General features: G+C 61.0%; 118 protein-coding genes, 1 pseudogene and 1 riboswitch (2 of these 120 running past the window's edge). Of the genes and pseudogenes, 27 read left to right on the top strand and 92 right to left on the bottom strand.

All coding sequences use genetic code 11. The features are described from left to right. The 6 genes from E8L22_RS06800 to yihA form a co-directional block, all read right to left on the bottom strand. Window positions 1-375, bottom strand: the 5' end (the start) of a protein-coding gene (locus E8L22_RS06800) for a cobyrinate a,c-diamide synthase (protein ID WP_136524438.1). The gene continues 1,005 nt to the left of window position 1, outside the view; the window shows 375 of its 1,380 coding nt (coding positions 1-375); its start codon is at window positions 373-375; its stop codon lies off the left edge, out of view. A 13-nt stretch (window positions 376-388) separates the two neighbouring features. Beyond that, window positions 389-982, bottom strand: coding sequence for a histidine phosphatase family protein (locus E8L22_RS06795; RefSeq protein WP_136524437.1), 594 nt, complete (start codon window positions 980-982; stop codon window positions 389-391). A 22-nt stretch (window positions 983-1,004) separates the two neighbouring features. Next, entirely contained in the window at window positions 1,005-1,751 is a 747-nt protein-coding gene (gene cobS, locus E8L22_RS06790) for an adenosylcobinamide-GDP ribazoletransferase (protein ID WP_136524436.1), read from the bottom strand. Between the two features lie 15 nt (window positions 1,752-1,766). Next, on the bottom strand, window positions 1,767-2,819 hold the full coding sequence (gene cobT / locus E8L22_RS06785; RefSeq protein ID WP_136524435.1) for a nicotinate-nucleotide--dimethylbenzimidazole phosphoribosyltransferase: 1,053 nt from the start codon (window positions 2,817-2,819) through the stop codon (window positions 1,767-1,769). A 29-nt stretch (window positions 2,820-2,848) separates the two neighbouring features. After that, the gene (cobU, locus tag E8L22_RS06780) at window positions 2,849-3,370 is read right to left on the bottom strand and encodes a bifunctional adenosylcobinamide kinase/adenosylcobinamide-phosphate guanylyltransferase (RefSeq protein WP_136524434.1); all 522 of its coding nucleotides are present in this window, start codon (window positions 3,368-3,370) and stop codon (window positions 2,849-2,851) included. A gap of 89 nt (window positions 3,371-3,459) precedes the next feature. Next, window positions 3,460-3,640, bottom strand: a riboswitch (cobalamin riboswitch). A 42-nt stretch (window positions 3,641-3,682) separates the two neighbouring features. Then, window positions 3,683-4,318: a ribosome biogenesis GTP-binding protein YihA/YsxC gene (yihA, locus tag E8L22_RS06775; RefSeq protein WP_136524433.1), complete on the bottom strand. Its 636-nt coding sequence runs from the start codon at window positions 4,316-4,318 to the stop codon at window positions 3,683-3,685. Window positions 4,319-4,470: 152 nt separating this feature from the next. Between yihA and E8L22_RS06770 the strand changes: the two genes are divergently transcribed. Further along, a complete protein-coding gene (locus E8L22_RS06770; RefSeq protein ID WP_136524432.1) occupies window positions 4,471-5,322 on the top strand; it encodes an HDOD domain-containing protein in 852 nt (283 codons plus the stop codon). Here the strand turns inward: E8L22_RS06770 and E8L22_RS06765 are convergent. After that, window positions 5,319-5,504, bottom strand: coding sequence for a hypothetical protein (locus E8L22_RS06765; RefSeq protein WP_136515044.1), 186 nt, complete (start codon window positions 5,502-5,504; stop codon window positions 5,319-5,321). The two genes, E8L22_RS06770 and E8L22_RS06765, sit on opposite strands and share 4 nt — an antisense overlap. Window positions 5,505-5,691: 187 nt before the next feature. On the opposite strand from E8L22_RS06765, the gene E8L22_RS06760 reads away from it, so the two are divergent. The 3 genes from E8L22_RS06760 to glgP are packed head-to-tail and all read left to right on the top strand — an operon-like array spanning window position 5,692 to window position 11,119. Further along, window positions 5,692-7,140 carry a sensor histidine kinase gene (locus tag E8L22_RS06760; RefSeq protein ID WP_136524431.1) on the top strand — a complete coding sequence of 483 codons (1,449 nt, stop codon included), beginning with the start codon at window positions 5,692-5,694 and terminating at the stop codon, window positions 7,138-7,140. Window positions 7,141-7,182: 42 nt separating this feature from the next. After that, window positions 7,183-8,550, top strand: coding sequence for a sigma-54-dependent transcriptional regulator (locus E8L22_RS06755; protein ID WP_136524430.1), 1,368 nt, complete (start codon window positions 7,183-7,185; stop codon window positions 8,548-8,550). A gap of 16 nt (window positions 8,551-8,566) precedes the next feature. Next, on the top strand, window positions 8,567-11,119 hold the full coding sequence (glgP, locus tag E8L22_RS06750; RefSeq protein ID WP_136524429.1) for an alpha-glucan family phosphorylase: 2,553 nt from the start codon (window positions 8,567-8,569) through the stop codon (window positions 11,117-11,119). Window positions 11,120-11,129: 10 nt separating this feature from the next. Here glgP and flhB read toward each other — a convergent pair whose 3' ends face one another. The 44 genes from flhB to E8L22_RS06530 all read right to left on the bottom strand — a co-directional run bounded on the left by flhB (window position 11,130) and on the right by E8L22_RS06530 (window position 50,036). Further along, window positions 11,130-12,188, bottom strand: a complete 1,059-nt coding sequence (flhB, locus tag E8L22_RS06745; RefSeq protein WP_136524428.1) for a flagellar biosynthesis protein FlhB — start codon at window positions 12,186-12,188, stop codon at window positions 11,130-11,132. Between the two features lie 9 nt (window positions 12,189-12,197). Then, window positions 12,198-12,983: a flagellar biosynthetic protein FliR gene (fliR, locus tag E8L22_RS06740; RefSeq protein ID WP_136524427.1), complete on the bottom strand. Its 786-nt coding sequence runs from the start codon at window positions 12,981-12,983 to the stop codon at window positions 12,198-12,200. Further along, the gene (fliQ, locus tag E8L22_RS06735; RefSeq protein WP_129124837.1) at window positions 12,984-13,253 is read right to left on the bottom strand and encodes a flagellar biosynthesis protein FliQ; all 270 of its coding nucleotides are present in this window, start codon (window positions 13,251-13,253) and stop codon (window positions 12,984-12,986) included. It lies immediately after the preceding gene. Window positions 13,254-13,263: 10 nt separating this feature from the next. Further along, window positions 13,264-14,022: a flagellar type III secretion system pore protein FliP gene (gene fliP, locus E8L22_RS06730; protein ID WP_281276074.1), complete on the bottom strand. Its 759-nt coding sequence runs from the start codon at window positions 14,020-14,022 to the stop codon at window positions 13,264-13,266. Continuing rightward, the gene (gene fliO, locus E8L22_RS06725; RefSeq protein ID WP_136524426.1) at window positions 14,019-14,486 is read right to left on the bottom strand and encodes a flagellar biosynthetic protein FliO; all 468 of its coding nucleotides are present in this window, start codon (window positions 14,484-14,486) and stop codon (window positions 14,019-14,021) included. Before fliO ends, fliP begins: the two co-directional genes overlap by 4 nt. Further along, window positions 14,483-14,788, bottom strand: a complete 306-nt coding sequence (gene fliN / locus E8L22_RS06720; protein WP_136524425.1) for a flagellar motor switch protein FliN — start codon at window positions 14,786-14,788, stop codon at window positions 14,483-14,485. The genes fliO and fliN overlap by 4 nt, the downstream gene beginning before the upstream one ends. Further along, a complete protein-coding gene (fliM, locus tag E8L22_RS06715) occupies window positions 14,785-15,762 on the bottom strand; it encodes a flagellar motor switch protein FliM (RefSeq protein WP_136524424.1) in 978 nt (325 codons plus the stop codon). Before fliM ends, fliN begins: the two co-directional genes overlap by 4 nt. A 12-nt stretch (window positions 15,763-15,774) precedes the next feature. Then, a complete protein-coding gene (locus tag E8L22_RS21875; RefSeq protein ID WP_281275004.1) occupies window positions 15,775-15,909 on the bottom strand; it encodes a hypothetical protein in 135 nt (44 codons plus the stop codon). Window positions 15,910-15,920: 11 nt separating this feature from the next. Beyond that, entirely contained in the window at window positions 15,921-16,451 is a 531-nt protein-coding gene (locus tag E8L22_RS06710) for a flagellar basal body-associated FliL family protein (protein ID WP_136524423.1), read from the bottom strand. Window positions 16,452-16,905: 454 nt separating this feature from the next. After that, the gene (locus E8L22_RS06705; RefSeq protein ID WP_136524422.1) at window positions 16,906-17,790 is read right to left on the bottom strand and encodes a flagellar hook-basal body protein; all 885 of its coding nucleotides are present in this window, start codon (window positions 17,788-17,790) and stop codon (window positions 16,906-16,908) included. Window positions 17,791-17,887: 97 nt separating this feature from the next. Next, a complete protein-coding gene (locus tag E8L22_RS06700) occupies window positions 17,888-18,280 on the bottom strand; it encodes a TIGR02530 family flagellar biosynthesis protein (protein ID WP_135869206.1) in 393 nt (130 codons plus the stop codon). A 1-nt stretch (window position 18,281) separates the two neighbouring features. Continuing rightward, complete coding sequence (locus E8L22_RS06695) at window positions 18,282-18,947, bottom strand: flagellar hook assembly protein FlgD (RefSeq protein ID WP_136524421.1); 666 nt, start codon at window positions 18,945-18,947, stop codon at window positions 18,282-18,284. A gap of 13 nt (window positions 18,948-18,960) precedes the next feature. Beyond that, on the bottom strand, window positions 18,961-20,970 hold the full coding sequence (locus tag E8L22_RS06690) for a flagellar hook-length control protein FliK (protein WP_136524420.1): 2,010 nt from the start codon (window positions 20,968-20,970) through the stop codon (window positions 18,961-18,963). A gap of 89 nt (window positions 20,971-21,059) precedes the next feature. Further along, a complete protein-coding gene (locus E8L22_RS06685) occupies window positions 21,060-21,560 on the bottom strand; it encodes a MotE family protein (RefSeq protein WP_136524419.1) in 501 nt (166 codons plus the stop codon). Further along, window positions 21,557-21,997, bottom strand: a complete 441-nt coding sequence (gene fliJ / locus E8L22_RS06680) for a flagellar export protein FliJ (protein ID WP_136524418.1) — start codon at window positions 21,995-21,997, stop codon at window positions 21,557-21,559. Before fliJ ends, E8L22_RS06685 begins: the two co-directional genes overlap by 4 nt. A 147-nt stretch (window positions 21,998-22,144) precedes the next feature. Continuing rightward, window positions 22,145-23,452: a flagellar protein export ATPase FliI gene (fliI, locus tag E8L22_RS06675; RefSeq protein ID WP_246037916.1), complete on the bottom strand. Its 1,308-nt coding sequence runs from the start codon at window positions 23,450-23,452 to the stop codon at window positions 22,145-22,147. Further along, window positions 23,442-24,152, bottom strand: coding sequence for a FliH/SctL family protein (locus tag E8L22_RS06670; RefSeq protein WP_136524417.1), 711 nt, complete (start codon window positions 24,150-24,152; stop codon window positions 23,442-23,444). The genes fliI and E8L22_RS06670 overlap by 11 nt, the downstream gene beginning before the upstream one ends. Next, window positions 24,139-25,131: a flagellar motor switch protein FliG gene (gene fliG, locus E8L22_RS06665; protein WP_135869199.1), complete on the bottom strand. Its 993-nt coding sequence runs from the start codon at window positions 25,129-25,131 to the stop codon at window positions 24,139-24,141. Before fliG ends, E8L22_RS06670 begins: the two co-directional genes overlap by 14 nt. Before the next feature lie 29 nt (window positions 25,132-25,160). Then, window positions 25,161-26,732, bottom strand: a complete 1,572-nt coding sequence (gene fliF, locus E8L22_RS06660; RefSeq protein WP_136524416.1) for a flagellar basal-body MS-ring/collar protein FliF — start codon at window positions 26,730-26,732, stop codon at window positions 25,161-25,163. A gap of 21 nt (window positions 26,733-26,753) precedes the next feature. Next, complete coding sequence (gene fliE, locus E8L22_RS06655) at window positions 26,754-27,059, bottom strand: flagellar hook-basal body complex protein FliE (RefSeq protein WP_136524837.1); 306 nt, start codon at window positions 27,057-27,059, stop codon at window positions 26,754-26,756. A 20-nt stretch (window positions 27,060-27,079) separates the two neighbouring features. Then, window positions 27,080-27,517: a flagellar basal body rod protein FlgC gene (gene flgC / locus E8L22_RS06650; protein ID WP_136524415.1), complete on the bottom strand. Its 438-nt coding sequence runs from the start codon at window positions 27,515-27,517 to the stop codon at window positions 27,080-27,082. Continuing rightward, window positions 27,517-27,936: a flagellar basal body rod protein FlgB gene (gene flgB / locus E8L22_RS06645; RefSeq protein ID WP_136524414.1), complete on the bottom strand. Its 420-nt coding sequence runs from the start codon at window positions 27,934-27,936 to the stop codon at window positions 27,517-27,519. The genes flgC and flgB overlap by 1 nt, the downstream gene beginning before the upstream one ends. Before the next feature lie 113 nt (window positions 27,937-28,049). After that, window positions 28,050-30,161: a tetratricopeptide repeat protein gene (locus E8L22_RS06640; protein WP_136524413.1), complete on the bottom strand. Its 2,112-nt coding sequence runs from the start codon at window positions 30,159-30,161 to the stop codon at window positions 28,050-28,052. Window positions 30,162-30,311: 150 nt separating this feature from the next. Further along, window positions 30,312-31,313 carry a response regulator gene (locus E8L22_RS06635; RefSeq protein WP_136524412.1) on the bottom strand — a complete coding sequence of 334 codons (1,002 nt, stop codon included), beginning with the start codon at window positions 31,311-31,313 and terminating at the stop codon, window positions 30,312-30,314. A 12-nt stretch (window positions 31,314-31,325) separates the two neighbouring features. Then, a complete protein-coding gene (locus E8L22_RS06630) occupies window positions 31,326-31,835 on the bottom strand; it encodes a chemotaxis protein CheX (RefSeq protein WP_407925344.1) in 510 nt (169 codons plus the stop codon). Beyond that, window positions 31,832-32,194, bottom strand: coding sequence for a response regulator (locus E8L22_RS06625; protein WP_129124856.1), 363 nt, complete (start codon window positions 32,192-32,194; stop codon window positions 31,832-31,834). Before E8L22_RS06625 ends, E8L22_RS06630 begins: the two co-directional genes overlap by 4 nt. Window positions 32,195-32,321: 127 nt before the next feature. Further along, window positions 32,322-33,368, bottom strand: coding sequence for a sensor histidine kinase (locus E8L22_RS06620; protein ID WP_136524410.1), 1,047 nt, complete (start codon window positions 33,366-33,368; stop codon window positions 32,322-32,324). 376 nt (window positions 33,369-33,744) lie between these two features. Next, the gene (locus tag E8L22_RS06610; protein WP_136524406.1) at window positions 33,745-34,131 is read right to left on the bottom strand and encodes a rhodanese-like domain-containing protein; all 387 of its coding nucleotides are present in this window, start codon (window positions 34,129-34,131) and stop codon (window positions 33,745-33,747) included. A 25-nt stretch (window positions 34,132-34,156) separates the two neighbouring features. Further along, window positions 34,157-34,987 carry an MBL fold metallo-hydrolase gene (locus E8L22_RS06605; protein WP_136524404.1) on the bottom strand — a complete coding sequence of 277 codons (831 nt, stop codon included), beginning with the start codon at window positions 34,985-34,987 and terminating at the stop codon, window positions 34,157-34,159. Next, entirely contained in the window at window positions 34,984-35,196 is a 213-nt protein-coding gene (locus E8L22_RS06600) for a YgaP family membrane protein (protein WP_129124860.1), read from the bottom strand. The genes E8L22_RS06605 and E8L22_RS06600 overlap by 4 nt, the downstream gene beginning before the upstream one ends. Window positions 35,197-35,213: 17 nt before the next feature. Continuing rightward, entirely contained in the window at window positions 35,214-35,642 is a 429-nt protein-coding gene (locus E8L22_RS06595; protein WP_198420123.1) for a C-GCAxxG-C-C family protein, read from the bottom strand. A 9-nt stretch (window positions 35,643-35,651) separates the two neighbouring features. Next, window positions 35,652-38,861, bottom strand: coding sequence for an efflux RND transporter permease subunit (locus E8L22_RS06590; protein WP_136524403.1), 3,210 nt, complete (start codon window positions 38,859-38,861; stop codon window positions 35,652-35,654). 35 nt (window positions 38,862-38,896) lie between these two features. Next, the gene (locus E8L22_RS06585) at window positions 38,897-39,994 is read right to left on the bottom strand and encodes an efflux RND transporter periplasmic adaptor subunit (protein WP_136524401.1); all 1,098 of its coding nucleotides are present in this window, start codon (window positions 39,992-39,994) and stop codon (window positions 38,897-38,899) included. Then, on the bottom strand, window positions 39,991-41,334 hold the full coding sequence (locus E8L22_RS06580; RefSeq protein WP_136524400.1) for a TolC family protein: 1,344 nt from the start codon (window positions 41,332-41,334) through the stop codon (window positions 39,991-39,993). The genes E8L22_RS06585 and E8L22_RS06580 overlap by 4 nt, the downstream gene beginning before the upstream one ends. Window positions 41,335-41,645: 311 nt before the next feature. Further along, window positions 41,646-42,539, bottom strand: coding sequence for an ATP-binding protein (locus tag E8L22_RS06575; protein WP_136524398.1), 894 nt, complete (start codon window positions 42,537-42,539; stop codon window positions 41,646-41,648). A 139-nt stretch (window positions 42,540-42,678) separates the two neighbouring features. Beyond that, the gene (locus tag E8L22_RS06570) at window positions 42,679-43,419 is read right to left on the bottom strand and encodes a class I SAM-dependent methyltransferase (protein ID WP_246044566.1); all 741 of its coding nucleotides are present in this window, start codon (window positions 43,417-43,419) and stop codon (window positions 42,679-42,681) included. Window positions 43,420-43,421: 2 nt separating this feature from the next. Further along, window positions 43,422-44,534, bottom strand: coding sequence for a phosphatase PAP2 family protein (locus tag E8L22_RS06565; RefSeq protein WP_136524397.1), 1,113 nt, complete (start codon window positions 44,532-44,534; stop codon window positions 43,422-43,424). 32 nt (window positions 44,535-44,566) lie between these two features. Beyond that, on the bottom strand, window positions 44,567-45,394 hold the full coding sequence (locus tag E8L22_RS06560) for a triphosphoribosyl-dephospho-CoA synthase (RefSeq protein WP_136524395.1): 828 nt from the start codon (window positions 45,392-45,394) through the stop codon (window positions 44,567-44,569). Beyond that, entirely contained in the window at window positions 45,384-45,878 is a 495-nt protein-coding gene (locus E8L22_RS06555) for a citrate lyase holo-[acyl-carrier protein] synthase (protein ID WP_136524393.1), read from the bottom strand. Before E8L22_RS06555 ends, E8L22_RS06560 begins: the two co-directional genes overlap by 11 nt. Then, entirely contained in the window at window positions 45,853-47,391 is a 1,539-nt protein-coding gene (gene citF, locus E8L22_RS06550) for a citrate lyase subunit alpha (RefSeq protein ID WP_136524391.1), read from the bottom strand. The genes E8L22_RS06555 and citF overlap by 26 nt, the downstream gene beginning before the upstream one ends. Further along, window positions 47,378-48,298, bottom strand: a complete 921-nt coding sequence (locus tag E8L22_RS06545; RefSeq protein ID WP_136524390.1) for an HpcH/HpaI aldolase/citrate lyase family protein — start codon at window positions 48,296-48,298, stop codon at window positions 47,378-47,380. The genes citF and E8L22_RS06545 overlap by 14 nt, the downstream gene beginning before the upstream one ends. Then, the gene (locus E8L22_RS06540; RefSeq protein WP_135869180.1) at window positions 48,298-48,774 is read right to left on the bottom strand and encodes a PPC domain-containing DNA-binding protein; all 477 of its coding nucleotides are present in this window, start codon (window positions 48,772-48,774) and stop codon (window positions 48,298-48,300) included. The genes E8L22_RS06545 and E8L22_RS06540 overlap by 1 nt, the downstream gene beginning before the upstream one ends. Then, window positions 48,775-49,038, bottom strand: coding sequence for a citrate lyase acyl carrier protein (gene citD / locus E8L22_RS06535; protein ID WP_136524389.1), 264 nt, complete (start codon window positions 49,036-49,038; stop codon window positions 48,775-48,777). It abuts the gene before it with no gap. Next, window positions 49,035-50,036, bottom strand: a complete 1,002-nt coding sequence (locus E8L22_RS06530; protein ID WP_136524387.1) for a [citrate (pro-3S)-lyase] ligase — start codon at window positions 50,034-50,036, stop codon at window positions 49,035-49,037. The genes citD and E8L22_RS06530 overlap by 4 nt, the downstream gene beginning before the upstream one ends. A gap of 204 nt (window positions 50,037-50,240) precedes the next feature. On the opposite strand from E8L22_RS06530, the gene E8L22_RS06525 reads away from it, so the two are divergent. From E8L22_RS06525 to E8L22_RS06515, 3 genes are read left to right on the top strand one after another with little or no spacing between them, the layout of a single operon-like run. Next, window positions 50,241-50,951: a glycosyltransferase family 2 protein gene (locus E8L22_RS06525; RefSeq protein ID WP_246044565.1), complete on the top strand. Its 711-nt coding sequence runs from the start codon at window positions 50,241-50,243 to the stop codon at window positions 50,949-50,951. Then, entirely contained in the window at window positions 50,951-51,241 is a 291-nt protein-coding gene (locus tag E8L22_RS06520; RefSeq protein ID WP_136524385.1) for a lipid-A-disaccharide synthase N-terminal domain-containing protein, read from the top strand. The genes E8L22_RS06525 and E8L22_RS06520 overlap by 1 nt, the downstream gene beginning before the upstream one ends. Next, window positions 51,216-52,841 carry an ArnT family glycosyltransferase gene (locus E8L22_RS06515; protein WP_136524383.1) on the top strand — a complete coding sequence of 542 codons (1,626 nt, stop codon included), beginning with the start codon at window positions 51,216-51,218 and terminating at the stop codon, window positions 52,839-52,841. Before E8L22_RS06520 ends, E8L22_RS06515 begins: the two co-directional genes overlap by 26 nt. Window positions 52,842-52,890: 49 nt before the next feature. On the opposite strand, the pseudogene E8L22_RS21870 reads toward E8L22_RS06515, so the two are convergent. The 3 genes and pseudogenes from E8L22_RS21870 to E8L22_RS06500 form a co-directional block, all read right to left on the bottom strand. After that, window positions 52,891-52,977 (bottom strand): annotated as a pseudogene (locus E8L22_RS21870) (rhodanese-related (seleno)protein); the annotation flags it as partial. A gap of 27 nt (window positions 52,978-53,004) precedes the next feature. Continuing rightward, window positions 53,005-53,202, bottom strand: a complete 198-nt coding sequence (locus E8L22_RS06505) for a rhodanese-like domain-containing protein (RefSeq protein WP_136524381.1) — start codon at window positions 53,200-53,202, stop codon at window positions 53,005-53,007. A 139-nt stretch (window positions 53,203-53,341) separates the two neighbouring features. Then, the gene (locus E8L22_RS06500) at window positions 53,342-54,448 is read right to left on the bottom strand and encodes a lipid II:glycine glycyltransferase FemX (protein ID WP_136524380.1); all 1,107 of its coding nucleotides are present in this window, start codon (window positions 54,446-54,448) and stop codon (window positions 53,342-53,344) included. Window positions 54,449-54,612: 164 nt separating this feature from the next. Here E8L22_RS06500 and E8L22_RS06495 point away from each other — a divergent pair, with 164 nt between their 5' ends. Then, a complete protein-coding gene (locus E8L22_RS06495) occupies window positions 54,613-54,984 on the top strand; it encodes a hypothetical protein (protein ID WP_136524378.1) in 372 nt (123 codons plus the stop codon). 73 nt (window positions 54,985-55,057) lie between these two features. Next, window positions 55,058-55,465, top strand: a complete 408-nt coding sequence (locus E8L22_RS06490) for a bacteriohemerythrin (RefSeq protein WP_136524377.1) — start codon at window positions 55,058-55,060, stop codon at window positions 55,463-55,465. Window positions 55,466-55,516: 51 nt separating this feature from the next. Here the strand turns inward: E8L22_RS06490 and E8L22_RS06485 are convergent, their stop codons facing one another. The 6 genes from E8L22_RS06485 to E8L22_RS06460 all read right to left on the bottom strand — a co-directional run bounded on the left by E8L22_RS06485 (window position 55,517) and on the right by E8L22_RS06460 (window position 60,805). Beyond that, complete coding sequence (locus E8L22_RS06485) at window positions 55,517-55,966, bottom strand: YbhB/YbcL family Raf kinase inhibitor-like protein (protein WP_136524375.1); 450 nt, start codon at window positions 55,964-55,966, stop codon at window positions 55,517-55,519. A gap of 38 nt (window positions 55,967-56,004) precedes the next feature. Then, on the bottom strand, window positions 56,005-57,186 hold the full coding sequence (locus E8L22_RS06480; protein WP_136524374.1) for a hypothetical protein: 1,182 nt from the start codon (window positions 57,184-57,186) through the stop codon (window positions 56,005-56,007). 60 nt (window positions 57,187-57,246) lie between these two features. Next, the gene (locus E8L22_RS06475; RefSeq protein ID WP_136524373.1) at window positions 57,247-57,672 is read right to left on the bottom strand and encodes a four-helix bundle copper-binding protein; all 426 of its coding nucleotides are present in this window, start codon (window positions 57,670-57,672) and stop codon (window positions 57,247-57,249) included. A gap of 102 nt (window positions 57,673-57,774) precedes the next feature. Beyond that, window positions 57,775-58,323 (bottom strand): MerR family transcriptional regulator, encoded by a 549-nt coding sequence (locus E8L22_RS06470; RefSeq protein ID WP_136524371.1) that lies wholly within the window; start codon window positions 58,321-58,323, stop codon window positions 57,775-57,777. Between the two features lie 47 nt (window positions 58,324-58,370). Next, window positions 58,371-58,553 (bottom strand): MerR family transcriptional regulator, encoded by a 183-nt coding sequence (locus E8L22_RS06465; RefSeq protein ID WP_136524370.1) that lies wholly within the window; start codon window positions 58,551-58,553, stop codon window positions 58,371-58,373. Window positions 58,554-58,723: 170 nt separating this feature from the next. Next, window positions 58,724-60,805 (bottom strand): methyl-accepting chemotaxis protein, encoded by a 2,082-nt coding sequence (locus E8L22_RS06460; protein ID WP_136524368.1) that lies wholly within the window; start codon window positions 60,803-60,805, stop codon window positions 58,724-58,726. A gap of 575 nt (window positions 60,806-61,380) precedes the next feature. Here E8L22_RS06460 and ercA point away from each other — a divergent pair. Continuing rightward, complete coding sequence (gene ercA, locus E8L22_RS06455) at window positions 61,381-62,541, top strand: alcohol dehydrogenase-like regulatory protein ErcA (protein WP_136524366.1); 1,161 nt, start codon at window positions 61,381-61,383, stop codon at window positions 62,539-62,541. Beyond that, on the top strand, window positions 62,525-64,549 hold the full coding sequence (locus tag E8L22_RS06450) for a hybrid sensor histidine kinase/response regulator (RefSeq protein WP_136524365.1): 2,025 nt from the start codon (window positions 62,525-62,527) through the stop codon (window positions 64,547-64,549). The genes ercA and E8L22_RS06450 overlap by 17 nt, the downstream gene beginning before the upstream one ends. On the opposite strand, the gene E8L22_RS06445 is transcribed toward E8L22_RS06450, so the two are convergent. The 4 genes from E8L22_RS06445 to E8L22_RS06430 form a co-directional block, all read right to left on the bottom strand. After that, window positions 64,546-65,637, bottom strand: coding sequence for a class I SAM-dependent methyltransferase (locus E8L22_RS06445; protein ID WP_136524364.1), 1,092 nt, complete (start codon window positions 65,635-65,637; stop codon window positions 64,546-64,548). The genes E8L22_RS06450 and E8L22_RS06445 overlap by 4 nt on opposite strands. 119 nt (window positions 65,638-65,756) lie before the next feature. Next, a complete protein-coding gene (locus E8L22_RS06440) occupies window positions 65,757-66,524 on the bottom strand; it encodes a DUF5020 family protein (RefSeq protein WP_136524363.1) in 768 nt (255 codons plus the stop codon). Between the two features lie 179 nt (window positions 66,525-66,703). Continuing rightward, the gene (locus E8L22_RS06435; RefSeq protein ID WP_136524362.1) at window positions 66,704-69,856 is read right to left on the bottom strand and encodes a GAF domain-containing protein; all 3,153 of its coding nucleotides are present in this window, start codon (window positions 69,854-69,856) and stop codon (window positions 66,704-66,706) included. Window positions 69,857-70,006: 150 nt separating this feature from the next. Next, entirely contained in the window at window positions 70,007-70,324 is a 318-nt protein-coding gene (locus tag E8L22_RS06430; protein WP_162604788.1) for a CZB domain-containing protein, read from the bottom strand. A 634-nt stretch (window positions 70,325-70,958) separates the two neighbouring features. Between E8L22_RS06430 and E8L22_RS06425 the strand changes: the two genes are divergently transcribed. After that, window positions 70,959-71,858 carry a protoglobin domain-containing protein gene (locus E8L22_RS06425; RefSeq protein ID WP_136524360.1) on the top strand — a complete coding sequence of 300 codons (900 nt, stop codon included), beginning with the start codon at window positions 70,959-70,961 and terminating at the stop codon, window positions 71,856-71,858. 78 nt (window positions 71,859-71,936) lie between these two features. Here the strand turns inward: E8L22_RS06425 and E8L22_RS06420 are convergent, their stop codons facing one another. The 5 genes from E8L22_RS06420 to E8L22_RS06400 all read right to left on the bottom strand — a co-directional run bounded on the left by E8L22_RS06420 (window position 71,937) and on the right by E8L22_RS06400 (window position 81,341). Next, the gene (locus E8L22_RS06420; protein ID WP_136524359.1) at window positions 71,937-73,115 is read right to left on the bottom strand and encodes a hypothetical protein; all 1,179 of its coding nucleotides are present in this window, start codon (window positions 73,113-73,115) and stop codon (window positions 71,937-71,939) included. A gap of 33 nt (window positions 73,116-73,148) precedes the next feature. Beyond that, window positions 73,149-75,221 (bottom strand): hypothetical protein, encoded by a 2,073-nt coding sequence (locus tag E8L22_RS06415; protein ID WP_136524358.1) that lies wholly within the window; start codon window positions 75,219-75,221, stop codon window positions 73,149-73,151. A gap of 216 nt (window positions 75,222-75,437) precedes the next feature. Beyond that, window positions 75,438-76,676, bottom strand: a complete 1,239-nt coding sequence (locus E8L22_RS06410; RefSeq protein WP_136524357.1) for a multidrug effflux MFS transporter — start codon at window positions 76,674-76,676, stop codon at window positions 75,438-75,440. Between the two features lie 52 nt (window positions 76,677-76,728). Beyond that, window positions 76,729-77,175: a MarR family winged helix-turn-helix transcriptional regulator gene (locus tag E8L22_RS06405; protein ID WP_162604787.1), complete on the bottom strand. Its 447-nt coding sequence runs from the start codon at window positions 77,173-77,175 to the stop codon at window positions 76,729-76,731. A 200-nt stretch (window positions 77,176-77,375) separates the two neighbouring features. Then, window positions 77,376-81,341, bottom strand: a complete 3,966-nt coding sequence (locus E8L22_RS06400; protein ID WP_162604786.1) for a PAS domain S-box protein — start codon at window positions 81,339-81,341, stop codon at window positions 77,376-77,378. A 267-nt stretch (window positions 81,342-81,608) separates the two neighbouring features. Here E8L22_RS06400 and E8L22_RS06395 point away from each other — a divergent pair, with 267 nt between their 5' ends. Beyond that, window positions 81,609-83,249, top strand: a complete 1,641-nt coding sequence (locus E8L22_RS06395) for a methyl-accepting chemotaxis protein (protein ID WP_136524354.1) — start codon at window positions 81,609-81,611, stop codon at window positions 83,247-83,249. A gap of 79 nt (window positions 83,250-83,328) precedes the next feature. On the opposite strand, the gene E8L22_RS06390 is transcribed toward E8L22_RS06395, so the two are convergent. Beyond that, entirely contained in the window at window positions 83,329-84,096 is a 768-nt protein-coding gene (locus E8L22_RS06390) for a substrate-binding domain-containing protein (RefSeq protein WP_246044564.1), read from the bottom strand. 390 nt (window positions 84,097-84,486) lie between these two features. Between E8L22_RS06390 and E8L22_RS06385 the strand changes: the two genes are divergently transcribed. Beyond that, a complete protein-coding gene (locus E8L22_RS06385) occupies window positions 84,487-84,705 on the top strand; it encodes a hypothetical protein (RefSeq protein WP_136524352.1) in 219 nt (72 codons plus the stop codon). 92 nt (window positions 84,706-84,797) lie between these two features. On the opposite strand, the gene E8L22_RS06380 is transcribed toward E8L22_RS06385, so the two are convergent. Next, window positions 84,798-85,388: a TetR/AcrR family transcriptional regulator gene (locus E8L22_RS06380; protein ID WP_136524351.1), complete on the bottom strand. Its 591-nt coding sequence runs from the start codon at window positions 85,386-85,388 to the stop codon at window positions 84,798-84,800. A 203-nt stretch (window positions 85,389-85,591) separates the two neighbouring features. Here E8L22_RS06380 and E8L22_RS06375 point away from each other — a divergent pair, with 203 nt between their 5' ends. From E8L22_RS06375 to E8L22_RS06340, 8 genes are all read left to right on the top strand, one after another. After that, complete coding sequence (locus E8L22_RS06375) at window positions 85,592-87,154, top strand: acetyl-CoA hydrolase/transferase C-terminal domain-containing protein (RefSeq protein WP_136524350.1); 1,563 nt, start codon at window positions 85,592-85,594, stop codon at window positions 87,152-87,154. A 203-nt stretch (window positions 87,155-87,357) separates the two neighbouring features. Then, a complete protein-coding gene (locus E8L22_RS06370; RefSeq protein ID WP_136524349.1) occupies window positions 87,358-87,960 on the top strand; it encodes a nitroreductase family protein in 603 nt (200 codons plus the stop codon). 22 nt (window positions 87,961-87,982) lie between these two features. Beyond that, window positions 87,983-88,759, top strand: a complete 777-nt coding sequence (locus E8L22_RS06365) for a DODA-type extradiol aromatic ring-opening family dioxygenase (RefSeq protein ID WP_136524348.1) — start codon at window positions 87,983-87,985, stop codon at window positions 88,757-88,759. 105 nt (window positions 88,760-88,864) lie between these two features. Next, a complete protein-coding gene (locus tag E8L22_RS06360; RefSeq protein ID WP_136515109.1) occupies window positions 88,865-89,050 on the top strand; it encodes a hypothetical protein in 186 nt (61 codons plus the stop codon). A 23-nt stretch (window positions 89,051-89,073) separates the two neighbouring features. Beyond that, a complete protein-coding gene (locus E8L22_RS06355) occupies window positions 89,074-89,382 on the top strand; it encodes a YkgJ family cysteine cluster protein (protein ID WP_136524347.1) in 309 nt (102 codons plus the stop codon). 191 nt (window positions 89,383-89,573) lie between these two features. Beyond that, window positions 89,574-90,167, top strand: coding sequence for a hypothetical protein (locus E8L22_RS06350; RefSeq protein ID WP_246044563.1), 594 nt, complete (start codon window positions 89,574-89,576; stop codon window positions 90,165-90,167). Between the two features lie 95 nt (window positions 90,168-90,262). Further along, window positions 90,263-90,961 (top strand): DUF3108 domain-containing protein, encoded by a 699-nt coding sequence (locus tag E8L22_RS06345; protein ID WP_136524346.1) that lies wholly within the window; start codon window positions 90,263-90,265, stop codon window positions 90,959-90,961. A 189-nt stretch (window positions 90,962-91,150) separates the two neighbouring features. Continuing rightward, window positions 91,151-92,056, top strand: a complete 906-nt coding sequence (locus E8L22_RS06340) for a hypothetical protein (RefSeq protein WP_136524345.1) — start codon at window positions 91,151-91,153, stop codon at window positions 92,054-92,056. Between the two features lie 75 nt (window positions 92,057-92,131). On the opposite strand, the gene E8L22_RS06335 is transcribed toward E8L22_RS06340, so the two are convergent. From E8L22_RS06335 to E8L22_RS06315, 5 genes are all read right to left on the bottom strand, one after another. Then, window positions 92,132-93,154: a rhodanese-like domain-containing protein gene (locus E8L22_RS06335; protein WP_162604785.1), complete on the bottom strand. Its 1,023-nt coding sequence runs from the start codon at window positions 93,152-93,154 to the stop codon at window positions 92,132-92,134. A gap of 104 nt (window positions 93,155-93,258) precedes the next feature. Next, a complete protein-coding gene (locus tag E8L22_RS06330; protein ID WP_136524343.1) occupies window positions 93,259-93,996 on the bottom strand; it encodes a LytR/AlgR family response regulator transcription factor in 738 nt (245 codons plus the stop codon). Window positions 93,997-94,439: 443 nt separating this feature from the next. Next, window positions 94,440-95,705 carry a hypothetical protein gene (locus E8L22_RS06325; protein WP_136524342.1) on the bottom strand — a complete coding sequence of 422 codons (1,266 nt, stop codon included), beginning with the start codon at window positions 95,703-95,705 and terminating at the stop codon, window positions 94,440-94,442. 520 nt (window positions 95,706-96,225) lie between these two features. Then, window positions 96,226-96,540 (bottom strand): HigA family addiction module antitoxin, encoded by a 315-nt coding sequence (locus E8L22_RS06320; RefSeq protein WP_136524341.1) that lies wholly within the window; start codon window positions 96,538-96,540, stop codon window positions 96,226-96,228. A gap of 8 nt (window positions 96,541-96,548) precedes the next feature. Beyond that, on the bottom strand, window positions 96,549-96,830 hold the full coding sequence (locus tag E8L22_RS06315; RefSeq protein WP_136524340.1) for a type II toxin-antitoxin system RelE/ParE family toxin: 282 nt from the start codon (window positions 96,828-96,830) through the stop codon (window positions 96,549-96,551). Between the two features lie 162 nt (window positions 96,831-96,992). On the opposite strand from E8L22_RS06315, the gene E8L22_RS06310 reads away from it, so the two are divergent. Together E8L22_RS06310 and E8L22_RS06305 are read left to right on the top strand one after the other, a co-directional pair. After that, a complete protein-coding gene (locus E8L22_RS06310) occupies window positions 96,993-97,520 on the top strand; it encodes a hypothetical protein (RefSeq protein ID WP_136524339.1) in 528 nt (175 codons plus the stop codon). Between the two features lie 12 nt (window positions 97,521-97,532). Beyond that, window positions 97,533-98,081, top strand: coding sequence for a hypothetical protein (locus tag E8L22_RS06305; protein ID WP_136524338.1), 549 nt, complete (start codon window positions 97,533-97,535; stop codon window positions 98,079-98,081). Window positions 98,082-98,098: 17 nt separating this feature from the next. On the opposite strand, the gene E8L22_RS06300 is transcribed toward E8L22_RS06305, so the two are convergent. After that, window positions 98,099-98,650, bottom strand: coding sequence for a chalcone isomerase family protein (locus tag E8L22_RS06300; RefSeq protein ID WP_136524337.1), 552 nt, complete (start codon window positions 98,648-98,650; stop codon window positions 98,099-98,101). Between the two features lie 41 nt (window positions 98,651-98,691). After that, complete coding sequence (locus E8L22_RS06295; protein WP_136524336.1) at window positions 98,692-99,177, bottom strand: VOC family protein; 486 nt, start codon at window positions 99,175-99,177, stop codon at window positions 98,692-98,694. Between the two features lie 290 nt (window positions 99,178-99,467). Here E8L22_RS06295 and E8L22_RS06290 point away from each other — a divergent pair, with 290 nt between their 5' ends. Both E8L22_RS06290 and E8L22_RS06285 read left to right on the top strand, forming a co-directional pair. After that, entirely contained in the window at window positions 99,468-99,761 is a 294-nt protein-coding gene (locus E8L22_RS06290) for a hypothetical protein (protein ID WP_136524335.1), read from the top strand. A 9-nt stretch (window positions 99,762-99,770) separates the two neighbouring features. Beyond that, window positions 99,771-100,073: a hypothetical protein gene (locus E8L22_RS06285; RefSeq protein WP_136524334.1), complete on the top strand. Its 303-nt coding sequence runs from the start codon at window positions 99,771-99,773 to the stop codon at window positions 100,071-100,073. A 194-nt stretch (window positions 100,074-100,267) separates the two neighbouring features. On the opposite strand, the gene E8L22_RS21865 is transcribed toward E8L22_RS06285, so the two are convergent. The 7 genes from E8L22_RS21865 to E8L22_RS21955 form a co-directional block, all read right to left on the bottom strand. Continuing rightward, complete coding sequence (locus E8L22_RS21865) at window positions 100,268-100,393, bottom strand: hypothetical protein (RefSeq protein WP_281276080.1); 126 nt, start codon at window positions 100,391-100,393, stop codon at window positions 100,268-100,270. A gap of 67 nt (window positions 100,394-100,460) precedes the next feature. Then, window positions 100,461-100,586, bottom strand: coding sequence for a hypothetical protein (locus E8L22_RS21860; protein ID WP_281276081.1), 126 nt, complete (start codon window positions 100,584-100,586; stop codon window positions 100,461-100,463). Between the two features lie 100 nt (window positions 100,587-100,686). Next, window positions 100,687-101,652: a transposase gene (locus tag E8L22_RS06280; RefSeq protein WP_246044562.1), complete on the bottom strand. Its 966-nt coding sequence runs from the start codon at window positions 101,650-101,652 to the stop codon at window positions 100,687-100,689. Window positions 101,653-101,746: 94 nt separating this feature from the next. Then, window positions 101,747-102,484 (bottom strand): hypothetical protein, encoded by a 738-nt coding sequence (locus tag E8L22_RS06275; RefSeq protein WP_136524332.1) that lies wholly within the window; start codon window positions 102,482-102,484, stop codon window positions 101,747-101,749. Beyond that, a complete protein-coding gene (locus E8L22_RS21370; protein WP_162604784.1) occupies window positions 102,408-102,947 on the bottom strand; it encodes an N-acetylmuramidase family protein in 540 nt (179 codons plus the stop codon). Before E8L22_RS21370 ends, E8L22_RS06275 begins: the two co-directional genes overlap by 77 nt. Window positions 102,948-103,298: 351 nt before the next feature. Then, window positions 103,299-104,258, bottom strand: a complete 960-nt coding sequence (locus E8L22_RS06265; protein ID WP_136524330.1) for a transposase — start codon at window positions 104,256-104,258, stop codon at window positions 103,299-103,301. Next, entirely contained in the window at window positions 104,197-104,418 is a 222-nt protein-coding gene (locus E8L22_RS21955) for a hypothetical protein (protein ID WP_342792613.1), read from the bottom strand. Before E8L22_RS21955 ends, E8L22_RS06265 begins: the two co-directional genes overlap by 62 nt. Here E8L22_RS21955 and E8L22_RS21950 point away from each other — a divergent pair. Next, window positions 104,362-104,511 carry a hypothetical protein gene (locus E8L22_RS21950; protein ID WP_342792618.1) on the top strand — a complete coding sequence of 50 codons (150 nt, stop codon included), beginning with the start codon at window positions 104,362-104,364 and terminating at the stop codon, window positions 104,509-104,511. The two genes, E8L22_RS21955 and E8L22_RS21950, sit on opposite strands and share 57 nt — an antisense overlap. A gap of 62 nt (window positions 104,512-104,573) precedes the next feature. Here E8L22_RS21950 and thyX read toward each other — a convergent pair whose 3' ends face one another. The 7 genes from thyX to E8L22_RS06225 all read right to left on the bottom strand — a co-directional run. Then, complete coding sequence (gene thyX / locus E8L22_RS06255; RefSeq protein WP_136524329.1) at window positions 104,574-105,197, bottom strand: FAD-dependent thymidylate synthase; 624 nt, start codon at window positions 105,195-105,197, stop codon at window positions 104,574-104,576. 9 nt (window positions 105,198-105,206) lie between these two features. Continuing rightward, entirely contained in the window at window positions 105,207-106,835 is a 1,629-nt protein-coding gene (locus tag E8L22_RS06250) for an HD domain-containing protein (RefSeq protein WP_136524328.1), read from the bottom strand. Continuing rightward, a complete protein-coding gene (locus E8L22_RS06245; RefSeq protein ID WP_136524327.1) occupies window positions 106,832-107,797 on the bottom strand; it encodes a hypothetical protein in 966 nt (321 codons plus the stop codon). Before E8L22_RS06245 ends, E8L22_RS06250 begins: the two co-directional genes overlap by 4 nt. After that, on the bottom strand, window positions 107,797-108,888 hold the full coding sequence (locus E8L22_RS06240; RefSeq protein WP_136524326.1) for a hypothetical protein: 1,092 nt from the start codon (window positions 108,886-108,888) through the stop codon (window positions 107,797-107,799). The genes E8L22_RS06245 and E8L22_RS06240 overlap by 1 nt, the downstream gene beginning before the upstream one ends. Before the next feature lie 438 nt (window positions 108,889-109,326). Next, window positions 109,327-109,593, bottom strand: a complete 267-nt coding sequence (locus E8L22_RS06235) for a hypothetical protein (protein WP_136524325.1) — start codon at window positions 109,591-109,593, stop codon at window positions 109,327-109,329. A 354-nt stretch (window positions 109,594-109,947) separates the two neighbouring features. After that, the gene (locus E8L22_RS06230) at window positions 109,948-110,925 is read right to left on the bottom strand and encodes a restriction endonuclease (RefSeq protein WP_136524324.1); all 978 of its coding nucleotides are present in this window, start codon (window positions 110,923-110,925) and stop codon (window positions 109,948-109,950) included. 862 nt (window positions 110,926-111,787) lie between these two features. Beyond that, window positions 111,788-112,161, bottom strand: the 3' portion of a protein-coding gene (locus E8L22_RS06225) for a hypothetical protein (protein ID WP_136524323.1). The gene runs 277 nt beyond the window's last position; only the last 374 of its 651 coding nucleotides appear in the window; the start codon falls outside the window, past its right edge; its stop codon occupies window positions 111,788-111,790.

The following is a 112,161-nucleotide window of genomic DNA, read 5'->3' as shown; positions in this document are numbered from 1 at the left end:
GGCCTGGCTCCGGGCGTCCACGACCAGCACGACCGGCGCCGCAAGGAGCTTCGCCACCTGCGCCGTGCTCCCGGACTCAGACACGCCGTCGATGCCGTCGAAGAGCCCCATCACCCCCTCGATCACGGCGACGTCGACACCGGCCGCATGGCGGGCGAAGGTATCGCGGACAAAGCCCGGGGGGCACATCCAGCCGTCCAGGTTAACGGAAGGCGCGCCGGTCACCAGCCGGTGGTAGCCGGGATCGATGAAGTCAGGTCCGACCTTGAAGGGGGCGACGCTAAGCCCGCGCCGTCTCAAAAGGGCCATGATGCCGAGGGTGACCGTGGTCTTCCCCGAGCCGCTGTGCGGCGCTGCGATGACGAATCGTTTCATGGGAGCCGCCCCGTCACCCGTTGACCAACTGCACCACGGTGTTGCCGTCGGCCCAGTAGTCGATGATGTTCATGGCGCAGTACTGCTGGTCGATACTGAAGAAGGAGCCGAGCGGCGCTTTTATCGCGTCCAGGAGAACGATGCGGTTCACGCCGCCGTGCGCCACGACGAGCACGTCCTCGCCGCGGTGCTGCTCCACGATCTCGTTCAGGGCCGGCAGCACGCGGGCGGCAAGCTCACCGAGGCTCTCGCCTCCAGGGGCGCAAAAGTGCTCGAGGTCCGCCATCCTTGCCGCCCACTCGTCCGGGCGCTGCTCCTGGATCTGGGCCACCGAGAGCCCCTCCCAAGCGCCGCAGTTCAGCTCGCGGAGGGCGGGGACCTTCACCGGGGCCACGCCGAGGTACGGCCCGAGGATCTCGCCGCCGCGCACGGTGCGGTAGAGGTCGCTCGTGTAGAGGGCGGTGATCCGGTCCGGGTCGAGGCGCGGCTTCATCTGGTGGTACATCTCCTCGCCGCGCGGGGTGAGGCGGACGTCGAAGTGCCCGTTGTAGCAGTGGGAGCGCTCGACCTCGCCGTGACGGATCAGGTGTATGCGTGTTCTTTCCATGGTCACGTCCTTTATCCCGGAGCTACCCGAGCCGCCCGAGGAGGGCCAGCAGGAAGAGCAGGGAGAAGATCTCGTTCAGCTCGCTCGCGCAGCCAATCACGTCTCCGGTGACGCCGCCCAGCCTTTGGTGCGCCCACCCCTTGACGCCTAAGGTGAGCACGAACAAAAGGAGCAGGGTGACGAGGCCCGAAAGCCCGAGGAGGAGAGCTGCTATCGCTACGGTGCAGGCACCGGCCAAGACGAGCTGCAGCGCCCCGGCACCTCCAACGAAGGCATGCCCGAGGCCGTCCTTGCGGGCCCGCTTCGAGCCGACCGTCATCTGTACCTGGGCGAAGCGCGCCGCCATTGGGAAGAAGAGGAGCGCCGCGCGCTTGTGCTCCGGGGGGAGCGCCAAGAGCGCCTGGTACTTGAGCATGAGCCCAAGGACGAGGCCGACCGCACCCACCGCCCCGACGCGGGAATCCTTCATGATCTCGAGGAAGCGCTCCCTCGGGCCGCGCGCCGCCAGCCCGTCGCAGACGTCGGATAGTCCGTCCAGGTGGAGCGCCCCGGTCACGATGCTCAAAAGGGCGACGAGCACGAGGTCGCCCACCGGGCACGGCAGCAGCGGCGCGAGCAGGAAGTCCACCCCCGCCATGAGGGCGCCTACCGCGAGCCCCACCAGCGGGAAAAAGGCCATGGAGCGCCCGAGGTCCTCCTCCTCGCAGCGCACCGTTACCGGCAGCGGCACGATGGTGAGGAACTGGAAGGCGATGATGAAGAGACGCATCGGTCCTCCCGCCTCCTAAGAGGAGGCCACCCCGGCTTCCTCGAAGGTCGCCATTTCCTTGAGCACCTTGACACCCGCCTCGATGAGCCCCATGGCGAGCGCCGCGCCGGTTCCTTCGCCGAGACGGAACTGCAGGTCGAGAAGCGGCTTGACCCCGATCCGCTCCATCATCATCTGGTGGCCGATTTCCACGGAGGTGTGCGCGGTGAAGATGTAGTCGCGCACCGAGGGGTGCATTTCGGAGGCGATGAGCGCGCCGGCGGTGGAGATGAAGCCGTCCACAACGACCGGCAGGCGGTTCGCGGCGGCGCCGAGCACGAGCCCGGCGATCCCGGCGATCTCCAGCCCCCCAACCTTGGTGAGGACTTCGAGCGGGTTCTGCGGGTCGGGACGGTTCAGGTCGAGGCCGGCCTGGATCGCCCGGATTTTCTTCTCGAGCGCCTCGTCGCCGATGCCGGTGCCGCGATGCGTCACCTCGCGGACCGTGCATCCGGCGATGGCGGCGATGATGGCGGAGGAGGGGCTCGTGTTGCCGATTCCCATCTCGCCGGTACCGACCATGGCGACCCCTTCCTTCTTGGCCTCTTCGGCGAGTGCTATGCCGACCTCGACGGCGGCGACCGCCTCCTCAGTGGTCATGGCGGGGCCCTTCGCGAAATTGCGGGTTCCCTTCGCCACCTTCCTGATGATGAGCCCGGGGGCGGGTTCGAAGTCGTAGTCGACGCCTACGTCCACTACGCGCACCTCCGCGCCCGTGTGGCGCGCAAGCACGTTCACCCCGGCGCCGCCGCGCAGGAAGTTGAGCACCATCTGCGGCGTGACCTCTTTCGGGAAGAGGGAGACCCCTTCCTCGACGATGCCGTGGTCGCCCGCGAAGGTGAAGATCACCTTCTTCGCCGTGTCGGGGGAAAGGTCCTCGGTGATGGCGGCGAAACGGCGCGCCACCTCCTCAAGACGACCGAGCGAGCCCTGCGGCTTGGTCTTGTTGTCGAGTTTGGCCTGGGCCTTGGCGAGAAGTGCCTCGTCCACGGGCTGAATTTTGGCCAGGGTGGCCTCCAGAAGTGTCATGCCTGCCTCCTTGTGCGTCATCGCAACTTTCATTTGAGCCTGAGCGGCAGCCCGGAGATGGTGACGTACACCTCGTCGGCCGCCGCGGCTATGATCTCGTTCGCCTCACCCGCCAAGTCCCGGAAGGTCCGCGAGAGCGGGTGTTCCGGGACGATCCCCATGCCGACTTCGTTGGTGACGATGATGAGTGGTGTATTTAAATGCGGGAAGCTTCCGGCGAAGCTCTTCACCTGGGCCAAGGCCTCCTGCGCGCCCCCCTCGCAGCGGAAGAGGAGGTTCGTGACCCAGAGGGTGACGCAGTCCATAAGGATCACGTTGAAGCGGTGCTCGTGGGCGCGGATCGCTTCCTCCACCCCGACGGGCTCTTCGACGGTCTGCCACTCGGGCCCGCGTCTTCCCCGGTGCCGCTCGATGCGTTCGGCCATCTCGGCGTCCCCCGCCTCGCCGGTGGCGAGGTAGCCGCGCAAGGGGGCGTAGCTCTCGGCGAGCCCCTCGGCGAACCGGCTCTTGCCGCTTCTCGCACCGCCAGTGACTAGGACCGTTTTGGACATAAAAAAACCCCCCTTCCATGGACGGAAGGCGGGTCAAAAATCGCACTGCGGGCGCGATTCCGGCTTTAGCCCCTCTGCCACGGAGGTTGCGGTAAGCTTCTATCCTGGCAGGTTTCCTGACTCACGGGTCGTCTTACTCGCCGCGCCTTCCCGATACGATCAGTGGCGTTGTTGCGGCTTTCATCTCCGTTCACAGTTGCGGGACAGCGAGGGATTCACACCCTCTTCCCTTTTAACCCCACTCGGGGCACCAGGACGAACGTCTCGATTTTCATACAGCGCCATGTTTACTAACAGAGGCGCCGCTGGTTGTCAATCAATAACCGGCTCGGCTTCCGGCGCGATTTCGCCGGGTTCGGCGTCGTCGGGCGCCAAAAGAGCGTCGATGCGGGCCCAGACCGCGTCGCGTCCCTCCTTGTTCAGGGCGGAGAAGAAGTTGAGTTCCCCCTTCGTCACGCCGAGCTTCTCCGCGATCACCGCGGTCTGCCGCGCGCGCTCGTTCTTGGAGAGCTTGTCGCACTTGGTGACCACGAGGATCGGGGCGACGGAATAGGCCCTGAGCCAGGCGAGCATCTGCAGGTCGTCCTCGGTCGGAACCCGGCGGATATCGAGGATGAGCACCACGCCGCGCAGGTTCTTCCTTTTGGCGAGGTAGGTCTCCATCATCGGGCGCCAGTCCTTCTTAACCGCGAGCGGCACCTTGGCGTAGCCGTAACCGGGAAGGTCGACCAGCATGAAGTCGTCGTTCACCTGGAAGAAGTTGATGAGCTGGGTACGGCCCGGGGTGGAGCTCGTGCGCACCAGGTTCTTGCGGTTCACCAGCACGTTCACCAGCGAAGATTTCCCCACGTTGGAACGGCCGGCGAAGGCGATCTCGGGGAGGTCCCCCTCGGGGTAGTGGGCGGGCCTTGTTGCACTTTTAATAAACTGCGTCGTCTTTACGATCAATGTACCGACCTATCCTGTTTTTTCGCCGCAGTATAGACTGCGCTGCCCCCCCTTTCAATCATTAAATCCCCGCTTGCTTAAAGCTAATAATTTGGTATATTTTGGAACCTGACCGAAACCCGCCGTCCCAGCCCACGCAAGGATCTCATGGCATGAACAAAGAACTCGAAACTGCGATCATGACCGCAGCGGACCTCCCCACCATTCCTATCGTCGCCATCAAAGTCATGGAACTCATCGAAAGCGACACGGCAACGGCGGAAGAACTGGCCAAGATCGTTTCCTCGGACCCGGCCGTCGCGGCCCGCGTCCTCAAGATATCCAACTCATCCTTCTACGGCTGCCGCCGCCAGATCCAGACCCTCTCCAGCGCCATCGTCATCCTGGGCTTCAGCACCTTGCGAAGCCTTGTCGTAGCCGCATCGGTGAAACAGGTGTACAAGCCGTACGGGCTCACCGAGAAGATGCTCTGGGAGCATTCCTTCGCCGCTGGCCTCGCCGCGAGGATCATCGCGAACCGCACCCGCGCCGCAAACGAGGAGGAGGCCTTTCTCGCCGGCCTGTTCCACGACATCGGAAAGATCATAATGAACACCCTGGACCGCGACAAGTTCCAGGAGGTCATGCAGCACTGTTACAACGAGGGGATCACCTTCGGGCAGGCGGAACGCGGGATATACCCCTTCACCCACGACGAGGTGGGGGCATACGTTATAAAGAAGTGGAACTTCCCTGAGATACTGACCAGTGCCATACTGCAGCACCACAACCTAGACTTCACCGAACTGGATGACCCGGCGGTGGTGAACCTCACCGCGGTCACCTCGCTTGCGGACCAGTTCTGCCTCAAGCTCGGCATCGGCATCAGGGAGCCGCGGGAAGATGTGGATCTCGCCGGCTCGAAGGCAGGCCAGATGCTGAACTTAAGCGAGGAAAAGGCCGAGGAGATGCTGGAGATCTTCGACAAGGCCTTCGGCGAGGACAAGGCCCTCTTCACCAGCTAGGCCTCGGGAGTCTCCTCCACCTCGGCCTCCTGCAGCAGCTTTTTCGCCTCATCGGAGATGCTGACACTGTCCGCCTGGTCCGCCTTGTGGCCAGGCTTTTCCCGCTTGCGCCGATGCTCCTGCCCCCCCGCGTCCGGGTCGATCCTGAGGTTGTTCGAAATCCTGTCGACGATGTAACTCATGCTCCCGATCCTCCCGCCGCCTCTGGTCATGAATATCAACGACCGGCATCTTAGCAGCAAGTCAACGCTAATGGAAGCCAATTAACCGAAGCATAACCGCCCCCCGCGAGAGATCACTCTTGTCTGGGTGAAGGCGCTGCAGTATACTTCGGAGCTTAGTGAAAACTCACCGTCCGGAAAGGGTGTTATGAAACTTAATACGAAGCTGGTGATGATCATGCTCACCATGCTGGTAGTCGCCACGCTGGTACTCTTCCTCCTGAACCAGTTCAGCCAGAACGACCTGGTGCAGGAGATCCAGGAGAGCTCCACGGTGGTCTCCAAGGCGATTCAGCTGAGCGTGGAGGACCTCACCTCCGAAGAGGAGTCCTCCCGCCTCTCCGAGTACCTAAGCCACGCCAAGAACAAAGGGATCAACGAGATCAACATCATCAACAACGAGGGGGAGATCATCAACTCCTCCGACCCGGCGCAGGTCGGCAAGAAGCGCGAGATCAAGAAACTCGAGAAGGGTCTCAAGGCATCGCGCCGCGGCGGCGGAGGGGGCTCGCTCAAGCCCTACGACCTTGTCGTGCCGGTCATCGTGGGGGACGAGCAGCTGGGCTACGTGCAGATCAACCTCCTTTTGGACAACATCCGCGACATCCAGCACGCAAACTTCGTCCGGCGCCTCTCCGCTACGGTGCTCGTCTTCATGGCGGGGATGATCCTCATCATCTTCCTGGCGCGCCGCTACACGAGCCCGATTCGTCGCCTGGCCACGAGCGTCAAGGAAGTCTCCGCCGGGGACCTGAGTGTAACCTTCGAGGCGGGAAGCGGCGACGAGATCGGCGAACTCGCCGCGAACCTTAACGAAATGGTGAAGAAGCTGAAGGAGAAGGAGCAGCTGGAAAAAAGACTCTACGAGGCGGAACACCTCTCGAAGGTGGGGCAGTTGGCCGCCGGCATCGCCCACGAGATCCGCAACCCGCTGAACTACATAAGCCTCGCCATCGACCACTTGAAGAGCGAGCTGCTGCCGACCTGCCGCGACAAAGGAGGCGAGCTCACCTCGATCGCCGACAACATCAAGGAAGAGGTTCGCAAGGCGAACTACATGGTCCTCAACTTCATGAACTACGGACGGCCGCTCAAGCTGAAGCTGCAGCAGGTGAGCTACAACGACCTCGTCAGCAAGGCGATGCAGATCATGCAGGACCGGCTCGTCGAGCGTAACATCACCGTGGTCAGGGAGATCCCGGCGGACCTCCCCCCGCTGCAAATCGACCCGGAATTGATGCGCAACTGCCTCTGCAACTTCTTGAGCAACAGCACCCAGGCGATGCCCGAAGGTGGCGCCATCACGTTTGGGGCGGCGCTCGATGCCGACAACGGCGTATTCCGCCTCACCTTCAGCGACCACGGCACCGGGATCGAGGAGCAGGACCTGGAGAAGGTCTTCCAGCCCTACTTCACCACGCGCGAGGCCGGCATAGGTCTTGGTCTCGCCATCACCGAGCGCATCATCAAGGAGCACGGGGGTAGCATCTCGGTGGCGAGCCGCAAGGGCGAAGGTACCACCTTCACCGTGCTCCTTCCCGCGCCCGGTGCGGCGCAGCAGAAGCTGGAAACGCGGGAAGCGTCGGCGCAGGCGTAAACCGTGGGCATGAATCAAGACATGAACGAGACAGGAGTGGTAATGAGCGGCAGCATCCTGGTAGTAGACGACGAGAAAGGGCAGCGGGACATCCTAAGCGCCATCCTCACCAAGGCGGGGTACCGCCTCTGCACCGTTCCGAGCGCGGAGGAGGCGCTGCAGGAGTTGGGGCGCGCGGAGTACGACCTCCTGCTCACCGACCTCAAGATGCAGGGGATGACCGGGATGGAGCTCATGGAGCAGGTGCTCGCGGAGAACCCTGCCCAATGTGTGGTGATGATGACCGCCCACGGCACCATCGATTCGGCGGTGGAGGCGATGAAGAAGGGGGCCTTCGACTACCTGGAGAAGCCCCTCGAACGCGAGAACCTGATCCTCACCGTGCAGCGCGCCTTCGAGCGCATCATGCTCCTGAAGGAAAACCGGGTACTGCAGAAAAAGCTCGCCGAGACGAGGACGCTGCCGAACATGATCGGGGAGCACCCGAAGATGATGGAAGTGGCCCGCATCATCCACAAGATCGCCCCCACCTCCACCACGGTCCTCATCTACGGCGAGTCGGGAACCGGCAAGGAACTGGTGGCGCGCGCGATCCACGACGGCAGCCCGAGGAAGGACAAGGCGTTCTTCGCCATCAACTGCGCCGCCATCCCCGACGCGCTCATGGAGAGCGAGCTCTTCGGGCACGAAAAAGGGTCCTTTACCGGCGCCGGGAGCCGGGAGCTCGGCATCTTCGAGGCAGCCGACGGGGGCACCGTATTCCTGGACGAGATCGGCGAGATGAACGTCGCCATGCAGGCGAAGCTTTTGCGCGCCATCCAGGAGAAGGAGATCCGCAGGGTCGGCGGCAAGATCAACATCCCGGTCGACGTAAGGATCATCTCCGCCACCAACAAGGACCTCGAACAGGAAACCAAGCGCGGCAACTTCCGCGAGGACCTCTTCTACCGTCTGAACGTGATCCGCATCACCCTCCCCCCCCTGCGCGAGCGGGGGAACGACATCGTGACGCTCGCGCACTTCTTCCTGAAGAAGTACAGCGCGGCGTCGGGAATCCCGGTCAAGGGGATCGGCAAACCGGCGCTCAAGATCCTTTTGGACTACAACTGGCCCGGCAACGTTCGCCAGCTCGAGTCGGTGATCGAGCGTGGCGTCCTCATGGCGGAAAGCGATTACATCCAACCCGAGGACCTGCCGGCCGAGGTGCACAACGAGGCGACCCCGGCGGGATCGCTACCCTTCGACTTCCCCGCCGAGGGGATATCCATCGACAACCTGGAGCGCGACCTGATCACGAAGGCCATGGAACGGGCCGACTGGGTCATCGCAAAAGCGGCACCACTTCTTGGCATGAGCTACAAGACGCTACAATACCGGCTGGAGAAGTTCGGTATCGGGAGGCCGGAGTAAGTAGCGAGGAGGCGGTATGAACCTCTTCTCGACGCTGCACCGCTTCACCGTTGTCCCCTCGCTCCCCAAGGAGCTCACCGGGCTGCAACGGATCGCATACAACCTCTGGTGGACCTGGGAGCCGGAGGCCATCGGCCTCTTCAAACGACTCGACCCGGAGCTTTGGCGCACCACGCGCCACAACCCACTCGAGATGCTCGGCTCCCTCCAGCAGGCGACCTACGAGAGCCTGATGCTGGACGAGGGGTTCATGTCGCACCTCTCCCACGTGGAGGAGAGGCTCAACGAGTATCTCGCAACGCGCACCTGGTACGAGCGGCACGGCAACCCGCGCGCCCACATCGCCTACTTCTCCATGGAGTTCGGGCTGCACGAGTCGCTCCCGATCTACTCGGGGGGGCTCGGCATCCTGGCCGGCGACCACCTGAAATCCGCCAGCGACCTGGGGCTCCCGCTCGTAGGCGTCGGGCTCCTGTACCGGCAGGGGTACTTCCGCCAATACCTGAACCTCGAGGGGTGGCAGCAGGAGATCTACCCCGAAAACGACTTCTACAACCTTCCCCTCGCTCTCGAGCGCGACGCGGATGGCAGCCCGCTCGCCTTCGAGGTCGAGTACCCCGGGCGCACGGTGCGGGTGCAGATCTGGCGCGTCATCGTGGGACGGGTGCGCCTGTTCCTGCTCGACACCAACCTGGAAGAGAACGCACCCGCGGACCGGGAGATCACGACGCGCCTTTACGGCGGCGACCAGGAGATGCGCATCCGCCAGGAGATCCTGCTCGGCATCGGCGGGGTCCGGGCGCTGCGCCTGCTCGGGGTGGAGCCCAACGTCTGCCACATGAACGAGGGGCATGCCGCCTTCCTCGCCCTGGAGCGCATCCGCCTCCTGATGGAGGAGCGTTCGCTCACCTTCGGCGAGGCGATGGAGGCGGTGCGCGGCGGCAACGTCTTCACCACCCACACGCCGGTCGAGGCCGGCATCGACCACTTTCCCCCCGAGCTTCTCGAGCGCTACCTCGGGCAGTACTACCGCCGCCTGGGTCTCTCCCGGGAGCAGTTCATGGCCCTCGGGATGCAGAACCACGGCAGGAACAACGAGAACTTCTGCATGGCGGTCCTCGCCATGAAGCTATCGTTGCACTCAAACGGCGTGAGCGAGCTGCACGGCATGGTCTCGCGCCGCATGTGGGCCGACGTCTGGCCCGACCTTCCCGAAGAACAACTCCCCCTCACCTACGTAACGAACGGGGTGCACCAGAAGAGCTGGCTCTCCGAGGAGATGAGCGGCCTCTTGACCCGCTACCTCGGGACCCGCTGGATCGAGCAGAGCGACGACGCCCTCTGGCGCAAGGTCACGCGCATCCCGGACGCCGAGCTTTGGCGCACGCACCGCCGCGGCACCGAGCGCCTCGTGGACTACGCGAGGAACTCGCTCAAGACCCAGTTGCAGAAACTCGACGCGAGCACCAAGGAGATCGACCGCGCCGGCGACGTACTCGACCCGGAGATCCTCACCGTCGGGTTCGCGCGCCGCTTCGCGACCTACAAGCGCGGCACGCTCCTTCTGCACGACAAGGAGCGCCTGGAGCGGATCCTGAACCACCCGGAGCGCCCGGTGCAGATCGTCTTCGCCGGCAAGGCGCACCCCGCCGACCACCAGGGGAAGGAGCTCATCCGGCAGATCGTTCAGCTCTCCAAAGAGGAGAAGTTCCGGCGCCGCATCCTCTTCCTCGAGGACTACGACATCTCGGTGGCCCGGCGCCTCGTGCAGGGGGTGGACGTCTGGCTCAACACGCCGCTCAGACCTTTGGAGGCGAGCGGCACGAGCGGCATGAAGGCCGCCTTCAACGGCGGGCTCAACATGAGCATCCTGGACGGCTGGTGGTGCGAGGGTTACCGCGGGAACAACGGCTGGGCCATCGGCAGGGGGGAGGTCTACGACGATCTCACCTACCAGAACGAGGTGGAGAGCCGGGCCATCTACGACCTCCTGGAGAAGGAGATCGTGCCGCTTTTCTACAACCGGGGGAGCGACGGCGTTCCGCGCGGCTGGACCGCCTTCATGAAGACGTCGATGGAGACCCTCTGCCCGGTTTTCTCCACGCACCGCATGGTGCAGGAGTACGCCCGTCGCTGCTACCTCCCCGCCTTCGAGCATTGGGAGCGGCTGAACCGGGACGACCTGAGGCTGGCCGTCGAACTCGCGCGCTGGAAGGAGCGGCTACACGGCGTATGGGGCGGGCTTTCCATCGTGGCGGTGGAGGCGACGTGCGCGCGGGAGGTGACCGTCGGGGAGCGGGTCCCCATCTCGGTGCAGATCACCCCAGGCGAGGTGCCGCTCTCCGAGATCGCGGTCGAGGTGTACTTCGGGGTGCTAGATTCGAGGGGATCCATCGTGGGAGGGGAAGTGGTGCCGCTCGCCCCCGCCCCCGACCCGGAACAGGCCGGTCACTTCGGCGGCGAGTTGGAATGCCGTTTCTGCGGGCGGCACGGCTTTCTCTTGAGGGTCATGCCGCGGCACCCGGAACTGGGGACCGTGTACGACCCGGGGCTGATCCTTTGGGGGTGAGGCGGCCGCCTCACCTCTTCTTCAAGCTGTAGACGTAGGCTAAGATCTCGGCGACCGCGGCGTAGAGCCCCTCCGGGATCTCGCCCCCCTCGTCCACCTGGGCGTGGAGCTCGCGTGCAAGGAAGCGGTTTTCCACCAGCGTCACCCCGTTCTCCCGCGCCACGATCTTGATCTGCAGCGCCATCTCGTCGACACCCTTGAAGATCACCATCGGGGCGGACATCTTGAAGCGGTCGTACTTGAGCGCGACGGCGTAGTGGGTCGGGTTGGTGACCACGACGTCCGCGGTCGGCACGATCTGGCGCATGCGGCGGCGCGCCATCTGGAAGGCCTTCTGGCGCTGTTTCCCCTTGATGGCCGGGTCCCCCTCCGTGTTCTTGTGCTCGTCCTTCACCTCCTGTTTGGTCATCATCAGGTTCTCTGTGAAGCGCCACTTCACGAAGGCAAGGTCGAGGACCGCGAGGAGGATCAGCACGCCGCAGGTGTGCAGCACGATCTTGAAGGCAAGGTGCCCTATGAACAGCAGGATCCCCTGCAGGTCCTGGTCCACCAGGAAGACGATCCCCTCCATCTCTTCGGCGAGGATCTTGTAGGCCATGTACCCCACGATCGCCATCTTCATGAAGGACTTGGCCACCTCGAAGACCGAGTCCTTGTTGAAGAGCCTCGACACCCCCTGCGCCGGGTTCAGGCGCCCCAGGTCGAACTTCAGCTTCTCCGAGCTCAGGTTGATCCCACCCTGGCCGATCTCCACCGCCATCCCCGCAATGAGGCAGACCAGCATGAAGGGCGCGACCATGATGGCCAGGTTGCCGAACTCCTTCATCATCAGGTGATGCACCCCGCCGGGGGTCACCTCGATGGTGGCAAGCCCGCCGAAGATGTCCCTCATGGTCCCCTGCAGCGTCTTCAGGATGAGCCCCGAGCTCGCGTAGAGACCGATCATGGCCGCGATGAGGGTGAGGGCCGAGGTCATCTCGCGGCTGCGCGCGACCTGTCCCTTGCTCTTCGCGTCCGAGATCTTCTTGCTTGTCGGTTTCTCTGTTTTGGAGTGTTTGTCGTCGGACATGGGAGGGCCTTAGGCGAGGAGCCTGAAGAGCGCGTGCATCTGGTCCGTGAAGTTGGCGAAGCTTCCCTGCAGCACCCTGAGGAAGATGGGGAGGGAGATGCCGAGGAGGAGGAAACCGATCCCGATGTTTAGCGGCATGCTCACCATGAAAACGTTCATGGCCGGGAAGCTCCTGGCCACGATGCCGAGCGCCACGGTCGTCGCCAAAAGGGCCACCGAGACCGGCGCCGCGAGCTTGATCGCGATGACGAAGACCCCGGTGCTCGCCTGGGTCAGGAACTTCAAAAGCCCCCCGCTCACGTGCCAGGCCCCGAGCGGGATCACCTGGTAACTCTCCACCATCGCCCTGATGAAGAAGTGGTGCACCCCCAGGGAGAGGAAGATAAGGGTGGTGAGCACACCCTGGAAGATCGCCATGGTCGGGACGTTGTTCTGGGTGGTCGGGTCGAACTGGGCTGCGATGGAGATCCCCATCTGGGTCCCCACCAGCTGGCCGCAGAGCTCCACCGCGGCGAACACGAACTGCGAGATCGCCCCGAGGGTGAGCCCGATGAGCGCTTCCTGCACCACCAGGAGAATGAGGGATATGGAATCGTTCGCCGCGGTCATCGCCTGCGGCCGGATGATCGGGAAGATGAGCAGGGTCAGGGCGAAGATGAGCACCGCCTTGACCCGGTTGGGGACCACGCGGGCACCGAAGATGGGGATCGCCATGAAGAGCCCCGACACCCGCGCCAGGACCAGGCCGAAGGGGATCAGGTCGGCCAGGGTGCTTAAGGGGAGGGAGCCGAACACCTAGTGCCTCATGTTGGCGATCATGCCGTAGATCTCGCGCGTGAAGTCGCTCATGTACATCATCATCCAGGGGAAGAAGACGACCATGGCGACCATGACGGCGATGATCTTGGGCGCGAAGGCGAGTGTCGCCTCGTTGATGGAGGTCACCGCCTGGAAGATACTGACGAGAAGGCCCACGACGAGGGCGCAGATGAGAAGCGGCGCAGAGAGGAGGATCACCGCCTCGAAGCTCCGCCTGCCGAGTTGCACTACCATTTCCGGGGTCATTACTAACTCCTTATCCGAAGCTCTTCACCAGCGACCCGATCACGAGCCCCCAGCCGTCCACCAGCACGAAGAGGAGGATCTTGAAGGGTAGCGAGATCATCACCGGCGGCAGCATCATCATACCCATCGACATGAGCACCGACGCGACCACCATGTCCAGCACGAGGAACGGGATGAAAATGAGAAACCCGATCTGGAACGCCGTCTTCAGCTCGCTCACCATGTAGGCCGGGATCAGCGTCATGGTCGGGATGTCGTCGGCGTTACGGGGCCTCGGGAGCTTTGAAAGGCTGATGAAGAGCGCCAGGTCCTTCTCGCGCACCTGGGAGAGCATGAATTTCCTGAGCGGCGCCACGCCGCGCTTGAGCGCTTCCTCCTGGGTGATAGTGTTCGCCTTGTAGGGCTGCAGCGCCTGGGTGTTCACCTGCTGCCAGACCGGCGCCATCACGAAGAAGGTGAGAAACAGCGACAGCCCTACGATGATCTGGTTCGAAGGGGCCTGCTGCGTCCCGAGCGCCGAACGGAGAAAGGAGAGCACGACGACGATGCGGGTGAAGGAGGTGGTCATCATCAGAAGGCTTGGCGCCAGCGAGATGACCGTCATCATGAAGAAGATCTGCAGCACCACGGAGACGTCGCCGGGCTTGCTCACCTTGCCGACCCCGACGCTTACCGTGGGGAGGGAGAGGGGCTCGGCACCCGCAGTCGCGACCAGAACGAGGGAGAGGGCCGCCAGAAGAACGACCCCGAGGATCTTGTCAGCTTTCACGCACATCCACCGCTTTTCCTTAACTGTGCGAGCGGCGCCTCCCTGCGCGGGAGCACACCCTTGAGCGCCGCCAGCTTGTCCTTGAGCCGGTCCGGTACGACCAGCCCGCCGACGCCTTCGGGGACCACCTCGATCTCCTCCAGCATCTCCACCTGCTTGATCAGGGTGACCCCCTCGCCGCTGTTACTAAGGAGCAGGTACTCTCCGCCAACCTCCACCAGCATGAGCGACTTTTTCGGGGCGAGGTGCTTCGTCTCCACCACGCGGATGTAGCCGCCCCGGTTCCCCTGCGGCATCTTCAGCAGGCGCCCGGCTAAGTAATAGAGGATCAGGATGATTCCGATCACGAGCATCAGCGAGCCCGCCATCTGGGCCATGCTCCCCACCAGGTCGGGCCCGCCTTCGGCGTGAGCCGCCCCGGGGAGGGCGAAAAGCAAGGCGGTTACTGCGGCAAGCGTTCTCATAGCACCTTGTCCACCCTTTCGTTCGGGCTCACGATGTCGAGGAGCCTGATGCCGAACTTGTCGTTCACCACCACCGCCTCGCCGCGCGCAACGAGCTTCGAGTTTACGAAGACGTCCAGCGGTTCGCCGGCAAGCTTCGTGAGCTCCACCACCGACCCCTGGTTCAGCTGCAAAACGTCCCGCACGAGGAGCTTGGTGCGCCCGAGCTCGACGGTTAGCTGCAGCGGGATATCCATGATGAAGTCCAGGTTCTTCACCTGCGGGGCTTCCTTCTGTTCGTCCAAAGCGAGTTTTTCGCTCAATCTTCACCTCCAGTCAGGGCACGCGTGATCTGTACCGCCTTGTTACCGCCGCTTACCCCGGCAATTCCCATAAACTTCTTGGTGCCGCCCACCTTCACGACAAGCTCGTCCTTGCCGCTTGTGTCGAGCATGACCACGTCACCCGCCGTAAGGCCGGTAAGGTCTGCGAGCGATATGGTCGCCCCACCCATCTCGACCGAGATGTCCATCGGCGCCCCCATGAGTTCCTCCGAGAGGCGGTAGGACCAGAGCGGGTCCACCACCATCATGTCCATCTGCACCCCGCGCTTCAGCTTGTCGCGGATCGGCTCGATGGTCAGGAACGGGATGGCGAGGATCATGTTCCCCACCGTCTCTTCGATCTGGATCTTCATGCTCATGGTGACCACCTGGTACTCGGGAGGGACGATGTTCACCAGGCGCGGGTTCATCTCCAGGCGCAACAGGTTCATGCTCGCCGGGCAAAGCGGCGCCCATGCGCGCTCCAGGTCGGCCAGGGCATCCTTGACGATCTTCTCTACGAGGCGGAGTTCGATTGATGTGAACAGGCGGTTCATCCCCTGCCCCGACGTAACGCCGGAGCCGCCCAGGATGCTGTCCACGATGGTGAAGACCAGGGTGCTGTCGAAGGCGATGAGGGCGGCTCCCTTCAGGGGGTCCATCTTGTAGATCGCCATACAGACCGGCGAAGGAAGCACGCTCAGGAAATCCCCGAATTTGTAGGGGACCGCCTCCTCCTTCTTGATGTCCACCATCCGCCCGAGCCGGTTCGACATGGTGACCCGGTTGTAGCGGATGAAACCATCGTAGACGATGTCAAGGTTCGGGATGGCGCGATGAGCCTCGATGTCGAGCAGGTCGAACTGCTCCGCCTGAGACCCTTCCTTGGCAAGCTCGTTCTCCGGGACCAGGGTCCCGTCGAAAACGGCCGCCACTAGGGCGTCAATCTCTTCCTTGGTGAGGAGTTTTTCCATCGATGGCACCTTTTACTGCACCACGTATTCGGTGCGGCGAACCCGCGCGGTCTTTTCCGAGTGGAGCTCGCGCTCAAGGACCAGGGTCCCGCTGAACACGGCCGCCACGAGGGCGTCGATCTCTTCCTTCGTGAGGATTTTTTCCATCGGGAGCACCTCTACTGCACGACGAAGTCGGTGAAATAGACCTTGGTTATCTTGCTGGGCGGCACCACCTTGGAAACGGCGGCGAGGATCTGTTCGCGCAGCTGGTTTTTACCCTGCAGGTCCTGGATCTCCTGCATGGTCTTGGTGGTCAGGAGGATGAGGATGGCGTCCCGAAGCGGTGCGAGCTTCGCGTCAAGCTCGGCTTTCGCCTGGGGGTTGGCCATCTCGAACTCCACCTTGATCTTCAGGTAGCGCAGTTCCTGACCGTCGTAGATGTTGACGATGAAGGGCTCCAGGGGATAGATGGTGCCGCCCATGGCAGCCCCCCCCTCGCCCCCTTCCTTGGCCGGTGCTCCATGCTCCCCACCTTCCGCCTTCGCCTCGACCTTTGCGCCTTCGGGAGCTTTTTCCTTCTTGCCCCCTCCCATGAAGAAGGCGGCCGCCCCGCCGATGGCGAGGACCGCCACAACGGCGCCGATGATGATGAAGAGCTTCTTATTGTTCTTTTCGGGGGTCTCTGGGGCCTTTGCCGGTTCGGCCATGCTGGGTTCTCCTTTTAAACAGCGAGAGCTGGTGTATTCGGTTTGAACACCCTTGCAACCGAGATGCCAGATCCGCGAAGCCGCGCCTGTTATGACGGCACGGGCGCGGGATGGCACCGGTCGAAAAGCTTGCAAACCCTTATGTTACGGCGCCTTGCACCGTATCTCGATGTATCGTGATATGCCGGGGAATGAGGGGGCCCTATGCGGCGGCCGGAACCGGGTCAACTTTTTGACCGGCTCACCGTTGCTTCAGGCTGCCGGTGCGGCTAACGCGACGCAGGGAGCGCATTTCCGCGCGGCATGCGAGATACGGGAGTGGAAACGAAGGGGATGGAACCCGGAAAGGGCGAGCGCGCCGGAGGGGGACGCGGGTGTCAGAGCTACGACGTCGGGGGCGGCTTTGACGCGGGGAAGGATTGGGGGCGCGGCTTGCGCCGCGCCCCCGGTTTCGCTAGCGGATCAGCTGCAGAACTTCCTGCGTCATCTGGTCCGTGGTGGTGATGGTCTTGGAGTTGGCCGAGTAGGCCCTCTGCGTGATGATCATCTTGACGAACTCGCTCGCCATGTCGACGTTGCTCTGTTCGAGGCTGTTGGAGAGGATCTTCTCGCTCACGCCATTGGGCTTGTTCGCGGCGAGGGAGAAAGCGGCCGACGGCACGCCGGCATCGGTGGTCGCCTGGTAGAGCGAGCCCCCCATCTTGGTGAGCGCGGTCGGATCGGAAGCGGTGACCGTCGCCAGACGCTGCACGGTGGCCGAGTTCGCGACGGTCGCAGGGACACCGACCGCCCCGGAGGTGTTGTAGTAGTTCTGGGTGATGCCGTCGGTGGCGAGGTAGGTGATCAGTCCCGAGTTGTCGATGCTGATGATCTTGCCGAAGTCGGTGGTCGGCGCGGTGCCGGAGTTCACGAACTTGATCGGGTTCCCCTGGGTATCGAGCACCTGGTAGCCGTCCGGGTTCACCAGGGTCAGGTTGTTGTCCACCTGGAAGGCACCGGCGCGGGAGAGAAACGCGGAATTCTGGGTGCCGATGGGGAAGGTTGCGGTCGGCGGCGCCAGCGCGAAGAAGCTGTTCCCCTGGATGGAGAGGTCGGTGACGTTCTCCGAGGTCTGGGTGGAGCCTTGGCTGAACATGTTCTGCACTACCTGCATCTGCACGCCTTTACCGATCTGGGAGCCGCCGCCTACGTTCTGGGAGAGCATATCGGAGAAGAGGGTCCTTGCCCCCTTGAAGCCTACGGTGTTGACGTTGGAGATGTTGTTGCCGATAACGTTCATCGCTTCGCCGTTCTGGATGAGACCGGTAACGCCGGTAAACAGTGCGGAAGTAACGCTCATTTTTTTGCCTCCTTGGGCTTAGGTTGTGGGACGCCTCTGTCGGTCGGTGTCCCGCGGGCTTTCCTTCTGGAGGGCCAGCCCGTTTCGTTTGTCGTGTTTAGAAAAATACTGCCGAGTCGATGTTGGTGAAAACGTTTCCTTTCATCCCCTGACGATCCATGGCGGTGACCACTGTCCGGTTTTTGACGCTTACCACGAGGGCCGCATCTCCCATCAGGATCAGGGACTCCCTGCCACCCTTTTGCGCCACGCTGTCCACCGCCCCTTCCAGCTGCTTCATGTCGGCGTCCGAGAGGGTGATGCCGCGGGATTTCAGGCGCTCCTGGGCGTGCTGCGACAGCTTTACCGGCTGCCCCGGGAGTTTCTGGTCCAGGACCTGGGCGAACGCTGTGCCGCTGCCGGTTCCCTTCGCGGCGGGCTTGTTCCCGTTCGCGTTAGGTTTTACCGGTGCCTGGATCGGTTGGGGAAAGAGGATGCTGTTGTCGATCATCCTAGGCCCCCTCGGTTACCGAAGTGACGTCCGTAAGGTTCAGCTTGAGCGATCCGACGGAGAGTATCGGTGTGGTTCCGGACATGTCTACGCCGTTCACCTTGCCGCGCACCAGCCCCGTGCTGGTGACCGTGTTGCCGGTTGCATCCTTTGCCGAGACGCTGAAGCTGTAGGCGCCCGGGGTGAGCGTTGCGCCGGAGTTGTCGGTGCCGTCCCAGCTCACGCTGTTGTTCCCGATGCCCTGTGCCCCGCCGTCGATGGTCTTCACCACCTTGCCGTTGGCGTCGAGGATCGAGACGGTGACCGTCGTGGCGCTGCGCGCCAGGTTGTAGTTGACCGCGGAAGCGCTCCCGGAGCTGAGTTCCACCTGCGAACCGGGTGCCTCCACTTCCTTGCCGATCAGGGAGACCGCCGCGAGGGTTCCCGCGTTGTTCCCCTGGGACAAGAGGCTCTGGAGGTTCGTGTTGGTGTTGTAGGCCTGCTCGACCTGGGTCAGCTGGGCCAGCTGGGAGATGAACTGCGTGCCGTCCTGCGGATTCAGGGGGTCCTGGTTCTGCAGCTGGGTCACGAACAACTTCAGGAAGTCGTCCTTGTTCATCCCGGTTGCCTGTTTCATGGCGGCCGCCGCCTGCGAGGTGCTTGCCGCCGATGTTGCATCGGTAATCATGCCTTCCTCCTTTTTAGAATCTCACGTCGAGCAGGCTGTTGACCTCGGCAGTCAGATAATTGACTCGCGGTGCATCCTGGCCGTCGTACCCTGCACCCCTGGCGAACCTTTGGGGCTGCTGCTGTTTCTGGTTCCCTCGCTCCTCATTGAGCGGGCCGTTGAAGCCGCCACCGCCGGTGGAGACGTTGAAACCGTCCATGGTGAGATTCTTGCCGGAAAGGGCCTCCTTGAGGGAGTCGAGGTTGCCAAGGAGCAGGTCCTTGACCATCCGGTTGTCGGCCTGGACTTCCACGTTCAGCCGGTTGTTCTCCATGCGGACCTGGATCTTCAACTCACCCAGTTCCCCCGGGTTCAGCCGGATGCTCATCTGGCCGTTCCCCTTGCCATCATGGGTCACCACCCCTTCCTTTACCTGCGCCAATATGCTCTCGTGCAGCAGGCTCCTTGCCTGCGCCTGTTTCGCTTCGACAGGCACCGTGTCGGCGGTGTTCCCCTGCGCCACTACCCCGGCGCCGAGCATATGCCCGTTTTGCTGCTCCCCTTTTTGCTGCGTCCCGCCGCCATGGCTTTCCGAAGCCTCACGAACCGCACCCGTTTCCGAGGTCAGCTTGCTTGCCGCGGGTGTTGCACGTCCGGTGCCGGAAACCTCTTCGCCGGGGTTCTTCGCCGCGCCGGCCTGCAAAGCCTGCTCAGCGCCGCGCCCTTCCTTGCCTGCGGGCGACTCGCCGTGGCGCATCTCCCTGTGCTGCTGGGCCTTCCCCGTCGCGGGATCGGCGTCGGCGGAGGCCTGGGTCGGTTGCGGCTCCGCGCCGGCAACGTTATCCTTCTTGCCCTCGCCGGAGGCCACCTTGACCTCGACGGCTGCCTGCTTTGCCGTCGTTTCCCGTGTCGCGCCGTCAACGGCGCCAGGGGTTTCTTTGGTCGCCGTGGCAGCGTCCCCCTGTGCCGGGGCCGTCGCCTCGGTTACCGTGTCGCCGGTAACGGCAGTTGCCGCCACCTTTGTGCTCTCCGCCGTCTGCCCGGAGAGGTCGCGTACCGGCATGGCGACGAACCGTCCCTCCCCTTGCTGCCGCGCGGAGAGACGCTCTGCCGCTGCCGTCTGATCGGCAACGACGGATGTTTTGGCCGCCTCGGGAAGCTCCTTGGGCTGCGCCACCTTCCCGGACGCCTCCTGCGCCTGGGGCTTCTCGACCTGTGCCCTTTCTGTGGCACCCGTCGGAGTGATAACCTTTGCTCCCCGCTCCTCGCGGGGAAGCTGCGCCGCCTCGGCCTTCTGGCCTGTTTCGGCTCCGGTTGCCGCGCCCATAAGAGGCCGGTCTCCGGTTTTTTCCTGCTTCACTTCCTGCCCGACTTCCGACTTCACCGCCTGTGCGGCCTCGGGCTCCCCGCCCTGGGGACCTTTTGCCCCTGCATCAGGCTGCTGCAGCCGCTGCTGCAGGGCTTCCAGTCTGGAGAGCGCCTGAGCGCCCGCCTCGTCGGCGTTGCCCACGCCTGCCTTTTGCTCCTGGTGTGACGCTACTTGCGCCGTCGCCACGACCAGTCCCGGGTTGGGTTCCGGGATGCCCCCCGCCGGGACGTTGTCCTGCGCCGACCGCACCAGGTCGACGGAAGTTGTGTCCTGCGCGGGTGTTGCCGCTTCCTCCGGGGCTCCAACCTTTTCGGAAGGCGCCTTGTCCGCAGGCCCTGCGGTCGCCGCGGTCGCTTCCCGCACCGCACCGTCGGAGGCATCCTGCGCCGGGCGTTGCCTTGCCGCAACCGTAGCCCCCGGCTGCGCCTCCTGGGAGACCGCTCCCTTGCGGGGGATGGCTTGCGACGCCGCGTCGGCCTTCGCACCGGCTTCCTTCGCGGGTTTGCCTTGCGCCGCCGGTTGCTTCGCTTCCGCTTTGTCCTGGGAGGAGGCCTGCACCTGTTTCCCCTGGAGCATCTGCTGGAAACCACCGGTACCGGAGGGTGCCGCTGTTGCCGTCCCAGCCGGAGCCGCCGGGAAGGCGTCTGGAATAAATGCTGCGTTTTGAATCATCATCTCGTATCACCTCCTTTTTGTTTGGCATTACGGCGGCGTCCGCCGCCGGTCGAATCCGCCCTGGCGGGCGGTTCAATCCGTATCTTCGCCTACTTGCCGGCGAGGTTCAGCCTGGTCCATTCAAGGACCCGCGGCTGGCTGATGAAGGGGATGAGCTTGACGGCGGTCTTCTGATCCATCTGGTTCAGCATCTGGATCACCATCTTCTCGTTCAGCTTGTTGAGCAGGTTACCCGCCTCCTCCGGCTTCAACCCCTTGTAGATCTTGATCATTTTTTTGTAACGCTCGTCGTCCTGCTTGTTCTTCGCGGTGAGCGACTCCTCGATCCCCTTCTTGGCCGCGTTCAGTTCCGCAACCCGGGCGTCGAGCTTGGTGGCGAGGCGGTTCAGCTCAGCCTCCTTCGCGTTCAGCGCCGCTTCCTTCTGTGCCAGTTGCTGCCGTTTCGCCTCGAGTGCCGCGGCCTCGGTGGAAGCCGCGGAGCGGGGAGCGTTCTTCACCTCGGCCGCCTGCACCGAGGGCCCTTCCCCACCACCGCTCAAAAGCGGCAGCGCGACGAGGGCGACGGCGGCGGTCCGTAACAACCCTTTCACTTACGCCCCCTCCCCTGGACTGCGATCTCGTCCAGGAAGGCGCGTTCCCGGTTCAGCTGTTCCATCCTCAGGTCCCGCATCTTCTTCTCCTTGAAAACCTCAAGGGCCTTCTTTTCCTTCGCCGCGGCCAAAAGGGCCTCGCGCTTTTCCTGCACCGCCTTCTCAAGGCCCACCAAGCTCTCCCGCAACTGCAGGATTTCCTGGCTCTTTCTCCTGGAGAAGTCGCCGTAGAGCTGCAGGTCCTTCGCCTCGATGCCGTTCATCTGGCGCTCGGCGCATTCCTTTTCCCGCTGCTCCATCATGGCCTTTTCGTTTTTCAGCCGCTCCCTGGCGCTCTCGTGCTGCTGCTTCGCCGCAGCGAGTTCCAGTTGGTGCATTTTCTCCACTTCCTTGCGGAACTTGAGCACCTGTTCGAGCCTGAATTCCTGTCCTGCCATGGTCTTTCCTCCCACCTCCGCCAAGCTCCACTGGGTGTATTCAGCCCACCCCCCGTGGCGTGTTCAACTATTTCCTGATCCCTGCGGGCGGCGTGTCAAAATCCCGGCACGCGGCCCGGGGCCGCAGAGCATGCTGCATAAAGCGTGCTACTCAAATATCCTCGCGAGCGCCTCGATCGATTCCTCGAAATTCACCTCGTCGGCCACGTCCTGCTTCAGGTACGCGACCATCCGGTCCATCCTCGCCACCGCCGTGTCGATCTTCGGGTTGCTCCCCGCCTTGTAGGCGCCGATGTTGATCATGTCCTCGGCCTGCCGGTAGGTCGCCAGGGTCTCCTTGAACTGCCCGGCAAGCGCCCGGTGTTCCCTCGTGGTCACGTCGCTCATGACACGGCTCGCGCTGTTTAAAAGGTCGATCGGGGGGTAGATGTTGCGAGCGGCAAGCTCTCGGGTGAGGATGATGTGGCCGTCGAGGATGCTGCGCATCGCGTCGGAGATCGGCTCGTTGAAGTCGTCCCCCTCGACGAGGACGGTGTATAGGCCGGTGATGCTACCCCCCTGGAAGTTGCCGGTCCGCTCCAGAAGCCTCGGGAGCGCGGCGAAGACACTCGGGGTGTACCCCTTGGTGGTCGGGGGCTCGCCGATGGCAAGACCCACCTCGCGCATCGCCATGGCGAAACGGGTGGCGGAGTCCATCATGAGGAGCACCTTCTTACCCTGCGCCTGGAAATACTCGGCGATGGTGGTCGCGATGTAGGCGCCGCGCATGCGCACCAGGGGCGGCTGGTCGCTCGTTGCCACCACGACTACCGATTTCCTGAGCCCCTCCGCCTGCAGGTCCTTCTCGATGAACTCGCGCAGCTCGCGGCCGCGCTCGCCGATCAGGGCGATGACGTTGACGTCCGCCTCGGTGTAGCGGGCTATCATGCCGAGAAGGGTCGACTTGCCGACGCCGGAGCCCGCCATGATGCCGACCCTCTGCCCCTCGCCGCAGGTCAAAAGCCCGTTGATGGCGCGGATGCCGAGGTTCAGGGGCTTCCTGATCGGGCGGCGCTTCATCGGGTTCACCGGCAGCGCGTAGATCGGGTACTCGTCCACCGTCTCGATGGGCCCCTTGTCGTCGATGGGGTCGCCGAGACCGTCGATGACCCGCCCCAGAAGGGCAGGTCCCACCCCCAGGGCCGCCTTCTCGCGCCGGACCGAGATGACGCTGCCAAGCCCCACCCCCCTCAGCTCGCCAAGCGGCATGAGCAGGGTCTTGTTCTCGCGGAAGCCGACCACCTCGGCGGGAATCGGCGCGTGCCCCTCGGAGTGCACCTCGCAGACGCTGCCGACCGCGGTCTCCGGGCAGAACCCTTCGATCACGAGCCCCACCACCTGGGTCACCTTCCCGTTGAAGCGCACCGGCTTGGCCGCCTCGACCACCGGCAGGTAGCGTGCCAGATCAATCCCCACCGTTTTCATCCTCCCGCCGCGCGTTTCTCTCCTCGGAAAGCCGGCGCATGATCTCCTCGAGCTGGGCGTCGAAGCCGGCGTCTATGTTTCCGCGCACCGTCTCCACCACGCACGCGGCGGGGCCAAGCGTCGGGTCCTCGCGCAGGACTATCTTCTTGCGGTCCCGGGTGAGTGCCTGGAACTGGGGCGAGTAGGCCACCACCTGGTACTCCTCCGGGTTCAGCCGGACCACGATCTCCCCCTCGTCGGCGGCAAGCTCCACCGCACCGTGCACGAGGTTCGCGATCAGCCCCGGATCGATGGTGAGCTCACGCATCATCACCTTGCGGGCGATCATCGCCGAGAGCTTCAGGAGGTCCTCCTCCGCCTCGTGCATGAGCTGGCCGCGCACCGCGCCGGTGGCGAGGAGGGCCTGGGCCATCGCCTCGCTCACCTTGGCAAGATCCTCCTCGGCCTGCTGCTTCCCCTTCTTCATCCCTTCCGCGTGCGCCTGCTGGATCCTTCTGAGCGCATCCTCCTCGGGGACCATGACGGGGGGAACCTCCGGTTCCTCTTCCTCGGCCGGCAACGGCTCCTCGCCGGCCAGGGAAACCTGGCGGAACACGTCCTGCCCCGGGGGGGGGACCAGCTCGTTACCGAGCGGCTCCAGGATGAAGGTCTGGGACTCGAGCCCCTTCCTGATGATCTTAGACGAGGACATCTTCCGCCCCGCGTCCGGCGATGACCACCTTCCCTTCTTCCTCCATCTTCCGGACGATCTTGATGATCTCGCTCTGCGCCTTCTCCACGTCGGAGAGGCGTACCGGCCCCATGACCTCCAGGTCCTCCTTGATCATCTCCGCCGCACGGCTGGAGATGTTGCGGAATATCTTGTCCTTCACCTCGTCCGGCGAAGTCTTCATGGCGAGGGTCAGGGTATCGTTGGAGACCTCGCGCATGATGGACTGGATGGCGCGATCGTCCAGCTTGAAGATGTCCTCGAAGGTGAAGAGGTGCTTCCTGATCACCTCGGCCAAAGGCGGGTTCATGGTATCGAGTTTGTCCAGGATTTTCTTCTCGCGGCTTCTGTCGAGATGCGCGAACATGTCGACCACCTTCTCGACGCCCCCCACCTTGAAGCGCTGCACGCCGCCCAGGGCGGTCAGCTCCACCCGGATCACCTCGTCGATCTCGGCGAGGATCTCGGGGGAGACCTGGTCGACCTCGGCGATCCTGATCACTACCTCGGCCTGCAGCTCCTGCGGCAGGAGCGAGATGATCTCGCTGGTCTGCTTAGGTTTCAGCTTGGCAAGCACCACGGCGATGGTCTGCGGGTGCTCCTGGGAAAAGAAGTTCGCGATGGTGCGGGGGTCCATGGTGGAGAGGAGGTCGGCCATGTCGCCGATGCCGGAGGTGCGGATCTCCTGCAGCAGGGTCTCGGCGCGCAAGGGGCCGAGCGCCTTCTCGAGGATCTTCTTGACGAACTCCTCCCCCTGGGAGAAGAAGCCGGTCTCGGGGTTAGTGATGTCGGTGAACTCCTCCACCACCGACGCGATCTCCTCGCGCGGCACGTGGCCAAGTTTCGACATGCTCTGGCTGATCCTCTTTATGTCGCCGTCGTCCATGTGGCCGAAGACCTTGGCGGTCGCCTCGGGACCCAGATATAAAAGGAGTATGGCGGCCTTTTCGGCTCCGGTCATGCTGCACCTCTAGGGGTCGTGGATTTCATCTAGTCCTTGCGCGTCAGCCAGTTCTGCAGGATCTGGGCGGCCTGGTAGGGGTCCTGCTTGACCTTCTCCACCAGCTCGATCTGGGTGACCCGCATCTTCTCTTGGGCAAGCTTCTGCATCTCGAGCATGTGCGCCTGCTCGGCGTCATCCTGGATCGGCATGAAGGAGGAGGCGGGCTTCTCCACCTTGAGCATCTTCAGAAGCGGACGGATCACGAACAGGATCAGGGCGAGGAAGCCGAGCCCAATCAGGCCGTTCTTGATCAGGGCCTGCACGATGGGGGCGTCGTACCACTGGGGCTTCTCGCCCCCCCCCTCGCCGGTCTCCTGGAAGGGGATGTTGGCCACGGTCACCTGGTCGCCGCGCTCGGCGTTGAAGCCGACCGCGCTCTTCACCAGCGCCTCGATCTTCTGCATCTCGTCCGGGGTGCGCGGCTGGTATTTCGGGGTCGCCCCGGGCTTGGCGCCTACGGGGAGGTCGTACTTGCCGTCCACCAGCACGGCGATCGATACCTTGGAAAGCGCCCCCACCGGCTCGATGATGCGGGCCGTGGAGCGGCTCACCTCGTAGTTCAGAGTCTCGTCGGTCTTGGAGCCGCCGCCGCTTTGGCCTGCGCCCCCCGGCGCGGTGCGCCCGAGGTTGGTCTGCGCTCCCGGAACGCCGGATGCGGTGGTCGTGGTGCCCCCCTTCTCCTCGCTTCTCTGCTCGCTTCTGACCGCCGCGGACTCTGGGTCGTAGCGCTCCTCGTACTTCTCGACCTGCTTGAAGTCGAAGGTCGCGGTGACGCGGGCCACGCACTTGCCGGAGCCAACCACGCGGTCCAAAAGGCTCTGCAGCTTGTCTTCCTGGGTCTTCTCGAAGTTCCTCTGGGTTTCCTGGCGCGATCCGGTCAGCTTGCTGGCGGGATCGGAAGTGGTGTTGCCGGAGAGCATCTTGCCGCGGCTGTCCAGAACGGTCACCTGCTCGGGGTCCATCCCCTCTATGGAGGAAGCGACCAGATGCACGATCCCCTGCACCTCGGCCTCCCTGAGGCCGCGGTTCGACTTCATCTTGAGCACGACCGAGGCGGTGGCCGGTTTCTCGGCATCCTTGAAGAGCGTCTTCTCCGGGATGGCGAGGTGCACGCGGGCCGACTCGACCCCCGCGATCTGGGCGATGGTGCGCGAGAGCTCACCCTGCAGGGCGCGCTGGTAGTTGAGCTTTTGCACGAACTCGGTCATGCCGAAGTTCTTGCGGTCGAAGATCTCGTAGCCTACCCCGCCTCCCTGGGGGAGTCCGTCGCTCGCCATGGAGAGCCTCAGGTCGTAGACCTTGTCCGATGGGACCATGATCGCCTTGCCGTCGTCGGTGATCTGGTACGGCACCTTCTGCTCTTTCAATTTTTTGACGATCTCGCCGGCGTCATCGCTCGTCAGGTTGGCGAAGAGCGGACGGTAGTCCGTCTTGTTCGCCACGGTGATGAGCGCCGCGAACGCGAGGAGCGAGACGAGCGCCACCCCCCCGACGACGAGCCGCTTCCCGGTCGACAGAGCGAGAAAAGGTTCCAGCAATTTTTTAAGCCCTTCCGGCATGGTGTCTCCAAGTTATGCAGGTTATACCGGCATCCTCATGATCTCCTGGTACGCCTCGACCGCCTTGTTGCGCACCTGCGTCAGGAGCTGGAAGGAGATGTTCGCCTTTTCCACCGCTAGCATGACCTCGTGCAGCCCTTTCCCCTCGCCGGTCGCCATCGCCTGGATCGACTTGTCGGCGGTCGCCTGCTGCTCGTTCACCTTGGAGACCATCTCCTCGAGGAACGTGCCGAAGCCGACGGCGGGGTTGGCCTGGGTGGCCTGCGCCTCCTTGGCGGGAAACGCCTGCGAGAGGCCGTCTACCTTGGTGAGTGCCGAAATTTCCATTGCCATTGATTACCTCCTCGCTAGCGCAGCAGATCGAGCGTCTTGAGAGCCATGCTCTTCGCCGCGTTGGTCGCGGTGATGTTCGCCTCGTAGCTGCGGCTTGCGGTGATCATGTCCGCCATCTCCTCGACGACGTTGATGTTGGGATAAGCCACGTACCCGTTCGGGTCCGCGTCCGGGTGCCCCGGCTCGTACTGCATCCTCGGGGGGCGCGGGTCCTCGTTCACCTGGGTGACCTGGACGCTGCGGGCGTCGTTGGCGCGGGAGAGCGCCGCGCCGAAGGAGCCGGCCTCCTTGAGCGGAGTGGCGGTGAAGACCGCGTCCTTGCGCCGGTACGGGCCGCCTTCCGCTGTCCTGGTGGAATTGACGTTTGCCAGGTTGGAGGAGATGAGGTTCATCCTGGTACGCTCGGCGGCCAGGGCCGAGGCGCTGATGTCCATCGAGGTGAAAAAGTCCATTATAAGGTACCCCTTATCGCCTGCTTCAACTCATCGAACTTCTTGCCGAGGAGCTGCACACTGGCGTTGTACATGATCTGGTTCTCGGCCAGACGCCCCATCTCGGTCTCCATCTCGACACCGTTGCCGTCCGGGCCCATGGTGCGCGTGTCGACCTCGACCACGTCCCCCTGCACCCTCTCAAGCGACGCGGCGCGCCCCTTGAGCGGGATGTGGCGCGGGTTGGTGACCCCGCTATCCTTCGCCCCTCCCTTGAGGGCGCTCTTCAACTGGCTCTCGAAAGAGACGTCGGTGGGCGTATAGCCGGGGGTTTCCACGTTGGCGAGGTTCGACGAGATCATCGTCTGCCGTTTGGCCCTGAGATCCAGGGTCTTCCCCAGAAGTTCAACGGTCGTCCCGAAAATTCCTTGTACAGGCATGTGCTTCCTCCTTGTCGCCAAGCTGCAGCAGCAAAAGCCGTACCAGCGCGACAGGTCCGTGTTATCGGCAGCTTGCACGCGCCGAAGACGTCAAAGTCATATTTCTGACAGCATCAGGGAAGTTCTCCGGCGATCTTCATGCGCCAGTTTAAGTCGTTTAACGCCTCGCCGGCCAGCTTGCCCCAGGTCCCGCCCATGCCGGTCGCTTTCTCCCAGCTCGCCTTCGCCTCGCGCACCGCCCCGAGCTTTACCTGCAGCTCCCCGGTCTTGAACAGGAACTGCCCCACCATTTCACCGCCGGCGACGCTGGCGCCGACCTGGCAGGCCGCGAGGGCGTGCGGGTAATCCTTCACCTCGGCGAGCTCGACGGCGAGGTTGTAGTAGGCGTCCGGGAGGAGGGGATTGCCGCTTTTCGCGCTCGTCGTGAAGCGGACCAGGCTGCGCACCGCGCCGCCGTGATCTTTGGCGGCCTGGAGCGCCTTGCCGAGGTAGTACTCGCTGTCGGGGAGAGCGGCCTTGGCGTTTCGGGCCTTCAGGAAGGCGAGTTGCGCCGCCGCGCCGGGGAGGTCCCCCTTCTCGAAGGCGAGCCGCCCGAGCTGCTCCCGCACCCTGCCGAGATTGGGGTCGCGCGGGAAGCGCCCGAGGAAGTCGCGCGCCGTCGACTCGGCCAGCGGTGCGTTGCCTAAAACGACCGCGTCGTCCACCATGCGCGAAAGCATGAAGGGGGCGCTCGAAGCCGCCCAGTTCTTGCCGTCCAGGTAGGTGAAGAGCTCCAGCTCCTGCACCGTCTTCCCGGTCTTCTCGAAGGCCTGCGAGAGCCGCGGAGCGAAGCCCGCGTCGCCGAAGCAGCGGGAGAGGTACTCGCGGTTGTCCATGGCAAGGCGCACGAGCGCGTCGTCTTTGCCGGCTGCGGCGGCCTCCTGGTAAACGGGGAACAGGATCTCCTCGCGCATCTTGCTGAGAACGGTGGAGAAGATGCCGCGCGGGTAACGCCGGTTGTAGGTCACCGCCGCCTCGAGCGCATCCTTCGGAGGGGCGTAGAGCGCGAGCAGCAGCGACATCTTGAAGAGCGCCTCGTCGCGGGAGGAGGGGTCGCCGGGCTCGCCGTAGATGGTTTGATACTTGGAGAGGAGTTCGCGGTACCGGTCGCGCGAGATTGAGAAGAGCGCCCGGTCGGCGAGCTTCAGGCGTGCCCTCCCCGCGGCGGCGCTCCCATGCGCGTACATCACGACGCTTCTGTACATCGCAAGCGCCGCCTCCTTCTGCCCGTTGCGCTCGATCAGATCGGCGAGCCGGTTCAAAAGTTCGGCCTGATACGGAGTGCCGATGTAGCGGTCCATGAGGCGCAACAGCATCCTCCTCGCACCGGGGAAGTCGCCGGTGCGCGCAAGAGCGTCGGAGTAGGGCTGCATCAGCTCGGGCGCCTGGTTCAGGTACCCGGGCCAGAGGGCTTCGGCGTTGCGAAACGAGGCAAGCGCCTCCTGGTGTCGTCCAAGCTTCTCGTACGCCTCGCCCAAACGGAAAGAGGCGAGCGCCTTCACGCGATCCCCCTTCTTGTCGAACATGGCGAAGACGTTCACCGCCTCCTCGGCGCGGTCCCGGTACAGGAGGCTTTCCCCCTGTTGAAACAAAAGCGCCTCCCCCTCGGGGAGGAGCTCTTTCAGGAGCTTCCCGTCCGTCGGGGAGAAGGGAACCCCGCCCGGCTCGGCGTCGAAATCGCGCACGAAGCGCTCGGTGCCGGAAAGGATCGGCTCGCGCCCCGGCGCTATGTCTACCGGATTCACGCGCTTCATCGCCGGTCCGATGTCGATGGAAAGGACACTGGGGTTGGCGCAGGAGACCGCTTGCGCCGCGGCATCGGCCACGCGCACCGGGACCGATACGTTGAGCAGGCCGCGCGTCTCGGAGGCGTTTATCCCCGCGATCATACGGTCGTTCAGGTTGCGCAGCTTTTTGAAGCTCGGGGCGTCGGCATCGCGCACCTCGAGCCTGACCCGCCCGGGGAGGACGCGCAGCGTGTAATCCGGTGGAGAGAGGAAGGAGAGGCTGACCCTGGTGAACCCTTGATGGGGATATACGGCGACGCGCAGCAGTCGATTTTGCTGCTGTGCAAAGGCGCCCGTCGGGAGCGCGCAGGCGAAGAGCGTCGTGACGAGCCCCAGGAGGAGGCACGGTCTGGTTTTGCGCGGGAAGCGGATCATGGAAGAGTGCTTGGCAAAAGGCATGCCGTAGCGGCGCGGAACGCGCCGTCACGCTAAGCCACCGATACTGCAGGGTTTTATCTGGGGAGTTTTTTCCGGCGGTGCCGAAAAGGAGTTCGGCGCGCCCCGCCAGTCAAAAAAACTGCGGCGGGGGATGTTTTTTTGACTCGTGCGTCAGTGCAGGAATTTCGCCACCTTCTCGGTGAGCTCGTGCGGCTCGAAGGGGGGCATCACCACACCCTTCACGCCCGCCTTGAGCGCCTTGAGGACCGCGGTCCGGGTCCATTCGTGGGCGCAAAGGAGCACGGCGCCGCCGCTTCGGTCCACGAGCGGCACCACCCGCTTGCAGATGGCGAGGTCGCGGTCGGTGGTGTTTTTGAGCGAGATGAGAGCGACCCTCACCTCCCCCTGGGCGAAGAGGCCCGGCAGGTCGGCCCCGAGGGGGGCGTCGATGAGGTTCATGCCGCTGTCGGAAAGCCCTTCCACCAGTGCCCGGCGCCCGTCGTCGTCCCCGAGCACCAGGATGGAGGCCACGGGAGCCGCCTCCTCGGCCGCCGCCTCAGCCTCGGGCGCGGCCGCCTCGACCGCCGCCTCTTCCGGCTGCGGGTCGAACAGGTTCGCCAGCGGGTGCGGGATCAGGATGTCCACCATGTTCATCTCATGCCCCTCGATCTGCAGGGGGGCACGGTACATCAGGTATTCACCGTCCGGAAAGGGGACGTCGTCGGTGAGGGGGTCGGTCCCCGGCACGTACTTCTGCGGCGGAAGGAGCTTCAGGTGCACCTTGTCGGGGAGGTTCGGCTGGAACACCGAGTTGAAGGAGCCGATGATCTGGTTGGCGATCTCGCCGAAGGCGTCCACGTCGTCCGGTTCCTGGATGGAAAGCCGGCGTTTCTCCTGGATCCTGGGCCCCGGGATCCCGAGGAGGATCGAGCTCATCACGATGGTGTCGCCCAGCGAGAAGAGGAGGTAGAAAAAGCCCGGATACGCCTCGCGCGACTCCACCCCGACCACGTAGATCGGGTTGTCCTCGTCACCCAGGTAGCTCTTGCGGTTGGTGTTCAGGACATCGGAAGCCGCCACGGACATGGCCTGGCCTAAGAGCATGCCGCTCTCTTCGCCCGCCTGCTTCATCGCGGCATCCAGCATCGATTGTAGTTTTTCGAATCCGGCCATTGAATCTACCGCCTAGACTTCCTTCCTGAGTTTGAGCCCGACAAGGAACCGGTCACCCTCGTTGGTGAAGGGGATGATGACGCAGTCGCTGTCGGCCATCGAGTTGACCGTGTAGTCCTCTCCGGAGATTACCGTCGGGATGGAGAGGTTGATATCGAGCCCCCCCTTGGAGAGGATCTGCTTCACGTAGCCGCCGAGCATGTTGGCGATCTCGCCCAGGGCGTCGTTCACGTCCTCGCCCACCTCGTCCACGTCCATCCCGAGCATGTTCGAGGTGATCCTGAGAGCCAGGTGCTGCGGACAGTGGATGGAGAGGATGCCAGTGTAGGTCCCTGCCAGGCCGACCATGCCGGTGACCGAGCAATGGAAGGAGGTGACGGGCTCCTTCAGGGGATAACTATCCTCGAGGGCCATCATCACCATGGTTTCGAACACCTCTTTGGTGGCGTTGATGACGTAAGTGGCCAGGTCCGCCTCCTGCAGGTGTGTCGCGGTAGCGATTTCCTGGTTGAGGGACATCATAAGAGTCCTCCGAGCTTCTCGTTCAACTGGTCTGGCGTGAACGGCTTTTTGATGCTGTCGCTGGCGCCGTTGCTGATCGCTTCCTTGAGGATGTCCTCGCCACCCTCGGTGGTGATCATGACGATCGGGGTGTTCACTCCCTTGCCCCTGACGCACTTGATGAATTCGAGCCCGTCCATGTTCGGCATGTTGATGTCGGACAGGATCAGGTCGATGGTTTTGCCTTCCATGGCGGAGAGCGCCTCGATGCCGTCGCCGGCCTCGTAGATGTCGTCTACCGGAAGCCCCGCCTGGCGCAGGCTGCGGGAAATGATCTTTCTCATGGTCGAGGAATCGTCCACTATCAATACGTTGCCCATGCTGTTATCCTCCTTGGCTGTTATCTATGCGCGCACACGGCGGCTTTATTTTGCTGCTGCGGTTTGGCCCGCATGGCCTTTCATTTACGGCCGATGAGTGCCTAATCGGCCGTCATCGCTGGAAACTTTAACCTTTAAATTGGCGCCTGAAGGTGGTGCGCTCCCCCTTGAGCGGCAACAAGACGGTGAAGCGGCTCCCTTTGCCGGCGGTGCTCTCGACACGGATACTGCCGCCGTGCGCTTCGACGATCGCCTTGCTGATGGTGAGCCCCAGGCCGGTCCCCTTGAAGCCGCGGGCCGCCGAGGAGCGGAAGTACTTGTTGAAGACGCGCGGCAGCTCGTTTTCCGGGATGCCGATGCCGGTGTCGGCGACCTCCACGAGCAGGCGGTCGTCCTCAACCGTGGTGCTGACGCTTATGGTGCCGCGGCGCGGGGTGAACTTCACCGCGTTGCCGATCAGGTTGGCGAAGACCCTGGCTATCTGCTTCGCGTCAAGATCGAGTGTCGGGATTCCGTCGCAGAGGTCGCTCAGGAAGTAGGAACCGTGCACCGCCGCCTCCTGTTCTCCGTCGCGGCAGCACCCCTCCAGGAGGGCCCGGGTGTCGGTGGGCTGGCGGTCTATCTGCAAGAGGCCCGCCTCCAGGCGGTAGGCGTCAAGGACGTCGTCGATCATGGAGAGCATCTTCGCGGCGCTCTTGTCCATCTCCTTCACGAACAGATGCAGCGAGGGGTCCATCTTGGTGGGCATCTCCCCGATGAGCGCCTGCATGTACCCCATGATCACGGTAAGGGGCGACTTGAGGTCGTGGGTCATCATCGCCACGAACTCCTCGCGCTGGCGCTTCTCCTTCTTGTCCGCGCTGATGTCGCGCAGTTGGAAGAGTTCCCCCGGGGTGTCGCCGGGAAGCTTCGAGGAGCGGACCTGGATCACGGCGCCGTCGATGCTCACCTCCACCGGCTCGTCCTGTACGTTCTCGCTGAGCACGCGGTAGACCGGCGTCCGAAGCGGCAGCATGTCCACCCTTTTGCCGACGACCTCGGCGCGGCCGATGTGAAGGATCTCCTCCGCCCGGCGGTTCATGAGCAGTACCCTGCCGCCGGCGTCCAGGTAGACCACCCCCGAGTCGATCTCCTCAAGCAGGGAAGCGGTTATGTTTTCAAGTTGCTCCTGCATGCTACCTCCACCATGGGCCGAAGCCCTGCTTGGGCTTATCGGAACCTGTCTGCATACCTTGAGCCAAAAGGACCGCAAAAGTTTACCAGAATTTGGGGAGGAGGTTCGGCCGCCGACTGGTCCGACTGGTCCGACTGGTCCGACTGGTCCGACTGGTCCGACTGGTAGATGCTGGTAGGGGCTTGCCGGCTGCGGGACAGTGCTGGCCGACGCGTGGGTGGCGTGGCGGGTGTGGGGTGTGGGGTGTGGGGTGGGCTTAGCTGTGGGTGTGGCGCCGACGGCGGCTAAGCCGTAGCAGGCGACGGCGTCCCCTCCCCCGCCTGCGAACCGCAGCCTTGCGGTGACGTAGGCGGGGGAGGGCCCGGGAGGGGGAAAACTACTTGCCGCCCAACTGCAGCGGCAGACCGTTCTGGTACCAGCCGACGATGCCGTCGGTCATGTTGTAGACCTCGCGGTAACCTTTGGAGGCGAGAAAGCTCGCGGCGGTGGCGGAGCGGGCGCCCACGGCGCAGTACACGAGCACCGGCCGGTCGCGCGGGATCTCCTGCACCCTGCGGTTCAGCTCGCCCAACGGGATCAGCACGGACCCTTTCAGGTGCGCCTGACGGAACTCGTCCGGGGTGCGCACGTCGAGCAGGAACATCTTCTTGTTCTTCGACATCACGGTCTGAGCCTGCTTCGAGGTCACGTTGGCAAGCCCTACGGCCTGGGAGAGGGAAGCGGTTAGTACGACTACGGCAATCAAAACGGCAAAAAGTCTCATCAATAATCCTCACTTATAAATTCATCTATTCTGCTTCGAGCACGTACCCCACCTGCATCGGCTTGAACCCCGCAGGGAAGGCCTGGGCGAGCCGGGCCGCCGCGTGAAACCCGGTGCAGTGCCCCGGGCAGATCTTCTTCAGTCCGTACTTCTTGAGCGCCTTTATGGTCTGATCGACCTGGGGCTGGGAGGAGAAGGCCAAGTGGCACCCTCCCACTACCCCGTAGACCCGGTCCACCCCGGTCTTCTCGCGGGCATGCTCGATGGTGTTGATCATCCCGGCATGGCAGCACCCGAGGAGGATCAAAAGCCCCTTGCCGGTCACGACGACGAGCGACTGGTCGTCCCGGATCTCGTCCCTCTCGCACCCCGCCTCGTCGCAGAAAAGCCCCGCGTCGCCTTCCTCGAAAACGGTCCTGCGCGGCACCTCGCCGGTCAGGAAAACGCCGGGCATCACCTCGCGGAATTCGTCGCTGTAGGAGAAGACGGCCCCGAGACCGGCCAGGAACTCTTCGGAGTAGGGGACCCCCACCGAGCGGGCGCTCCCTTCGCGCACGGAGTAGCGCCGGGTGAAGATGCCGGGGTGCGCGAGGATCCTTTTCGGGCCGGCGACCTGCAGAAGCGGCCAGAGCCCCCCCGCGTGGTCCCAATGCCCGTGCGACAGCACGACCTGGTCTACCCCCTTCAGGTCGACGTTCATGCGCTGGGCGTTGTGCAAAAGCGTGTGCCCCGCCCCGGTATCGAAGAGAAGGGCCCGGTCCCCCGCCTGCACCAGCGCGGCGAAACCGTGCTCGCCCAGCGTGCCGGAAAGCGCACCGGCGGTGTTGTCGCAAAGGACCCTGATGCGGCAGATCATTTACCGCACTCTCTGGGCGGGAGCTTGGGAACGCCAAGCTTGTCCAGGATGGTCATCATCGGGCACCAGTTGGTGAAGCCCGACTGCAAAAGGTTGAGGCCTATGAAGGCGGTGAACCAGAGCCAGCGCGGATCGTGGTAGTGAGCCAGCGCCAGGGAGATCAGGGTGAAGGTGCCGGCGATGAGTCTAAGCAGTCTGTCGATGTACATATAACCTCCTATTCAGGTCACTTCTTCTGCAAAAGTTCCGCAACCTTGCCGGCGGTGTTCGCGGTGAATTCGACGCAGCGCTTCTTGCCGTTGGCGGTCAAAGCCTTGCAGCAGGTGACCCGGTACTGCTCCTTGAACCAGTGGTGCAACTCCTTGGTGAGCGCGGCGGAAAGCTTCCGGTCCTGCACAACGAGGCCGATGGCCATGGTCCCGCCGGCCACCGCGCCGCAGATGCATCCCGCCCCCGAGCCGCCGCCGAAACCGGAAGCCAAGTGCACCAGTTCGTCCCCGGCATCGGGGAGAAATTCGTTTTTCACCGAAGCGAGCACCGCCTCGGCGCAATGCATCTTGCCGGAACGGTAGAACCCTTCAGCCTCGGTGGATACCTTTTCCGCAACGGATGTGCATTCCACATTCTCAGCAACGTTCTTTCTGAGCCAAAACACTACAACCTCCTAAGCTGTTTGCTTTTTTTGATGTTTTTCCTTCCAGGACTGCACCATGAAGTAAAGGATCGGAATGGTGATCCTGGAAAGCGTCGTCGAGGCGATCTCGCCGCACATCATGGCGAGGGCGAGCCCCTGGAATATCGGATCGAACAGGATGACGAAGCTCCCGACCACGACCGCGGCGGCAGTGAGCAGCATGGGACGGAAGCGGACCGCACCGGCATCGATAATCGCCTCGTCCAGCGCCATCCCCTCGCGGCGCCGCAGCTCGGCAAAATCTATGAGGATGATGGAGTTTCGCACGATGATGCCGGCCAGGGCGATGAAGCCTATCATACTGGTCGCCGTGAAGAAAGCCCCCATGATGGCGTGTCCGGGGAGGATGCCGATCAGGGTTAGCGGGATCGGCGCCATGATCACAAGCGGCGTGGTGAAGTCCTTGAACCAGGCCACCACCAGCACGTAGATAAGCACCATGACCGCGGCGAAGGCGGCACCCAGGTCGCGGAAGACCTCGTAGGTGATGTGCCACTCGCCGTCCCACTTGATGCCGGGGCGCTCCTCGCTCCAGGGCTGGGTCGCGGCGCGCTGCTCGATGTGGTACCCGCCGGGGAGCGCTATGTTGTCGATGTCCTTGTGCATCTTGAGGATGGCGTACACCGGGGCCTCGATCACCCCGGCCACGTCGCCTATCACGTACACCACGCTCTTCATGTTCTTGCGGTAGAGCGATTTTTCCTCCACCCCGCGCACCACGCGGACCAGCTCGGAAAGGGGGACGTTCCCCTTGTTGCCCGCGACGTAGATGGAGGAGAGCGAGGAGACGTCGCTTCGGGAGCCGACCGGGAGGCGCAGGTTGATGCGCACCGGTTCCTTCTCCTGCGGCACGTGCATGATCCCCACGTCGGTTCCGCCCACGGCGAGTTTCAGGGTCTGCACCACCTGGGCCGCGTCCACCCCGGAGAGCGCCGCCTTCTCACGGTCCACCTCGAAACGCAGCGTCGGTTGGTCGTCCTCCTGGTACCAGTCGACGTCGACGACCCCGGCGGTGCTTTTGAAGATGTCCTTGATCTTGTGCGCGATATCGACGCGGGTTTTCTGGTCCGGCCCGTACACCTCGGCAACGAGCGTCGAGAGGACCGGCGGTCCGGGCGGGATCTCGGCCACCTTGAGGCGTGCGCCGTAGCGGTCCGTGATCGCCTTCAGCGTCGGACGGATCCGTTTCGCGATATCGTGCGACTGGGCGGAGCGCGCCTCCTTCCCTTCCAGGTTCACCTGGATCTCGGCGACGTTCGGCCCTTGGCGCAGGTAATAATGGCGCACGAGGCCGTTGAAGTTGAACGGCGAGCTCGTGCCGACGTAGCTCTGGAAGTCGGTCACCTCGGGAACTTTCCTGAGCGCGTCGCCCAGCTCGGCCACCATGCGTGCATTGTCCTCGAGTGTGGTCCCCTCCGGGGCGTCGATGATGAGCTGCAGCTCGCTCTTGTTGTCAAACGGCAGCATCTTCACCGTCACCGCCTTGAAGTAGATGAGAGAGCAGGAGATGAGGAGAAGGATCACCACCGTGGAGAGGAAGCCGTAGCGCACCTTCTTGTCGTGCAAAAGCCTCCCCATCATGCGGCGGTAAAAGCCCGTCATCCAGCTTTCTTCCGGCGGTGCCTCGGTGCCGTAATGCGACTCACCCTTCATGAAGCGGTAGGCGAAGTACGGCGTGACGATCAGCGCAATGAGAAGCGAGAAGACCATGGCCATGGACGCGCCGACCGGGATCGGGCGCATGTACGGCCCCATGAGGCCGCCTACGAACCCCATCGGGAGGATGGAGGCGATGACGGCGAGAGTCGCCAGCATGGTCGGGTTGCCGATCTCGTCCACCGCCCGCACCGCGGCCTCGAGCGGCTTGAACTTCGTCGTCGTGAAGTAGCGGTGGATGTTCTCCACCACCACGATGGCGTCATCGACCAGGATCCCGATCGAGAAGATGAGCGCGAACAGGGTGATCCGGTTCAGCGTGTAGCCGATCCGGTTGAAGATGAACATGGTGAGCGCGAGGGTCACCGGAATCGCGATCGCCGCCACGGCGCCGGCCCGCCACCCCATGAAGACCGCGATCAGCAGAGTTACCGAAATGGCGGCCAGGAACATGTGAAACAGTAGCTCGTTGTTCTTGTCTTTGGCGGTCTCGCCGTAGTTCCTGGTGACGGTCACCTGCATCTCGGAGGGGATCAGTTTTCCCTTCTGGAACTCGACCCGCTTCAGGAGGTCCTCGGCGACCCAGGTAGCGTTCGCCCCCTTGCGCTTGGCGATGGAGACGGTGACCGCCGGGTAGTCCGCCGCGCCACCCTTTAGGTGCTTCTGCGCCGCCGCTGGGCCGAGCCCGAAGAAGACGTAGTCCTTCGGTTCCTGGACGCCGTCGGTGATCGTGGCAACATCCGAGAGGTACACCGGGCGGCCGTCCTTCACGCTGACGACGAGCCTTCCGGCGTCGGCGGGGTCGGAGATGAAGCCCCCCGCCTCCAGGCTGTACTCGCGATTACCCGAGGCGAAGGAGCCCGCGCGCTGCGAGACGTTCCCCTTATCGAGCGCCGAGGCGACGGCAAGCGGGGTGAGCCCGTAGGAGGAGAGCCGCACCGGGTCCAGACGCACCTTGAGCTCGCGGGAGAGTCCCCCCTTGATCTCGGAATGCGCCACGTTCTCCACTTTCTGCAGGTCGTCGCAGAGCTCGCGGGCCACCTTTCTCAGGGCGTGGTGGTCGTAGCGGTCCGACCAGAGGGTGAGCGAAACGATCGGGACGTCGTCGATCGACTTCGACACCACGAGCGGCTCCCCCGCGCCCGGCGGGAGGAGGTTTCGGTTGCTCATCACCTTGTTGTAGAGCTTGACGAGGGAGTCTTCCATGCTCTCGCCGACCAGGAAGCGGACCGTGATGATCCCCATCCCCTGGCGGCTTGCCGAGTAGATGTACTCGACCCCGTTGATCTCCCAGATCTTCTTCTCGAAGGTGGTGACCACCCGCTCCTCGACCTCCTTGGGAGAAGAGCCGGGCATGGGGAGGTAGATGTCCACCATGGGGACGACGATTTGCGGCTCTTCCTCGCGCGGCGTCGCGAAGACCGAGTAGAGCCCGATCAAAAGCGAAGCGGCCACGATGAGCGGCGTCAGCTTGGAATCTATGAAGGCGCGGGCGATCTTCCCCGCGAAACCCAGGTTGTTCATGCTATCTCCGATGATGGCGGTACCTTCACTTCCACCTACTGCACCTTAGCGCCGTCGACCATCTTCTCTATTCCTGCGGTGACCACTTTCTCACCGGGGGCGAGGCCGGAAAGGATCTCGACGCGACCGCCTTGGGCGCGCCCGGGCTTCACCAAACGCAAGCGGGCAAACCCATCGGGCGACACCACCCAGACCGAGGTGAGCGAGGAGCGCTGCACCACGGCCGCCTCGGGAACGGCGATCCCCTTCCGGGATCCGGTCCTGAAGAAGGCCTTGCCGTAGCTCCCGGAGCGCAGGCCGCGGGAGGGAAGATCGACCTTGACGATGAAGGTCCGCGTCGCGGGATCAACCACGGGCACCACCTCGGAGACGCGCCCGGTCGCCGGAGCCCCCTCTACCGCGATACCAAGCTCCTCGCCTGCCTTCACCTTGCCGAGCAGCGTCTCCGGGGCGGAGACCTCGAGACGGTACCCGTCGTCACCTTCAACGGTCAGAAGCGGCGTCCCCGGGAAGACGGTCTGCCCCGCCTCGACCTGCTTGGCGACCACCACACCGGCTATTGGAGAGGTGACCCTGCCGTAACCCGCGACGGCACCGGCGGCTCGCGCACCCTGGCGCGCCTGGGCGAGCCTCGCCTCGGCCCGCGCCACCCCCTGGGCGGCGACCTCCTGCTCGGTCTTTTTCGTGTCGAACTCCTGGCGCGTCACCGCCTGCTCGGCGACGAGGCGGGAGTAGCGCTCAAAGGTGACATCGGCGAGCCTCTTCTGGGCCTGCGCCTCCGAGAGGGCGCGTGCCGCCTCCTCGACGCCCGAGACGGCTCCTGCTGCCGCCGCTCCGCTCTCGACCGCATCGATGGCGGCCAAAAGCTTGCCGCGACCGACCCGCTCCCCTTCCCTCACGTACACCCGGCTCACGCTCCCGGCGATACGCGCGGCGATGGGCGCGGTGTTGCGTGCCTTCACCGTGCCGACCGCCTCCTGGACATCGGCCAGATCCTCGGCCGCCACGGTAACCACGGTGGCTCCCTGCACCACGGGGGGTGCCGCAGGGGCGGCGCTTTGCTCCTTCTTAGCGCCGCAACCGAAACCTGTTGCTATGACAAGGGCAAAAAGGGCTGCCCGGTAGCCTTTCATCGCATGACCTCCTGTATTAAGACGCCGGTACGGAAATATACCTCTGCCGTCGCAGCGTAACTGGCGTTTTCAACTTCCACAAGGTTCGCCCGGGCGCGGTCCAGGGCGGTCTCAGCGTCCATGACCTCGACGAGCGGGGAAAGGCCGTTACCGAAGCGCAGCGTCACCAGGCGGCGACTCTCCTCGGCGTCCCGCACCGCGGAACGGGCGCTCTCAAGCTTGAGCATCGCCTCCTGGCGGTGCAGCACGCTCTCGGTCACCTGAAGCGCGACTTCGCGCCGCTCGTTCTCCAGCACCTCGGCGGCGCTTCTCTTGGTGAGTTCCGCCTGCGCCTTCTCATGCGAGCGGCGCATGCCGTCGAAGAGCTCCCAGCGCAGGTTGACGCCGACGTTCCACGAATCCTTGTCGGTGCCAAGCGGCATGTCGCGGTCGTTCAACTGGTAGCTGCCGCGGGCGTAGAGGGTTGGGAGATAGGCGTTTTTCGCCTGTTTCACCGCGAGCTCGCCCCGCTCGACCGCGTTCTCGGAGGCCTTCAGGTCGGGACGGCTCTTTTGCGCGAGGACGATCAACTGCTCCGTTTCCGGAGCTGGCTCCTCAAGGCGCGGCATGTCGCCGATGTCCAGCGCCCCCCCCTGCGAGCCACCAACGACGAGGTTCAGCCGCATGCGCGCTATGAGCAGGGTGTTATTCGCCGCCACCACGCGCTGCTCCGCCTCGGCCACGGCTGTTGCCGTGCGCAGCCGCTCCGATTTGAGGCCGATGCCGTCCTTCTCGCGCAAGGCCGCCAGACGGTCGTGTTCGCGCGCGTTGATTACGGATTGCTCCGCAACCTCGCGGTAGGCCTGGGCCTTGCGCACCTCCAGGTAGGCCATGTAGACGCGGAAGGCGATTTCCTCGCGCCGTGCCTCTTCGGACAGCGCCGCCGCCTCGGCCTCTTTCCCGGCCATGGCGACGCCGTTCGAGATGCCGAAATCGAGCAGCGGCTGCTCCAGCGTCACCGCGGTTTTGAAGTCGCCGCGCGGCGAGGGGTTGTTCAGGGGATTGGCGGCGAAGTCCTTGGTGGGGCTGATGCGGGCTTCGTCCAGCTTCATCATGAAGACGGTGCTCGGGGTATTGGAGAGGACCGCGCCACTTTCCAGCGACACGCGAGGGAGGTAACGGCTACGGCTCGCCGCAACGCCCTCTTCCGCGGCCCCCTTCTCCAGCGAGGCGGCCTTGAGCAGATGGTTGCTTTCCAGGGCGCGCTTTACCGCCTGCTGCAGCGTCACCACCTCACCAAAGGCGGGCGTCGTCAGGACGGAAAAGAGCAGTGCAAGCAGTGGTGCAAACCTTCTATTCACCCGGGGAACCTCCTTGCGGGCACAGTTGCAATTTCGAGTTAAGATATATGCGAATTCTTATATATATACTCCGAGGCCAATTGTCAAGGTAATAACCTTATAAGCATAGGTTAAGTAGCCCATATCGGATCTTCGACGGAAACATTGTAACAGCTTAGAAAAGCGCCGCGCCCTCCACATGAAAAATGTTAGGGGCGAGGACCGAAATGGAATTTTCGAAAGGGGAACAGGGACTTTTGGAAGCCAAACAAAAAAACCGGCGCGCTCCGCAGGTGAGCGCGCCGGTTTTAACGTTTTTATTCCGGGAGGGATCAGGCGCCGGGCTGGTCGAGCAGGTAGCGTCCGACATAGTTCTTGGAGAACTGCAGCGCGGTGCGGCCGCAGCGCTTGGTCTTGTCGTGCGACCACTGGATCGCCTCCAACTCCAGTTCCTTGCTCCATTCGATGGTGACCCTGCGGTTTTTAGCCTCGCGCTCGACGCACTGGCGCACCGCGTCGAGGTAGCGGTCCTGGGTGAAGACGTGGAAGGCGACCCAGAGGCCGAAGCGGTCCGAGAGGGAGACCTTCTCCTCCATCGCCTCGCTCTCCTGAAGCTCGCCGTTCACGTATTTGCCCCCCAGCAGGTCGGTGTTGTATTGGGGGAGCAGGTGGCGCCGGTTCGAGGTGACGTAGATGAGGACGTTTTCCGGGGCGCAGTAAACCGAGCCGTCCAGGGCGCTTTTCAGCATCTTGTAGGAGAGTTCGCCGATCTCGAAGGTGAGGTCGTCGCACAAAAGGATGAAGCGGTAGGGCTGGTCCTCGACGGCGCTGAAGATCTCGGAGAGGTAGATGAGGTCCTCCTTCTCCACCTGGATCACGCGCAGCCCATCGCCGGCGAATTCGTTCAAAAGCGCCTTGACCATGGAGGACTTGCCGGTGCCGCGCGAGCCCCAAAGGAGCGCGTTGTTGGCCGGGAGCCCCTTCACGAACTGGCGCGTGTTGCTGACCATGATCTCCTTCTGCTTCTCGCACCCGAGAAGATCATCGAGCTTCGTCTGGTCGGTGACCTTCACCGCCTCGAGGTAACCCGAAAAGGAGTGACGGCGCCAGTTAGCGGCGTGGCAGGTTTCCCACTTGACCGCCTTCACGGCCTTGGGGAGTAACATTTCTACAGAGCTCAGCACACGTTCGAGCTGGGCCACGACTTCCGGTTTCAGATTCAGCATGTACGTTTCCGTCCCCCGTGCGGTGGGTCCCGGACCGGCTGTTTGCTGACATGAAACAACCGCGTCCCGGTAACCCCCGGTAATTTTGTCCATTCTGTATACGTTATCGGGCATGGGCGTGTCAAATTAAAACAATGTGTCAATTGGATGGGACACGGCTGCGGCAGAGGACCCAGGCGCTCACCCCGGGCAGGACGAGGCCGGTGCGGGCAAGAACGATCATCATGGCGTTCTCCAGTTGCAAAAGCCTCGCAACGAGCCTGCTCGCGAGTCCGCCGAGGGAGGAGGCACCCTGGTCCCGCGTCCCCTCCCACTTGGTGCACCTATCGATCAGGAACTTCGGGATGAGAAGGGAGCCGAAGAGGTAGCCCGAGGAGAGGACGGCAAGACCGGACACGGCGGCGACCTCCCTCAGCTCCTTAAGGCGATAGCGCCGGTAGCGACCGAGGAACCAATCCCTTCCGCTGAAGAGCGAGGGGAAGGCAGGCACCGTGATGAGGACGTGCCCTCCGGCCGCAACGTGCTGCCATACCAACCGCTTGAGAAACCGCCGGTCCTCTTCGATGCGCTCCAGCACGTCCACCAGCAGGGTGAGCTCGAAACGCCTCCCCGCGGCGGGAAGGTCCGGCACGTAGATCACCCCCTGAGCCGGTACCAGCCGCGCGACCGTCGCTTCGGCCAGATCGGCGACCACGGCCGTGACGCGGATGCCGGGCGAGGTCGCACAGAGAGACCTGCTGAGGTACCCGTCCCCGCAGTCGACGTCGAGAACGCTCATGCCGTCGCGCAGATTTTCCCCGAGCAGCATCGCCACGGCGCGCGCCCGCGCCACCTCCCACGGCCCCTTTCGACTAAGTGCCGCCTCGTTTCCGGGAGCCACGGCTAAAACCTCAGCTCGCAGCTCAAGCCGGCACCGGAGCCGGTGACCTGCGGGCGCAGCGAAAGGTTTTTGAGCAGCGCGGTGACGCCGGCAGTCTTTGCGGTCGGAGGGCGCAGTTGGTCGTAGTGCAGGAGTCTCGGGAGGAGGTAGCCGGAGAAGAGCCCGATGGCGGCTCCGGCGAGAACATCGGTGGCGTAGTGGTGGTCAGCCATGATGCGGGCGACGCCGTCGGCGACGGCAAGCCCCATGCCGGTGTAGCAGGCGTCACGGTCCAGGTCGGGATCGCGGTAGAGGGAGTGGTAGGCGTGGTGGTTGCAGACAAGCCCGGCGCCGGTGAAGGCGAAGGCGACGTGACCGCTCGGCATGCTCCGGTAGGGTGCCCCACCCTCGCAGGCACCGTCCCCGCAGTTGCGTACGAACGGCTTTTCCCGGGCCACCAGGTTCTGCAACAGGCTCGAGACGAAGGAGGTGAATACGAAGGATTCCAGGTTCACCATTTTGGTCTGCCAGAGGGTGTCCCAGGCGCGGTCGCGGATACCGAGGGTAGCGAATGTGTCAACGACGGGTGCGGCGATCAGAAAGCCCATGAGGGCGTCGCCGACGTCGTGCGCCGCCTCCCTCGCCCCCTTCGCGTCGAGCCGGAGCGCGTCACGCACCGTTTCGTCGAAGCCGTTTCTCCCCCTCCACCGTGGCTCCGGATCACCGTGCGCCGTCTCCACGTAAATCGTACCTCCGGCGAGAAGCGCTACGCCGAGATAGTCGACAACCCCGGCCCTTCGCCAGCGCCAGACCGGCGCCGGGAAATTCGCACTGATCACCTGACTGCCGGTCTCCGGCGCGCGTCCTGGTGCAGCCGCGGCGGCGCCGTCAGGTCGCAAAAGCGCGCCTTCTGCCGCCGCAAGGAAGCTTGGAAGTCCGGCCCCTTTCAGTAAAGACACGGAGCCGGCCGAAGACGCTGTCGCGGGGGAAGAGGGAAGCTCGGCAAGTTGGGTGAATCGGGAGGGGTAGGAAGCGGCCACGGCGGCATCGGAGAGCGCCGAGGCCGGCCCCGGCAGGGTAGCCGTGGCGAGGGTGAGAAGAAGAGCCGTCGCGATATGGCGCGGGGATTTGACCATACGCGATATTAAAGATTACCAACGATGCATTGTCAAACCGCGAGGCGATGCGTCCCCTCAAGCTCCCCGGTGTGACTCAGCCAGGCGAAGGAGAGGGCCAGCATGTCGGCCACCCCCCCCATGGTGAGATTGCGGCTCACGTAGTGGGCGTTCCTTTCGGCGAGAAAGGCCATGAAGTCGGCGCGTTGCGCCACCAAACTCTCCAGGGTCGCTCCGTCCTTGCGCACCGTTTCCAGCCCTTCCCACCCGCAGCGGTGCAGGGCGGTGGTGTCTTCGACGCTCACCATGAGCCGCCCCAGCATGGCGAAGGTCGCACTCCCCCGGTTGCCGCCCGCCGCCATCTCGCGCCTGAAGGCGGGTAGCGCCTCGCCAAAGAGCGCCGGGAACCCGCGCAGCGCCTCCCCTCGGATCCCCTCTGCCCGGTATGCGTCGCGCGCCCGGCTGCCGTTACTCCCCGAGGCGTCCGCCGGATCGAAAAGCTCCCCGGCAAGCCGCGCCACCGCCGCGCCGAGCGCCGCCTCGTCTCGACGGCCGATGCGTGCGCTTGCGCAGAGCAGCAGGCCGCTCAAGAAGATATACCCCCGGTGACAGTTGGTGCCGGCTTCCTCCAGCATGGCCCGCTCGGCCTCCACCCCGAGGCGTACCTGCTGCGCAAGTTCTTCCCCTGCGGCGAGCGAAGCGCTCACCCGGTGCAGATACCCGGATACGACGGAGAGGGAAGCTTCCATGCGGGGGACGGAGAGGTCACGGTGGGACCCGGAGTCGTTCAGGTCGACGAGCCCCGGCTTAGGCGTGAGGTAGAGCTCCATGAAGGCGCCGCGCACTAGGCTGCGCGAGAGAAGCGTGAGTTCAGAGCGCATCGATGAGGTCCCGGGCCGCGCGCGCGAGTTCGTCGCTTGAGTGTCGCCCGGCGCGGATGCAGGCAAGCGCCGGTTCGCGGCAGATGAGGCAGCTTCTGGGGGCGACATCGAGGTCGGCGCGCGCCATCTGGTTGCCGGCGTGATCGTAGACGTCGAGGTCGAGGAGCCTGCCCGCCGGGTGCATCCCCTCGAGGGCGATTCCCAGGCGCTTCACCTGGGTGGCGAGAAGCCGCGTGCGGTACAGCGCGAAGGGGCCGAGGGCGTCACACCCGCGCGCGGCGGCGCTACCGTTCATCGCGGCAAGGAGCGCCTGTTCCCCCCATGCGAAGAGCCGCTCGGCCCGCGCACCGGTTTTCTCCGCCCCTGGGAGATTCAAGGACAGCATCACCGTCGCGGGAAACGGGGTCGGGAACAGGGTGTCCAAAAGTTCCTGCCTGCGGTCCCGCGCCGCGAGGAGGCTATTCCTTAACGCGTCTGACGACATCGATGATGCTCCCGTCGCGGTACTCGATGACCGCCACCACCTCGTCCTCGAACTCGAGGGGACGGGGCGTGCCGGTGACGCGGCAGATCTCGCGCTGCAGGTCGGCGATCTCCTTCACCGGGAGCTTCCTTCTGACCAGCTCCTCCTTGAGCTCCGCGTGCCTGTCGTTCACCGCGATGCCGCGCTCGGTGACGACGACCCCGATGGTGTCACCCGGGGTGGTGATGGTGGTGACCCGGTCGCGCACGATGGGGAGCCGGCCGCGGATCGAGGGGGCGACGATGATGGAGAGCTTGGCCCCGGCCGCGGTGTCGGAGTGCCCACCGGTGTTGTGCAGAAGGTAGCCGTTCGATTCGGTGTTCACGTTGACGTTGAAGGCGGTGTCAACCTCGGTCGCGCCCAGGATGACGCAATCGAGCCGGTTCACCACGCTCCCGGCGTTGAAGGGGTTCGCGTACATGTCGGCGCTGATCTCTTGGTGCGCGCGGTTCACGCCGATGGAGCGCACCGCCTCCTGGTCGAAGCACTGCACGTCCATGAGCGCCGAGAAGAGCCCCTCTTCAAGCATCTCGACGAAGTAGCCGGTGATGCCGCCGCAGCCGAAGCTCCCCTTGATGGAACCCTTGCGCATGGCGTTACGCACCTTCTCCGCGACGGCGAGCGAGATCCCCCCCGAGCCGGTCTGGAAGGAGAAGCCGTCCTGCAAAAGCCCCGACGCCTCGATCACCTGCGAGGCGTAGCTCGCGATCTGCAGCCCGACCGGGTCGGTGGTAACCCGCGTGGTGGTGGAGACGATCTTCGCGGGGTCTCCCAGGCGGTCGACCACCACGACGTAGTCGACGAGGGTCTGCGGGATGCCGACCGGAATAGCCGGGAAGGGGACCAGGTTGTCGGTGACCGCGACGACGCAGGAGGCGTAGCTCGCGTCGATCTGCGCGTACCCCAGGCTGCCGCAGGCCGACGGCCCGTAGTAGCCGTTCATGTTGCCGTACTCGTCGCAGCAGGGGGCCGCGATGAAGGCGACATCGATCTTCACGCTCCCCTCGATGATGGAGCGAGCCCGGCCGCCGTGGGTCCTGACCACGATGGGACAGGAGAGTTCGCCGCGGCTCGCCAGCTCGCCGATCAGGCCGTTAACGCCGCACTGGAACCCGGCGATCACGCCGCTTTTAATGTGCGGGATGATCTCGGCGTGCACCGGGTGCACCGAGGAGGAGGCGATCCAGATCCCCTTGAGCCCCATGGCCGCGATCTCGGCAACGATCCGGTTCAAAAGAAAATCGCCGTTTCTGAGGCTATGGTGCGTGGCGATGGTCATCCCGTCGGCAAGGCCGCTCGCCTCCAGCGCCTCCCGGAGCGAGGAGAGCCGCTTCCCCTCTCCCGGGTTCACGCGCTTCACCGGACGGGCGGCGACGGCCCCTTCCGGCCTAAGCGACCAGGCGTCGCCGTAGGGGACGAGCCTTTTCCCCGCGTAAAATTCCGGGATCTCACGTCCCAGGCTATTGAGCGCCATGAATCTCCTCCTCGTCGATCAGGGTGTCCACCATGCCGTGGGCGTAGGCGGTGCGCAGGACGCGGGCGGCCCGCTTCACCACCGGGGCGTCGACCATCTTCCCCCCGAGGGCGATGACGCCGGTCCCCAGCTGCCTGGCCCGCTTGATCGCCTCGATCACCTGGAGCGCGTACTCCACCTCGTGCTCTTTCGGCGCGAAGACGTCGTGCACCACCTCGATCTGGCGCGGGTTAACGAGGCACTTCCCTGTGTAGCCGAGCCTTTTGGCGAGCTCGGTTTCGGCGCGGAGCCCTTCCATGTCCGAGACGTCGGCGAAGATGGTGTCCACCGCCTGGATCCCCTTCGCCTTCGCGGCCCAAAGCACGCGGGTCCGCGCGTTGAAGAGCTCCTCGCCGCCGCGGCTTCTTTCGATCTCCATGCTCGCCGTGTAATCCTCGGCGCCGAAGGCGAGCGCGAAGATGCGCTCCGAGCTGTTGGCGATGCCGACCGCGTTGATGACGCCGAGGGCGCTCTCCAGCGATGGAAGGATGCCGAAGCGGCCGATCTCCACCTCGAGCTCCTCCTCGAACTCGGTCAAAAGGGTGTCGAGGCGCTCCACGATCTCCGGGGTATCCGCTTTGGGGAGCCTGATGCCGTCCGGCATGGCCGGGAGCACCACCTTGAGGTCCTCGTACCCCCACTTTGAGTCGAGCGGGTTGATGCGGACCAACAGCTCCTTGTTGCGGTCGGTGTAGTTCAAAAGGAACCGCTTCACCAGGTGGCGCGCCGCGTCCTTTTCGGCGAGCGGCACCGCATCCTCCAGGTCGATGATCACCGAGTCACAGTTGAAGATGGGGATGTTCTGCAGCATGGAGGGCATGTTGCCCGGGACGTAGAGGAGGGAGCGTCGCAGCTTGAAGTGGGCCATCAGGAGGACTCCTCGTCGATGTAGATGGTCGGGATGCCGCCGACCTTGGACACGTGGCGTTCGACGCCGGAGACGTCGAGCTCGGTTAAGACGATCTCGCAGGTGGCGAAGACCTCGGCGTCGTATAAGTGCCCGCCGACCACCTCGCCGGAGGATTTGGACATCATGATGTGGAAGTGGCAGTCGAGGAGCTCGTCCTCGCCCGGGACGATGTTCCCCTGCAGGCCCAGAAGCTCGCAAGGCCCCTCGATCTCGTGGATCGTGATGCGCGGCGTGGTGATGGGGAGCTTCGCGCCGGTCTTGATCCCCCTGAGCTTAACGTTCTTCACGCTGCCTAGCGCAGAGACGATCATGGCGTAGCGCACGTCGGTCAGGTGGGCGAACTGCAAAAGCCTCGTGGTGAGGCGCTCTCCCGGCGTGATCTTGATGATGAAGCGTCTGCCGTTGGTGCACTCCTTGTACCAGAGACCTTCCATCTATCCCTCCGTGGCGCGCATGATGGCCGTCTCAAGGCGCGCCTCTATGGCATAATCGAGGGCGCCGCGGTCGGTGATGCGCACCTCGCCCGACTCGATGCCGTGCTTTTCGAGCACCTCATCCACCTTGGCCCGTATCAGCGCGCCGAACTGTTTCACCACCGTCGACTCGATGGTCACGGAAAGCGTCTCCGCGGGCTCCAGGAAAACCATCAGGTCGCTGGACTGCATCGTCCCCGACTGCGCCTTCTTCACGATCTTCATTTGCTTCCCCCCTTTACCCAGATCTTGATCCCCTCACTGGAGAGCAGAAAATCCAGGGTGCTTACCGGCACCAGTTCCGCGATCCCCTCCAGCTCGCCGTTCAGGAGCATATCCCGCACCCGCGAGGCAGAAATGGGACGATCCATGGCGCTTTTTCTCTCGATCTCCTTCACCTCGACGCCAAGCGGAGGGAGGATGCGGTGCATCGCTTCGTTGTAGGCCGCGGTGGTGCCGCACCACGGCTCGCTCCCGACGAAGCGGGTCTTCACGTGGAAATGCGGCGCGATGCGCCGGGCGAAGAGCAAAAGGTCGAGCTCCATCTGGATCGCTCCGCCGGGGTCGCCCCCCTTGAGGAAATAGGTGGGGAAGGTGATGCTGGAAACGGCGTACCAGGAGGTATCGAGGACGACGACGTTTTCAAGGTCCGCGGTCCCCTCCTGCACCATGCGCAGGCGGGCGCCAAAGGGGAACAGAGAGCGCTCCTCGCGCACCACGAAGAGAAAGAGCTGGTCCACGGCCGCGGCCGTCTGCTCGATCAGGTAACGGTGTCCGAGCGTGAAAGGGTTGCAGTTGGCAACGATGGCTCCGTTGTTGCCGGGGCGGATCTGCTTTGTGTATCTGGAGAGATAGCGCCTCAGGCCGTCGCCGTATTCAAGCAGGGCGGTCGTGCCGGAGGCGACCAGGAGGTTGAAGTTGAGCGCCTCGAAACCTGGTACGAGGGCTGGTGAGGTGAAGACGAAAAAGGAATCGACGCCGTCCTGATAACCGCGGCCGACCAGTTCGGTTACTACCTCGTCGAGGAGCGTCCCCCCCTGGTGCGAGGGGGTCACCGCGAGCATCTTGAGGACGCGCCCCTGCCGCGCCCCGACCGCGACGAGGCGCCCCGCCTCGAAGACGCCGACCAGGTCGTCGTAGGGGGCTTCGAAGCGAAGGCCGCTTGCTTCTACCAGCGCCCGGGCCTGCCCGAGATCATCCGTGGAGAGAAGTGAAGTAACCATCCGCAAAGACTAACACTAAAGATATGTATACGTAACCGCGTATACCAAAAAAACTTTTCCGATCTCTCAGGGTCCCCGCACCCCTCATAGCTCGTGGAAAGATCCAAGCCGCATTCAGAAAAAACTATGATGAGGGCACCCTCCTGTGCTATGCTTCGCAGTTGGCAAAACAACAGAGATTACACCTTAAAACAAAGACCCATGATGACTATCTCAGTAGTGATACCTGCCCACAATGAGGCAGAGAACATAGCTTCCCTCGTCCAGGAAATCGTGGCAACCGGCCTCGACTGTGAGATCGTGGTGGTCGACGATGGCAGTACCGACGACACCCACGCACGGCTGCTCGCCTTGAAGAAGTCCGTTCCTTCCCTGAAAGTGGTGCAGCACGACCGCGCCTACGGCCAGAGCGCCGCCGTTGCGACCGGCATCAAGCAGGCCAACGGCACCCTTATCGGGACCCTGGATGGTGACGGCCAGAACAACCCCGCCGACCTCCCGAAAATGATCGAGGCGATCAGGAACAGTACCAACCCCAACCTCAAGATGGTCGCGGGCTACCGCAAGAAAAGGGACGACTCCGCCTGGCGCATCATAAGCTCCAGAATCGCCAACGCCTACCGGCGCTTCTTTTTGCGGGACGAAACCCCGGATACCGGTTGCGGCCTAAAGGTCTTTTACCGCGCGGCCTTTCTCGAGCTCCCCTTCTTCGACCACATGCACCGTTTCCTCCCGGCCCTCATAAGGATGAAGGGGGGAGATGTCATCTCCGTCGAGGTGAACCACCGTCCGCGCACCGCCGGCGTCTCCAAGTACGGCACGCTGAACCGGTTGTGGGTCGGCATCATCGACATCTTCGGCGTCTGCTGGCTGCGCATGCGTGCTAAAAACGTAAAGATCACGAGGCTCGACTGATGACTCTTTCCGAGAGAACCTGGGTAGGGATCGGTCTTGCCGGGCAGTTTTTCTTCACCATGCGCTTCGTCGTGCAGTGGATCGCCACCGAACGGAAGAGAAGGAGCGTCATCCCGGAGTCCTTCTGGTACTTCAGCATCTTCGGCTCCCTGATCCTCCTGGTCTATTCGCTTTACCGCAAGGACCCTGTGTTCATACTGGGACAGGCGTTCGGCACTACGGTCTACGTCAGAAACCTCTTCTTCATCCACAAGGAAAAGAAAGATGCCGCAGCGTCACCCATGGAGTAGCCAACGCTGGCTTCCCTTCGCGATCCTTGCTTTCCCGGCCATCGCATTTTCCTTTCTGCTCCCATACTTCCCGATCGATGAGACCCGTTACCTTTCGGTAGGGTGGGAGATGTGGAACAAGGGGTCGTACATCGTCCCGCTGCAAAACGGACTCCCCTACTCCCACAAGCCCCCGCTGCTTTTCTGGCTTTTCAACCTCGACTGGCTCATTTTCGGCGTGAACGAAGGGACCCTCCGTTTCATCCCCCTCATCTTCAGCATGATGAACGTGGCCCTCGTGCACCGGATCGCCAAGAGGCTCTGGCAGGATGAACAGGTCGCCCGCTACGCCGCGCTCGTCCTCGCCTCCATGCTCTCCTACCTCCTGTGGTCCGCGGTGATCATGTTCGATGTCGTGCTCACCCTGTGGGTGCTGCTCGCGGTGGACGCGGTGATCTCGGCGGTGAAGGAGCAGCGCCTCCTCTGGTTCATGCAGCTCGGGGTCGCCATCGGCTTCGGCATCCTCACTAAGGGTCCCGTCGTTTTGGTCTACGTCCTGCCGGTCGCCCTCTTCGCCCCCTTCTGGGCCCCCGGCGAGCGCCCCGCCGGCAGGTGGTACGCCTCCATTGGGCTCTCCCTTTTGATCGGCATCGCGGTTCTTTCCTTCTGGCTCGTCCCCGCGGCGCTGACCGGCGGCGAAACCTACCGCCGCGCCATCCTCTGGGGGCAGACGGTGAACCGGATGGCCAACTCCTTTGCCCACAGGCGCCCGATCTGGTGGTACCTCCCCTGGATTCCGACCCTGCTCCTGCCGTGGGCCCTGTTCCCCCCCGCGTGGCGCGCCTGGAAAAGGCTCACCGCAGATCCGGGGTCCCGCATGGTCATGATCTGGTGCGGCGTGAGCCTCGTCGTCTTCTCGCTGCTCTCCGGAAAGCAGGTCCACTACCTGATCCCGGTGCTCCCTGCCTTCAGCCTCCTCATGGCGAAGAGCATCGCCCAAGAGCAGGGGGACGTCGCGCGCTGGAGGCTCCCCATAGCGATTCTCTACCTGATCCTGGGGGCTGGCCTTCTCACCGCCTCGTTCATCAATCACGGACGCATGCTCAGACACTTCGACCTCACCGAGGTGAGGTGGGCCGCCGGCGGCCTCTTCCTCCTCGGCGCTCTCCTTTTCGGCCTGCGCCCCCGCACCATGCCAGCCCTGGTCACCCGGGTGGCCGTCGCCTCGCTTGCCTGCTGCGCGCTCGTGCTCATCGGCGGGCAGACCATGTTCCTGCGCTACGACCTGCACCCCATCGCTCAGGCGATCAGGGAGAAGCAGGCCGAGGGGTACGAGGTGCTGCACGTCGACAAGTACCACGGTCAGTTTCATTTCATGGGGCGGTTGGAGCACCCCCTGGTGGAGCTGAAGGGTGCGGATGAGGTCGGAGCATACGTGGCGACCCACGACAAAGTGGCCCTTATCACGTACGAGCCGGACAAGCGGCGTATCGAACCGGTGGAGTACTTCTTCCGGCAGCCTTTCAGGAGCAAGCAGGTGGTACTTTGGAACCGTACAGGGATCGACCGTTATCTGAAAGAAGCCGGTGCGGTGCGGAAAGCCGCAGAAAGCGACGAATAAAAAAAGGGCCCTCCGGCAGCGGAGGGCCCTTTTGCATTTGAAGCGTTTCTTACCGGAACCCCGCCTCCTTCCAGGCGTTCACGCCACCCTTCAGCGCCGACACCTTGGTGAACCCCATCTCCTGGAACTCCGCTGCCCGACCGGCAGACGTGTGTTCCTGCGGTCAATTGCAGTAGAAGATGATCTCCTTCTCCTTCGGGATCTCCGGGAGCCTCGCGTTGAACTCTCCCATGGTCAGCGCCTTCTCAAGGCGAATCCCGCCGCACATCTCCTCGCTGTCGTAGGCGCAGACGAAGAGGGCCTCTCCGTCCTGCACCTTCCTGCGCGCCTCCTGAATCTGGATCCTTTTCACCTCGGCCATGACTTCCTCCTTCCATCCCCTTGAGGGATGACCCCTGGGCCACTGCGGCTGTTATCCACCACCTCCAGGCGGGCCGGTACCTGGGGTGCACCCGAAAGTGCCGAACCGGCCGCCGGAGCGCTTCTCCCCGGGGAAGCGGCTACCCCATGTGGCGGTAGCAGAACTCCCCAAGATAGCTGAGCGCCGTGTCCGGCGCCTTGTTGCAAAGGTAATGCAGCGCCTTCCTCGCCAGCGACCTGTTGTACAACGGGCTCGGGAGCGCCGGGTCGTTGGGGTAGAGGAAATGAGGGAGATCCAGGATCTCGGTCCCCCAATGGGACTTGAAGTCCATCAGGCTTTTGTTCTGCTCCTTGGTCTGCCCGAAATCGAAGCGCTGATAGCCGGCTCGGCAGGCGTCCTTGATGACGTTCCAGAGCAGGAAATGCAGAGGGCTACAGTCGATATGGTTCGCGTCCATCGCGGAGTACTCGATGGAGACGCGTCCTTTGTAGGTGAAAAGCAGCACCCCGGCCACCGTCTCCGCGCCCTTGCGGCAGAGCAGGAGCTCGGCCAGCCCCTGTCCGGAAAAGGTCTGCCAGAGCGATTTAACCAAAGGGTACGGCTGCGGGGGAAGCCCCCTCTTCCTTCTCATGACCCGGTGCAGGAGGTAAAAATCCATCAGATCCGCTTCACGCCATCCCCGGATGATGCTCAGCCCCGAGTTCTCGGCGCGGAGGATGCGCTGCCGCACGCAGCTTCTGTGGAAGCGCATCCTGACCTCCTCGGGGTCGCGGGAGAGCCTGATGAAGTGGTGCTTGTGGCCGCAGTCGGTGCGGAACCTTTCCCGATCGAGCAGGTGTGGCGCCTGCGCCGTCCTGATCTCGATGCGGGGGATCTCGAGCTGTTCGGCAAGCCGCAGCACCGCGTCGCACAGGATCTCCATCTCGGACGACTCCGATACCAGCGGATCGCAGAGAGTGGCAAACGGGATGCTTACCAGGCGCCGGCCGGTCAGCCAGCTCCGCACCGCGTAGATCGGGAGGGCCGCCTTGATGGCGCCACCGGGGGTGGTGAGCGCCAGGTAATAGCCGCACATGTGCTGGAAGTTCTTGTCCAGCACCCTTTTCCAACCGGAGAGGTGCGTTATCCAGCCGTAGGGATGGGCGTGCACGAACCGGTCCCAGCGATGATTGCGCAGCGGGTCGATGAGGCTCACCCCCTTCCCGAGGTCCGTCTCAAGCAGTTCGCGGAAAACGCCAGTAGCCACTGCCGACCTCCAATACCTTCACGAAATTAACAACGTCTTACTCTATCCACCACCGTTTCCAAGTCAAGGTGCGCCGCACCGTACAAAATGAAACTATCGTGTTGAGGAAAGTACGTGTGCTGCTAAGATACTTGTCGTTGCCAAATCCGGCAAAGGAGGGAGTCATGGGCGAAAGACTGACCGAATGGGCCGAGCGTCCGCTTAACTTCCGCGAGGACCAAAGAGAAAACCTCGACCCGCAGCTGCGGCGCCTGAACGTGAGGCTCGGTGCGCATGCCCTGCTCGACTTCGTGCTTAACCCTCCCGCATACCTGCTTCTAGCCGGCGCCGTGGGACTTCTCGCCAAGCGCAGGTTCGCCCTCGCGTCGCTTCTGGCGGGAGGCTTCGTGCTGCAACAAGCCCTCTCCAGGGTCGGCGCCACCGGCGCACAGGAGGGGCTTGAGGAGCGGAAGAGGAGGGAGATCGCCTTCGAGCGGCGCGCCATGAAGGCGCAGCGCGGGGATTACGGCCGGCTCGACGTGATCGCCTTCAAGTAGGGAGGTATTTCAGTTCAAGCGCAGCACGCCGATAAGGATAGAAAGCAGTACCACTAATGAGCCGGAGCAACTAATGACGCTGGTTGAATGGGATGAAACCCTGACCTTGGGAGTGCAGCGGATCGACGCCGATCACGAAAAGCTGGTGGAGATCCTGAACCGCTGCTACAGCGCGCTCATGCAGCACGACCACACCCATGAACTGCATGACATAGTGGTGGAACTTCTAGACTACACCCAGTACCACTTCGGCACCGAGGAAGCCCTGATGCGCGCGGCGCGCTACCCGGCAGCTAAGGCTCACACCGCCGCCCACCGCACCTTCATCAAGTCCATCCACAACTTCAGGGACCGTTTCGAGGCGGGGGAATCCTTCGTCGCCATCGATGTCCTCGTCTTTCTCAAGGACTGGCTGGTGGCGCACATCCAGAACACGGACCGCTCCCTTGCCCAGTACGTGACTGAAGTGGCCGGACTATAAAAAAAGCGCCCGGCAATTGCACCGGACGCCACTTTTCCCACTCCTTGTTCGCTACCCTCCACCGTACAGCCCCGTAAGCACCGCCTCCTCGATGACATGGTCCTGCATCGCCACGTCCAGTTGCCCCTTGCTCGCCGTTCCCGCCAGTTCAAGCGTCGTGTCGAGCGCGTACAACCGGAAGATGTAGCGATGGGTGCCGGAGGGAGGGCAGGGCCCGCCATACTGGTTGTGTCCCCAGCTGTTCTTGCCGATGACCACTTCGCGCGGCTCCGCCTGTTCCACGAGCTCGGTGGTCCTAGGCCCCATGTTCCAAAGGATCCAGTGTACCCAGAGCCCGTTCGGGGCGTCCGGGTCTTCCATGACCAGAGCCAACGACTTGGTGCCGTCCGGCACGTGCTCGATCCGGAGTTCCGGATTGATGTTGTCACCATCGCAGGTATACCTGGCCGGCATGCGCCCGTTGTCCTTGAAGGCCGGGCTGGTCAACCGCATCTCTCCCATGAGTCACCCCCTTGTGGTCGGCCTTCGCCGGCCGCCTGTTATTCCCCGCCTGCCTGCGGCACGCCGCAGACCTTCACCTCTACCACCAGGTCCTCCACCTGGGCGAACTGCTCGCTCACCGCCCCGACCGGGCGTAGGAGCTCGACGGACCAGAGCCCGTCGTTAGCCCCATTCCCAACCGGGCTCGCATTCTCGTGGGTCACCATGCCGCAGAACTCGGAGCGACGCACCGAGCGGCGGTTCTCCACCCGCCCGAGGAGGATGGGCGAAAGCCCCCTCTGGTCCGCCTCCACGCGCTCCCCGCGCCTCACATACACCCCCCTTTCAGGAAGCCGCACCAAGGCGGACCACGGGACCGCCCCCGCCTCCCCCAAAAGCGACGCGCTCACGCCGCGGAAGCGGCAGTTCTCGAGCCCCTGGAAAAGCTCCGGCGGCACCTGCACGCGCACGGCGAAACTGTCGCGCGCGTGCCTTAGCTGCCCCCACGCGTTGCGGTTCATGAGGGCGCGCACCGAGAAGGCACGGGTGAAGGCCTGCTCCCTGCGCTGGTAGCAAGCGAGCCATTCCAGGGCGTCGCGCGTCCAGACGGTACAACTCGCAATGGACGCCCCCAGCGTCTCGGACCAGGAACTGAGCGGCGAAGGGGCGTCGTGGCCGTAGATGCGCATGAGCCCCCCCTCGGCCACCGCGATCCGGTCCAGCGCCGCCTCGTAGTCCCGGCAAAGCCTTTTCAGCACGAGGTCGCGCTGCTCGTTCATGGCCAGGGCGCCGCCCGGAGCGGCAAGCCCCTTCCTGCGTCGGATCGACTCGCCGCGCAACCCGATCATGCCGCTCACCTCGGCCCGTTCCGGCTCCGTTTCCATCTCCTCTTCTTCCACCGCCGGCGGTGCCGCTTGCACCTCACCGCCCGGCGCCTGTTCCTGCGTCTCCTCCCGCGGAGAGACCGGCTCCTCCCGAGCGGCGACTTCCCGCTCTTGCGGCTCCATCGACTCGACTCGTTGCCGGTCGAGCTCAAGCTCCTTTTCCAGGATGGACAGGTCGAGGCTCAGTTCCTGCCAGGCCCGATCCAGCGCGGAGTACTCCCTGAAGTCCGCGACGCAGCGCTCCAGGAGCCGTTCCGCCTCGGCCAGGAGCGTCTCGGCATGCCGAGGTTCGAACCTTGCCGCCAGCATCGACGGATCGGGACGGTATGCGGCCACGTTACAGGCAAGCTTGCTCATCGGCCACCTCCTCTTTCAAAAACGGCACAGAAGGGGCGGCTTGCGCCGCCCCGGGGCATGTCAGAGGAAGGTGGTCCTGGTTCCTTCGGAGAGGCGGGAGATCAGGTCCTGGCAGACCTTCTCGCAGCTTTGGCAGGACGAGCGGCAGATGCGGCAGTGCTGGTGCATCTCGGAGTGCACCTCGCACTCCTGCATGCAGAGGCGGCAGGCGACGGCGCAGCTCTCAAGCTGCGTCCTCAAAAGCTGGGGGACGGCTTCGGTCTGCCGGGAGAGGACACGCGCGGTGACTTGGCAGATATCGGCGCAGTCGAGGTTCAGGCGGATGCACTTGGTGAGGTCTTGCACCGTCGCCTCGCCGAGGCACGCATCGGCGCAGCTGGTGCAGACGTCGGCACACTCGACGAGGGAGCTGATGCACTCGGTGACGGCGGTCACGTCCATGATGAGCTTTCTCGGGTGGGCGGCGAACATTTCGGATGTCTTCATGGGCTTCTCCTTTGTGGTTGGAATGTCGGCACAACAGTTAGCACATTCTAATCACATTGCCGGAGAATTCAACGCGGGGGGGGGGGAACCGGAGCCCTTTTTTCACCCCTTCCCCTCTGCGCCGGCCCAGACCGACTCCGAGAGCCTTCGTATGGTCAGCACCTCCTCTTCGCCGATGCCGAGCGAGAGGAGGAAGGCGTGGTGCGCCTTTGGTGCGCGGCGCTCGAACTCGGCGTGCCAGGTCTCCATCCCCCTGTCGTCCATGCCCGCCGCGCGCAGCATGGCGACCCAGGTTTCCTTGTCCATGCTCTCCGGGAGCGACTCTCCCGACTGGACCCGGAGCATGCGGGCGAGCAGGCTCTGCTGGGCCTTGAGCGCCCTGATCTCCTCTCCGATCGCCGCGAGGCGGCGCTTCAGGACCGACCGCTCCCCCTTTTCCGGGGCGGCGAGGATGGCCCGGATCTCCTCCACGGAGAGCCCGGCCTTGCGGAACGAGGCTATCGCGGCGAGCCGATCCAGGTCGCGCTCCGAATAGAGACGGTAACCCGCCTCGCTCCTTGCGCTCGGGCAAAGAAGCCCCTCCTGGTCGTAGTACAAGAGCGTGCTCCGGGAAAGTCCGAACCTCTTGGCCAGCTGGCTGATGCGGTACATGCCTGCTCCTTCGAGAAAAGCGGCCCCGGGCGCCCGGGGCCTGCAGATTAGGCGTGGTGTGCGCGGATCGCCGCGATCCGTTCCTGGGGAAGCCCCAGCCACTCGAGGAAGCTCTGGTGCCCTTCGGGATTTTCCCTCTCGAAGAGGCGATGCCACTGTTCCATGGCCGCGTCGTCCAGCCCGATGGCCCGGAACCGGGCGGTCCACTCGTCTACCGTTACCTTGCTCATACTGTTCGCTCCTTATCTGTTTGGTCGGTCATGGCCATGACAGTCGGGGATACTAAACCGTGAAGTGGTAGACGGGTCAAGATAAATTCGTCGGGGGCCGAGACGGCAAAGAGGCCCGACGGCGCTTGCCGTCGGGCCTCCCTGTTCCGGCAGACGTTGCCGCCTTACCGCTAGAAGGTCTCGAACTGCTCGTCGAGATCGTTCAGGTTGATCTCGGCACCGGTCACCGGGCCGGACTGGGTGAGCTTGTTCCTACCCCCCTTCGCCTTGGCCGGGGCTTCCTTACGCCCCGGCCGCGCTTCGGGCTGCGGCTCCTTAAAGCGCACCGGCACTCCCTTCGCGCTGCGCTCCTGCCCTATGTTGAAGTAACCGATGGTCGTCTGCAGCTGTTCCGACTGCGAGGAGAGTTCCTCAGCCGTCGCCGACATCTGCTCGCTCGCCGAGGCGTTTTGCTGGATCACCTGGTCGAGCTGCTGGATCGCCTTGTTGATCTGGGCCGCGCCGCTGTCCTGTTCCTTGCACGCGGCGGAGATCTCCTGCACCAGTTCGGCCGTGCGCTGGATATCCGGAAGCATGCGGTCCAGCATCTGTCCGGCGGTCTCCGCCACCTCTACGCTCGTCGAGGAGAGCTCCGAGATCTCAGCCGCCGCCTTCTGCGAGCGCTCGGCGAGCTTTCTCACCTCGCTTGCCACGACGGCGAAACCCTTGCCGTGCTCCCCGGCGCGGGCCGCCTCGATGGCGGCGTTCAGGGCCAGAAGGTTCGTCTGCCGCGCGATCTCCTCGATAATGGAGATCTTCCCGGCGATGTCCTTCATCGCCTGCACCGTCTGCGCCACCGCCTTGCCCCCTTCCTGGGCGTCCTGGGCGGACTTCACGGCGATCTTCTCCGTCTGCATGGCGTTATCCGCGTTCTGCCTGATGTTGGAGGACATCTCCTCCATGGAGGAAGAGGCCTGCTCCGCCGCAGCCGCCTGCTCACTCGCCCCCTGTGAGAGCTGCTGCGATCCGGAGGACATCTGCAGGCTGCCGCCCGCCACGTTGTTTGCGGCCTCCTTGACGTCGGTGACCACCGCGGAAAGCTTTGAAACCATGCTGGAGAGGGAACGCATCAACTCGTCGTTGGCCGAGCGCTCCTCGAGCTGGACGGTCAGGTTGCCGCCGGCCACCTCCTTCGCCGCACTCGTGATCGCGGTGATGGCAGCGATCAGCTGGTTCAGGTTTTCCTTTATCTGGTTGAAGTCGCCGCGGTACTCCTCCCTTATCGGTGCGGGCATGTCCCCCTTGGCGATGCGGTCGACGTATTCGGCGGCCACCTGCAGCGGGCCGATCACCGCATCGAGGGTCTGGTTCACCCCCTCGACGATGCGCCTGAAGTCCCCCTCGTGACGCCCTGCGTCGGCGCGCGTCGCAAGCTTTCCTTCCACAGCCGCATGGGAGAGGGCTTTAGCGTCCTCGACGAGCGCCTGGATGCGCTCCGTCATCCCCTTGAGCGCGGCGAGCAGTTGACCGGACTCGTCCTCGGAGTCGGCGTCAAGGTTCACGTTCAGGTTCCCAGCCGCGATCTTGTTGGCCGCATCGAGCGCCCTGCCAAGCGGCTTGGTGATGGCGTTCGCCACCAGGGTGGCGAAGACGAAGGCGAGCACGGCACACAGGATGCCGCCCCCCACGAGGATCACCTTGGTCCTCGCCTCGAGCGCCTCGGCATCCTTCATGCGCACGCCAAGGAGGGACATCTCCTCCTTCTGCATGTCGGCGATGACCACGCGCATCGCGTCCATGAACTGTTTTCCCTTGGCCTGCTGCACCGTCCGCACCACCTGCTCCATGCCGGTCCCGCTGCCGGCCTGCCGTCTGAGTGCGACCAGCGGCTCCACGTCGGCCTTGAGCCAGTCCTCCTTGGACTGGAACAGTTTCGTCAGGCGCTCCTGCTGCTTCGGGTTGTCCGCGGTAAGGCGCTTCGCCTCCTCCCATGCCCTTGAGAAATCGGCCTTGCCGGCGTTCAGCGGCTCGAGAAACTTTTCCTCCCCGGTGAGGGCGAAGCCTCGCTCGCCGGTTTCTATGTTCACCAGTGCGGTCAGTATGTTCCCGACCTGTTCCGTAACCTGGTAGGTGTGGACGTTCATCCTGTTTGCCTTGCCGAGCGAGGCCAGGTTTACGTAAGCCACCGCGACCAGGGTGGCGACAAGCACGATTATGATGGAAAAGACGAGGTACAGCTTCTTACCGATTTTCATGTTCTTGAAAAAGCTCACATCTTTCTCCTTTCTTTTCACGACGGCAGCGTGTGTGATGCGACACGGCAGGAAACGCGTCCGACAGCACGAGGGGCGCGCCCGCCTCCGCCGTCGTAACAGTACCCCGGCCAATCCGGGTTCAATGCAGACCGGTATCGTCAGCTAAACTGCAGAAGTTAAGGTATTTTTTTGCACCTTGCCCCCCCCGCGCCATCCATCCTGTTACGTTATTTGGGAGATTTCGTATACTTAGCATCGCTTTATCCCATAAATTTTTTTTCTATCCCCATGACTATGACATAGCACCGGACCTTACTGGCTCACCACAGGATCTTCTAACGAGGGGAGTGCCCGTTTCCTGCCACCGATATGGGTGCACGGCAGCTTTGCAAAGCATAGCGAAGCTGCTGCTTCACTTGGGCGACCGCTTCGCTTTTTCCTTAAAGTTTCCGGGGCATTCCCCCGACACGTCTATCAGACTGAGCAGTAGTAATCGAAACCGAATGTTGTTATACTACGGTGGTTGTCTAAGATTTACCGGCCTTAATCCTTCTGTGTAAATTGCATGTGGTGCTGAACCAGGGAGACAGGAGATGGCGGAAGGTCTGCAACTGAGGAAATTTCTCGCACCCGAATTCATCTTCGGAGCAGGTGCTAGGGAACTGGCCGGGCGTTATGCCAGAAATCTCGGCGGCCGTAAGGTGCTCGTGGTCTCGGACCCGGGCGTGGTCCAGGCGGGATGGACCGCCGATGTTACCAAGAGCCTCGAGGCGGAGGGACTCCCATACGTCCTTTTCACCGCGCTCACGCCGAACCCCAAGGCCGAAGAGGTCATGGCCGGGGTCGCCTTGTACCGTGAGGAGCGCTGCGACGTGATCGTGGCAGTGGGGGGCGGAAGTCCGATCGACTGCGCCAAAGGGATCGGCATCGTTTCCTCGAACCACAAGCACATCCTCGAATTCGAGGGGGTGGACATGGTGAAGGCCCCCATGCCTCCCCTGATCTGCATCCCGACCACCGGGGGAACCTCGGCCGACGTCTCGCAGTTCGCCATCATCAGCAACCCGCTCGAGCGGGTGAAGATCGCCATCATCAGCAAGTCGGTGGTCCCCGACATCGCCCTCATCGATCCCATCACCCTCACCACGATGGACCCGTACCTCACCGCCTGCACCGGGCTCGACGCCATGACGCACGCCATCGAGGCCTTCGTCTCCACCGCCAGCTCTTCCATGACCGACCTGCACGCGCTGGAAGCGGTCAAGATCCTCACCTCGAGCCTTATTCCCAGCATCCGCAACCCCGACGACCAGGAGCTCAGGAGCCAGGTGATGATGGGGAGCCTGCAGGCGGGGCTCGCCTTCTCCAACGCGATCCTAGGGGCGAACCACGCCATGGCGCACAGCCTGGGGGGCGCCCTCGATCTCGCCCACGGCGAATGTAACGCCATCCTCCTCGATCATGTCATCGACTTCAACTTCGACGCGGCTCCGGAGCGCTTCGAGCGCATCGCGCAGGCGATGGGGCTCGACCTGCGCGGCCTCCCGGTAGCTCAGAAGAAGAAGCTCCTCATCGAGCATGTGCGCTCCCTGAAGGCCCAGGCCGGCGTGGCACGCACCCTGGCCGAGGTCGGGGTCGGGGTCGACGACCTCAAGCAGTACAGCGAGCACGCCCTGAAAGACCCTTGCATGGCTACCAACCCGCGCCGCGCCTCAAAGAGGGACATAGAGGTCGTCTATGAAGAATCCCTCTGATCCGCCCGACTCCCCCCCACGCGACGACCTCGACTCCCTCGAGGCCCTGCAGCGCAAGCTCGCGGGTTTTGGTGAGAACTCGCTGCGCAAGACCTACTACCCCGAACTCCAGGAGCGCCTCGAGGAGTTGGAACGGCTGAAAGCGTTCCTCGATCACAGCAACGACGCCATCTTCCTCGTCGAGACGGTCTCCGGCCGGATCGTGGACCTGAACGACTCCGCCTGCCGCCAGACGGGATGGAGCCGTGAGGAACTCCTGGAAAAATCCCTTTTCGAGGTCTCCGATCTGTGGCATTCCGCCGCCGAAGCGTTGATACGCGCCCCGGAGCGCCAGGAAGAGCCGCGCGAACTGATCGTCACCGAGCTGCACAAAAAGGGGGGCGGGCGCTTCTGGGCCGAGCTCACCCTGAACCGGACGCAGTTTCGCGACAAGGCCTACGTCCTCGGCGTGGCGCGCGACATCACCACCCGCCGCGCCGTCGAGGAGGCGCTGCGCCAGAGCGAGGAGTTCCTGAAGAACGTGGTCGATCACATCCCCGCCATGGTCTTCGCGAAGGACGCCGTGAAGCTGCGCTTCATCACCATCAACAAGTACGGCGAGGAGCTCCTCGGTTTTTCCCGCAAGGAGATCCTCGGCAAGAGCAACCACGACCTCTTCCCAAGCGAGCAGGCCGATTTCTTCAGCGCCAAGGACCGGGAGACCCTCGAGTCGGGTGAACTGGTCGAGATCCCCGAGGAGGTGATCAGCACCGCCGCCGGGAACCGCATCCTGCACACGAAGAAGATCCCCCTCATGGACGAGCAGGGGAAGGCACGCTACCTCCTGGGTATCGCCGAGGACATCACCGAGAAGAAACAGCTCGAGGAAAAGCTCCTGCAATCCCAGAAGATGGAAGCGATCGGGCAGTTGGCCGGAGGCGTCGCGCACGATTTCAACAACATACTCATGGTCATCATGGGGTACGGCAGCATGCTGAGAAACGACGCCGCCCTGGCACCCGAGCACCGGGAGCAGGTGGATCGGATCATGGAGGCCGCCGACAAGGCCGCCCAGCTCACCGCGGGACTGCTAACCTTCAGCAGGAAACAGGTGATCAAGACGCAGACCGTCGACCTGAACGAGGTGATCCGGCGCGTGGAGAAGTTCCTCTCCCGCATCATAGGGGAGGACGTGCAGCTGAAGTCGCAGCTCCCCGAGCACCCGCTCCCGGTGGAGATGGACAGCAACCAAATCGAGCAGGTGCTGGTGAACCTTGCCACCAACGCACGCGACGCCATGCCGCACGGGGGGCTCCTCACCGTCGCCACATCGCTGCAGCGCATCGACCAGGGGTTCGTCGATGCCAACGACGCCGGCTCACCCGGCCCCTACGCGGTGGTCTCCATCTCCGACACCGGCCTCGGGATGGACGAGGCGACGCGCAGGAGGATCTTCGAGCCTTTCTTCACCACCAAGGAGCTGGGTAAGGGGACCGGGCTCGGCATGTCCATCGTGTACGGCATCGTGAAGCAGCACGGCGGCTTCATCAACATCTACAGCGAGCAGGGCCTTGGCACCACCTTCAGGATCTACCTGCCGCTCAGCCCCTCCGCCTCCGAGGCGGCCGAAGCGCTCAGGGAGCTGGAGCACCCGCGCGGCGGGAGCGAGACCATCCTTGTGGTCGAGGACGAGGCGAACCTGCGCACCCTCCTAGAGCAGATCCTCTCCGGCGCCGGGTACCAGGTGCTGGTGGCGGAAAACGGTGCCGTCGCCGTCGAAACCTTCGCAAGAAACGAGGGGAAGATCGCCCTCATCCTCATGGACATGATAATGCCGGGGATGAGCGGCAAAGAGGCCTGCGGCGCCATCCGCAGGATCGATCCGTCGGCGCGCGTCCTCTACACGAGCGGCTACACCATGGACATCATCAAGAGCCGTGACCTCCTGGAGGAGGGTACCGAGCTGATGACGAAGCCGGTGCGCCCGGCCGAGCTTTTAAGAAAAGTGCGGGAGATGCTGGACCGCTAGACGGAGAGCTCGCGGCAGCGCAAAAGGAAGAGACGGTCGGCGTAGCTGCCGGCCCGTTTGAGGTCAAGAGGGGAGAGTTCGGCCGCCTGGACGGGACGGCGGAAGCGGCGCAGGAAGCGGCGCTCCGCAGCGTTTAGGGGGCCGTTTTCGTTACCGAACCGCCCCGGGATGTGAGCCGGGGTGAGACGCCAGGGGGAAATGGCAGCGGCGAGGCACGGGTTCAGGCGAAAGACCGCGTCTGAGTCCGGGCAGGGGCCCTTGGGGCTGCGCCCGAGGTAGAGCACGAAGTTGCCCGGGGACTCTTTCTCCTGCTCCATGGCCCGGATCCGTTCCACCTCGCGCTCCGGCTCGGCGAGGGCGCCCCGGTGCGCGAAACGCAACAGGGTAAGCCCGCTTGCCGCGACGAGCTCCATCAGCTCGCCGATACGATAGCTTTTCACCTGCGGATGCAGCAGGGCATCGGCAAGCCCGGCCCGGTTCGCCACCTCGCCGGAGCTCTCGAAGAACTCCCTCAGCCGCGAGCCTTGCGCACTGCGCGCCACCATCCTTCGCACCGCCTCGGGCTCGCGCACCTTCAAAAGGGTGAGCGCACGCCGGATGGCATCCTCCTCGCGCCGGGTGTAGCGGCTGTAGACCATCACCCTCATGATCCCCCCGTCCCCAAGGCGCGCGGCGAGCGCGCGCAGCCCCGCCTCCGGTTCCGCCAGGTGGTGCAGCACACCGTAGGCATCGATGAAACCGTAGGGGCCGGTGACGAGCGCCGGGTCGAGGAGGTCTCCTGCCACGAAATCGACCCCGGTCACCCCGTGCACTAGGCAGTGCAGCCGGGCCCGCTTGAGGCTCGTCTCGGAGAGGTCGAGGGCGGTGACCCGGGTCTTCGGGTTGGCGACGGCGAAAGGATAGGGGGCGAAGGTGCCGCACCCGGCGATGAGGATGCGGGCGAGATCGGCCGGCGGGAGTTCGCCGTTGAAAAGGGACCAGAGGGCGTCGAGGTTGTTCGCGTAGGTGTCGGCGCGGCGCACCGAGGCAAAGAGGGGATAACTCGGGTAGGGGTAAAGCTCGTAGTGGCGGCGGACGGCATCGGGCATGACCGACACTCTAGCGCGGCGGGGCTTCCTTGGCAAGCGTCCCAATGAGAAAGGGGGCGGAAAAATCCGCCCCCTCTTCATACCGTCCCGGCGGGGAACCCATGGGCTCCCGGCCGTATTTACATGACGATCTTGACCATCGCCTGCGGCGCGTACTCGTTCACGCCGCTCACGCCGAATTTGTTGTGCCAGTACATGAACTCGGTGCCGAAGTAGATGCTTTTCGGCGCGTCCCAGAACTTGCCCAGATCGAGGAGCAGGCGGGGCTGGGCGTCGATGTTGAAGACAAGGTTCCCTTCGCCGCCGGCGATGTCGGAGAACCCTTCGAAGAGCATGTCGGCCTTACCCACGCTGAAGGGGAGCTGCCAGCAGGGGGTGACCTGGTAGGTGCTGCCGGACTGCTTCGGGTCGTTGCGCACGTAGACGTTCAGGTCGGCGAAGTTGAACTTCGGCAGGTTCAGGCTGAAGCCCACGCCGTAGAGGTAGTTGCGGAAGCCCTGACCCATCTCCAGGGTGCCGGCCACCAGCACGTCCTTCACGAAAGGAGCGGAGAGGTCATGGCCGGTGATCTTGCCGATGGAGAGACGCGGAGAGAGCTCGCCGTAGATCCCGGTGTCGTCTTTCTCGGTATTGGTCACGTCGAAAAAGAGGAAGGTGTCGCCGTACTTCCAGGCGTTGGCATGTTCCACGGTGATGGTGGACTGGTTGCCCTTGGTGCCGGTGAACGGGTTCTTGAACTGCCCCCCCCAAAGGTACTGGATGTTGGTCTCGTTCCAGAGCGTGGCGCCCGCGTGGGCCTCGGTCGCGGCAAACGGCGCGAGTGTCAGGGCGGCCAGGGCCAGGGCCTTGAAACCGGTGGAAAGGGCGCTGCGGATGGATCTCTTCATCTGTGGTGCTCTCCTTGGCTCATTAGTAAAAAAAGGCCCGTGAAACTACCACGTTTTTTGATTCAGTTCACCTTTTTTTGATCTAATTAAACCAAGCAAAACAGTCGGCATGCGGATCGGAGCAGGAACGGCGCCTGACGCAGAGCGATCTCGCGCGCATCACCTCCAGGACTGCGGGGCTAACCGGCGCCGTCGAGCACCTCGCGCACCTTGGCGGCGAGGGTGGGGAGGGTGAACGGTTTGGGAAGGAAATGCACCCCCTCGTTGATGACACCGTGGCGGGCGATGAAGTCCGAGGCGTAGCCGGACATGAACAGGGTCTTGACGCCGGGGTTCGCGGCCCCGAGTCTCAGCGCCAGGTCGCTGCCGTTCATCCCCGGCATGATCACGTCGGTGATGAGCAGCTCAGGGGCCCGCTCCAGCCGGGAGACCGCCGCAAGCGCCTCATCCGGGGTCGAGGCGACGGTGACCCGATACCCAAGCTTGACCAGCATGTCGGAAACCATCTCGCGCACCCAGAGCTCATCCTCCACGACGAGGATGCTTTCGTCCCCCTTCATGTAGGACACCTCCGCCTCGCCACTGCTCCCTCCCTCTTCATCCGGGACGGACGGAAGGTAGATACGGAAGGTGGTCCCCTCGCCCGGGGTGCTCTGCACCTTGATCCCGCCCCCGTTTTGCTTCACGATGCCGAAGACCGTGGCGAGCCCGAGTCCAGTCCCCTTTCCCGGTTCCTTCGTCGTGTAGAAGGGCTCGAAGATACGGTCGAGGACCGTCCCGGCCATCCCCTGCCCGGTATCGCTCACCGAGAGGAGCACGTACCTGCCGGGGGCGAGCCCGGAGGCGGCATCAAGCGGGTTATCCGACAGTGTCGCGTTTTGCGTGCTGATGGTGATCCGGCCGACGCCCGCGATGGCGTCGCGCGCGTTGACGCAGAGGTTGGCGAGGAGCTGGTCCACCTGGGAGGGATCGATGTTGACGCGCCCCGCCCTTTCCCCGGGTATCCAGAGCAGCTCGATCTCCTCGCCGATAAGCCGCCCCAGCATCTTAAGCATCCCGGCCACCGCCTCGTTCACCTCGATCACCCTGGGGAGCACGTTCTGGCGTCTGGCGAAGGTCAGAAGCTGTCGCGTGATGCTGGAAGAGCGGTTGGCGGCGTCCAGGATCGCCTCAAGGTGCCTGCGCTGCCCTTCGGCGAGTTCCTCGTCCATGAGTCCTAGCTCGGCATGCCCCAGGATGACGCTCAGCATGTTGTTGAAGTCGTGGGCGACCCCGCCGGCCAGTTGGCCGACCGACTCCATCTTCTGCGCCTGCAGGAACTGCTGCTCGACGCGCCGCTGCTCCGTGATGTCCAGGATGATGGTCAAAAGCCGCTTCTCTCCCCCCACCGCGATGGTCTCGGTCCACATCCGGCAGAGCACCGGCCGCCCCGTGCTCGCGTAGAGGGTAAGTTCCAGATCCTTGATCCGCCCCTCCCTCAGCATGAGCTCTTTCACTTGATCACGCTGGGTCTGCGTCACGAGCCCCAAGTCCACCGAGCGCTTCCCTATCACCTCGTCCCGGCTCCACTGCACCGCATCCAGGAAGCGCTGATTCACCTCGAGGTAGACCCCATCCTCCAGCGAACTGACCGCCAGCATGAGGGGGGCGTTGTTGAACGCCGCGGCAAAGCGCTCGTTGCTTTCCAGCAAATCCTGCTCCGCCCGCTTGTTCGCTACCGACTTCCAGACCGATTCCATGAGGAGGGTCAACTGCAGCACGTCGGTGTCGTCGTAATCCCCTTCCTTGTTGGCCATGCCGACCACGGCGACGATCCGGTCGCCGCTGAAGACCGGGATGCTCATGAAGCGGCTAAGATGCGCGTGCCCTTGCGGATACCCCTTCTTAAGCGCGCTCTCCGCGGCGTAATCGTTCACGACGACCGCCCTGCGCTGGCGTACCACCTCACCCCAAAGCCCGGTCTGTTCCAGGGTGCACATAATCTCCCGCTCGGGGAGGCCGCATTCCCGCATGACGTCGCGCGACCAGCAGTTCAGGGTGAACTCTCCGCGCTCCTCGTCGTAATGGCCGATGAACCCGACCCTGCTTCCGGTGAGCCGAATCGCTTCTTCGAGCGCGTTGTCCAGGAAGCCCTGGACCGTCTCGGACGGGTACTGCAGGATCCCCAAAAGGGTGACGAGGCGCGACTCGCTGAGCCTGATCTTCTCGGTGTCCTGCCGCTGCCGCGTGATGTCCCGGTTCGAGGCCCTAAGGCCGAGAAATACCCCTTCCTCGAAGATGGGGCGGCACAGGTGCTGGATCCAGCGCAGCTCTCCGCCGCGGGTCAGGATGGGCACCTCCAGCGTTCGTGCCGGCAGGGACGGGTCGTGGATCTCTTGGTGCAGCGCCCTCAGGCTCTCCCTGAAATCGTGGTGCACCACCCGGTACAAAAGCTCCGGTTCCTCCTGGAACTCCTCCCTCGCATAGCCGGTGAGTTCGATGCAGGAAGGGGACATGTACCTGATCGCCCCGTCCGGTCCGACCCAGTATTCCCAGTCCTGGGTCCAGTCGCACACCGTGCGGAACTTCTGCTCGTTTGCCAGGAGCCGCCGCGTGTCCTCGAAACGGCGCCGTGACGATACCGCGATGCCTGCGGTACCGAGCACCCAAAGCAGGAAGTAGCGCCCGACCGTGTTCCGGTCGCTTGCCGCCTGCTGCTCCAGGCGTGCCACCAGGGGAACCGAGATGACCAGGGCACCGCGCACCACCCCCTCCCGGTCACCCGGCGCGCGGTGGCTGGTGAGGCAGGAGGTTTCGGTCACGAAGGCGGAGATGAAACGAAGGTAGGGAGCCCCGGCGATAGTAGCAACCTGGGACCGCTCCCGGGACTCACCCCGCTCGAAGGCGAGCAGGCTCTCCCGTTCCCAGGGGTCCGGGGCGTTCACGGGGTTTACGGGTTTCAGACTGGTGATCCTGCTGGTGACAAGGGGGAGGTGTGGCGCCCGGCGCGGGGAGGGGACCGTCGCAAAGACCATGCGCGTCAGGTAGGCCGGGTTGACCAGGGTAAGCCGCATCCCGTCGGTGGTGGCGACGTCGCGGCGGGCAACGGTGAGATAGGGATTGGGGGCGGCCTTCCCGGCGGGAACGTAGACCCCTCCCATGCTGGCGGCCCAGGCGCGGTACTGCAGATTTAGGCGGAAGTAGTCGCGGGCCTCGTCTTCGGCCCGCTGGAGCATCTGCTTGCGGTCGCCGGTCACCGCCGTCGCGGCCAGCGTCACGATGACCACGGTCCAGACGGCAATGGAGAAGAGACCATACTTTTTAAAAAGACAACCCTTTGTCTTGCTTTGCATCAAATCACCCGGCCCGATACTGCACGCAGGGTGGCTCACCCTGCTGATCACTCATCACAATGTCACGTAGAGCACGCTATGCAAGCGACGCTCTCCCTGACTCATTCATCGGCACCCGGCAGGCTGAGTTTAATCATTTTCATCAAAAAGCTAAATGTTGTCTCTCCATTTGATCAGCGCTTCCATCATCCGGTTCGATATAAGGCTGAATTCCCCATCCAGTTCCATCATCCGCTGCGCCCCCTCGCGATCTCCATCGACCGCCATATGGGCCACGTTGCAGGCCACCTTGTGAAACTCGGCGTGCAGTTCCTTCACCCTCTGGTAGTAGGCGGAGGCACGGTGCCGGGGAGGGATTTCGCTGCCGTAGAACCATTTGCCGAAAGCACAGTCATGCTCGGTGCATGGCCCCTTGGGGCTTTCCAGTTCCCCTTTGGCTATCACCTCGTTGAGTCTGTACTTATACAAGGCATGTTCACTTATGGCGTTGTTTATCTCCTGTTTATCCATCACTTCCCTCACTGGTAAATATGAGTTGCCGCGGACCAAAGAAATGTCTTCCCCTTATCGGCAGCAAACACGATAACTTAAGTAAGCAAAGTACGTTCCAAAGAAGCGCCTCCATCATTTGCCAAGCCACGTCCGGTTGCCTCTTAGCACAAAAATACAAGGTACTTACGAGCCCCCAAAAGGCGATATTGCATGACATAAAATTAATGTGATTCAAATCACAGCTGCCAGAACTGGGTGGAACCACCCACATGAAGCGAAGAGCGCTAAATCTTTACCCCTTTACGTTGCCTAAGCGGTAAACAGAGCCCACAGGAAAACACCTTACCCATTAAACTTGATACATATAAACGTTTGCGCCCTGAGTTTGGCCTCATTTAGTGCCGCTCGCCTGGCTCCCGAGATCCCAACAGCAGCACATGAAAGTTTGAGGCCTTCTTTGGGCGCCCATCTCCTTCAGGTTTTACTGTCAACCAACGTATACGGCAGTGACAAGTACTGTTGACATGGTAAGCTCTCTTAATATTTTACAGTTTTACGGCTAGTCATGCAATTTCTGGTCTTGTAGCTGATGTCACGGGAGATGAATAAAATGCTTACAATGCAGGAAATAAAGAACCACTATTACTTCACCGAAACCGACGCCGAACAGCTCAAAGAGCTTTTCCCGCTCGCGCAGGAGAACAGCCAGGCCATGGTCGAGGAGTTCTACTCCTACCTTCTGAAGATCCCGGAAACCGCCGTCTTCCTGCGCGACCCTAAAGACCTCGCCCGGCTCAAGAAAACCCATTCCGATTGGTTCCTCTCCCTTTTCTCGGGGCACTACGACAACGAGTACATGCTCACCCTCCAGGCCATCGGCCAGGCCCACGTACGCATCAAGGTGAGCGCCCATTACGTCAACGCCGCGATGAACGTGGTGCGCCGCTTCCTCATCGAGATGCTGCAGGCGAGCTTCCCCGACATCGCGGTCCGGCGCAAGTACCGCGTCGCGGTCGAGAAGATCCTGGACATCAACCTGGACATCATGAGCACCTCCTACCAGGAAGAGGAGCTGCGCAAGGTCTTTGTCTCGCACAAGCTCGAGTCCAAGCTGATCCATGCCGCGGAGCGCTTCACCTACGGCTTGAACCTCATCCTCGTCATAGCGCTCACCGGCGTCTCCCTCTCCGTGGTGACCCTCTTCTTCTGGGACCTGGTCCACATCTTCCAGGGGAACTTCGAGAAGGGGATCCTCTCCGCGCTCGGCTCGCTGCTCATCCTCTGGATGATGATCGAGCTCATGGACAACGAGATAAAGACGCTCAAGGGGGGCAAGTTCAACATCCTGATCTTCATCGGCGTGATCATCGTCGCCCTGATCCGGGAGATCCTGATCTCGACCCTGCGCCACGACGCCCTGGAGACCCAGGCTTTCCTCGCCGGAACGCTCCTCATCCTGGGGATCGTCTACTACCTGGTTGCAAAAAGCCAGAGCGTCTCCGCGCACTGACGCCGGAAAACGGCCGCAAAAAAAGGCGTCCCGCTTGCGGCAGGGCGCCTTTTTTCGTCCCCGCCCAGACGAGCGGAGCTACCAGGAGTAAAGGTAGGAAAGCTCCGCGCCGAGGGCGCGCGCATCGCGCGGGTTGGGGTCGCTTAGGGTAGCCCCCACCTTGAAGCCGTGGCTTGCTACGGCGAGGCTTAAGGCTGCGTAGTCGATGTTGTAGGCGAGGGAGAGATCAACCCCGGTGAAGCGATAGTCTGCCGAGAGCCAGGTCCGCGGCCTCCCCTGCACGAAGATGCAGGTCCCCCCGGCGCTCAGACTCCCGTAGTCGTAACCGAGCGAGAGGTCGGTCTTCACCGGAATCGTCTGCCGCAGGCTCTTTTTCCCCTCGTACCCGCTGATGCTCGGGGTGAAGTCCTGATACCCGTTCGGCGCGGTCGTCGATGTCGGATTGACCGCATAGGCCTTCGTGTAGGGGACCGAATCCCACATGAGAGTGCCGGCGAGGTCCCTCACGAGCAGCTCGGCGTGCCACCCTCCCCTGCGGTAGCTCGCCCCAAGGTCCGCGCTGTAACCGTACCCCCACCCGAGCGTCTCGTCGTCCACGCGGTAGAGGATGTTGTGCCCGTAGGCGTAGTCGAGGTACAAGTCGTAGTCGTAGCTTTTCGATCCGGTCGCGGTAACCGCGCCGTTCATGGAGCCGTACTGCAGGTAGTGCGGCGTCATGACGCGCAGGGTGAGCCCGGCGCAGAGCCCCGGGAGCAGTCCGTCCAGGCTCGCACCCCGCGAGACCTCGACGCCGCTTGCCGTCCATCCCCTCATCCTGATGTCCGCCTGGTAGCGGCGCCCCGTGGTCAGGTCGAGCTTCTTCTTCACACTGTAGATGAACTCGATGGAATCACGGTTGCTGTCGACGAAGAGCTCGCCGCGGTTGAATGCCGCCACCCGCCATTGGCGCGCCACCACCCCGCTTCCCGCATACCAGTACAGGTCGGCCAGGTTGTGCTCCTTCGGTGTGAAGCGCCCCCTCCAGCTGTCATCGATGATGCTCATGACCGGTAGCACCGTGTCCGCGGCGAAGGCCGAAGCTTCCAGAAAGGCTCCATCCTTATGCCCGGCAAGCAGGGCGGGATTGAAGCCGCTCATCGGCACGGCGCCCCGGGCCGGCGACGCCGCAAAGATGATGGAGATGCAAAGGAGTGCGGCAGCTCTCAAAAGGGGCAGGAAAAGGGAGGCCTTGCGGCCTCCCTGCAATGCATGGTTCATCGGGGTTTCCTTCAGGAGGTGCTGCTTGAAAGGCTAGATCAGCGTTTCGAAGTAGCTGTCGTCGTAGGTCACCCTCGGGACGCCGACCGGGCTCGAGAAAGTGGCGACCTCGGCACCGCCGCCTGTCTCGATGGTCCCGCTAAACCTGCTGTCGGTCGGCTTGCTTTTGTCGTTAACGAAGGTGCCATGAAGGCCCGCCTGGTTCGTGATGGTCCCCGAAGTCACCTCCGTAAAGACGTTGTAGGTTCCGTTGCAGTCCAGCCAGATGGTCGTGTCGTTGGCCAACGTTCTCGTGTACTTCACCTCGAAGGTGATCACCTGGTAAGTCGACATGCTTGCCTTCAGCATGGCCGAGATATTGACGCCGTTGCCGGCCACCAGGGAGCCGTTGAAGGTGCCGCTCCACTGCGGGAAATTGCCCGGGCCGTCCGCGATGGTCGGGTTGTAGCTGCCCGCGTTGGAGAAGGTCCCGGTCAGGGTTCCCTGCAGCGTCATGGTGACGGCGCCCTGGTTCAGCGCCTCGATCTTACCGCTGAAGGTGGCCTGGGTCGGTATGGTGGCGTTCCCCTCGTTGGGGCTTATGTTGGAGTTCCACACGAGCGTCGGGATATTGATGCTGCCGGTGACACGGGCCGTGGAGCTTGTCGCAACACCGCTGAAGTAGGCCTTGGTGAGCATGACGCTGTCCGGCATGGTCGGGTTCTGGGTGAGGGTGAAGGTCAGCTTTCTGTTGCTCGCGCTGTCATCGAAATCAAATGATGCCGAGGGCGAGGTGAGTTTCCCCCTGAAGGTAATGGCCATGGTCGTGTCGGAAACGGCTGCGCTGTAAGAGGCGGTCATGGTGGCGTTGCCGCCGCTTGCCGTCTTCAAGGTAGTAAAGTTGACGCTCCCGCTCGTCGGCAGGTTGACGTCGTTGACCGAGATGGTGCCGGAGAGCAGGGTCACGCTCGCGTCGGTGACGATGCTGACCGTCGCCGTGGTGCCGGTGCTGCCGGTAACGATGGTGAGCGTCTGCCCGGGATGCTTCTCCGGATCTGTGAAATTATAGGTCGTTCCCGGGGTGATGCCCGTGGTGCTGCCGATCGAGGTGACCACCCAGCCCACAAGGTCGCCTACGCTTGAGAGCTCGGGGCCGACCGTGGTCTGCAGCTCGGCGGCGGTGGTGTCGAACGGGGTTTTCAGCGTGTTACCCACGTCGCCTGTGTGGTAGTCGACCACGGTGAGCACCGTGTTGCGCAGGTCGCTTACCATGGCCTTCGCCTGCGCCACGCCGTCCGGGTTCGCGGGGGGATTCACCTCGCTGTCGGTGAAATGCTGGATGGTGTCGTACATGGAGGTTGTTTCGGTGGTGATGGTCGGGGCGAGCATCGGGTCGGGGCCGCTGGTCAATGCGACGATCGCCTGGGTGAGGGCGCCGCCGGTCGACGAGAGCTTCGGGGTTTCGGCGGAGAGGTCCGCCTGGATCATGGCGATGGCGTCTTTCACGTCGCTCGCGTCGCCGTTTTTAACCATCTGGGAGATGGCGGCGAGAGCCACGCCGTAGTCCACGGCCGTCTGGCTCGAAGCCGAGGCCACCTTGGTCGCGTCGGTGACGTCGACCGGTTGGGTGCCGATGATGTTCACGCCGAACGCGGTGCTCACCACGGCGTTACTGTGGTCTATGTTCGCCTTGGTGAAGCCTCCCGCAGCGGAACTCATCTGCTTGAAGGCGACATCGGTAAGCGGGGTTATCGCCACGTTTACTGAGCCGGTTGCACCGGAAAGCGCCGCCTTCAGCACGGTGTTGGGGACGCCTGCCATCCCTGTCGCCTCGTCGAAGTAGGTGCCGCCGGTCACGATCACGATGAGGTTTCCCTTGTAGGAGAGGTTCTGCACCTTGTACGTGCCGTCGGAACCGGTCGTACCTGTGCCGAGAAGCTTTCCGCGGGTCCCGTCGGCGTTGACGGCGTACACCTCAACAACACCGTCCTTGATCGGCCCTTTCGAGGCGACGCCGTTCACCGTGGTCGAAGAGGAGGAGGATCCGCCACCGCCACAGGCTGCCAGCAGGGAGCACAACACCGCAAGTACAACGATACTCTTGAGCGACCGATACACTTGTTCCATGAAGCACCTCCTTGTTAGATGTAAGCCAACAAAGAGTATCACCCGCCTATCCTGAGACAACATTATTTACTTATTATTAATCGTATACGGAATGCATTGCCAGTAAGCGGCAATTAATGTCTGGCGGGAGAGACGGAGCATCGGTTTTGCGCAACGGGAAATACTGCCGCTGCCACCGCAATTCAGGGAGATGGCTCGGCAAGGCAGCGGCATGATCTAGGCGTGCGGGCGCTCCGACTCCCCACCGGCGGTCATCACCGCGACCAGTCCCAGCACGCCGCAAAGCGCCATCGTAGCAGTCATGGGGACCGCGGTCCCGTCGTGGATCGCCCCGACGAGCGCCCCGCCGGAGGCGCCCAGGAGGTACTGGATGGTTCCAAGGAGGGCCGAAGCGCTCCCGGCTGCCTTGTCGAAGGGGGCCAGCGCGAGCGCCGTTATGTTCGGGTAAAGAAGGCCGGTCATGCAGAGGCAGACGAAGATGAACAGCATCTGCAGCGGGAACCCGCCGAAGCCGGTCGCGGCCGCAGCGATGAGGAGGGTGCCGGACACCCCGGCGGTCAGAAAGGCGAAGAGTGCTATGCGTCTCGGGGCGTAGCGGCGCAGCAGGCGGCGGTTCATCTGCGAGGCGCCGATCAGGCCGCAGGCGTTGACGCCGAAGAAGACGCCGAAGAACTGCGGGGAAAGGCCGTGCAGCTCGATGAAGACGAAGGGGGCGCCGGAGATGTAGGAGAAGTTGACCCCGGCCACGCAGCCAAGCCCGATCGCGTAGCGCAGGTAGCGGCGGTTTTTCAGCAGGTGGCCGTAGACGGCCACCATGTCGGCTGTGCTTCTTTTTACGCGCCGCTCCGGGGGGAGCGACTCGGGAAGGGCCACGGCCGCCGCCACAAGGGAGGCAAGGCCGAAGATGCTCAAGAAGACGAAGATCCCCCTCCAGCCGGTGAAGAGGAGCAGCTGTCCCCCGGCAAGCGGCGCCAAAATCGGCGCAAGCCCCATCACCAGCATGAGCAGCGAAAACATCCGCGCCGCCTCCGCCGTGTCGTAAAGGTCACGCACCACCGCACGGGAAATCACCATCCCCGCCCCGCCCCCGAGCGCCATCATCACGCGCCAGAGCAAAAGAGCGGTTCCCGAGTGTATCAGCGCGCAGCCGATGGTCGAGGCAACGTACAGCGACAGCCCGAGCAGAAGCGGCGTACGCCTTCCCCAGCGGTCCGCGAGCGGTCCGTAGAAGAGCTGCCCCAGCGCCGAGCCGAAGAGAAAGGCGGAGACGGAGAGCTGCACCGTGCTGAGCGGGACGTGGAGATCGCGCGCCATCTGCGGGAAGGCGGGAAGGTACATGTCTATGGACATGGCGGAAAAAGCGGTCAGGGCGCCTAAGATGAGCACGAAGACGGCCATCTGGCGCCGGCTCATCTGAGAGGGGTGGAGTGGTGCCGGCTTTGAAACTTGGTTCATCGAAACCTCACTGCGCCGAAAGTTGCTTCATACAACTATTCGGTGAAAAAAACTAGCGGTCGAGATTGCCGCAGGCGCGGCGCAGGACGTCGCGGCAGACCTCGAGGTCCCCGGCGCCGATCCCCTGCTGGGCTTCCTCGAGTATGCCACGGGCAAGGCGGGTGGCGCGGTCCATGACCTCCTTCCCCCGGTCGGTCAGGTAGAGCAGACGCTCGCGCGCGTCGTTGGGACTTGGCAGTCGGACGATGAGCCCTCGCTCCTCGAGCCCCGCAGCAAGCCGGGCCATGGTGGTCTTGTCCTTCGCCGTCTTTCCTGCCAGCATCCCCTGGGCCAGTCCGTTGCACTCCCAAAGCTGCACGAGGAGCGAGTACTGTTCCGAGGTGATGGGCACCTCGTTTTGCACGAGCACCGCGTTGAAGCGCCTGAGCACCAGCCTCGAAAAGCGGGAGGCCAGGTGCCCCAGCGATTTGTCCAGTTTGTAGTCGGTAAGTGCGTCCATTGGTTGCACCATACAACTAATTAAAGACGAAGTCAACCGGACCCAGCCGAAACGCCCCCCTCCCCCTTGCGGAGGTTCTTCGGAATTTCCGGGAGGGCAGAAGAAATGTCCACGAAGCGTAGCAGGGGGAGCTTGTCCCCCGTAGCCTTGGCGAGGTGGGAGCTTGCCCCCCGTAGCCTTGGCGAAGGGGGGTGGCCCGGTCAGCGGTCCAGCAGCTCGCGCACCTTGCGCAGCAACTCCACCGGCTGCACCGGCTTCATGATGAGCTGGATCCCCTGCTCGATCACCCCGCGTCTCTCCATGAAATCCGAGGTGTAGCCACTCGAATAGAGGATCTTCGCCGCCGGTTCGAGCCTGGTGATCTCCTCCCCCGCCTCCATCCCGTTCTTCCTGGGCATGATGAGGTCCATCACCACAAGTGCGATGCTGCCGCGGTTTACCGCGAAGAGCTCCACCGCCTGCTGGCCGTCCTCCGCCTCGATCACCCGGTAGCCGAACTTGGTGAGGACGGTGACAAGGAGCTTGCGCACCTCGGCGTCGTCCTCGGCGAGCAGCAGGGTCTCGCTGCCGCCGCGCGGCGGTGGGAGCTCCGCCCTCGCGCTGCCGGCCGGAAGGCCCGTGTAGAGCTGCGGCAGGTACACCCTGAAGGTGGTGCCATGTCCCGGTTCACTGTAGACGTTGATGAAGCCGTTATGCTGCTTCACGATGCCGTAGACGATCGCCATGCCGAGCCCGGTCCCCTGCCCGACTTCCTTCGTCGTGAAGAACGGCTCGAAGATCCTGCCGCGGGTCTCCTCGTCCATGCCGCAGCCGGTGTCCTCCATGACGATGCAGGCGTAGCGACCCGGCTCGCTGTGGCCGAACGGGCTCTCCACCCCCTCCTCGATCTCGACGCTTTCAGTTTTCAGGGTAAGCGTCCCCCCCTTTGACATGGCGTCGCGGGCGTTGGTGGCGAGGTTTATCAGCACCTGCTCGATATGGCCGCTGTCGGCCATGATGGCGAGGACGCTCTCCTGGCAGGGGACGGCCCTAAGCGTGATGTCCTCCCCGATGATGCGCACGAGGAACTTCTGCACGTGCTGCACGATATCGCACAGGTTCACCCGTTTCGGTTCCATGACCTGTTTGCGGCTGAAGGCCAAGAGTCCCTTGGTGAGCTGCGCCGCCCGCTCCGCCGAGACCATGATCTGCCCCACCTCGCCCTTTTGTTTTTCGCCCAGCTTCGGGTCCACCTCCAGCAGGGAGCAGTACCCCATGATCACCTGCAGCACGTTGTTGAAGTCGTGGGCGACCCCGCCTGCAAGCTGTCCGACCGCCTCCATCTTCTGCGCCTGCCTTAACTGCTCCTCAAGGCGCCGCTCGGCGGTGATGTCCCGCACCGTGGCGATGACGCCGATGATCTCCCCCTGCGCGTTGCGCAAAGGTGCGCGCGTGTCGACCGCCCATCCCGAGACCCCGGTACTCTCTATGGAAAAGGGGAAATCCACCGCCCCGGATTCCTCCCCCTCCAGGGTACGCGCCAGCTTTTCGACCACGCCGTTCTCCTCCAGGAAGGGGAGGACGTCCTGCGGGTGCCGCCCAAGGATCTCCTCGGCCTCGATCCCGGTGAAGCGCTCCATGTAAGGGTTCCATACCTGGTAGCGCAGCTCCCGGTCGTAGACGATGATCCCCTCCTGTGCGCCGGCGATGATCTGTTCGTTGTACTGGCTCGCCTCGAGAAGCGCCTGATCCGCCTTCAGTTTCGAGAAGGAGATCGCGATATAGTCAACGAGGTCTTCGTAGAGGGCGACCTTCTCCGCCGACACGAGCCCCGGGCGCCGGTCGCTGAACTGGAAGAGCCCGATCCTCTCGCCGTGGGAGTGCAACGGCACCAGGGCTAGGGAGCGGTACCCATAGCTGTGACACCGGCACTTCCCGTACCCCTCTATTTCCGTTGTGCCGTTCGCGGTCCAGTAACTCCCCCGCTGCGTGCATGCCGCCTCCTTCGGGCAGCGGCCGAAGATCACCTCGCCGCACAGGCAATGCAGCGATGCCCCCCCTTGGGGATCGCGAACGCCGCGGTCGCAAAGCCCCCTCTGCGTGTCGACAAAGGCATCGGAAAGACCGATGGTCTCGCAGTACGGGTAGTCGTCTCCGCTACGCAGCCGGATGCCGATCGCCTCGCAGCAGGAAAGGTCGCGGAAAAAGCGCGCCGTGCGTGACAACAGCTCATCCACCCGCTGCGCCTCATTGCAGATGCGCAAAAGCTCCAGGGTCGCGTTTTTCCTGATCTCCTCCCGCTTTCTGGAGGTGATGTTGTCGCAAAGGGCGACGAAGTAGCCCCGCTCCACGCCGTAAAGTGATACCGCGTACCACTGCTCGAGCGGTTCGAGGTAGGTCTCCAGGTGCTCCGGCTCCCCGCGTTCCGCAACCCTGCCGCATGCCTGCAGCAGTTCCGGGTTCGTCTCCCGGACCTGCGGGATCACCTGCGAGATTCGTTTCCCCGTGAGGTCGGGAAGACCGCTCAGATGCAGCAAAGCCCGGTTTACGTTGAGGAACACGAAATCCTCGGCGGCACCCGAGGCGTCCCAGACCATCCGGCAGGAGGCGACCCCTTCCAACATGTTCTGGAAGAGCTGCTGGTACTCTTGCTTGCTCTTTTGCAGCGCGCGCTCCGCCTGCTTCTGTATGGTTACGTCGTTCAGCATGACCAAGAGACAGGGGCTGCCGCCGATGGCCACCATATTGGCGGAAAAAAGGACGTCGATCACTTCCCCGGACTTGCGCCTTAGCTGCAGTTCCTGGCTTACCCCCGCCCCCTGCTGCACCTTCTGCACGACCACCTCGCGGGTCGCCTCATCGAGGTAAATGCCTAGCTCCATCGCGGTGCGATCGAGGACCTCCTCACGACGGTAGCCAAGAAGCCTAAGCCAGGCGGGGTTGACCTCCAAAAGGCGTCCGTCTTCCACGGCGCCTATGCCGATCGCCACCGGCGCATGATCGAAGATGCTCCTGAACCTGGTTTCGCTGTCGCGAAGCGCCGCCTCCGCCCGCTTGAGCGGCGTGATGTCGACCAGGGTCGATAGGATGACCTGCTCACCACCTACGGTCAAAAGCTGCGACCAGAGCTGGGCAATGAAGATCTCGCCGTCTTTCTTGCGGAACGGCTGCTCCCACCCCCGCACCGTCCCGGTTGTGCGCAGCCCCTCGACGAAGCCACGCGCCGAGTCGGGATCGGGCCATATGTGGCGCCCGGACCTCCCGATGGCCTCTTCGCGGGTGTACCCGGTCATGATCTGCCAGGTTTCGTTCACATCCAGGAAGACCCCGTCTTCGAGCCGGGTAAGCGCTATGGCGGCCGGGTTCCCGGAAAAGGCGAGGGCGAACTTCTCCTCCGATTTAAGGAGTGCATCTTCCGCCCTGCGCCGCTCGGTCACATCCTGGATCACCGCCAACACCGATGCCGGGCGCCCCTCTGCGTCCCGCGCCAGGTTCATGTTCACCTGGCAATAGACCGCCGATCCGTCGGAGCGGAGGAGACTGAATTCAGCCTGTATGCCGCCGCGCTCGCCGGCGAGGCTTTTCAGAGACGCCCTGCAGGGCTCCCGGTCCTCGGGCCGGGTCACCTCGGGTAGCCCCAAATGCAAGAGGTCCGCCTCACGGTAACCGGTCATGCGGCAGAGCGCCGGGTTGACCTTCAGGAACCTGCCGGCCACCGGATCCATCTGCGCCTCGCCGAGGCTCGACTCCATGAACATGATCCGGAACTGTTCCTCTTTCTCATGCAGGCGCTCCTCGGCCAGGCGCCGCTCCAGCTCCAGGACCTCGATGCGCGCTTCGCGAAGCTTCTCTTCCGAGCTTTGCGCCTGTTCGCGTGCGTCGACCTCGCCGCACCTTGCCTGTTGCAGGTACTCCTGCATGTGGGCGAACAGGATGCCGACAACCAGGAAGGCCAGGACCGAGACGGCCCGACTTGCGGGGATGACGGCGAAGGAATAAAGCGGGGGGATGAAAAAATAGGAGATCAGGAAGCCCGAGACGACGGTCGCGGCGATGCCGATCCGCTTACCTCCCAGTCGGGCACTGACATAGACGGCAGGATAGAACAGGATGTAGGCGTAGGGCTGCAGGAAATCCCAAAAAAGCCACTGTACTGCGCAGGCAAGCAAGGGTAGCAGAAGTGCCACCAAAGCCTTCAAATTGGATGTAGGCCCCTCGTCCACCCTCTTTTCCTCCAAAACATGACAGTCATAAGTGCATGCTTGCCTGCTTCGAATAGTCCTTTCGAGATATCTCCATTTGACTATGAAGAGACAGAGACCCAGTCTACCTTGAGGCCGATCTTTTGCAACGGTCCGCCGGATCGAAGGTTCCATCCCCCTCAAGTTATTCCCCGCCGACACCGATACGGGAAGGGAAGCCCCGCGGCAAACCAAGCAGCAGGAGGAAACGCCATGTTCGAGATTCTCTGCCGTTTCAGAATCGGCACCCGTCTAAACGTCTGTTTTTCCATAGCCACCATGATCATCATCCTTCTCGGCGTCCTCGGATATACCGGCACCGCGAAGATGCTCGACCACGTCAAAGACGCGGCGGGGACCCACGCGAAGCTCCTCGAACTCGCCCAGGCAAGCCGTGCCGACATCAACGTCCTGCGCCGCTTCGAAAAGGACGCCTTCATCAACCTCGCCGATCCCGCCAAGCGTGAGGAGTACCGGAAGAAATGGGACGACGCCATGGCCGGTTTCCAGGCGCGCAACGACGAGATGGTGAAACTTGCAGAACACCCCCGCGAGAAGGAGATGCTCACCGGCGTCAAGCGGGACAGCGAGGCGTACGCAGCCGGGTTCCGCAAGGTCTACGAGGAGGTGCAGGGAGGCCGGATCACCACCACCCAGGACGCCAACAACGCGATCGGCGAGTATAAAAAACCGACGCACCAGGCGGAAGCCCAGGTGACCGAATTCTCCAAGCTGATGGGCCAGCAGATGGCGGACACGGTTGCCGAGGCGCAGACCGGTGCCGCCCGCATCAGGCTCTCCATCGCCGTCATCGCCATCATCGCCGCCACCATGGCGGTCATCCTCTCCATCATCATCACCCGTTCCATCACGGTGCCCCTCGCACGGCTCGTCACGGTCGCCGACACCATAGCGACCGGCGATCTCTCGCGCGACCTCGACGTTTCCTACCGCGACGAGACCGGCCAGCTCATGGGGACCATGAAGACCATGACCGGGAACCTGCGCGGCATGATCGGCGCGGTGAGCAGCACCTCGCAGCAGGTGTCCGAAGCCGCGAACCAGATGCACGCGATCTCCCGGCAGATCGCCGAAGAGGCCGAGGAGGTGGCGATGCAGTCCGGCACCGTTTCCACCGCCGGCGAGGAGATGTCAGCGACCTCAGGCGACATCGCCATGAACTGCCAGAACGCGGCAGAAGGGGCGCAGCGCGCGGCGCAGTCGGCAAGCGACGGGGCCGTCGTCGTGGAACGCACCGTCGCCGTCATGGGACAGATCGCGGACAGGGTTCAGGAATCGGCGCGGACCGTGGCAAGCCTTGGCGAACGCTCCGACCAGATCGGGGCCATCATCGGCACCATCGAGGACATCGCGGACCAGACCAACCTGCTCGCGCTGAACGCCGCCATCGAAGCCGCGCGCGCCGGTGAGCAGGGAAGAGGTTTCGCCGTGGTGGCCGACGAGGTGCGGGCGCTCGCGGAGCGGACCACCCGCGCGACCCGCGAGATAGGGGAGATGATCAAGGCGATCCAGGTGGAGACAAAGGGTGCGGTGACCGCCATGGAGCAAGGGGTATCCCAGGTGGCGGCCGGGACCGAGGAGGCTGCCAGGTCGGGGGAAGCACTGAGGGAGATCCTGGAACAGGTGAACGCCGTCGCCATGCAGGTGAGCCAGATCGCCACCGCCGTGGAAGAACAGACGGCGACGACGAGCGAGATCTCCGGCAACATGCACCGGATCACCGAGATCGTGCACCAGACTTCGCAGGGTGCGAACCGTTCCGCGGTCGAGGCGTCCCACCTGACCGGCTACGCGGCGGAGCTCCAGAATCACGTCCAGCGCTTCCGGCTCTGACGATACCGATCACGCATAAAAAGGGCGCCCCTCATCTGGGCCGCCCTTTTTTACCTTCGGCAGACTGCCTGCAGCAGCGCTACCGGTGCAGTTTGTGCCACTGCTGCGAATCCGGGAAGAAGAGGGGGCTGCCGTACTTCTCCCTGCCGAACGACTCGATGATGCTCTGCCCTTTATCCGGTGCAGTCAGCCAGGCCACGAACCGGGCAACGTCCTCGCTGTTCACCTTCGGGAATTTCGTCTTGCTGACAGGAATGACGGAGATCCGGTTAAGCAGCGCCTCGTCCCCCTCCACCAGGACGGCGAGTGAGATTTCATCCTTCAAGGATAGATAGGTGGCGCGGTCGATGATGGTGTAAGCGCCGTTGCCGTTGACATAGCGCAGCGTCGGTGCATTTCCTTCGTTTCCTTTCTCGTAAACCCTGTACCATGCCCCTTCCGGCTTCATGTCCGCCTTCTTCCACAGCTCCATCTCCGCCACGTGGGTTCCCGACCTGTCGCCGCGCGAAACGAACGGGGCTCCCTTCGCCGCCAGCTGTCTTAGGGCCCCGGTCGCCGATTTCATCCCCTTTATTCCTGCCGGATCTGCCGCCGGCCCCACTATTACGAAATCGTTGTACATGACCGGGACGCGTTCCGTTCCGAAGCCGGCCGCCACGAATTTCTCCTCCAGCGCTTTCGCATGCACCATGGCTATGTCAACGCTGCCTCCCTCCGCGATCTTGAGCGCCTCTCCCGTTCCCGCGCCTACATGACGCACACGCACCCCGGTCTCCTTCTCAAAGGCGTCCTCTAGGGCCGACACGATCCCCGCATCGATCGGACCGATGGTGCTTGCTATCAACAAGAATCCATCTCCCGCGTGTGCCGTCGTGGCCACAAAGAGCATAGCGGCGCACAGCCACAATACCGGTTGTCTGCTCCAAGCCATCTTTACCTCCCTTACTGACTGTCGAAATAGAAAACTCCGCTAAAGACAAGAAAGCCAGGTAGCGTTATACCACAAAATACACAACGGTCTACGATGCCAAGACACAACGAGAAGACATTGTCCGGCTCATCCAGAGCCGCCAATGTTCGTACACGCTAAAGAAGAGGCGCCAATTAAAAAAACATATTGCGGTGCCGACGACAACGGTATATATTCCCGCACAACCCGTGTGACTTTACGCTTCGCCGACGCTTTCCTTCCGATGGCCCCCAAACCGGCCGCTAAACCATGATAGGAGGAGTAGGGATGCCTGACTGCGAGCTGCTTACCGGATGTATCTTCTTCAACGACCAGATGGCCAACATGCCTTCCACCAGCAACGTCTTCAAGATGATGTACTGCACCGACAACTTCGAGGGGTGCGCGCGCTACACCGTGCGCAAGGCCGCCGGCAAAGAGGCCGTACTCGACGACCTGTTCCCGAACCAGATGGAGCGCGCAAGGGAAATCCTCGACAAGCGCTGAGCCCGATCCTGGCGCGTCCCGGCGGTTGTCCCCCAAAAAGAAAGGCCACGGATCTCCGTGGCCTTTTCCTATTTATGCGAGGCATCCGGCGACTACACGCCGATGCCGCGGATGAAGATCTCCAGGTACTGCCGCACCAGGCTCTCGTCCTGCTCCGGCGACTGGCTGATCAGCTTCTTGGTCGCCTGCAGGCTCAAAAAGAAGTAGTTAACCATGCCCGCCAACGCGAGCGCCGCATTGGCAGGGTCCACATTCCCCCGGAATTTCCCCTGCTGCTGCCCCTGCGCGATCGCCTCCGACATGATCACGATCACCTCATCGATGACCGGCCCCACCAGCGTCTCGAAAAACGGCGTGGGGTTCGTCAGTTCGCTCGTGTAAAAGCGCAACAGGTGCGGGTTGTTGCGGTGCCTCTGGAAGGTCCAGCGCAGGTAACTCTCGATCATCTCCACCGGATCGGAAACCTGGCGCCGGATCTCGTGTATCTCGGCGAAGCAGGCGAACTGCTCCTGCAAAACCGCCGAGTAAAGCCCTTCCTTGCTCCCGAAATGGTAGGAGATCATCGAGATGCTGGTCCCAGCCGCCAGGGAAAGCTCCCTTATGCTGACGCCGTTCACACCCCGCTCCGCGAAAAGCTGCGTCCCCACCTCCATAAGCTTCTTGTGAATCCCGGTTTTCTCCATGCTCCACCCCGGCTCTGTTGATGTCGGCCGCCAAGACATTAGCAAAATCGCCGGGGAATTACCAATTCTATTGCAAATAAAACGACGTACTGATATGTTGTATTCGTTTTTCGAACGAACGTTCGAAATTAAACTGCACGTTTCCGGCAATCTTTCCGCCGATCACGGTGGAAACAAAAATCATATCAGGAGGATGCAGCTAAATGTCCGAATTGCACAACAGGATCAGGAAGTCGAGCCTTCACGAGCGGATCACCACCGTGGACCAGGTCATCCCCATGTTCAAGCATGGCATGAACGTGGGCTGGTCCGGGTTCACCCCGGCCGGCTATCCTAAGATGGTCCCGATCGCCCTTGCCGACCACGTCGAGAAGAACAACCTGCAGGGGAAACTGAGGTTCAACCTCTTCATCGGCGCATCCGTCGGCGTCGAGACCGAGGACCGCTGGGCCTCCCTCGACATGATCGACCGCCGCTGGCCCTACCAGACCGGCAAGAACATCCAGGCCGGCATCAACTCCGGGCGCATCCGCATGGGCGACAAACACCTCTCCATGTTCGCACAGGACCTCGGCTACGGCTTCTACACCAAGGAAAACGGTGGGCGCCTCGACATCGCCATCATCGAGTGCTCTGCCATCACCGAGAGGGGTGAGCTGGTGCTGACCGCCTCCTGCGGCGCGGTACCCGAAATCGTGCAGATCGCCGACAAGATCATCATCGAGGTCAACACCTCGATCCCGAACTTCGAGGGACTCCACGACATCGTCGAGCCGATCAACCCGCCGAACCGCCTCCCCTACCTGATCTGCCGCGTCGACGACCGTGCCGGTTCCCCCTACGTCCGCGTCGACAACGACAAGATCGTCGCCATCGTCGAGTCGAACCGTCCGGACAACGGCCGCGCCTTCAGCGAGCAGGACGACACCTCCGAGGCGATCGCGAACAACATCATCGACTTCTTCTCCGCCGAGGTTAAGGCGGGCCGCCTGCCTAAGAACCTCCTCCCGCTGCAGTCCGGCGTCGGCTCCATCGCCAACGCGGTCATCGGCGGCCTCGCCAACGGCCCCTTCACCGGCCTGAAGGTCTGGACCGAGGTGCTGCAGGACACCATGCTCGACTTCTTCGACTCCGGGAAACTCGACTTCGCCTCCACCGTCTCCCTCTCCTTCTCCGTGGACGGCTTCAAGCGCTTCTACGAGAACTGGGACAAGTACAGCAACAAGGTGATGATGCGCCCGCTCTCCATCGCGAACCACCCTGAACCGATCCGTCGTCTCGGGTGCATCGCCATGAACACCCCGGTCGAGTTCGACATCTACGCGCACGCCAACTCCACGCTGGTCGGCGGCACCAGGATGATCAACGGCATCGGCGGCTCGGGTGACTTCCTGAGGAACGCCTTCCTCTCCATCATGCACACCCCGTCGGCCCGTCCGACCAAGACCGACCCGACCGGCATCACCTGCGTCGTTCCGCACGTGCCGCACGTCGACCACACCGAGCACGACCTCGACGTGCTGGTCACCGAGCAGGGTCTTGCCGACCTGCGCGGCCTGAGCCCGAAAAGCCGCGCGCAGCTCATCATCGACAAGTGCGCGCACCCGGACTACAAGCCGCTGCTGCAGGAGTACTTCGACATAGCGAAGAAGGACTGCATCGAAAGAAAGGCAGGCCACGAGCCGCAGCTCCTCGACCGCGTCTTCAAGATGCAGGTCAACCTCGCCAAGAACGGCACCATGAAGATCGACAACTGGGACGTCTAGTCAGTAAGCTCCAGTCGTTTCCGTAAACAAGAGCAGGGCAGTCCGATCGGGCCGCCCTGCTTTTTATTTTCCCGCCCACCCTCACCTCTTCACTTTCCCGCGTAAAAAAGAGGGTTGACATTTCATGCTCACAGATTTAGTTTAATATTAAAGCATATGACGTCAAACAATGACGCCGACGATAACGCAAAGGAGCACACGCCATGAAAACCGCATACAGGGACGCCATCAAAAACCGCAGGACTTTTTACGCGCTGGAGAAGGAACAGGTGACAAGCGACGAGCGGATCCGCGAGCTTGTCGGGGAAGCGGTGCAGCACGTGCCGTCCTCTTTCAATTCGCAGAGCAGCCGGGTGCTCATCCTGCTCGGTGCGGAACACGACAAGCTCTGGGACATCACCAAGACCGAACTGAAGAAGATCGTGCCGCCGGAAACCTTTGCCGGTACGCAGCAGAAGATCGACGGCGCCTTCCGCAGCGGCTACGGCACCGTCCTGTACTTCGAGGACACCGATGTTGTGCAAGGCCTGCAGGAGAGCTTTCCGGCGTACAGCGAGAACTTCCCGGTCTGGTCGCAGCAGTCCTCAGGGATGCTCCAGTTCGCTGTATGGACGGCCCTCGAGGCCGAAGGATGGGGTGCCTCGCTGCAGCACTACAACCCGGTGATCGACGACGCGGTAAAGCAGCAGTGGCATGTCCCGGCAAGCTGGAAGCTCGTCGCCCAGATGCCCTTCGGCAAACCGGCGGCGGCACCGGGAGAGAAGGCGTTCGCATCGATTGAAGGGCGCGTGAAACTCTACAGCTAGAGGGTTTAGCAAGGAGCAGGTCATGTCACACACATTTCCGTCAGTATTCGTATCGCACGGCTCTCCGTCCATCGTGCTGGAGGATTGCCCGACGCGGGATTTCCTCAAAAGTCTCGGAGGAGAGCTTGGACGCCCCAAGGCCATCGTCTCGGTCTCGGCCCACTGGACCACCGACACCCCGCGGTTGACCGGTCACCCCCATCCGCCGACCATCCACGATTTCGGGGGGTTCCCGGAGAAACTGTACCAGCTGCGCTATCCCGCTCCAGGCGCTCCCGCACTAGCCGGGAGCGTCCTTTCCCTGCTGCGGGAAGCGGGGATCCCCGGCGAAATTGACCCGGAACGCGGCCTGGACCACGGCGCCTGGGCGCCGCTCATGCTCATCTACCCGGATGCCGACATCCCGGTGGTGCAGCTCTCGGTGCAGCCCCGGCTCGGAGCCCATCATCCCCTGGAAATGGGCGAGGCCCTGCGTCCATTGCGGGACGAGGGGATCCTGATCCTCGCCAGCGGCTCCGCCACGCACAACCTCGGCGACTTCTTCGGCCGCGCGCTCGACGCCGGACCTTTGCCCTACGCGAAGGAATTCGCCGACTGGCTGAAGGAGGCCGTAGTGGAAGGACGGGCGAACGACCTGGTCGACTACGAGCGGCTCGCCCCCCACGCGCGGCGCAACCACCCCACCCCGGAGCATTTCCTCCCCCTGCTGGTCGCGATGGGGGCCGGAGGGAGCGGCACCGTGCTGCACGATGGTTACACCTACGGCGCCCTATCCATGGCCGCCTTCAAATGGGAGTGAATACATTGCGAAAGTTTTTTAGTACAGAACGCACCAGAAATTCGCACACTCCTAATGCATGCCGCCCCTGAGCGGTTACTATTAAATGCACTACTGGAGGTGCCTATGAGAATAACCATGCAGGACTATGTCGGCGGTAGCTGTGAAGCGGTCAACAACGCACGCAATTTCATCTGTCTCTGGTTCCGGACCGGGGGCAACCCTTGCCGGCAATGCGGCTTCAATCCGGATGCCTGCGCATGGCGTCAGCAGCTTAACGTTTATGCCGCCAGGTACAGCGAGATGAGCTAGCAACGCCGGCCGACAGGTGCACCATGCTCTTTGCCAGACACCATAAGGATAAGCGCCACGGCCTGTTGCTGGACCACCCCCTGGACGATCCTTCCTGCTGCAGGGAGTGCGCGGCCCTTTGCTGCCGATCCTTCCCGAACGTCGATCTCACCTGGGAAGAATACCTGCGCCTCGAGGAGCTTGGCGCCACCCGTCTGCATTTTTCCCTGCATGGCCCCCACAAGCTGATCATCGAAAACGGCTGCGAATTCTTGGACGGCAACCGGTGCGGCATCTACGAAGCACGCCCGGCGATCTGCCGTCGCTTCTTCTGCAGGCCAGCCCCCGACTGATCACCCCCTCCCTTCGAAAGCTGCTCTACTGCTCACCCCCCATGCGCAGGGAATTGACGGCGCACCTGGTCCCGCCGTTTGCAACAAGAGACGCCGAAAGCTGTTGCGGCGAGCGCCGCTCTCATATACGATGCCCGGAAGTGTGCCCCCTGTGCACCTTTCGACCGAAGCTACCAACCGACGTGATGCCCATGATGAAAGACCAGTTGCTTTTCCTGCCGTCGACGGCGGCGATACTCTCCGTTTTGAAGCCCTTCCTTATCCCGGTGGGGGGCGGCATCCCGGCCGGCGTCCTGCTCGCGAAGTCGAGCGGCCTCGCCTGGCAGATCACCGCGCTCATCTACCTCGTTTCCGACATCATCCTCGCCGTCGTCTTCGAACCGATCCTGCGCGTACTCGCTCTCATCTGCAGCCGCATCCCGTTCCTGCGCCGCTTCGCCGCAGCCATGAAGGCCGCCAACGCGCGCCACGCCGCCCAGTACCAGGGGACCGCGGCCGGTCCCATCGGCCTCATCCTCATCGCCTTCGGCGTCGACCCCATGACCGGGCGCGCCTCGGCGCTCGCCGCCGGGCACGGCTTCATCGCAGGCTGGGCCTTCGCCATCGCCGGGGACATGCTCTACTTCGGCGTCATCGCCTACTCCACCCTCAGCCTCAACCGCTACATCAAGGACCCCGAGACCACCATGCTGGTCATCCTCGCCCTGATGTTCCTGCTCCCTGTCGTGATACGCCGCATCCGTTCGAGACGCCCTGCTTCCGTTGCCCGGGAAGACCTCGCCTGAGCCCCCTCTTTCACCACCCCCCTGCCGCTTCCCTTCAGCATAAAATAATCGGCGGCACGGGTTAATATTTCCCCTTCGCAGGGTAAGCTGTTCGGATGAAAAATTTCCTCCTCAAAACCGTGCTGCTCCTTGCCGCGCTCATCCACCCGGCGCACGCCTTTCCGCCCCCTGAGCGGCTCGTCTACGACGCGACATGGAACGGCATCAGCGCAGGGAGCGCCATCATAGAGCTCACCCGGCAGGAAAGCGGGTTCAAGGCCGTGAACACGATCCGCTCCGCGGGCCTCGTCTCCACTATTTTCCGCATCGACGACCGGATCGAGTCCGTCATGTCCGCGGACGGCCGCCCGCATATCTACCGCGCTTCGATCAACGAGGGAAGACACCACACCCTGAATGAAGTCGTTTTCGACTTCAAGGGGCTGCAGGCCGAAACAGCGGACCTGGCCAGGAACACCCGAAAGAAAGAAGCCATCACAGCCGACACCCATGACGACCTTTCTTCCCTCTATTTCCTCCGCTCCCGCCCCCTTGCTCCCGGGACAAGTATCCTCTTCGACATCTACGATGGAAAACGGCTCTGGAACGCCGAGGCACGCGTGACGAAGCGGCAACAACTGACAACGCGGCAGGGGACGGTCATCACCGTGGTGGTCGTCTCAACGCTCAAGGCGAATGGCGTCCTCTCGAAGGTCGGCGGAACCACCTTCTGGTTTTCCGACGACACCCGCCATATCCCGTTGAAGATGAAGACGAAGCTGAAGGTCGGAGAGATGGTTCTCACCCTCAAATAGCCCGCTTAGACAGTGCCCCCAGACCATTAATTCCGTTACATTTACCTTTCCTTTACTTTTTTCCACATTTCTGCCACATTTTTTCCCTATTTCTTTGTCACTGTAACAGCGCACGATGCGGAAGAATCCGTTTCGGCGACACCAAAGACCACGCCGCATCGAAGCACGATGCACGAGCTGGGGGATTCGATGAGAAGACATGTACTACAAAGTATCTTGTTGGTTACCATGCTGAGCGGGTGTGTGACCGTGCCCAACGGCCCGAGCGTCAGGGTCCTTCCCTCCAAGGGAAAGACCTTCGAGACCTTCATGCAGGAGGATTCCACCTGCAGGAACTGGGCGCAGTCGCAGCTCGGTTCTCCGGTCCAGGAAACCTATGACCGGAACATGGCGACGAGCGCGGTCGTCGGCACCGCGGTCGGCACCGGCGCAGGCGCAGCACTCGGGGCCGCTTCCGGGCACGCTGGAGCGGGCGCCGCGATCGGGGCCGCGACCGGCCTTTTGTTCGGTGCCGCAGCCGGCTCCGGCGCCTCGGAGGTTTACGGCGCGGAAGCGCAGCGGCGTTACGACAACTCCTACGTCCAGTGCATGTACACCTACGGCAACCAGGTCCCGGGTGCGCGGCAACCGGCAGCGACACGCGTCGCGGCAGTACCGCCCCCGCCGCCGCCCGAGCCCGCTCCCATGCGCGTCGTACCTCCCCCTCCTCCGGGACCGCCCGTGGTAGCGCCGCCTCCCCCGGCGCCGGTACTCGTCCCGGCACCTGAAGAGTACGAGCAGGAGCCGCCCGAGTTCATCTACTCACCGCAGTTGAACGCCTACGTGGCGGTCTCCGTCCCCTACGAGCTCGTCTACACCGGGAACGAGTATTATTATTACAGCGACGGCAACTGGTTCCGCGGTCCCTACTACAACGGTCCCTGGACCTACGTCCCCAGGACTTCTTACCCTCCGCTCTTCGTTCAGTACGAGGTGGTGAACATACGTCACTACCGCGATGTCGAGTACCGGCGCTACCGTCGTGATGTCGGCCGATACGACGGCCGTCTCTACCGTCCCGTCTATCGCGGCGAGAGGTATCGTTCGAGATACTAGGCGAAAATGCCTCGCACGTTTCCCCTCCTTTAACGAAGAAAGGCACCCGGTTTCCCGGGTGCCTTTTTCTTGGCCTTACTTCGTCTTACCCCCCTCAACGGGGTACTTGTTGTCCTGCCCGAGACTCAGCAGAAATCCCTTCATCTTGCCAAGCCCCTCCGTCGCGTCGTTCCACCCCATGGTACCAAAGCGCAGATCGTAGGCATCATACCCCAGTTGGTTCAGCATGAGGGTGACCGCCGCCCCGATGTGGCCTATGTAGCAGACCACGACGATCTTTCGGTCCGTCGGCAGCTTGCTGAGGCTCTCCATCGTTGCGATCTGGGAGTACGGGATGTTGGCCGCGCCGGGAACGTGCCCCATGGCGTAGTCCTCCGGGCGCTGGATGCTGACGACGAACACCCCCTTCCCCCCGTCTTTAGCCTCCTCCCGATAAAGCTCGGAGCGGTCCATGAACAAAGACTTGCCGGAGGCGAGCACCGCTTTCGTCCGCTCGGTGATGAGCCCGTCCCCCCCGGCACCCTTGCCGGGAACCAATGGGATCTTCTTGTCGGGTGCGGCTTCCGTCTGCTCCTTGCTAGCCGGATAACCCGCCGAGGCCGTGTAAGGTGCCGCCGATTGGGCGCGGTTCCAGTGGCTGAGCCCCATCGGCATGGTGGTCGCGCTGTACCCCAGCTGGTTGAAGTAAAGCGACGCCATCATGGAGCGGTGCCCGTCGTCGCAGGTCAACACGATTTTTTTGTCGCGCGGCAACATCGCCAGGGATTTCTGCTCCGTGATTTCCTCGAACGGGATGTTCACCGCACCCGGCACGTGCCCCTTGGCGAACTCGACGCGGGACTGCAGGCTCACGATGAAATACCCCTGCTCGTGGTCTTTCACGACATCCTCGTACACGTTCTCGGCCGGCATGAACGGCGGAGCCGCAAAGAAAACCGTGCTCCTCTTCAGGATCTCCTCCGACAACCGGGCCGTTCCCGCGGCCTGCGCGGACTTTTCCTTGCTCTGCGCCCCGCCCGCACCGGCCCATGCCGGGACGGCAAGACAGACCAGCAGGACCGCCAAACGGGTGATCAATCTGCAGTTACTGAACCTCATAGCATTTCTCCTTCGAACAGAAAATGTCCCCATGCAGGGCAACGCCGTTGCCGCGCAATATCCCACTCCGCTGCCGGAGGCTCAAGGAGAACTTGATGAACGGGTCAATCAGAGGGACGAACGGTGGTCGCGGACGAGAGCGCCTTCTTCACCGCGGGCACCAGGCGGCGGGAAACTGGAACGGCGGGGATGGCCGGGTCGTGGAAGGAGACCATCATGCGGCTCTCCCCGGCAGGCCCGATCGCTTTCACGTGTCTTAGGTTAACCACGAAACTCTTGTGTACCTTCAGGAAGTCGGCGGTCGGAAAGCGCTCAAGGACCGCCTTGAGGCTCATCAGGAGGTAAAACTTCTTGCGAGGGGTGTGGATGCGGCAGTAATTGCCGTCGGCCTCGATCAGGTGTACTTGGTCCGCCGAGAGGAAATGGAAGGCGCCGTTTTCGTAGATCGGCATCTTTTTCAGTTCGAGGTGGCCGCTTGTCGGGTTGGTGCGGGCGCCGGTCTGTTCCGAGAGGTCCATGAAGGAGACCGCCCAGGCCATGTCGCTCCCCGGCACCATGAGGCGCGACAGGCTGATCATCAGTACCTTGCCGAGGAAATCGATCACCATCGATCTCGACTTTGACTCCTGCAGCCCTGACAACTCGTTCAGGACGCCGCGGACCTTCTCCCGGCTCTTCGGAGGATGCATCTGAAACAGGTTCTGGCCCACCGGTGCCATGTCCGGACCAGCCACGCGCAAGGCATGTTCGTTCATGCCGAGCACCTGCCAATCCTCCGACAGGAGCACCAGCCCGATCTCCATGCTGTTGCCTTGCTCGCTAAGGTACTGTTCCAGTGACATGAACCGGACTCTAGCCACTTTTTAGAGTCGATGCAAGCAAAACGCGGTGCCCCGGTCGTGGAATTCTGGGGAACCATGTGTCAGTTCCCACTAAGCGCCGCAGGTGACCTCACGCTCCCCCCTTTGCGAAGGGGGGACGGGGGGATTTGCTTTTGTTGAAGACTTCCGCCGGTTGAACGGAGTCGTTTTCCTCATGGACAAGTTGTTCGGCAACCGTCATTTGCTGTAACAGCGTGCGTAACCGCAGCGTCAGCTGATGCTCGTAAGGTCGGACTAAGGCAAATCCCCCCTGCCCCCCCTTCGCAAAGGGGGGAACCTGATGCCATGCTCACTGCTTCGAGACTAACGCACACATGCTTCCCCGGAATTTCCTAAAGAACCTTTGCGAAGTGGGGGACGGGGGGGAATTTTCGCCACCCGCAGCCTCGCAGGTGGCGAAATCTCTACCAGTATATGAATGTCCCGATTGCCCCGATGTTGGCGTCCTGTGTCGCCCCATTGAACCAGCGATCCTGCGCCCAAGTGTACTCCCCGATGATCTGGACGAACGGGTTCACGTTGTAAGTAACCGCAACCACCGCCGCCTGCTGTTTCTGGATGTTCAGCTCCGTGTCGTTGCCGACAAGCTCCGCCCTGCTCTGGCCGTAGTTGACGCCCAACTTAACCACTGGGGTCACCTTGTAGGTCGCCTGGTTCAAAAAGCCCCAGTTGGTCCTCTCCCTGCCGTCCGCGGAGAGCGCGTCCGCCCCCTGCATCCCCAACATGCCTAGCGCTTTTCCGCCGTAGCAGGAAGTGAGCAGCTGAAGCCCACCCACATCGAGCTGCACGCCCCCCGCCCCGCCAACCGAGGTGACGTGGCCGCCCGGACGCACCGCCGCAACGGTATGCTCAGGAGTGATGCTGCCGTCCGGGTTGAGCGTCACCGGAACGGTGACCGTCTGGGCGGAGGAGAAGCTTGCCTGCTGGTAAAGCCCGGACACCCATCCCTGGAACTTACCACCGGAGAAATCCTTCGCGTAGGAGATCTCGCTCTCCAGGCGCGGTACGTTACGGATCGTCGCCGCACCGATGTCGTTCGTGTCGTTCACGCTGACGGCCACCTTGAAGCCGCTCATATCCGGCGTCGTGTACCTGATCTGGGCCCCGAAGTTGGGGTAGAGGTAGCCGTAGCCGATGTGCCCCATGGTCGGCCCGTTGTTCACCGGCCCGATCACCCCGGCCCCGAAAAGGGTCATGTCGGTGAGGATGTTCTTGGCCTGGTAGAGGTTGATGGCACGGCCGGCAAGGACCTGGCCGAAAGCGCCGGTCGCGGTCATGTTGATCTCGCGGAAGTCGATGTTCGGCGAAAGGTCGGTGCGGCTCCCTCCGTTGTTCTGAACCTGCGGGTAGAGTCCGAGACGTACCGCGTAATCCACGCCGTTGGTGGTGGGAGACTGGATGTTCAGCCCCACGCCCACCGGGAGCAGGCCCGTTCTCACCCTGAACTGCTGCTGGCTCTCGCCCGTACCCGTCTGGTCGCCGCCGATCTCGCCCCCGATGACGCCGGCCGGGCGCCGTCCGACCGACTCGTAGGTAGCGAAGACGTTGAGGAAGCCGTCCGTGGAGAACTTCCACCCGTTGGCCCCGCCTATCTCGAAGGCCTGCACTGACTGTGCGCTCGCTGCGACAGCCAATACCGCTGCCAGCATCGTTATTTTACTTTTCTGCATGTTACCCCCTGGTTGAATGATTCCATCATTGCATCTGCATCTATTTAAAAAGCGGCTTTTACTATGAGCCGCTGCATTGCTGCTTCATCAAAAGATGTTTTTGTATGACAATATTTGCACATGTAATACAAAGCAGCTTTGTTACTGTATCAGCACAGTCATGCAGCTGTAGTGCACTGAAATTTGGATACAGTTAAATAGAATGCCTTTATAGCAATGGACATACCGACATCCATTCACGGCGCCCTGTTTCTTAGCGCATGAACCATTACTATTTGTAAACAATGAAATTTTTACAGGCAGGTGTTTTTCAAAAGGGTAGGAACTTCTTAGAGGTGGAATAAAGCGGAACACCAAAAGCGGTCCAAGCTGGAACAAGTACCGCTTTTGGAACAGCCAAGACGTTACAAAGCTGCACACACGGGGCTTACCCGCCCCGGCAGCCATTTAAAGTGATTCTTTCTTACCGGCTTGAGTTCGAAGCTATAAACGGCAGGTGGTTTTGACTCGAGGGTATCCTCTACGCAGCTTGAACCGACCGGATCGCAGCAAGTTCTTTTGCCAGATCCTTTTCCGCCTGCCACAGGTCTACGGCCCGCTGGGCGTTCAACCAGAATTCAGGGCTGTTCCCGAAAAACCGGGAAAGCCGAAGCGCCATGCCAGGGCTTACCGCCCTGCGCTCCCGCAACAACTCGTTGATTGTTTGTCGGGATACTCCCAAGGTCCCCGCGAGCGCTCCAGCCGTCAAACCGTAATCCGGCAAGAAGTCTTCCCGCAGCATTGCTCCCGGATGTGTCGGCGGTATTTCTCTTTTGTCTCCATCGTTTTTAAACATTTCACACCTCAATGGTAATCGGTTATCTCCACGTCGTATGCATCACCGTTGTCCCAACTAAAGCAGATCCGCCACTGGTCATTGATTGAGATGGCATACTGCCCGAAGCGGTTGCCGTGCAAGGCATGCAGCCTGTTGCTGGGAGGAACCTTCAGGTCGTCCAGGACAGATGCGAGGTCAATATACTCCAAACGGCGTATCGCTCTTCCTAGTAGATCCGGGGGCAATCGCTTCGACTTCCCGGTAAGGAAGACTTGCTTCGTCTCTTTGTCGGCGAAAGTCTTTATCACCTCTAAACTCTATGTTGTCACGCGGCGCGTGTCAACCCTTTGCCCCCCACGCATGAAGGGGGGAGAGATTTTGCGGTCTTAACGACAGGCTTGCCCTTGCGAATTCATTTGCAATACTTAATGCGAGAGGCGGTGACCTAAAGCGTTGAGGAGGGAGTGATTATGCCTGGCAACAACAGCTGCCAAAAATGCCACTCGTTGAAAGCTGCTTGCGACGAAGCCTTTTATACATACCCCAAGTCGTGCAGCCATGCCGTTTGGCACGTCATAAGAAAATACGTTCACGACCAGCCTTACCTTACTGCAAACAACCTCCTCCAAGTTGTGGAGAGAAGCCCCAGATGGCAAGAGGTTCAGATTCATGAACTAGCACAACTTGCAAATGATGGCGTCCTTGTCATAGGCGGCGCGGCGGAATCGACACACGGTCACGTGATAGTTGTATATCCAGGTCAGCCAAAGAATCATGGCGGGTACAGTTACTTGGACCGAGAAGGCAGGTCAAAAGTACTGCCCAGCTACGGCATATTTCCTCTTGCCATGTCCACGTCGATAGGAAGTTGGCCTGGAGCAAAAAGCAAAGGGGATAGAACGATCGCGGATCCCTGGTCGCGGGAAAAATTCAAACACGTTCGTTTCTATAAGTACGTTGGGACACCATATGGGTCCCCAGATGGTGCGGAGAACTGAGGAGATCAGCGCATGCAAAAAGCCTTTACCGTTTTTATAGCTCTCGCCTCATGCCTGTCATGGCCAACCCAGTTTGCCTTCGCTGAAGGCTACATTGGCTTTACCGAACTAAAGCCGAGAGATTGTGTCGTTATCGATCCACAACGGGCTGTAAAGTTGCCGGCCTCATGGCACAAGTACCTAACATTCACAAAAATATGTCCCTTGAAGAAAGAACAATCATCAAAAGCGGTAGTCTCGATTATTTCAGTCTGGACTGAAGACTATCTCAATACGAAACAGGCAAAAGTATGGGAGGATTTTCCTTACACCATCATTGTTGATGATCGTATGAACGTTGTAGGGACACTCCCGGAGATTTTCCCGGCAGATGCCCCAGCCGAGCCAGCCGTTTACTTTGGAAACTGGAAATCTGAAGTACCAACAGAAATAAGAGTGGATGTCTATGACCCTACCGTCGCTGGCGACCACTACTACGAGCCTCTGATCTGGAACGAAAAACAGAAGAGATATTACATGACGGATAAAGAGCCCAAATCAGGATCCAGACCAAACCGATAGAGCGGCCAAAACGGCACTTACTTGCCGAGCATCCCCTTCTTCAGGTTCGCGTCGGCTGGTTTTTCTCCGAGGTAGATGGCTAAGATGGCGGTGGCAAGGGGGCGGGAGACCAGGGTCCCGAGAGGCTTGCCGTTGTGCTTGGCCGTCACCGTCCCGTCGCCCCCAAGGAAGATGTCGACCTCGTCACCGCGCTTGAAGTCTCCCGTAAAAAAGGAGAGGAATTTCTTCACTTCCGCAGCATCGGCAAGCTCCGGCGAGTTGTTCACAAAACCCTCCTGGAACGCCTCGACGATCTTCTCCTTCTCCACCTTCGGGTACACGAAAGCCATCCTGATCAACTTGTCACCCGTGTCACTGAGCGCTTCAGAACCGCTCGTCAGGCGTCGCGCGGAATACAGGGAGCCGACGTAGACTTTGACGAAGAATTTCTTCCTGATGCCGCTGCCGTTCAAGGTTAGCGTTTCGGCATTCACCGTCACTTGTGGATCGACCTTCACGCCTGCAATTTCCTTCGCCGGAGCGGTGCCTGCAACAAGCACCGCCAAGATCAACGCAAGTATCACTCTCATGCTTTGCGGCCTCCTTTCGCCGGTATAACAAGCCTGAAACCTCAGCCTCGACGTGCAGCCTCGATGGCGGCGATGTCGATCTTCACCATCTGCATCATGGCATCGAACGCGCGCTTCGCCGCGGCGGGATCTGGGTCTGTTATCGCCTCAGTCAACGCGACCGGTGTGATTTGCCACGAGATGCCATACTTATCTCTGCACCAACCGCAGACGATCTCTTGCCCCCCGTTGCCGACGATTGCGTTCCAGTACCGGTCGGTCTCCGCCTGGTCCGTAGTAGCGACCTGGAACGAGAATGCCTCGTTGTGCTTGACCTCAGGTCCCCCGTTGAGCCCGAGGCAAGGAATCCCCATGACGGTAAACTCGACCGTCAATACATCGCCTTTTTTCCCGGACGGGTAATCCCCCGGCGCGAGGTGCACCGCGTCAACCGATGAATCGGGGAAGATCCCCGCGTAAAAGCGCGCCGCCTCTTCCGCGTCGCCATCGAACCAAAGGCAGATCGTGTTCTTTGCAGGCTTTTTCATGCATTTCTCCTTTTAAGCCATCGACGCCGAAGCAGACGATGCGCTTGCAGTCATAGTGGATTGCACGCCAGAACGCATTCCGGACCAAACTCTAGCAAGAGCCCATCGAATGTCAAAAACCTCAGCGACTCCCCCCATCCCCCAGGAATTCTCTTGAAGATGCTTTCGCATCCAACGGCTTTCCTCAGTTGCTCGCCGACGGCTTGCCGATTTTTGTCAGGGCGCCGGTTGACAGGCACCGATATTATTGGCATTTTCTAACCATTCACGCGAACAACAGGAGGGGGGTCATGGGATTCGAACTGCAGTCGTTGTACCAAGCAATTACGTTCGCGCTGCTCGATGTGGCGGCGGGAAATGAAGATGAGCGTCGTGTCGATGTCGGGACGCGCGGCAACGCGGCGCGTATCAGGATCCTGCAACCGACAGGCGATGTCATGATGACCGTGTACGGGACCGGCGTCTGTGAGGTCGGTGAACAGTTGGTGCTTTCCTGCCTGAAAAGGGTCAGCGTGCAGCGCCTGAACGAACTGCACAAGACCCCGTTGAAGAAGGCTGCACTACTCAAGCTTGCGAAAGGATAGGGAGGTTTTATGGAAACCGGGGAGTTCGAGATTGCAAAGCTGTGGGAAAGTGTGGCGATGAGCTTTTTGCAGCTCTGCATGCGCGATGGCGGCGATAAGGATATCGGAGTGATGCTTCTGGGGAGCGACGTCCATCTGAAGGTGATAGGTCTTTCCACCAATACGGAAATCAACGTAGTAGCGGGTGCGGAATACAACGCCATGGCGAAACAACTGGTCCATGCCTGCTTTAAAAAGCTGAGCGCCGGGGACATCGTCGAGCTGAGCCTGAAGTCCCTGAATACCGAAGCCGACGTCTTGAAGCCGGCATAGCTTTGTGACCAAATCAGGAGCCTTGGCAACCGTTACCATATCAGCCAAGTGAAAATGGCCTCACTGCTGAACACCGGTGTTTCGTCGGTATGCAAGTGAGAAGTCGGGGACACCCATGGGCGTCCCCGCTCCGCGTGTCTCCCAGAGGCGGCTTGCCCTTGCGGCAGGCCGCCGCAAGGGACCCGACTTATGGTTTATTTACCTTCGTAACGCGCCCAATAGGCCGTGCTGTGCGCGGATTGGCGGTCCATCGGCCCCTTGTTCAGCAGAGCGAAGGCGGCGGCGCCGAATACACAGGTAACTACTATTGCGAGGATCATGATGTCTCCATTTGTTACAGACGATTTTGTAGCGTGAAGAGCAGGCAGGAGAGGAGACGTGGACTTTTTAGATCGTGAGCTTTACACCGACAGCTTTTTCCTCTTTCTTGAGCCGTTTGTCCGCCTTCTTTTCTTTTTGTGTTTTTGCCGGTTCCTTTTTCGATGACTTCTTACTGTCTTGGCCTTTACTCATGATGTTACTCCTTGTCGTAAAGTTGCATTACCTCAAAGTTCTACTCTTTCAACTATACCACTATTAGACAGCAGATGTGCCTTTATTACCAGAAAGCCCCCTAGGGGGACGTTGTTAATATTTTTACATTTGAGACAAGATCTTTAGCTGCACCGTCCTTCACCAAGGTCTCTCCCCTCTTTGCAGCCACCGTTACCCCTGCACGAGATATCTTAAGCAAGTCCGAAATGGTCGCCCCGCTGTATCCCAAGACACGCAGTGCAAGGAAACAGGCTACTGCGCGGGCCGCTGATACAGTTCGCTCCTTGGTGGATGTACATAGTATTTCGGGGCTGATCCCGTATCTTGCAGCAACGTCACTGACCACTGATTCCAAGGACGGTATATCCTCTATGTGTGCATCTTGTTCCACCCGCCATACGTCTTCTACAAACTCGCCCCCACCGAGGATCCGCTCATCGAACGCCTCTGCACCAGGCTGCGCATGAAGGAAGTCACAACTTCTGAGCATGCCGCCTCCAACGAACTCCTCACGATGACCTTTTGCTGCAGCCTCCATGACAAACAACCGATAATTCCGTCTTGCTTCCGACAAACTGCCGCCAAATCTGCACAGCACCTCGTCCGTGACCTGACCCGGGAGGGTGTGGTTCCCCATTAGTACCGCGTGCCCGCTCCAGCGATAGCTGTCCAATGCGTCCACGCCCTGGACAAGGCGCGCCCTGACAGGATTCAGGTGAATGTAGCTCACCAGCTCCAGAAGGTAAGGCTCTTCCTGGCAAACAATGGACTTGTAACGATTTTGAAAGAGATGGCCGACACGGTTGTGCCTTTGATTGAATGTCACCGCGTACCCGGTGAGTAGGCGGCGCATGAAGGAGGATAATTTGGACTTTTCCGGTCTCAACAGAAGATGGAAGTGGTTGGTCATCAGCGCCCAGGCGAAGCACGAGGTACCGGTCTTCACCAGCAGCATTGATAGGCGATCGAGGAAAGAGTAACGGTCTTTGTCATCGAGGAAGATGTCGGACTTCTCGATGCCACGGACCATCACGTGCTGCAGCAAACCAACCGCATCAAGTCGAGCTAACCTTGGCATGCGGAAAGCTTAGCCGTGCCTAATCAAATGTCAAAATATTAACAACGTCCCCCTAGTTCCTTTACTCAGGATATCCCTCGCGGTACAGACAATGTGTTGTAGTCTTAGCAGGAGATGAAAGTGGTTGGTCATCAGCGTCCAGGCTGTTTGGTGGCATAAGCTGTCCAGCTTCTCTCGATCTGATCCACCCGACTGTACTATGAGGCTCAAATACCGACTCCACCTGCATCCACCCATCTTTTTGTCTAAGTATCCCGACCAAAGCTCCTTTGCGGAGAACCCCTTTCAATTTCCCTTTGTGGGAGGGGACCAAGTGCAACACAGCGCGCTCAGCAATGATTTCCTGCAGATCGAGCCATTTTGTCAGCCTCACCAACTCGAGCACAATTCCAGTCGAAATCTGTGGCAGCAACACGAGACCACATCCAGCATGATCTGTCCCGTTATTGATTTTGAGATCCACCCCACCAGGGATATCTTTCACCGTTCCCGGCAGCAAACGATCGCTCCAAGTCATTACGCGTGCTTCATTGTTTGCGGAAGAGCCTCTAAGAAAGAATGAACAGTCCTTAGTCACACCCTCCCCTTGATTTTCCTTATAAACTCCGACAACGGCTCCGTGTCTCCCTACTGCTATAGCTAGATTTTCGTAGACCCCTGACTTTAGTTCCCCAGCCGATGCCGAAGTAACCGAAACAAGCAAAATCCACAAAGCTGTTACGTTAAGCTTTAGGAGAGCTTGATGCCGCATTACAATGTTTTTTGTAACTACGCTCCATACGTTTGTCACAATCTCCATAATTAACTCCGTTGTACAAGCAGGCAATTTTCTTAAAATCTTTGGCCATTATTGCCGAAATCAAGTCTGATCGCGACTTACAAAACTTCACAAACCCCATTAATTGTTCCCGCTCTCCAGTCTTCATTGCCATCACAAAATCAAGTACGTTTTCAAACCCGCAAGCTTTGTGGTTAAACCCCATAATCTGAAACTTTCCCCAGGAGCAGGACTGGAGTGCGGCATTGGCATCCAGTTCCATCGCTGCACGTAGGGTTTGCCATGACACAGAATGAGAGCGATTGTTTAGCTTCCATTGCGCTCCCGCTTTTTCCAAGTACACGTATGAGAGGCGCATATGTCGATCATGCAATCTTTTTGTGAGTCGTCGAAATATATGCCCTTCATATGCAATGACGGGTAGACCATCGGAACCAAAGCCGCTTTTCCCACCAGACTCAACTTCTGCGAAAGCCTTGATCACCGCTACGGAAGCACCTCCTAAAGTCTTAGCTGCATCAACGAAATCTTCTTCTCTAAGCTGGTTTCTGGTTCCTGGTTTAGGTGTGATAACACTGCTAATTATTCTGCTTTGCTCCGTTATGTTTGGATCCCTTCCAACGACGAATGGAGAGGCATGATCGTTTATTCCAAGGGCCCCGGTGTGTCCCCGATGTGTGTACGACGTGTGTCCGGCGAAGCGGCATCGTTGTGGCCTAGTGGGCCTGGGGTTAGGGCAGGGCGTTGAAAGGGGTCGCGGTGGAAGTGGGGCGCACGGGAGTTGGCCATATGAACCTCCTAAGGGAGAGTTCGTGACAACGGAAATAGGCTAGGGTCAGGCTTGCAAAGTTGCAAAGTCGACAAGGATTTTATGAAGATTCTTCATCCGTTCAGCAATTTCGTGGTCGGACTTTGATCTAGCTGTCAGCCTTGTGATGGACGAACTAAGAGTCGTGACGTCGCGCCCAAAGACATGACCGAGATCTGTGAGAGTGTCATCACTCATTTCCCGTACCGCCCATGCCACCATTGAACGTGCTTCTGCCATCTTGAAGCTTCTGTCGGCATTAACCAGCCCCCCGCCCGTCAGCCCATAGAGGCGCTCCACTGCCTCTATTATTTCGGGAATCGCAGGCTTCCTCATATGCTCTGGTTCTATGTTGTCATGGATCTTATCCACAAAGTCATCCGGACCGAGAAAACGTGTATCGGCTATATCTCCGTGGCTGAAGACATCACAGTGCCCGTTTTGAATGTTCTCGTTGACGAAGTCCAGGAAGGCGGACCTGGCGCGTTGCATGTTGTTGCCGAAGTAGGCCAGGACGGGTTCCATCCGCAACCAGGGCAGGACTTCCTTGCCAACATAAGCACGATGGCTGCTCCAAGGATAAGCTGAAGGGTCCTTTACAAGATTCGCACGAATTGGATTAAGGTGGATATATGAGGTCAACTGAAGGAGGTATTCGTCGGCGTCGACCAGGATCGCCCTGTACCGTCCTTGGAAGAGGTGCCCGACTCTTTTTTGCCGCCAGTTTATCCAGCGGGTATACCTAAAAGCCAAGTTCTGGATGATCCTTGATAGCGGGACATCAGAGACTTGGCAGAGGAGGTGTACATGGTTGGTCATCAGACAGAAAGAGAGGATCGAATGGCCAAACCTTTCGATCCCCTCCTGGAGAAGCAGGTAGAACTTGTACCGGTCCACCTCATCGTAGAAAATATCCTGCCGGTCGTTACCCCGCAGGATGACGTGATAGTGAGCACCAGGAAAATGTATCCGCTGCCGGCGAGCCATTAGCTAAAGCTAACCCAATTTTGAAACTTTGCAAGCCTGACCCCAGATTCCACTGGCAGATGAGATGAACGTGGTTTGTCAGCAGACAAAAAGAGAGGATCGAATGGCCAAACCTTTCGATCCCCTCCTGGAGAAGCAGGTAGAACTTGTACCGGTCCACCTCATCGTAGAAAATATCCTGCCGGTCATTCCCGCGCAGGATGACATGATAGTGAGCACCAGGAAAATGTATCCGCTGCCGGCGAGCCATTAGCCAAAGCTAACCTAACTTTGCAACTTTGCAAGCCTGACCCCAGATCCCTACACTCTTTCTCCTCAGAGACCATCAAAGATGATAGGAATTCGCTTGCGAAATTCTTTCAGTAAAGGTTCAGCAACCTCCCTCATTTGAGGATGCGCTAAGGTAGATGTGCGAAGACGAAAAAAGTGCCGCCATTCCCTAAGGTTCATAGTCATAACAATTTCTGTTTTCAAGGAGTTCGGCAGGACTGACCGCGCTTCCTGGGGAGAAGCACCGAGGCTCAATAGCTCAAAATAGGACTTCTCAGCATTTTCCATCGCTTGCTTCCATACACGGTATTTGCGGTCTGCACTCTGTTCTCCAAAAAAACAGGGTGAAACAACACTAATCTCATTGCCAAACTTATCCTTACTATAGTTACAATATCGGGTGCTCTCCTGGCTGTAGCTAGCAATACGGTGCCTTACGATCTCATGGGTTACACCTCTGTCGCAGATGATCCTTACGGTGACCTTTTCATGCTCCAGTACGGATTCGTGTCCTCGCTTCAGTATCATTTCAACAAAGGAAAGGGCAGAATTGTCAGAAACTTTGTCTTCGCTCTTATAACAGGTTCGTCCATATTTTTCGATATTACGGAGCATTTCCATACCGTCAACATTATCCTCTATTACAAATTCAGGGTTTACAATATGCATAAATTCTCCTTATAGCTCTATAGGTTCATTACTGTACAACTTTAAACCACGCTCTTTAAAAATGCATCGATGGCAACTAGGCTTTTGGCATAGTTCAATGGGGATCGATTTATTTAAAGCAAAGAGCTTAGTAAAAATATCGGCACGGAATCCTTCAGTTCTGTCAACAATAGGTTCTCGAACAAAAACTGAGAAAACAGCAGCAACTCTATCGGAAGGTAGCTTAAGCTTACGGCAAATCTCATCAACAGCTTTAGATATTGTTGCCCCTGTGACTACTACATCGGTTACCAAAACTAATTTTGATACATCTATAAAACTGATAGCCTTATCTGGGTCAACCTGAAATTTCTTAAATTTGTCTGGAATGAGATACGAAAAAGGAACTCTCTTGAAAAGAGCCATGGCCGAAGCGAGGGCGCTTCCCTGTTGACCTATACCAACGACATGACAACCATCGGGCAACTTGTCACAAAAACCTTTTGCTATTTTTCTTAGGTATTCTGGGTCTTCAAGAAGAGATTGAGTATCTATCCAATCTCTGGCACAAATACCATCTTCTATGATGAAATGACCAGATAGAAGCAGTTTATTTGTATCAACCCACCCAGTTATTTCGTTCTCAAGCGCCACATTATCTATAATTATTTCTCTTTTTATAGCTTTGGGAACAGGAACTTCCGATGACAGAGGGTCTATAACCCCCTCTGCTATTTTATCATTTTTTTTTTTTTGACGCTCTCTATCTATCCTGTCGCTAAGATCATCGACCGTAGAAATCTCGACCTTATGAAAACTCCAACCTTGCAAGCCACAATCAGTGAAAAATACATTTTTGTTAAGGTAAATAAGTTCTGTATTGATTTTTTGCTCTACTTCAAGCAGAAGCTTTACATCTGCCTCCTCATTACCATCCTCTTTGATAAGCTCATGATCTGGCTTCAAATGGATAACACTTCTATCTGTAGGACAGATTTTTGGAAACATGAAAATTTCGCATTTTCTCCAGTGCGGGCGCGAGGATTCATTTATATTATAGTCATCTGGCTTATACCCCTTTATTCTTCTACTATTAATATCCAACTCATCAGCCAACCTTAAAATAGAAGATAGTACCCGAACATTTATAGGTTTTCCTGACATCCCAACGTAAAAGTCTTCCTTTTTAGGAAGGGCCTCTATAGTTTTGCATGTAGTAATTCCGTTCTCTGTTTTAAGATCGGAGTGCCCGAAAATAACATCTCCAATACATATAGCTTGCTCTCGGTCAAACGGCAAACGGTGATCTCGTTGTTCTCGCTTTACAAAGTCTCTTGCATCGGCGCTGTGTGTCCCCCGTTTTTCTGGGTCTAGCGCCATGTACACGTCATGAAGTAGGACGGCAACATCCAAAATAAAAAGTTCTTCCGTGTTGAGCCCTGAAAAGTTTTCTTTTAAAATTATATTACTGATAATGTTATAAATATTAACACAATGATTTCTATAATCATGAGGAGTGTAAGCATCTTTTTGTCTAAGACTACCACGGTCGAGGATCTCTACGTAAATATTTTTTACAGTAAGCCAGTTTTGGAAATAAGATTCTTCGCTTTTAAGCATGCTAATGCACGAAAAATTTTCTTCAATGATTTTAGTCATGTCGCACTTACCTCATAATTAAATTCAAATTCTTCATTTATAGAGATAACAGAGTGATTAGTAGTGTCATACTTACGAGGAGAGCTGGGATTTGAAGGTAGAAAAAGTTTGGCTATTCCAAATGATCCCTCTATCGTTGCACCTTGTAAGGCAACAACAGTTTTTACTAATTTGAGCTCTGTACCCAGGCATAAAAAGTCATACACGAACAAATAACGCCCGCCCTCTTTGATCTTTCCTATGACCTCACGATCCATTATAGTTAAATGGGGCCCGAGGTTCATAAGATAAATTGTTGGCTTACCTATCAAGATGGTGAGTGCAGTCGAAATGACAGATCCGTTATTACTTGCGCAGATGAACCCATCATATTGGTCTAGATTTTTTTCCCTAGTTAGGAGACGACACAATAGGTATAGCGTCAAAAAGTATACCGGCGTATTGCAAAACATCTGTTTAATATCAATATACATATTGCTATAAACATTTGATGAATCTAAGAACGTGGATGTGCGCCTTGCAGTAGTCAATAGAAACTCTGCCGTCACCGATTTTACGAAACGATCTAATTTTTGTTTAAAGTCAACCTTTCCTTTAACTACAGTTTCAAAATACACCTCTGCTTCCTTGGTAGAAAAAAGAAACCCGTTCCCGACAATCGTAATTGATAATGCTTTCGCTATGTGTCCAGAAATTTTCTCGTCTGCTCCACAAAATATAAGATTTTTACCAAGGTTTCGGATCTGAGAAAAAGGCTCAAAAACTCTGGAATGTGCGGCATTAACGTTAGTCAAATCTACTAAGAAGTATTTTGCGGTACTATTAGTAATTGACCTGAGTATATCGCTAGCCAACGTATCGTCTATTAAGTCAACTGAAAATGATAGATACTTACTTTTGAACGTAGCATTCATATGTACAGGAACGTATACCGTTTCCTCATTGAACTTGAACGAATACATTACCGCTTGACTCCTATAGGTACTTCGATTTCAATATGTACACCCTTAAGCTTACCAGAGCTTTTCCTTACTGGAGAGAACCTGAGTTCAATGTCTTCTCGTTGTACTTGTACAAGTTTGTCTTTCAAGGTTTTCGCTAACTTAACTGGGTGGTCGATATAACGCTGAAAACTATTCTGGGTCAAGATAACTTGCGTATCATTTGAATGTATTCTAACCACCCCCCCAGTCGCTGTGACATTGCCAACAACATGAAAAATGCCAAAGACTTCATACTGCTGGCGAAAAAGGATTGATTCTAAGATGGCATATACATTCCTTACATCTTCCGATAATGAAAGGAACTCATCTGTAGAAACTGTAACTGGCGATGCTTCATTGGCTCTATATTTCTTGGACAGAGAATGATACAGTCCGTTACCACAGTCAGATATAGCTAAATATGCTTTTTTATGGCGATTGTTATCTGTTAGATTAGTTTGTATCGTTGCAAATGCAAGATTGTCACTGTGTAGGCATGCGTTATAGCACAACTCGGTTAAGTTATTTAGAAGGTCAGAACCGTCACTTTTCACACCAGTAATGGACGTAGCAAGATCAGTTATTATATTTATTGATTTTTTTAATTTGTAACGTACATCCTCATATGCCATATCCGGCTCAAAGCAATAACAAAAGCATCCTGGATAGACTGTGTTAGTATTTAGTCCACCAACATACCTATCGTCTATTACGAATAAATCATAGTCACTTATGATACTAAAAAACGAAATATCATTTAAATATGATAGTAGCTTAGGTTTCCACGGCACGATAAGCTCGACAGGAGTACCAAAATGTTTTTTGAGTATGTAACCTATTGTGAAAATGTTAGGCACTACAAGTGGCGAGATGAAACTAACCTCAGAGAAATCAAGTACAAGCTCTCTGCCGCTATTTTGCCGAAAAAAATTATGCAGCTGCGGAAGAACGTTGTTGTAGAAATCGAAAGAGGTTGCATCTTCACCCAAATATATATGACAGAGTTCCCTCATTTGATCACCTTGAGCTTTTTGTGAAGCAACATCGATGCTGGCATCGGGTAAAAGCAAGAGTACTCACCCGCCGAGTAAAGTTCCAATTAATGAGTTCCATACCTTAAACCCACACTGTAGTCAAGGATCTATGGACAGCCTCTAAAAAATGTTGTCAGTCAAAGTACGTGCGGTGTCAACAATTTATAGCATATCGTGAGACATTGATACGGACCCGGGGGGGGGAGAGACAATAGTATTATAAGCTATACAACACCGTCTCCCGTTCTCTTCACCGCACTTCCTAATTACTCGCGCCCCCCTTTACTACGGGTTGCCACGGTCAACGTGCATCCACAATAGGATGTACGCGCACACCGTAGAGTTCGGTCCTGAGGCCAAACGGCCAGCGAGGCAATTCCCGATAAGGTCGTGTCGGTCTACGTGCTACCTTCGGCATTCATTACCGCTTGAGCGCCTTGACGACATTAAAGGGGGGGCATTCTCTTTGGCATGTTATTTACGGCCTTGTGCTTTTGCGATAATGGCTCTCCTCATTCTATCCTGTTCTTCTGGACTCATTTCTTCGAAGCCGTCTTCACTTTCGATAAGTGCATAACAGGCGGTATTGATCATAGTGTTTCTCAATCTGGTTCTTAGGCCTACAGTTAAAATCTCCTCCATAGCCTCTTTTAGAAGGAGATACTTCCTGTGTTCCTTCTTTGCGTAGGCTTCTAATTTTTCAATAAGTTCATGTTCTTGTTCAGCAACTCCGCTGTGCATGTTGCATCCTTTCTAGATTGCGCCCTCAGGTCCCCGCTGCGAGATGCTGTGCATTGGCCCTCGAAGGGCCCGAGGTGTCCGTTCTTTAAATTCCTCTTGTTCCTATTGCCGAAGCTTTTTGTTACCCTCATCACAACGGCTAGAGTTTTACCCCCTTCGCGAAATTCGCCCGCCTTCCTCCTGGCGGGCTGCCTCAGGAAGAGGTATTCTTACAGTAGCTCCCTTCAAGTTTAAAAATCCATCCCTCAGGGCCTCTTAGATCATTGCCATCAAAGCATGTGCTGGGACGGGAGCTGGTCTTATGTAACTCTCTCTGCCGCCCCCATTGTAGCTCTCTGTGTAGTTCATATTGCTCTACATTACTGGCCAAGCCTTCTTACACGGCAAGCACCCGTAAAAGCTCTGCCCCTGTTTCGGCCCACTCTGAAAGGTCCTCAGGACGAGTTCGGTTCCACAATCGGGGCAGTTCCTTTTCTGCTCTCCTTTTGGCTGGACCACCGCTACATCCGCTGATTTCGGGGCCGGGCCCGCAACCGCGAAGACCTGGGTGCCGTTGCATTTCGGGTAGGTGCTGCAGCCCCAGAACTTCTGGCCTGCATTGGAGCCTTTGCGGGCTACTCGGACTTGCATCGCCGCTCCACATTTCGGGCATTGCTGCGCGACTGGGGGAGCAACATTCGCCTGGGAAGGCGTGGGGACCACGTTCCGGACTGCCCAGATCATCGATTTCAGTTTCTGACCGTCGATCAGCTCGAGGTTAAGGCCTCTCACGAAGGCCTTTGCGTCTACAGTGAAGGTGCCGGAGGTTACGAAATATCCGCCGGCAGCTCCTGCTGCGGCCATTACGCCGTAAAATTCTCGCACCGGCTGGACGCTGACCTTGTAGGCCTTCCACTGCTTGCACTGCACCAGGTGCTTCTCTCTCCCCTTGCGTAGAACGAGATCGATGCCGCCATCGGGCCCGCTACCACCCTCGCGTGCGACCTCAAAACCGTTCCGCTTGAAATGCTCGGCGACCAGGGTTTCGAACTCGCCCCAGCTCATCTCGTTCAGCGAGGCGACATCCGCACGCGACTTGACCGTATCGTAGAGCTTGCGCTGCTTCATGGCGTTGAACGCTGAGATACCTGCCCCAATTAGGAAGGCGGGAGCGAGAAGAAACTGTCCGAACATCGCGAACATTTGCACAATGACTTTGCCGGGATTTTGGGAGGGGAGCGCACTGAAATATAAGAAGAATACGACGGCAAGAATGACGGAGATCCACCAGGGGAACTTGCTGGCGATGAGGACTATGTCTTCCAGGGGACTGGTGCGGTTCTTGCGGGCCATGGGACTTTGCGCAACTCCTTAGGCGGGATAGCGTAAACATCATTAACACATGCGGAAACATTGTTAAAGAAAATTCAACACCGCAAGCCAATTTTCTCACGCAAAGACGCCAAGACGCAAAGAAATGCGATTAACAGGGATGAAGGGGATGAACGGGGATTACTACCTATGACCGAGGCTGCTGATGGTTCAACCTTTTGCGCTCCGAATTTACTCCTGACGCTGGAGGTTCAATCTCTAGCGTTCTCAATTTACTCCCGATGCTAGAGGTTCAACCGCTGGCGTTTTCAATTTACTCGCGACGCTGGAGGTTCAACCTCTGACGTTTTCAATTTACTCACGGCGCTGGAGGTTCAACCTCTGGCGATTTCAATTTACTCCCGACGCTGGAGGTTCAACCTCTGGCGTTTTCAATTTACTCCCGACGCTGGAGGTTCAGCCTCTGGCGTTCTCAATTTACTCGCGGCGCTGGAGGTTCAACCTCTGGCGTTTTCAATTTACTCGCGACGCTGGAGGTTCAACCTCTGGCGCTCTCAATTTACTACCGGCGCCGGAGGTTCAATGTCGCAGGTTTCCAATTTACTGCCGAGGTTGGAGGTTGAAGGGATTAAGTTTTGAGTTCAGCAAGTGGGCCAGAGGTGGGATCGCCCTCACCCCGATCCTCTCCCGGAGGGAGTGGGAGGAAACAAGGCACTCATTGAGGAAAACCTGGGCGATGCCGAGATCCTGGAGTGCCCGCGGCGTTTCATTTGCTGCTGGGAGATCCTGCGAGGTGAGGCGGCATGAAGTGTGGATCGTTTGGAAGTAGCGAGGCAGGTGTGCGGCTGCAGGTCGGTCTCTGCAGCCGCACCAGGAATGCGGGTTAACTCAGCACGATGTCGACTACTGCGGACCAAGGACCGTATCCGGCATTGTTGTGGTACCTCGTCCGGATGTAGTACCGCTTGACCAACTCGCCTTTCAGCTCCACTTTACACCTATAGGACCTTTCTGCACTTTTCCAGGAAGACTCGTCATTCGGGTTGTCCGTGTACTGGACCTCGAGACTGCCCATGCCCTGACACTTGTTCACCACCACATAGAAGATCCCGGACCCCTTCGGCCCCGGTTTCAGGTCCACTTTGCCGGGTTGCCCCGGCAGGATGGTGGTCGCCGGCTTGCTCGTATAGGTCCTGTGGCGCAGTTCGTAGCCAATGTCCATCAGCGAGGGATTGTTTTCATGCGTGGCGACCATCA

Origin of the sequence: Geomonas ferrireducens, assembly GCF_004917065.1 — a bacterium.
GTDB lineage: Bacteria > Desulfobacterota > Desulfuromonadia > Geobacterales > Geobacteraceae > Geomonas > Geomonas ferrireducens.
This window is presented reverse-complemented; position numbering and strand designations above follow the sequence as displayed.

Coding starts and splice junctions, on each gene's coding strand:
- E8L22_RS06795 (WP_136524437.1), bottom strand. CDS start 982: ATGGAAAGAACACGCATACACCTGATCCGTCACGGCGAGGTCGAGCGC.
- cobS (WP_136524436.1), bottom strand. CDS start 1,751: ATGCGTCTCTTCATCATCGCCTTCCAGTTCCTCACCATCGTGCCGCTG.
- cobT (WP_136524435.1), bottom strand. CDS start 2,819: ATGACACTTCTGGAGGCCACCCTGGCCAAAATTCAGCCCGTGGACGAG.
- cobU (WP_136524434.1), bottom strand. CDS start 3,370: ATGTCCAAAACGGTCCTAGTCACTGGCGGTGCGAGAAGCGGCAAGAGC.
- E8L22_RS06770 (WP_136524432.1), top strand. CDS start 4,471: ATGAACAAAGAACTCGAAACTGCGATCATGACCGCAGCGGACCTCCCC.
- E8L22_RS06765 (WP_136515044.1), bottom strand. CDS start 5,504: ATGAGTTACATCGTCGACAGGATTTCGAACAACCTCAGGATCGACCCG.
- E8L22_RS06760 (WP_136524431.1), top strand. CDS start 5,692: ATGAAACTTAATACGAAGCTGGTGATGATCATGCTCACCATGCTGGTA.
- E8L22_RS06755 (WP_136524430.1), top strand. CDS start 7,183: ATGAGCGGCAGCATCCTGGTAGTAGACGACGAGAAAGGGCAGCGGGAC.
- glgP (WP_136524429.1), top strand. CDS start 8,567: ATGAACCTCTTCTCGACGCTGCACCGCTTCACCGTTGTCCCCTCGCTC.
- flhB (WP_136524428.1), bottom strand. CDS start 12,188: ATGTCCGACGACAAACACTCCAAAACAGAGAAACCGACAAGCAAGAAG.
- fliQ (WP_129124837.1), bottom strand. CDS start 13,253: ATGACCCCGGAAATGGTAGTGCAACTCGGCAGGCGGAGCTTCGAGGCG.
- fliO (WP_136524426.1), bottom strand. CDS start 14,486: ATGAGAACGCTTGCCGCAGTAACCGCCTTGCTTTTCGCCCTCCCCGGG.
- fliM (WP_136524424.1), bottom strand. CDS start 15,762: ATGGAAAAACTCCTCACCAAGGAAGAGATTGACGCCCTAGTGGCGGCC.
- E8L22_RS21875 (WP_281275004.1), bottom strand. CDS start 15,909: ATGGAAAAAATCCTCACGAAGGAAGAGATCGACGCCCTCGTGGCGGCC.
- E8L22_RS06710 (WP_136524423.1), bottom strand. CDS start 16,451: ATGGCCGAACCGGCAAAGGCCCCAGAGACCCCCGAAAAGAACAATAAG.
- E8L22_RS06705 (WP_136524422.1), bottom strand. CDS start 17,790: ATGAGCGTTACTTCCGCACTGTTTACCGGCGTTACCGGTCTCATCCAG.
- E8L22_RS06700 (WP_135869206.1), bottom strand. CDS start 18,280: ATGATCGACAACAGCATCCTCTTTCCCCAACCGATCCAGGCACCGGTA.
- E8L22_RS06695 (WP_136524421.1), bottom strand. CDS start 18,947: ATGATTACCGATGCAACATCGGCGGCAAGCACCTCGCAGGCGGCGGCC.
- E8L22_RS06690 (WP_136524420.1), bottom strand. CDS start 20,970: ATGATGATTCAAAACGCAGCATTTATTCCAGACGCCTTCCCGGCGGCT.
- fliJ (WP_136524418.1), bottom strand. CDS start 21,997: ATGGCAGGACAGGAATTCAGGCTCGAACAGGTGCTCAAGTTCCGCAAG.
- E8L22_RS06670 (WP_136524417.1), bottom strand. CDS start 24,152: ATGTCCTCGTCTAAGATCATCAGGAAGGGGCTCGAGTCCCAGACCTTC.
- fliG (WP_135869199.1), bottom strand. CDS start 25,131: ATGACCGGAGCCGAAAAGGCCGCCATACTCCTTTTATATCTGGGTCCC.
- fliF (WP_136524416.1), bottom strand. CDS start 26,732: ATGCCGGAAGGGCTTAAAAAATTGCTGGAACCTTTTCTCGCTCTGTCG.
- fliE (WP_136524837.1), bottom strand. CDS start 27,059: ATGGAAATTTCGGCACTCACCAAGGTAGACGGCCTCTCGCAGGCGTTT.
- flgC (WP_136524415.1), bottom strand. CDS start 27,517: ATGGACTTTTTCACCTCGATGGACATCAGCGCCTCGGCCCTGGCCGCC.
- flgB (WP_136524414.1), bottom strand. CDS start 27,936: ATGCCTGTACAAGGAATTTTCGGGACGACCGTTGAACTTCTGGGGAAG.
- E8L22_RS06640 (WP_136524413.1), bottom strand. CDS start 30,161: ATGCCTTTTGCCAAGCACTCTTCCATGATCCGCTTCCCGCGCAAAACC.
- E8L22_RS06635 (WP_136524412.1), bottom strand. CDS start 31,313: ATGGCCGGATTCGAAAAACTACAATCGATGCTGGATGCCGCGATGAAG.
- E8L22_RS06630 (WP_407925344.1), bottom strand. CDS start 31,835: ATGATGTCCCTCAACCAGGAAATCGCTACCGCGACACACCTGCAGGAG.
- E8L22_RS06625 (WP_129124856.1), bottom strand. CDS start 32,194: ATGGGCAACGTATTGATAGTGGACGATTCCTCGACCATGAGAAAGATC.
- E8L22_RS06620 (WP_136524410.1), bottom strand. CDS start 33,368: ATGCAGGAGCAACTTGAAAACATAACCGCTTCCCTGCTTGAGGAGATC.
- E8L22_RS06610 (WP_136524406.1), bottom strand. CDS start 34,131: ATGAGACTTTTTGCCGTTTTGATTGCCGTAGTCGTACTAACCGCTTCC.
- E8L22_RS06605 (WP_136524404.1), bottom strand. CDS start 34,987: ATGATCTGCCGCATCAGGGTCCTTTGCGACAACACCGCCGGTGCGCTT.
- E8L22_RS06600 (WP_129124860.1), bottom strand. CDS start 35,196: ATGTACATCGACAGACTGCTTAGACTCATCGCCGGCACCTTCACCCTG.
- E8L22_RS06590 (WP_136524403.1), bottom strand. CDS start 38,861: ATGAACAACCTGGGTTTCGCGGGGAAGATCGCCCGCGCCTTCATAGAT.
- E8L22_RS06585 (WP_136524401.1), bottom strand. CDS start 39,994: ATGAAAGGCTACCGGGCAGCCCTTTTTGCCCTTGTCATAGCAACAGGT.
- E8L22_RS06575 (WP_136524398.1), bottom strand. CDS start 42,539: ATGCTGAATCTGAAACCGGAAGTCGTGGCCCAGCTCGAACGTGTGCTG.
- E8L22_RS06565 (WP_136524397.1), bottom strand. CDS start 44,534: ATGGTCAAATCCCCGCGCCATATCGCGACGGCTCTTCTTCTCACCCTC.
- E8L22_RS06560 (WP_136524395.1), bottom strand. CDS start 45,394: ATGCGCTCTGAACTCACGCTTCTCTCGCGCAGCCTAGTGCGCGGCGCC.
- E8L22_RS06555 (WP_136524393.1), bottom strand. CDS start 45,878: ATGTCGTCAGACGCGTTAAGGAATAGCCTCCTCGCGGCGCGGGACCGC.
- citF (WP_136524391.1), bottom strand. CDS start 47,391: ATGGCGCTCAATAGCCTGGGACGTGAGATCCCGGAATTTTACGCGGGG.
- E8L22_RS06545 (WP_136524390.1), bottom strand. CDS start 48,298: ATGGCCCACTTCAAGCTGCGACGCTCCCTCCTCTACGTCCCGGGCAAC.
- E8L22_RS06540 (WP_135869180.1), bottom strand. CDS start 48,774: ATGGAAGGTCTCTGGTACAAGGAGTGCACCAACGGCAGACGCTTCATC.
- citD (WP_136524389.1), bottom strand. CDS start 49,038: ATGAAGATCGTGAAGAAGGCGCAGTCGGGGACGATGCAGTCCAGCGAC.
- E8L22_RS06530 (WP_136524387.1), bottom strand. CDS start 50,036: ATGGTTACTTCACTTCTCTCCACGGATGATCTCGGGCAGGCCCGGGCG.
- E8L22_RS06525 (WP_246044565.1), top strand. CDS start 50,241: ATGACTATCTCAGTAGTGATACCTGCCCACAATGAGGCAGAGAACATA.
- E8L22_RS06520 (WP_136524385.1), top strand. CDS start 50,951: ATGACTCTTTCCGAGAGAACCTGGGTAGGGATCGGTCTTGCCGGGCAG.
- E8L22_RS06515 (WP_136524383.1), top strand. CDS start 51,216: ATGCCGCAGCGTCACCCATGGAGTAGCCAACGCTGGCTTCCCTTCGCG.
- E8L22_RS06505 (WP_136524381.1), bottom strand. CDS start 53,202: ATGGCCGAGGTGAAAAGGATCCAGATTCAGGAGGCGCGCAGGAAGGTG.
- E8L22_RS06495 (WP_136524378.1), top strand. CDS start 54,613: ATGGGCGAAAGACTGACCGAATGGGCCGAGCGTCCGCTTAACTTCCGC.
- E8L22_RS06490 (WP_136524377.1), top strand. CDS start 55,058: ATGACGCTGGTTGAATGGGATGAAACCCTGACCTTGGGAGTGCAGCGG.
- E8L22_RS06485 (WP_136524375.1), bottom strand. CDS start 55,966: ATGGGAGAGATGCGGTTGACCAGCCCGGCCTTCAAGGACAACGGGCGC.
- E8L22_RS06480 (WP_136524374.1), bottom strand. CDS start 57,186: ATGAGCAAGCTTGCCTGTAACGTGGCCGCATACCGTCCCGATCCGTCG.
- E8L22_RS06475 (WP_136524373.1), bottom strand. CDS start 57,672: ATGAAGACATCCGAAATGTTCGCCGCCCACCCGAGAAAGCTCATCATG.
- E8L22_RS06470 (WP_136524371.1), bottom strand. CDS start 58,323: ATGTACCGCATCAGCCAGCTGGCCAAGAGGTTCGGACTTTCCCGGAGC.
- E8L22_RS06465 (WP_136524370.1), bottom strand. CDS start 58,553: ATGAGCAAGGTAACGGTAGACGAGTGGACCGCCCGGTTCCGGGCCATC.
- ercA (WP_136524366.1), top strand. CDS start 61,381: ATGGCGGAAGGTCTGCAACTGAGGAAATTTCTCGCACCCGAATTCATC.
- E8L22_RS06450 (WP_136524365.1), top strand. CDS start 62,525: ATGAAGAATCCCTCTGATCCGCCCGACTCCCCCCCACGCGACGACCTC.
- E8L22_RS06445 (WP_136524364.1), bottom strand. CDS start 65,637: ATGCCCGATGCCGTCCGCCGCCACTACGAGCTTTACCCCTACCCGAGT.
- E8L22_RS06440 (WP_136524363.1), bottom strand. CDS start 66,524: ATGAAGAGATCCATCCGCAGCGCCCTTTCCACCGGTTTCAAGGCCCTG.
- E8L22_RS06435 (WP_136524362.1), bottom strand. CDS start 69,856: ATGCAAAGCAAGACAAAGGGTTGTCTTTTTAAAAAGTATGGTCTCTTC.
- E8L22_RS06425 (WP_136524360.1), top strand. CDS start 70,959: ATGCTTACAATGCAGGAAATAAAGAACCACTATTACTTCACCGAAACC.
- E8L22_RS06420 (WP_136524359.1), bottom strand. CDS start 73,115: ATGAACCATGCATTGCAGGGAGGCCGCAAGGCCTCCCTTTTCCTGCCC.
- E8L22_RS06415 (WP_136524358.1), bottom strand. CDS start 75,221: ATGGAACAAGTGTATCGGTCGCTCAAGAGTATCGTTGTACTTGCGGTG.
- E8L22_RS06410 (WP_136524357.1), bottom strand. CDS start 76,676: ATGAACCAAGTTTCAAAGCCGGCACCACTCCACCCCTCTCAGATGAGC.
- E8L22_RS06405 (WP_162604787.1), bottom strand. CDS start 77,175: ATGGACGCACTTACCGACTACAAACTGGACAAATCGCTGGGGCACCTG.
- E8L22_RS06395 (WP_136524354.1), top strand. CDS start 81,609: ATGTTCGAGATTCTCTGCCGTTTCAGAATCGGCACCCGTCTAAACGTC.
- E8L22_RS06385 (WP_136524352.1), top strand. CDS start 84,487: ATGCCTGACTGCGAGCTGCTTACCGGATGTATCTTCTTCAACGACCAG.
- E8L22_RS06380 (WP_136524351.1), bottom strand. CDS start 85,388: ATGGAGAAAACCGGGATTCACAAGAAGCTTATGGAGGTGGGGACGCAG.
- E8L22_RS06375 (WP_136524350.1), top strand. CDS start 85,592: ATGTCCGAATTGCACAACAGGATCAGGAAGTCGAGCCTTCACGAGCGG.
- E8L22_RS06370 (WP_136524349.1), top strand. CDS start 87,358: ATGAAAACCGCATACAGGGACGCCATCAAAAACCGCAGGACTTTTTAC.
- E8L22_RS06365 (WP_136524348.1), top strand. CDS start 87,983: ATGTCACACACATTTCCGTCAGTATTCGTATCGCACGGCTCTCCGTCC.
- E8L22_RS06360 (WP_136515109.1), top strand. CDS start 88,865: ATGAGAATAACCATGCAGGACTATGTCGGCGGTAGCTGTGAAGCGGTC.
- E8L22_RS06355 (WP_136524347.1), top strand. CDS start 89,074: ATGCTCTTTGCCAGACACCATAAGGATAAGCGCCACGGCCTGTTGCTG.
- E8L22_RS06350 (WP_246044563.1), top strand. CDS start 89,574: ATGATGAAAGACCAGTTGCTTTTCCTGCCGTCGACGGCGGCGATACTC.
- E8L22_RS06345 (WP_136524346.1), top strand. CDS start 90,263: ATGAAAAATTTCCTCCTCAAAACCGTGCTGCTCCTTGCCGCGCTCATC.
- E8L22_RS06340 (WP_136524345.1), top strand. CDS start 91,151: ATGAGAAGACATGTACTACAAAGTATCTTGTTGGTTACCATGCTGAGC.
- E8L22_RS06335 (WP_162604785.1), bottom strand. CDS start 93,154: ATGAGGTTCAGTAACTGCAGATTGATCACCCGTTTGGCGGTCCTGCTG.
- E8L22_RS06330 (WP_136524343.1), bottom strand. CDS start 93,996: ATGTCACTGGAACAGTACCTTAGCGAGCAAGGCAACAGCATGGAGATC.
- E8L22_RS06325 (WP_136524342.1), bottom strand. CDS start 95,705: ATGCAGAAAAGTAAAATAACGATGCTGGCAGCGGTATTGGCTGTCGCA.
- E8L22_RS06320 (WP_136524341.1), bottom strand. CDS start 96,540: ATGTTTAAAAACGATGGAGACAAAAGAGAAATACCGCCGACACATCCG.
- E8L22_RS06310 (WP_136524339.1), top strand. CDS start 96,993: ATGCCTGGCAACAACAGCTGCCAAAAATGCCACTCGTTGAAAGCTGCT.
- E8L22_RS06305 (WP_136524338.1), top strand. CDS start 97,533: ATGCAAAAAGCCTTTACCGTTTTTATAGCTCTCGCCTCATGCCTGTCA.
- E8L22_RS06300 (WP_136524337.1), bottom strand. CDS start 98,650: ATGAGAGTGATACTTGCGTTGATCTTGGCGGTGCTTGTTGCAGGCACC.
- E8L22_RS06295 (WP_136524336.1), bottom strand. CDS start 99,177: ATGAAAAAGCCTGCAAAGAACACGATCTGCCTTTGGTTCGATGGCGAC.
- E8L22_RS06290 (WP_136524335.1), top strand. CDS start 99,468: ATGGGATTCGAACTGCAGTCGTTGTACCAAGCAATTACGTTCGCGCTG.
- E8L22_RS06285 (WP_136524334.1), top strand. CDS start 99,771: ATGGAAACCGGGGAGTTCGAGATTGCAAAGCTGTGGGAAAGTGTGGCG.
- E8L22_RS21865 (WP_281276080.1), bottom strand. CDS start 100,393: ATGATCCTCGCAATAGTAGTTACCTGTGTATTCGGCGCCGCCGCCTTC.
- E8L22_RS21860 (WP_281276081.1), bottom strand. CDS start 100,586: ATGAGTAAAGGCCAAGACAGTAAGAAGTCATCGAAAAAGGAACCGGCA.
- E8L22_RS06275 (WP_136524332.1), bottom strand. CDS start 102,484: ATGGAGATTGTGACAAACGTATGGAGCGTAGTTACAAAAAACATTGTA.
- E8L22_RS06265 (WP_136524330.1), bottom strand. CDS start 104,258: ATGGCTCGCCGGCAGCGGATACATTTTCCTGGTGCTCACTATCACGTC.
- E8L22_RS21950 (WP_342792618.1), top strand. CDS start 104,362: ATGGCCAAACCTTTCGATCCCCTCCTGGAGAAGCAGGTAGAACTTGTA.
- thyX (WP_136524329.1), bottom strand. CDS start 105,197: ATGCATATTGTAAACCCTGAATTTGTAATAGAGGATAATGTTGACGGT.
- E8L22_RS06250 (WP_136524328.1), bottom strand. CDS start 106,835: ATGACTAAAATCATTGAAGAAAATTTTTCGTGCATTAGCATGCTTAAA.
- E8L22_RS06245 (WP_136524327.1), bottom strand. CDS start 107,797: ATGTATTCGTTCAAGTTCAATGAGGAAACGGTATACGTTCCTGTACAT.
- E8L22_RS06235 (WP_136524325.1), bottom strand. CDS start 109,593: ATGCACAGCGGAGTTGCTGAACAAGAACATGAACTTATTGAAAAATTA.
- E8L22_RS06230 (WP_136524324.1), bottom strand. CDS start 110,925: ATGGCCCGCAAGAACCGCACCAGTCCCCTGGAAGACATAGTCCTCATC.